Raw genomic sequence first — 115,343 nt, forward strand, 5'->3', positions numbered from 1 at the left:
GAAACGATGCATCGCCGATGGTAGTGTGGGGTTTCCCCATGTGAGAGTAGGTCATCGTCAAGATTAAATTCCGAAACCCCAATTGCGAAAGCAGTTGGGGTTTTGTTTTGCCCGCAGGAAAGTGGCGCAAAGAAATTTAGGGATACGCTAAAGCTTTGCAGGTTGTCGATCAGCTATGGCCCACTGTTCGCGCTGCTTCCGTCCCTGGAGGTCACAATGCCGCCCATCATCACGCGCCTGGTGGCGCTGTTTGTTCTTTGTCTCACGCTTGAAGTGCCAGCCCAGCCCGGCGCCTGCCCAGCTGGCGAGAAGCAAGTTTGCCTGGACGACTGCATCTGCCTGCCAGACCTGGGACAGGTGCTTGGCCCCGTGCCTGATGGTGTCTACCAGATCGCTGCACCTGCCCTGGCGCTGTGGCTGACCCAAGCCCACGCTGAAGTAGTCAACACCAGCATCCAACCCATCCCACCGCACATCCGCGAGCAACTGCTGCGCTGGTACGAGCCCGGTGTCCTCGATGCCGCGGGCTATAAAGTCAGCGACAACGGTCAGTTCAGTGCCGCCACTGCCATGCTGCAAAACCCCGATGTCGGAGCTGTGACGCTGATCGACATCATTCTCTTCCGGGACGCTCAAACCGCAGAGCAGGATGTCGCGCTCTGGGCTCACGAACTCAAGCATGTGCAGCAGTTTCAGGAGTGGGGAGTCGATGGATTTGCCCAGCGGTATACACAGGATTTCAATGCGGTGGAGGCGCCGGCTTATGCCATACAGGCCGAGGTCAGGCGGTTTGTGCGGGGAGGGGCTGACTGAAAGGTAGCGTTCACGAAACGTCAGCACGTCATCAATGACTTCCCCGCTATACAAACGTAGTCTTGTCGATTCGCTTCCCATGACAAGAAAAAAAACAGGAGTCATTAATGCAACCGATCCGTCTCGGTCTGGTGGGCTACGGCAAGATTGCCCAGGATCAACACGTTCCAGCGATCAACGCCAACCCCGCGTTCCAGTTGGTCGCTGTCGCAACGCAAGGGCAACCCTGCGCCGGCGTAGAGAACTTTCAGTCCCTGGGCGAGCTGCTCGAAAACGGCCCGCCTGTGGATGCGATTGCGTTTTGCACACCGCCGCAAGGACGATTCGCACTGGTGCAACAAGCGCTGGCCGCAGGTAAACACATACTGGTCGAAAAACCTCCGTGCGCCACGTTGGGCGAAGCGATGGCGTTGGTGAATCAGGTTGCAGAGCAAGGCGTCAGCGGTCTGTTCGCCTGGCATTCACGCTACGCGCCCGGCATTGACGCCGCTCGTGACTGGCTGGCCACCCGCACCCTGCAAAGCGTACAGATCGACTGGAAGGAAGACGTGCGCAAGTGGCACCCCGGCCAGGCGTGGATCTGGCAACCCGGCGGCCTGGGCGTCTTCGATCCCGGCATCAATGCCTTGTCGATTGCAACTCATCTGCTGCCACTGTCGCTGTTTGTCGAGTCCGCCGAACTGCGCGTCCCCGACAACTGCCAGTCGCCTATCGCCGCGTCCATCAAAATGTCCGACGCGCGCCACCTCGATGTCCGCGCGGAGTTCGATTTCGACCACGGCCATGACGAACTCTGGAGCATCGAGATTCGCTGCGCCGAAGGCATCCTGCGACTGGACAACGGCGGCGCACTCTTGAGTATCGACGGCGTGCGCCAGGCCGTATCGGAGGAGGGCGAGTACGCGGCGGTGTATCGACATTTTCAACAACTGATTGGCGACAAGGCCAGTGACCTGGATCTCCAGCCGCTGCGACTGGTCGCCGATAGCTTTTTTGTCGGCAGCCGGGCGTTGGTTGAGCCGTTCTACGATTAGTGGCTGCTCAGGTAAAGGCATTGGCGCGTCGGCAGGCAACGTGGTCTTGTGCCGAGTTCTTTCGCGCCAATCGACAAACTCTACGCCCGGGGTTGCACGCTACTCTGCTGCCTTGAGCGTGTTGACCTGAACCAGGAGCGTTGAAGTCTCGGAGGTTTCCACGAACAGGTCATAGGCCTCCAGATAGAGGTACGCATTGCTTGTCTTCAGTGCGCTATCGGTGACGCATGTAACCTTGCGCGCCAGTCCCTGCAACGAGGCAACTGTTTGTGTAGCAGGGAAGGATTCACCCACCGAACACTCAAATTTCTGCACGAAAGTTTTGCCAGCGCTGTCAGTAAATTTTTTGCTGTAGGCGATATCGCTCCCGGGTTTCAGGTTTTGCCAATCGCCATCCAGGTCGATGTCTGCAAGGTTGCTTCGCTGGTCGGTTTTGCCCGCGATCTGAGATCGGCTCGTTGCTGCAAGTTCGATCATCCCGCGCCAGCGCAGTCTCACGCTCTCGCTGCCTAACGCTCCCGTTGCCTGCTCGCGCCAGATCCCGCGAGCCGGGCCCGGTTGCAGATACAAGTCCATTGGATGGTCGTTGATCACGGCGCGCGGCACCAGTGGGGAGGAGGCGTTGTAAGTGAATTGCAAATGACTGAGTGTGTGGGTCGGTTGTCCCTGTGGCAGTGCGCTTACCTGTGCCAAGAGTGGTGCCGAAGCCTCTGGCGTCAGCATGTTCGGCGGCAATTTTTTCCGGATGACTGGCGTGGCGAGTTGCGCCATGTTGGCGGGTTCGGCGCACACGGTGCCAATCAGTCGGGCGCGTTGTTCTTTGTCCAGGGCGCTATCAAGCGGCTGAACGGGCGGTGGCAGCAAAATGTCCTCGCCCAGGCGATAAGCCAAGCGGGTGCTGGCCTGTCGGGTCGTACAGTCGACTTCGATACGCTCGAACTGGCGGCCATAGGGCTTGCCTTCGCTTTCATCCAGGCGGGTGCGGCCATAGTCGATGCCCGCCCATATCGAACGCCGCGAGTTCTCTATGGCCAGTGTGCCTGGGTCTAGTAACAAGACGTCTTCGGTTTCGCCGGGCAACTGCTTCCAGGCACTGTTCCGGACTGCCTGGCACATCTGCTGGGCGATGTTGCGCGCTGGGTCTGCTGGTAGGACGTAAGGGCTGCTCCAGTCCTTTTCGCGTCGATAATCCATGGCTAAAGTCGACAAATTGCAGCCAGCGAAAAGCCGGGCCTGGGTGGCCGGCGCGGCGCCTTCGGCCGGCACGTTAACCATCACCATGGCCGTTTGGTCGAGTCTCAGCGTGGTATCCAATGGCAAAGGCCGGGCTTGTATCCGGGTCATCATGGCTTGATTTTGTACGAGGCGCTCGGCAGACATCCGCTTGTAGTAATCGGCCATCCCGTTGCCTTGCAGGGCACAACCCGTGAGGGACACGGCAAAAACGGCGCCCGTCAGGCGAAATACAATACTCACGGCAAACAGCTCCTTAGCGCCCTATATCAAGACCATTTGAATCGGCTTGACCGTCAAAACCTTTAGGGCGGCGAGTGGCTGCGTTTGTTTTCGTTCTTCAGATTTTCCTGGCGGGGGCGGCGTCATCACCCAATCAGTTGCCATGACGCCTGTTCACCTGGACGCCAATTCAATTGGTGACCAACAGCTCCGGGCCGAGGTAGTCGTTGATGTGATCGATGTCGTCGTCGCCCAGGCTGCCCACCGAAGAGGCCAGGCGCAGGCGCGACATCAAGTAACGCAGCTTCGCCTCGAACAGATCGTGGCGTGCAACGAAGAGCAGTTCTTCGGCATTGAGGACGTCCGAGTTGGTGCTGGTGCCTCCTTCCTTGAAACCCTTGCGTGTGGACAGCAGTGAGCGTTCGTTGGACTCTACGGCCCGCTCCAGGGCGTGAATACGTTTGGCGCCGCTCTGTACGCCGGCATACTCGCGGGTCGTTCCGGAGATGACTTCCTGTCGCGTGGCGTCGAGTTCGTCCAGGGCCTTGGAACTATTGGAACTGGCCTGGCGTGCCAGCGCGCTGGTGCCGCCACCGTTGTACAGCGGGAAATTGACTTCCAGCCCGATTGAGCCGTAGCGGTTGCGTTGATTCAGCTCGGAGATGGATTGGCTATCGCCCGCGGTGTAGCCGGCAACGAAATCCAGTGTCGGCCAGTGGCCCGCCTTGACGCGCTTCACTTCTTCTTCAGCAAGGTCGCTGCTATGACGGCGCGCATGGATCAGCGGGCTGTCGGTCTGAGCCTTGACCAACCAGTCCTGCAGGTTGCTCGGCAGCAGCGGTGGCGTATCGAAAGTCGGACGCAAGGTGGTCAACGATTCTGGGGTTTCTCCGATGTACTCCTCAAGCTTGCGGCGCGCATTGATCAGGTTGTCCTGCGCTTCGATCAGCTCGGCATCGGCAAGGTCGCGGCGAGCGATCGACTCGTCGATGTCGGTGACGGTGCCGGCCCCCAGCTCCATGCGCCGTTTCGCCGAAGCGAGTTGCTCCTCGAAGGCGTTCAGCTTGGACTTGGCGAGGACGATGGTTTCGCTGGCCAGCAGCACGTCGAAATAGCTTTCGGCGAGGCGCACCGCGGCGTCCTGACTCTTGGCATCGAACACCGCGACGCTGTAGTCGGCACGCTGTTTACCCTGGCGGTACTCGGCCATTTTCTGTTTGTTGAACAGCGGCTGGCGCAAGCGCACGTTGGCGCCCTTGGAGTCGTAGTCCAGATCCCTCTCGATGCCGCTCTGGCGCTGGGTGCCATTGACCTTGTTGTCGTAGGCCGAGGCACTGATCTGCGGCAGCAGACCGGCCTGGCCGATGGCGCGGTTTTCCAGGCCGGCCTCCTTTTCATGCACGGCAGCGCGATAGATGGGGCCTTGGTACTGCAACAGATCCCACGCTTGTTTGAGGTCAATGGCGCTGGCAGGCAGAGACAGCGATAGCAGGCAGGCGAACAGGCAATGACGGTCCATTTCATTGTTCCTTGAAAGAGCTGTCAACACGGTCGAGCATTGGTTTCAGAAGATAGCTCATCATGTTGCGCTCGCCAGTTTTGATGGTGACGCTGGCGGGCATGCCGGGACGAATGTGATTGCTGCCAAGCAGGTTCATGCCATCGGGTGTGACCTCTACCTGAGCCAGATAGAACGGTTGCTTGCTTTCCTCGTCCATCAGGCGGTCGGCGGAAACGGTCTTCACGCGGCCGGGGATGTTGGGCGTCTGGGCATGGTTGAAGGCCGGGAAGGCAATGTCCACGGCGAGGCCGGGAACCATCTTGTCGATGGCCTGCACGGGAATCATCGCGTCGACCTGCAGCGGCTCGTTGTCCGGAACGATTTCCATGATCTTGAAGCCGGGCTGGATGATCCCGCCGACAGTCGCAATGCTCAGGGACTGGACCATGCCATCGATGGGCGATCGAATCACCGTGTGGGTCACTTCATAGTCCAGCGCACGCAAACGGTCGGCCAGGGTGGTGTTTTCCTTGGCGGTGTCGGTGAGCTGCGATTCGACTTCCTTCAGGTAATCGTGCTGGCGCTGCAGGATGCGCAGCTTGATTTCGGTGGTCTGGCTACGCACGCGAGCGATGTTGTTGAGGTTCTCGGCCTGGCCGGCGGAGAGGTCGGCATTGCTGCGCTCCAGCTCCAGCAGGCGGTTGCGCGGCACATAGCCTTCGGCAGCCAGCACGCGGGTGCCTTTCAGTTCCTGGTTGAGGAAGTTGATCTGCGAAGCGCGGGCGCCATAGACCTGTTGCAGGCCCTTGAGCTGCACCGCCGACGCCGCGAGGTTTTCCTGCAGGATGCTGATTTCGCCAGCGAGGCCGGCGCGTCGGGTGTTCAGCAGGCGTTGCTGCAGATCCATGGCAGCCAGCAGGCGGTGGTCATTCCCGAAGCGCTTGAACAGTTCGGGATCGAAGTTCACTACGTCGAGGTTGTCACGTTCCGCTTCCAGGCGGTTTTCCACGGTCTTGCTGACGATGTACTGGGCGCTGACCGCACCCTGTTCGGCAAGGGCGCGCAGCGAATCGAGGCGGACCACCTCCTGGCCTTTTTTCACGGAATCGCCTTCGCGGACAAGAATGGCCTCCACGGTGCCGCCGCTCAGATGCTGCACGGCTTTGCGATTGCTGGTGACTTTTACCGTGCCTGTCGCTACCACGCCGGCATCCAGCGGCGCCAGCCACGACCACAGTAGGAAGCCGCCGAAGCCGGCGAGCACCAGCCACAGGCCCCTGCGCACAGGTTTGGCGACGTCCAGATCTACATCGTTCCTGGGATCGACGTGAATCATCTCGGTGTGTTGGCTCATTTGCATGATCGGTCACTCCCGCGTTTTGACGGAGGCCAGCGGAGTCGACGCGCCTGCAGGCATCACACTCGCCTTGCGCAGCGCTGCGAATACTTCGTCGCGAGTGCCGAGCATCTGCACGCCGCCGTCACGCAGCATCAGCACCTTGTCGACGGCGCAGAGCACATTGGGACGGTGGGAAATCAGAATGACGGTGGCGCCACGGTCTTTGAGTTGGGCCAGTGCATCGACCAACGCCTTTTCACCGACGTCGTCGAGGTTGGCGTTCGGCTCATCGAGCACAATCAGATTGGGGTCTCCATACAGCGCGCGGGCCAAGGCGATGCGTTGCTTCTGGCCACCGGAAAGCGGGCTGCCATCGGTGCCCAGGCGGGTCTCATAACCTTGCGCAAAACGCAGGATCATCTCGTGCACGCCCGTCGTTCTGGCGGCGCGGATGACCGCGTCGCTGTCCACTTCGCCAAAGCGCGCAATGTTGTCGGCGATGGTGCCTTCGAACAGCTCCACGTCCTGTGGCAGGTAACCGAGCCAGGGGCCAAGTTCGCCTTTGTTCCAGGTGAATATGTCCGCGCCGTCGAGGCGCACCTTGCCGGCCTGTGCCGGCCAGACGCCGACCAGCAGGCGGGCGAGGGTGGATTTGCCCGAGGCGGATGGGCCGATAATGCCAAGGCTTTCGCCGGGGGAAAGGTTGAAGCTCACCCCGCGCAGAATCGTGTTGTTGGTGCCGGGGGAGCCGGCGTACACATTCTCCACCGCCAGCATGCCCAGCGGGCGTTGCAGCGACATGCTCGGTGGCCGGCGCGGAAAGTCGTTGAGCATTTCATTCAACCGGCCCCAGGCCGAACGGCAGCCAAGCAGTTGCTTCCATGACGCGATGACTTGTTCCACCGGGCCCAGCGCACGACCGGTAAGGATCGAGCAGGCAATCATCATCCCGGGGGTGATCTTGCCTTCGATCGCCAGCAGCGCACCGGCGCCGAGGATCAGCGATTGCAAGGTGATACGCACGAAGCGCCCGGTGCTGCTGATCAGGGCGGCCCGGTCTGAGGCCAGGGTCTGCATTTCCAGAATGCGCAAATGGCTTTGGTACCAGCGCTTGCCGATCGACGGCAGCATGCCCATGGCCTCGATGACCTCGGCGTTGCGCAGGTTGTTGTTGGCGTAGGTGGCGGAGGAGAGGGCGGCCTGATTGGCTTCGGCCAGCGGCTTTTGCGTCGCTTTCTCGGTGAGGTAAGCCAGGCCCATCAGAATCAGCGAGCCGATGAGCGTGACCAGTCCGAGCAGCGGGTGGATCAGGTAGGCGACCAGCAGGTAGATCGGCGTCCATGGCGCATCAAAGAACGCGAACAGGCTGTTGCCGGTGAGGAACTGGCGCACCTGCGCGAGATCCTGCAGGGCCTGGGCCGGATTGCCTCCGGCGCGGTTCAGGTTGCGCTCGAATGCGGCGGTGAAAATGCGTCGATTGAGGTCCATGTCGAGGCAGTTGCCGACCCGGATCAGCACACGGGTGCGGAACATTTCAAGCGTGGACATCAGCAAGAACAGGCCTATCACCAGAACGGTCAGCATCGTCAACGTTGTGACGTTGCGACTGACCAAGGCTCGATCATAGACCTGCAACATGTAAACGGCTGGCGTCAACATCATGACGTTGATGACGCCGCTGAAACCCGCCAGGGAGTAAAAACTACGACGAAGTCGGAAGAGTGCGTCAGCCAGTTCGGATCGAGAGTTCGACTGCTTGTGCATTTGGCTGACCCCCTCTTCAAAAAGCCGTTTGCCCTTGCGGAGCAGCAGCTAACAGATTTAGTCCCGTGGGTAGCCGTCGATACGCAGGTTCGCTCTCGGGCGAATCTCGTGCAAATTTCTGCGTTGCTCCCGTAGCAAGCAGCGTAGGTCGCGGTGAAACAATCTGAAATAACATTTCGCTCTAATGGTGCGTCAATCTTTCTATAAGTCCATTAAAAACAGCGAGTTGAGAGGCGTAGCACCGGTCGTCCGGTTTGTCCGTCGTAAAATTGACAATTTTTTGCTATCCAACTTTAGTCTTACTCATTGACGACAACCGTCCGCCTGAAGTCTGTCAACTCTTTGGCAGCGAAAAGGGCAGTGGTTCTCCGAAGGAGCACAGCATGTCGATCACTTCGTTCTACTGCAGAGGGAAGGGGCTGTTCAGCAAGTTCGCCTTGACCTCAAGTTTCCATGGCCCGCCTAGGGCCCGGGTTCGCTCTGCCTGATCGCTTAGCGAGCCATTCTTTCGCGAGTTCCGCGAATTCCAGGCGCGCATACCGGGGGCCGTACTAACGGCTTTGCCTTCCCGTGTCAGCTCTCGCCAAAAAAATGAACCTACACACTGCGCAAGCCAGCACCTGACTGGGCGCGGGAGGATTCTTTTCGTCCCGTGCCCTTCACCAAAGAAATCGAGGGCAAGCAAAATGGCCAATTTCAACAAGTCCGACCTGGAGTTCATCCTCAAACAGATTTTCATCGCAGAAGCACATGCCGACGGCGCCAGCCTCAGTGATTTGCTACCCAACAGTCAGGTGCCTTTCGGCCTGCGCACCGTCGATGGCAGCTACAACAACCTGGTGACCGGGCAAAGTGAGTTTGGCGCTGCGGACAATGCCTTCCCGCGCCTGCTGGACCCCTCGTTTCTGGCGTCATACTCCGGGACAGGGGATGTGATCGACCCACAACCACGGATTATCAGTAACCTGATCGTTGATCAGACCGCCAACAACCCGGCTGCGGTTGCGGCGAACGGCGGTGCCGATCCGGTCATCAGCCCAGGCCCCGATGGTGTCTTCGGCACGGATGACGACAAACAAGTGTTCTTCATCCCCAACCAGTCCGCGGACGCCGGACTGACTGCGGGCTTCAACTCGTGGATGACTTTCTTCGGCCAGTTCTTCGACCACGGCCTCGACCTGGTCAGCAAGAGCGCTACCGATTTTGTGTTTATTCCGTTGCAGCCGGACGATCCGTTGTTCGTGCCGGGCAGTCCGACCAACTTCATGGTGCTGCCACGGGCCGTGCGTACGGCCGGCGCGGACGGAATTGTTGGCACGACGGACGATGGGCAGCTCAACACCACTTCGCCGTTCGTAGACCAAAGCCAGACTTACAGCTCCCACCCCTCGCATCAGGTATTTCTGCGCGAGTACGTCATCAACGCGGCAGGTGACCCTGTTGCAACCGGGCGCTTGATTACCAATCGCGATCTGGGCGCCGATGGCGAGTTCGGCACTGCCGATGATGGCGGCGCCGAAAATGGCGGCATGGCGACCTGGGCAGTGGTCAAGGCCCAGGCCCGTGACATTCTCGGCATCAACCTGACCGACGCCGATGTGCACAACGTGCCGCTGCTGGCGACCGACGCGTATGGCAACTTCATCCGTGGCCCGGGCGGTATGCCGCAGGTGGTGATGCGCATCAGCAACGGCGCAGACGGTATCGCCGGTACGGCGGATGACATCACGCAACTGGTCGAAGGCAACCGGGATGCTCCGATCAGTCTGGCCAACGCCGTGAGCACCGGGCATGGCTTCCTCGACGACATCGCGCACAATGCCGCGCCGGTGCTCGTCGACGGGGTTTTGCAGGCGGATGGTGACACCGAAATCGGCAATGCGCAGCCAGTGGGCGCGGGCGGCAACAACCTGACCTACGACAACGAGCTGCTCGACGCTCACTACATTGCCGGCGATGGCCGGGCGAACGAAAACATCGGCCTGACCACTGTGCACCATGTGTTCCACTCCGAACACAACCGCCTGGTCCAGCAGTCCAAGGAAACCATCCTGGCCTCTGGCGATCTGGCGTTTCTCAATGAGTGGCTGGCAGACGACGTCGCGGCAATTCCGACGACTCCCGCCGAAATCGCAGGATTGGTGTGGGATGGCGAACGGCTGTTCCAGGCCGCCAAGTTCGGCACCGAGATGCAGTATCAGCACTTGGTGTTCGAGGAATTTGCGCGGACCGTTCAGCCGCAGGTCGACGAATTCCTTGCCCCCAACGGCTATGACACTTCGATCAACCCGGCCATCCTCGCCGAGTTCGCCCACGTGGTGTATCGCTTCGGTCACTCGATGCTGACCGAGACTGTCGATCGCTTCGACCCCGAATTCAATCCGGTCCTCTCTGACCCGAACAACCCTGACGCGCAACTCGGTCTGATCGCAGCCTTCCTCAACCCTCTGGCATTTGCCGGCAGCGGGGCTACCGCTGACGAAGCGGCAGGGGCGATCATTCGCGGTGTGACCCGTCAACTCGGCAACGAGATCGACGAGTTCGTCACCGAAGCGTTGCGCAACAATCTGCTGGGTCTGCCCCTCGATTTGCCGGCCCTGAACCTGGCGCGTGGTCGCGACACTGGCATCCCTACGTTGAATGAGGCGCGGCGTGAGTTTTACCAGGCAACCGGCGACAGCCAGCTCAAGCCGTACATCAGTTGGGCTGACTTGGCGGAAAACCTCAAACACCCCGAATCCCTGGTCAACTTCATCGCGGCCTTCGGTACTCACGGTGCATTGACTGCGGCCGATGTGGATACGCTGGTCGAGATGCGTGCGGTCGCTGCTGCCCTGGTGTTTGGCGGCAGCGCGGTGATCAACGCCGGCACTGCCGATGAGCGTACTTTTACCGCCACTGAAGAGGATCGCCTGGCATTCCTTAACAGCTCGGGCACCTACGCCATGGTCAATGGCGTCACCACCACCGGTGTCGACGACATCGACTTCTGGGTCGGCGGCCTTGCCGAAGAGAAGATGCCGTTCGGCGGTATGCTCGGCTCGACGTTCAACTTCGTGTTTGAAACCCAGATGGAGGCGTTGCAGAACGGCGACCGGTTCTACTACCTGTCGCGTACGGCGGGCCTGAACTTCGGCACCGAGCTTGAGAACAACTCCTTCGCCAAGCTGATCATGCTCAACACCGATGTCACCCACCTGTCGAACACCGTGTTCCTGACACCGGCGTTCACCCTCGAAGTGACACAGGCCAATCAGTTCACTGGCCTTGGCGTCGGCGGTCGTGCCGACCCGACGGGCGGCATCATGATCAACGGCGTGGAAGTCGTGCCGCTGGTGATCCGCGACAACCCCGACACCGTGGGCACGGACAGTAATTTTCTGCATTACACCGGTGAAGATCATGTCGTCCTCGGCGGCACCGCCGCCGATGACATCATCATCTCCGGTGAAGGTGATGACACCGTTTACGGCGACGGCGGCAACGATGTCCTCGAGGGCGGCGCCGGGAACGATGCGGTTCTGGGCGGCGCAGGCGATGACATCATCACCGACTCGTTCGGCGACAACCGACTGGAAGGCAATGCCGGTAACGATGTGATCGTGGCCGGGAGGATGGCGGTCGGGGGCAACCTGATTCTTGGCGGCGATGGCCAGGACTTCATCATCACCACCGAAGACATCAGCACCACCTTCGGCGGTCAGGGTGACGACTTCATCCTCGGTGCCAAGACCAACCTGCCACCGACTGGCAACGAAGGTGATGACTGGATCGAGAAGGGCACCCAGGACGGTGCGCCTGGCGATAACTTCTCGCCATTGCTCAATGACGATGTGGTCGGCAACGACATCTTTGTCGGCGGTGGTGGCTTCGATGAAATGATCGGCGAGGGTGGTGATGACATCTTTGTGGGCAGCGATGCCCAGGACAAGATGGACGGCATGTCCGGGTTCGACTGGGTGACCTTCAAAAATGACCAGGTCGGCGTGACCGCCGACTTGTCCCTGGCCGCGCTGGCCCAGCCACACGGCAACGCGCCAAACCAGAACGCCGGGGTGTTCAATCCGGTCGGTGCCTCGCCGGCCTCGATTCTCGACCGTTTCGCCGAGGTCGAAGGCTTGTCCGGTTCGAATTTCGGCGACGTCCTCAAAGGCGATGATGTTGATGCGGTCACTATCCTCAACCACGGTGGTGCCACGGGTGGTGCACTGACCAATGTGGACTTGATCCGCGGACTGGCGCAGTTCCTGTCCGATGCCGGCTTGCCGACCACCGGCTTTGCCACGGGCAACATCATCCTCGGTGGCAATGGCAGTGACCTGATCGAGGGCCGCGGCGGCGATGATCTGATCGATGGCGACAAATGGATCAACGTCAGAATCGCAGTTTATGCCCCCGGCGACGTCAACCATACCGGCCCCGAGATCGCCAGCTTCGACAGCATGGCTGATATGATCCCGTTCATGCTGGACCGTACGTATAACCCTGGGCAGCTCAAGGCCGTGCGGGAAATCCTGCCCGGCACCTCGACGGGCGGGGCGGCGTTCGACACCGCGATTTTCTCCGGGCTTCAGTCCGAGTACACGGTGACCCAGGACACCCGTGGCACGGCCAACCTGGCGGACGATGTCTGGACGGTGACGGATACCGTTGCGGGTCGCGACGGCACCGATACCCTGCTGCATATCGAGCGCCTGCAATTCGCCGACACCCAGCGGGTGCTGGTACCGGGGCTGAACGCACAACCGGTCGGCAGGCCGACTGTCACGGATGGCAACGGCGGCGACATTACAGTGGGCGACACACTGACCGTGAGCATGCTCGGGGTGAGCGATGCCAACAACGTCACTGCGGGTAACCCGCAGGGTCTCGTCAACAATACTTCGGTGTCTTACTACTGGCAGTTCGAAGCCGACCCAGGTAGTGGCGTGTTCGAAGACATCATCCTGTTGCCTGCGGGTGACCTGGCGTTCCAGAGTGCCGATGGCACCTCCTTCAAGGTCTCGCCGGATCTTGCCGGGCTGTCACTGCGGGTCAAGGCTATCTACCAGGATGGCCATGGCACGACTGAAGTGGTGTTCTCGCAACCGACAGGCGTCGTGGTTCCCGGCGCACCGGTCGTGCCGACAGCACCGACACCGGTAGTCAATGCCACCGAGGGTGGCCCGGGCCTTAACATGGTCCGCTCCGACCTCAACTTCATCCTTGATCAGATCAAGATTGCCGAGGCTGAAGCGGACGGTCAGAACATCCTCTCGCTGATCCCGAACATCCGCGCGCCGCTGGGCCTGCGTGCGGTCGATGGCTCGAACAACAACCTGATGAACCTCAATGGCATCAACAACACCGAGTTTGGTGCTGCGGATAACACCTTCCCGCGTTTGACCGATCCGGTCTTCAATCCCGCGGAAGGCGCACCTGCCGGGTTCTTTGGCCCTGGCTCGCCGGCCATTCCGGGATCGTCGTATCAGCAGACCAGCGGCAATGTGTTTGACTCGCAGCCGCGCACGATCAGCAATCTGATCGTCGACCAGACGTCGAACAACCCGGCGGCATATGCCACGGCGTACGACGTGGGCGCGGACGGTGTGCTCAACTTCGGCGCGGAGGGTAGCGACGATGTGCTCAAGGATGGCGTACGGATAGTCGCCAGCCCCGGCCTGGATGGTCAGTTCGGTACTGGCGACGACCACGATGTGTACATGTTCGAGAACACCGCTCCGGATGCCGGGTTGTCCGCGCCGTTCAACGCCTGGATGACCTTCTTCGGGCAGTTCTTCGATCACGGTCTGGACCTGGTGACCAAAGGCGGTTCGGGCACCATCTTCATTCCGCTGCAACCGGATGATCCGCTGTATGTGCCAGGCGGCAACGCTAACTTCATGGTGCTGACCCGCGCGACCAACCAGCCAGGCGCGGATGGTGTTCTCGGCACGGCCGATGACATCCATGAGCACTCCAACACCACCACGCCGTTCGTGGACCAAAACCAGACCTACAGCTCGCACCCATCGCATCAGGTATTCCTGCGCGGGTATCTGCTGACCGATGACGGACCCATCGCGACGGGCAGGCTGATCACCAACCGTGACCTGGGAGCGGATGGCAAGTTTGGTACTTCAGACGACAGCGAAATCGGTGGCATGGCCACCTGGAAAGTGGTCAAGGCGCAAGCCAACGACATTCTGGGTATCCACCTGACCGATGCCGACGTCGATAACGCCCCGCTGTTGGCGACCGATGCCTATGGCAATTTCATCAAGGGGCCGAACGGCTTCCCGATGGTCGTGATGAAAGGCCTTGACGGTCTTGGCGGTACGGCGGATGACGAGCTTGTCGAAGGTAATCCGCTTGCCCCTATTGACCTGACCAATGCTGTGCGCACCGGTCACCAGTTCCTCGTCGACATTGCCCACAATGCCGCGCCGGTGTTCATCGGTGGCGTGCTCGCGCCTGATGGCGATTCTGAAACTGGCAACGACGTGCCGGTCAATCCACAAACCGGGGCCAACCTGGCCTACGACAACGAGTTGCTGGATGCGCACTACATCGCTGGCGACGGCCGGGTCAACGAGAACATCGGCCTGACGGCGGTGCATGCGATCTTCCACTCCGAGCACAATCGGCTGGTCGCGCAAACCAAAGACACTGTGCTCGACTCGGGTGACGTGGCTTTCCTGAACGAGTGGCTGCTCAATCCAGTGAGCGCGTTGCCAGTCAATCAGGCGGAGATCGATGCGTTGGTATGGAATGGCGAACGCCTGTTCCAGGCGGCCAAGTTCGGCACCGAGATGCAGTATCAGCATCTGGTGTTCGAGGAATTTGCCCGGACCATCCAGCCTAACGTCGACCTGTTTTTCGCACCGACCCAGGTCTATGACGTTGACCTCGATGCCTCGATCGTCGCCGAGTTCGCCCACACCGTGTACCGGTTTGGCCACTCGATGCTGACCGAGACCGTCGATCGCTTCGACGTCGATTTCAACGTGATCGGCGATCCGAACAGTGCTGATCCCGATCAGCAACTGGGCCTGATCGCGGCGTTCCTCAACCCATTGGCGTACGCCGCCAGTGGCGTGACGCCTGAGGATGCGACCAGTGCGATCGTGCGTGGGATCACTCGGCAAGCCGGTAACGAAATCGACGAGTTCGTCACCGAGGCGCTGCGCAACAACCTGCTCGGGCTGCCGCTCGACCTGCCGGCGATCAACATCGCCCGTGGCCGCGACGTTGGGATTCCTTCACTCAACGCGATTCGCCGCGACATCTACAGCCAAACCGGTGATACCCAACTCAAGCCGTACACCAGCTGGGTCGACCTGGTGCAGCACCTCAAACATCCGGAGTCGTTGATCAACTTCATTGCAGCCTATGGCACCCATGAGACGATCACGACGGCGACCACGCTGGAAGGCAAACGCGCTGCCGCCATGGCACTGGTGTTCGGTGGTACGGGGGCGCCGGATGACCGCCTGGACTTCCTCAACGGCACCGGTGACTGGACCAACGTAACGCGGGCCGGCAAGGATGGCGTGCTGGGAACAGCCGACGATCTGAAGGGCGTGACTATCACGGGGGTCGATGCCATCGACCTGTGGATCGGCGGCCTGGCCGAAGCGAAAACGCCGTTCGGCGGCATGCTCGGCTCGACCTTCAACTTCGTGTTCGAGAACCAGCTGGAAAAACTGCAGGATGGCGACCGCTTCTACTACCTGGAACGTACCGCTGGCCTGTCGATGAATGCCGAGCTTGAAAGCAACTCGTTCGCCAAGCTGATCATGGCCAACACCTCGGCCACGCACTTGCCGGGCCTGGTGTTCTCAGACGTTGCGTTCTATCTGGAAAGGGACCAGAGCAAGCAATTCAACGAAGGCCTGGGCAATGCCGATCCGCTTGGCGAAAACGGCGAACAGGTGGTGTTCCGCGACAACCCTCTGACCGCAGGGCCGGACGCCAACTACATCAAATACACCGGTGCAGAGCACATCGTGATGGGCGGCACCAACAGCGCCGATATTCTCATCGCGAGTGAGGGGGATGACACGGTCTGGGGCGACGGTGGCAACGATCGCATCGAAGGCGGTGACGGCAACGACCAACTGCGCGGTGGCTCCGGCGACGACATCATCACCGACAAGGGCGGCGACGATAACATCCAGGGTGGCGACGGCAACGACGTGCTGCACGGAGGTAACGGCGTCAACCTGATCATCGGCGGGTTCGGCAATGACTTCATCGTGACCGGTGAGGACGCCTCCGAAGCCATTGGTGGTCATGGCAACGACTTCATCCTGGGCAGCAAAGCCAACGAACAGGACATGGGTAACGAAGGCGACGACTGGATCGAGAAGGGCACTTCGGACGGTGCACCTGGCGACAACTTCGACCCGCTCGGCAACGACCCTATCGTTGGCCACGATGTGTTCATCGGCGGTAACGAGAACGATAAGTTCAACGGCGAAGGCGGCGATGACATCATGGTCGGCAGTCTCGGCTTCGGTGATCGCTATATCGGCGGCTCCGGCTTCGACTGGGCAACCTTCAAGGGGCTCGCACAGGGCGTGACCATCGATTTCACGGACCGTTTCTTCGATGTTCCGCCAGTACCGGGTTCAGGTGCTTCGGCGCTGGTGCGTTTCGACATCATGGAAGGTCTGTCGGGTTCGTCGCACGGTGACTTCCTGCGCGGTGATAACGAAGACGCCACATCGCTGCCTACAGCGGGTGCAACCGGCAGTGTGCTGACCCACATCGACCTGATCAACGGCCTGGCGGATCTGTTGCCAGCCGGAGCGACGTTCTTCGATGGCGGCAACATCATCCTCGGCGGTAGCGGCAGCGACCTGATCGAAGGTCGCGGCGGTGACGACATCATTGATGGTGACAAGTGGCTGAACGTACGCATCAGCGTACGGGCGAACGCTGATGGCACTGGCGATGAAATCGCCACGTTCGACAGCATGGAGCCACTGGTGCCGTTTATGCTGAACGGCACGTACAACCCTGGCCAACTGGTCATCGTGCGGGAGATTCTGACCGGCACTGACAGCTTCGATACGGCGTTGTTCTCCGGTACTTTGGGGGAATACGGCATCGAAATCGATGGCGACACTGTCATCGTGACCGACTCGGTGCTTGGGCGTGATGGCGTCGATCGCCTGACGGGCATCGAGCGTCTGCAGTTCGCTGACGTTGCGATACCGTCCGGAGTCGGCACCGTGCAAAACAGCGACCCATCGGGTCACCTGGCAATCCTCGATGCGACTACCGGTGTGCGTGAAGATACGCCAGTCGCCGGCCAGTTGTTGCGCGTCAGTGGCGCGGGGGTACACGACGCGGACAACCAGAGTGCGGCCAATCCGACCGGCGCGATAACCGGCGGGGTAGCTTACTACTGGCAGGTCGAAACCATTCCCGGTACGGGCGTCTATGAAGACATCACCTTTGTCGCCGCTGGCGAGGCAACGCGGGCGACTGGCTCCACCTTCCTGGTGGGCCCCGATGAGGCGGGTCTGAACATCCGCGTCCGGGCGGTGTACCAGGATGCCCAGGGCACGCTGGAGATCGTCGAATCGTCCGGCAACAGTGAACCGACCGAAGGGGCGACCGTTACCGGGCTTGCCGTGCAGAACCAGCTGTTGACCGCCGACACGTCGACCATCGTCGACGCCGATGGCCTGACCAATCCGCAGTTCACCTACCAGTGGCAGGCGAACGACGGGCTTGGCTTCGTCAACATCGCCGGCGCTACCGGTAGCACGTTCTCGCTTGGCCAGGCTCAGGTCGGCCAGGAAGTGCGCGTGATGATCGGTTACGTCGATAACTTCGGTGTGGCCGAAAGCGTTGCGTCCAACATCCTGGGGCCGGTGGACAACGTCAACGATGCACCGACAGGCGCGTTGCTGATCAGCGATACGACACCGGATCAAGGGCAAGTGCTGACGGCGCTGACTGCCGGGATTGCCGATGTGGACGGGCTGGGCACCTTCAGCTACCAATGGCAGCAAGGTATCGGTGCTTCCTTCTCCAACATCAACGGCGCGACGGCCTCGACCTTCACCCCGGGTGTGGCGCAGGGCAACCTGCAAATACGGGTGATCGTGCGCTACACCGACGGCTTCGGCACGCTGGAGACGTTGACTTCCGCGGCAACCGCAGCGGTTGCGGTGCTCAGTGGCGTAGTGCTGCAAGGTAACGCACAGGCGAACACCCTCACCGGCGGCGCCGGTAACGATGTGCTGCTTGGCCTGGGCGGGAGCGATACGCTGAATGGCCTGGCCGGTACCGACCAGTTGTTTGGCGGCAATGGCAACGACATCCTCAACGGTGGAGACGACAACGACATCCTCAATGGCGAGGACGGTAACGACACCCTCAACGGCGGGCTCGGCGCGGATGCCCTGAACGGCGGTGCCGGTAACGACACCTATGTGGTCGACAACGTCGGTGACCTTATCACCGAGGCGGTGGGTGGCGGTACCGATCTGGTGCAAACCGCCTTCGCGAGCTACCTGCTCGATGCCAACGTCGAGAACCTGACCTATACCGGTGCCGGTAACTTCACAGGTACCGGTAACGCACTGGCCAACACCATCACCGGCGGGGTGGGTAACGACCTCCTCGATGGCGGTGCGGGTGCAGACCGGATGGTCGGGGGCGCGGGCAACGATACCTACATCGTCGATGCAGCCACAGACGTGGTGGTCGAGGTGGCGGGTGGCGGTACGGACACCGTGCAGACTTCGTTGGCCAGCTACACGCTGAGCGGTAATGTCGAGAACCTGACCTACACCGGAGTCGGCAACTTCGCCGGCAGCGGCAACGGGTTGAACAACGTCATCACCGCCGGGGCGGGTAACGACACCCTCAATGGTGGCGGCGGCAACGACATCCTCACCGGCAACAGTGGCAACGACACACTCAACGGCGACGCGGGTAACGACCAACTGGTGGGTGGCATTGGCACCGATACCCTGAACGGCGGCAATGGCGATGACAGCCTCGACGGAGGTGACGGGGCGGATACATTGAATGGCGGGGCAGGCAGCGACACGCTGCTCGGCGGGCTGGGTGATGACAGCCTGGATGGCGGTACCGGCACCGATCTGCTCCAGGGCGGCGATGGCAATGACACGCTGCTCGGTGGAGATGCTAACGACACCTTGCTGGGTGGTATCGGCAATGACTTTATCGATGGCGGTACAGGCAACGATACAGTCACGGGCGGTGCCGGCAACGACATGATGGTTGCCAGCAATGGCAACGATATCTTCATGTTCTCAGCGGGCTTCGGGGTCGATCAGATCATTGGCTTCGATGCCAACGCGGCAGGAGGGCAGGACCGCCTCGATATCTCCGCGATGAACATCACGGCTGCGACCTTTGCCGGCAGCGTCACCATCGCCGATGTCGGTGCGGATACCCTGGTCAGCTTCGCTGGTGCTGACTCCATCCGCCTGGTCGGTGTGGCCGATGCGACAACCGTCACTGCCACGGACTTCATTCTCACCACTTGAGGTACTGATCAGCACGCTTGAAAAAAAGCGTGGAAAGCGGAAGGGAGGGCAGCGATGCCCTCCCTTTTTTTATGAGAGGCGCCTGGCCGTTTGTTCAACTGGCAATGCGTGAACCAACCTGGCAGGGCGGTCTGTCAGACAGAGGGAAACACTCGATCAACAAATGACCTGGGAATGGGGAATTGGGGAGTGGGGAGTGGGGAATCAGGCTTGAACATTTCAGCGAACTGCGCGATTTGCAGCCTGTTGGTTTCGCTTGCCGCTTCTGCTAACGGGGGTATCCCGACTTCAATCGGGACTTCACCCGATCCGCAACACAAACAGCGCTTAACTGCTGAACCAGGTGAACAGACTCCAGAATGCCCCTATGGCAAAGATGAGAAGCATGAGTGCCAACGTGCGGACTAGCGGCTCACTTCGCATGAAGGTAACTCCTCAGAAGGGTTGTGCAGCACAGGTGGAAATCTGTTATCCCGTGATAACAACTTCAAACTTTCAATTAATACGCTAGTGAACGCACAGCATTCTCTATGCCAGAAAACTGAACAGCCAATCATTCCCGGCTGGCGGCGCAACTTGATCCCCTGGCCAATGAAAGTTGACACAGGAATCGGGTAATACAGCCCGTTTATGGGGGATTTTTCTCATCGTGGGGGGGATTGCGGGGGGGCTTTAAGTGGGGATGGGAGGTTGGTACCGGGCACAGTATTTCATTACCATGTCGAGGAAAATGCCATTTGGAGCACTTACCAAGGCGCCCGGATCCGCATAGGTAATCAAGTCGGGCGCGTGACTGGCCCCGATACCATTGAGCTTCTTTTTCAGTGTTTGACTACGGACGGTGAGATTCTGGCCGGCTGGTCTCGTGGCACGGTAGGCGTTGATCACGCAGGGCGTACCACTTTGGCCTTCGTATGGGGTTGGTTGTCGGGCGCGACTGGCGGTGGGGAGTCCAGCTATGTCGAGCTTCATCAATCGACTTGAACCGTTTGTCAGGCGTACAAGCCATATCTGCCGCGATGAGCAGCGGAGAAACCAGCAGCGTTGCCCAGAACCCCGATTTTGGAACAGCAATGACGCAAATGATCGAGATCATCAGCATATAGATGCTGACCATTTTAAGTAGCGCGAGATCAGAATAAATCCTGCCCCTTTTGACTGGGTGTGAGTAAGTGGCTGCTTCTGGCTGATTGCTGCCTATCGCGAAGGATCGCAATCGGCCAGGAGCAGACATTCGAACCGCTGACCAATACACTGCCGCAACAATCGTACTCAATAATTTTTGTGCAAATATTCACGCAGGAAGAAGGGTTTCAAATGAGTCTTGATCTGTATCTGGAAGCGGATAATGCACTCACAGCCCCGACACTGGGGAAAGCCTTAAGCAATGCTGGTGCCTGGGAAATCAACGTAGTTGGCGACAGTTTGGAATCTACCTTTATCTCGGGACTAACGTTGAGTACCGATGGCGTAACCACGGACTCTACAATTTATGCTGAGGATACGAAGGGCATCGACTTCCGTGTTGCTATGCGTTGCACCATCAGAATCAAAGGTCCCGAGCCGGAGGGGCAGTCTGCTATGGAAGATCTGGACAAAATAGCCCAATCCATCGCTAAGACGTGCTCGTCCCTCTTCCTGATAAGCTTCCAGCTCGAAGAAACATTGTACTGGCGGGACGCAGCGGGGCTGCATCGTCCTGGATGCCAGAGCCTCCAAAAACAATGACGAAGCTACCTGAGCGCACTCTGTCTATTACTGTGCGTTTGCTGCACATTTCGACGAAATGGCTATTAGCTGCTTTTCGCAAAGGGCCGCATTGGATCGGTTTCGGCCGGTCTCGACCGCAAAAAAACGGCAAAAAAGCAGATGCTTGATTATGAAGCAGTTAAATCCAGAATATTTACTAAAAGAACATGTACATGAAGAAGCTAAGTAATGATTTCAGTGGAGCACTCCGAACGTTTGCGTACTTCATGGCAAGTGGAAGCCACTACATGCTTGAAAACGTGGAGTACCTCGACATTTATGGCTCTGAGCCGAGTGCAATTGAGATGGTTTTCGCGATATTCGCGAACGTAATAGAGATGGACAGTGAAGGCAACGTACTCAATTTCACCTACGCCCAAAAGAGAGCGACTGACTATTTAAGGTCATACTGCGACCCATCTTTCAAAATAACGCCGCCTCTTGAAGACTGGGAAACTGAGCTCTATGGGCCGCCCTCACTCGAGCGCTAAGAAATGACTTTGGCTCGCAGACACGAGGAACCGGAAAGGGTCGAAAGTATCCAGCCGAGTGGCTGCTTTTAGCCCGTTTCTGCCTATCACGAAGGGCTGCAATCGCACCAAAGAACAGTCGAAGGGGCCGCTAATAATGAATTAGTTCGCCCGTTACGTAATCAAACCGATAGACAGAGTTATTGAAGTCAGTGACCTCGATATAGTCCGGTAATAAGCAAAAGCCTTCCGATAATATGTCTGCGCCAGAGGCTTGCCAGATTATGACGCCATCCAGGGACACGCGTGTAATCTCCAGTTCGCCGTGCGAAAGAAGTGCACGTTGCTGATTTTCCCAGTGGAGGCCAAAGCACGTCGCGGTGTCGACCCGAACGGACCAGAGAAGCCGATAGGGAAGTTCTAGCGATAAACAGGCGATGTGGTCGCCGACGGCCAAATAGAGCTTGTCGTCGAGCGCAAGTGCCGAATGCTTATGAATGGCGGAGCATCCTCCCCCGGCGCCAACTACCAGAATGCTGTATCCGTTTAATTTCACACCATGGATTGACGTGATCGATTCGTCCGTAAGGAGGACGTCGAGAGCATAGGATTGCGCATTGTCAGTGGAGTTAAACGAGTAAGTAGGCTCGTCAACTATTGAGATCAGCCCATATGAGGTGTGTATGTTCATATGATTACTATTTTCTGGCCCGTTCACGATCAGATTATGCATCAGGTTTGATCTGGAAAGCCCTTGAGAAGGAACGGACCATTTTTGGCCGATTTCTGCCGGTCACAACCGACAGTGTCTGGCCGATAGCAGCTGTTCGCGACAGACCGCTTCGCCCCCCCTGGCCAACCGATCTGACAAATTGCACAGGAGCTGTAACTGCCCCAGCGGTTTTTTGTTGAGCTGCGGCAGTTCTCGCACCACGATTTTACAAACTGTTTTCTTTGTAGATTGATGACTGAAGAAACGCTGCTATCAGCGAAGTAACCTGCTGTTGGATCAAATCCCGCGAGCGAGCGCCATCACCATCCCGGCAAATGATGCCATCGCCTGGCACTTCTTCTTCGAGCATCGCTTCTGCGCCAGGTTTGCACACCGACAAGAAGCTGAAATGGCTTGCGTCGCTGATTTCGACGTAACGGCTTGACGCCGGAGGCAGGCGCTTGGCCAGGTTGGCAGACTCCAACTCAGCGGGAAGATCGTGCGACGGTACGCCGGCAGCGATCACCAGCGTTGGTACCGGCAGCGCGGCCAGGCTTTCATCGGTCATGCCCCGTGAAAGGCCCAGGTCCAATGTGACCACAGCCGTGACGCGTTCATCGCGCAAATCGGCGGCCAACGCGGTCTTTGATTCTGAGGTGCTGGCGGGATTCATCTTTCCGTAGACGTTGCAACTTGCTAACTGCGGGTGGGCTTTGCAGTCATGGGCGAAGCGATCTGGATCGAAACGGGCACCGGCGATCTCCAGGGCGGTCCAGCCGCCGAGTGAATGGCCCACTACTGCAATTCGGTCATTGGCGACCAGGCCGAATTTTTCCGGTTGAGCCGTGACCCCATCAATGGCTCGGCTCACATCAACGGGCCGCTGCCATAACTGCGCTGCTGCTTTTGGGCTGCGGTCATGAGTAGTGGAGCCAGGGTGATTGATTGCAGCGACGATGTAACCCCTGTGAGCCAGAGCGCTGGCAAGCCAGATCTGGTTGCTCCAGTTTCCTCTGTACCCGTGGGAGAGCACCAATAATGGATGCTTGCCAGCAGCGGGCGGTGCGTCACGAACGGCAGAAGCCCCGACGAACACCACATCATCGCCAATCAATTGCGTGGCGGCGGAAGTTGCACTCGGGTACCAGACGACCATTTCCAGTGTGCGGTCATTGTGCGCATCCGCCAGTGTGGAAGAGCGGAAGCCGACAGGGTTCTCGGCGGCGAGCGCGATAGTCGTCAGGCAGGTCAATAACAGGGCGCTAAAAGCTATTTTCAATGTCGTTTCTTCCTTGAATGGACAAGTACATGGCAACCGGAGCCCGCCGTCAGGCGCATCTATCTCCGTACGGAGTCGAGTTCATGGGGTTGCCTATAAGCACGGACATTAAAGCCCACATTCGAACCGCCGCGCACGACTTTCATCATTAACGCTGTTCGCAGTCTTTAGTCAGAAGACTGAACGCTAACTTTTGGCCGATTGCCGTCAGCCGATCAGGGTAGAAATCGACCCATAGTTGTCCGGCTGAATCCTCTCACATGTATTCGCGACTAGAATTCCACTGCCGACACTTCTAAAACCAGGCCAGTTTTAAAACCTGTAGCGCCAGGTATCGAACGTTGTTTCGGTCTATGGGAAACCGCTATGACAGATCCGAAAAACAAAACCGAATCCGACGAGGATCTAGGTCAGATGGTCATAGGGCGAGGGCCCTGCACCTATCTGTTGCTGCTCTTACTTGGATTGATCCTCCTGTTTCCCTTTCTTGAGGAGGGCATATTTGCCCGCACGTTGCTCGGCATTCTGTTTTCAACCGTGCTGCTCGTGGGCGCTTTCGCCACCCGGCAGACTCGGTGGGGGTTCATCTTAAAACTGGGCCTGGCGTTGCTTGGGGTTGGCCTGCAATGGGCGGCGTTGTGGGTTGGCAGTATCGCGATTCTTAATCTTGCCGGGATAGCTTATGCGACATCTCTTGCAGTCTCGTTCATCGGAGTGCTTCGCTATATTCTCCAGCGCGGGCCGATTACGGCCGACAAGCTGCATGGCGCGCTTGCGGGTTACATCCTGCTGGCCTTCGTCTGGTCCTTCGTCTATGCCTTGCTCGAGATATCCAGCGCTGGCTCATTCGGCCCAAGCCACCTCGACTTTGGACAGCCCGGCACGTTCTTCAAACTGATCTATTTCAGCCTCACGACGCTCACAACCACCGGTTACGGTGATGTTCTGCCGTTGACCAACCATGCCCGCTCACTTGTGATGGTCGAAGAATTTTCAGGCGTCTTTTATGTGGGTGTTGTGATAGCGCGGCTTGCCGGTCTGTATCCGTCGAATCAGACGAAGTGACTCTCGATTTGCCGTGGCCGAACCGATGCCGTCAGTCGGGAGGTAATGTTCGCTGTTGATCGCTTTCCACTACGACTTCTTCGACGGGTAGTTGCCACGCAAGCCCCCGGATTTGTTGCCGGTTTTGCTGGGCAGGTTGGGCACCACCGGGCGGGATCTGGGCTGAGGGTTGGAGCGGCTGCGGGGTTGAGGTTGTTTGCTCATTGTTCACCTCCTGAAAACGCCTGGCTACTTGGCGCTCTGCATTGCCACACTGGCTAGTGTGCTACGAGTTACCAAAATCCGCAGCACGCAAGCGCAGACAAAACGGGCTGCTGGCAAGGCGCAGATGCATCGGGTGGGGCCATAAATAAGCGGAACTGGAACTCACATCGTCAATAGCGTCTAAATTTCAGAGAGACAACCCGCCACTCTGAGGGAACGACTCATGCACAGATCACGCTCATTGGTTGCCGCGATTACATGCCTTGCGCTGGTTTGCGGCTCAGCGACCGCATTGGCTGATCCTGGTAATGGAAAGGGCCAGGGAAAACCGCAAAACAATCAAGTCCATGGCAATCAAGGCGGCAAAGGCAAAAACGCCGGAGGCGGCGATTGGAGTCATGGCCCCAGTATCAATCAGGGAAGCATTCTCGGGATCGTTGGCGAATACAGGGACTACTGGAGCCCCGGCCCTGCGTTGCCACCCGGAATTCAGAAAAACCTCGCTCGAGGAAAGCCGCTTCCACCCGGCATTGCGAAAAAGCTGGATGGACGCCTGATTGGCAGGCTGCCCCATTATGATGGATACGAATGGCAGCAAGCAGGCACCGATTTGATACTGGTCGCACTGGCAACCGGGATCATCTATGAAGTCCTCAACGGGGCCTTTGACTGATATTTGAACCCTGCGGTTGCGGTGCTTTTACCAGGTGGTGAGCGCACCGCACTCCGTCCGTCGCAGGAGTTGAACTGTCGCCGGGCAATTGCGTCCTAATGCATGCGATATCAACCACCTTACGGAAGCAATCATGCTTTTAAAAAACAAGAGTTTCGTTGCTGTCATGTCATGCGCCCTCATGCTTGCAGCCGCCCCATTACTCCCTGCTGACCTCTCTGTCATGAACTCCGCCTATGCGAAGGACGGCAACGGAGGCGGTAATGGCGGTGGTGGTGGTAACGGCGGCGGCAACGGCGGCGGAAACGGTGGTGGTAATGGCGGCGGTAATGGCGGTGGCCACGGCGGCGGCACAGGTGGCGGTCACGGCGGTTCCGATCACGGCAACGCCAACAGCAACGGCCATGGCAATGGACTGAGCAGCGATCATGCCGGAAGGGCTGTTCGCGACCGTGGCGAAAGCGGAAACCACTACGGCAGTGACCGCAATGGTGAGCGCGGTCATGGCACAACGACGTCTGGCATCGCCCATTCCAAAGACACTCGCGGCGTGGCCAAAGCCTCCGCAATCTCGGCCTCGACACCCGGGGATCACAACGCGAAAGGGTTGAGCAAAGCCGGGACGTCGATTTCAAAGAAATCGCACTGATCAGCGTCACTCGCAGCACGCAACCCTGAACAAGACGGGCGCCCGACAAGGCGCCCGTTTTTTTTACTCCGGTGTCAGCGCTATTCGTCCACGCTGATACCCGATCCTCCCAGTTCGTTGGGAACATCCTTCAGCTTGGGCAACCCATCCTTCATGCGCAGCACGCTCTCCTGATAGTGCACGTGAACGCCTGGCGAGTACGCGAGATCCGGAATGATCGCGGCATACACGTCGACGAGCCCCATGCCCGGGTGTTCAGTGAAGAGATGCCCGCCACACGTCTTGCACCACTTGCGGTAACTCTGCGGTGTCTTGTTGTAGGTGCCGATGTTGTCAGCCCCGCGAGTCACCTGCACCGCCTCGGGTTTCCACAGCGTGAAGGCGTTGACCGGTCCTGCTGACCAATGCCGACACGACTCGCAATGGCAATAACCCATCCCGACCGGCTCGCCACTGACCGTGAGCTCGACTGCGCCGCAAAAACAACTGCCCTTGTAAGACCGTTCACTGTTCATTGCATAACTCCCATCAATGGTTTGCCTTCACCCGTCGATATAGCGCACTGCAGTCGCCGGTGTGCGCCGCACCTGCAATTCGAAAATGTCAGGGCGCGCGTAATGCCCGGTGACGTCGAGCGCTCGCCGCGCTGGCGCCACCTGTGCGACGTCGATGTCCGCATACAAAATGCCGGCCTCCCGGTGCAATGGACCGGCGACGATCCGGCCTTGCGGATTGACCACCACCGAGTCGCCGTCGTTGATCCATTCCTGCGGATCGGGAAACAGTTGCGCACGCGCCGGAAAGTCTTCGGGGATGTCGCTGCCGCGCAGTGCGGTGCCACTGCCGAGCACCCAACAGCGTCCTTCGAGTGCAATGTGACGCATCGTGCTGATCCAGCCATCGCCCGTGTCGTACGTGGGGGCGACGTAGATTTCCACTCCTTGAGCATAGAGTGAATAACGTGCCAGCGGCATGTAGTTTTCCCAGCAGATGAGCGCCCCCACGCGACCGACCGGTGTCTCGACCGTACGCAGGCCGCAGGCATCACCAAAGCCATGCACCATGCGCTCGGGATTCGTTGGCATCAGCTTGCGGTGTCGGTTGAGCACCGCGCCGTTCGCGCCGATAACGACTACGCTGTTATAGAGCGTGCCGCCGCCATTGCACCGGTCGCATTCATTGATGCCGCACACGATCGTCACGGCGTGAGCCCTCGCGGCCTCGCACAAAGGGCTCAGGTCACCGTTCGTAATATCAACGGCGTTGGCCAGCAGTCGCGTGTGCAACTGGCCCATGACAGCCCCGTCCTTTCCCGCCGCCAACCGCCAGATCCACGACGGGTAACCTGGAATGAACGACTCGGGCAAAACGATCAGCGAAGCTCCCGCCGCCGCAGCTTCGGCGACCGATTGCACGGCCCGGGCGATCGTTGCGCCGCGATCGAGCAGCACGGGCGGGCGCTGAATAATGGCAACCTTGGTCATGGCGTTCACCTTTGGTTCTTGGCTTCGAAGGCTTGAGCGTGCGCGTGGCGAAGCGGCGGGACTAGTTCAGAATCTGAAGCGTTGTAATTGCGGAGCCCAGGCAATGGACGAAAGCTACGGTCAGTTCTGCACGGTCGCACGCGGTGCCGAAGCACTGTGTGAGCGCTGGACACCTTTGGTCGTGCGCGAACTGTTGTGCGGCAGCAAGCGCTTCAACGAACTGCACCGCGGCGTCCCCCGGATGTCCACCAACCTGCTGACACAGCGGCTGCGCCATCTGGAAGAAATCGGCGTCGTGCACCGCACAGCCACGGGCAAAGTCTGGGAGTACAGCCTGACCGAGGCGGGCAAGGAGTTGCGCCCCATCATCATGGCGCTGGGGCATTGGGGCGCGCGCTGGATCGGCAGCCGCCTGCGCGATGACGAGCTCGACGCGGGCTTGCTGATGTGGGACGTGCGTCGGTTCGTGCGCATCGAAACATTCCCGCCGCGACCGGTGGTCATCCACTTCACGTTCCGCGACGCACGGCCAGGCGAACAAGCGTGGTGGCTCGTGGTTGAAGAGGGTGTAGCCGACCTGTGCCGCGACGACCCTGGCCGCGAACTGACCCTCGTCGTGGACTCCAGCGTGCGCGCATTGACCGAGGTATGGACGGGCGACCGCACGCCGGGGGACGTTCTTCAGTCGCGAGAGCTGCGTGTGGATGGCGCCGTACAAGACGCGAAAAGCCTGTGGCGCTGGCTTGGCACGAGTGCGTTCGCGGGCACCCGGAGTGCGGCAGTGACCCGGTAATTCGCCTGAGTCTCAGGCGCGTTAACTGTCGGGAGTCATACGATGTTGAACGTACTTTTCATCTGCAGCCAAAACCGCCTGCGCAGCCCCACGGCCGAACGGCATTTTGCTGACTGGCCCGGCGTGAAAACCGCGTCGGCGGGCATCAGCAACGATGCGTATGTTCCGGTCAGCCTGGAACTGCTGCAGTGGGCTGATCTGATCGTTGTCATGGAGCCCATTCATCGCAACAAACTGATGGCTCGATTTGGTTCGGAACTGGCGGACAAACGCGTCGTTTGTTTGGACATACCGGATATTTTTCAGTACATGGAACCGGCGCTGATCAAGCTATTGGATGAGAGGGTTGCGCGGTATTTGCCTTCCTGAAGTGAGCGGCAAAAGACGCCCCGTCAGCCCTGCAATGCATTCTCTGCAATGGACTAGCCTTGAGTAACATCATGCGGGAGTAAAACGCCATGTCCGTCGCGCTCAGAAATCTGTTTGTCCTGGCCTTGGGCGGCTTTTTTTGCATGGCCGCATTCGGTGAAGGAGAAGCGGATACCGATCACCCACCGGCAATACTCCCGCTGGAATCCGAGGCGCTGCCAAAACTCATTGCCTATCCGCCGCTTGCCGAGCCGTTGGCCCGCGGCGTTGTCATCATCCAGTATCGAACAGAGCACGCCAGGATCATGCCGGTATTTGGCAAGGCAGCGGGTGAAGTTTCACCTCGTCTCAGCCACCTCCACGTGACGGTCGATGACTGGAAAGGTACGTGGGCGCATACCAGTGACGGCCCGATTATCCTGGTTGGACTGACGCCCGGTGCTCACAAGGTTCTTCTGGAAGTGGCCGACCCGACGCACAAGATCCTCACCGGTACGACAGTGAGTTTTACCGTTCCCGAGAAGAAATCATCGAACGTCTCCCACATGGACGCTGGTGGCTGAAGCGTTCAGCGGGTGTTTCATCGTCTGGTGTTTTTCAGGGGCGGCTATTCAGCTGCCATCTTCGTAAACCACTCACTTGAACTGAGCAACCAGCCAGTCCTTCAAACGCCCGCACGCAGGATCATCCGCCTTCTTCTCATTAATCATCAAATACTGAACCGCCTCTCTGAGCGTCAGCTCTTCCGTCACCGGCCGAACCAGGCGCCCCTGCTGTACCAGATGCCTCACCAGATGATCCCAACCCAAGGCGACACCTTGATTGTCCAGCGCCATTTGCACCAGAAGGCTGTAGTCGTTGCTGCTGAAGTAGTGCGGATTTTCCGAGGCCGGGATCTTCAGGTCATGGGACTGGAAAGCGAACCACACATTCCAGTCGACCTGTTCCGTCAACTGGGAACGGCCATAAGGGTTGAGGTCCAGCAGCACGCTGTTGCGCATGCCCTCCAAAGTGCTCAGTTCTGGATGCGCTTCCAGATAACCAGGCGTGCACACGGGATAGACGACTTCGTGAAACAAGGGGATTCGCAGATAGCCGGGGCGCAGATCACTGGTCTGGGTGATGAAAATGTCCGGAATGATTCCGGGCTCCATCACCAGAAAATGCTGGGTGGTGATGACATTCAGGTCGACATCGGGATTGGCGCTGAAGAAGTCTTTGAGCCTGTGGGATAGCCAAAGCGCCGACAGGGCGGGCGAGCAGCAAAGTGTCAGGGTGCGCTTGTCGCTTTTTTCCCGACGGATTCTTTCGGTTGCTTGAAAGATGTTGAGCAAGGACAGCTGCGCAGCATCGAAGAGCGCTGTTCCCGAGGCTGTCAGCCTGACTTCCCTCCCGGTGCGCGTGAACAACTCGGTGCCCAAATAGAGTTCCAGCTCGCGAATCTGACGGCTGATAGCCGCCTGGGTGACACACAATGCCTCGGCAGCCCGAGTGAAGTTCCGGTATTTGGCAGCGGCCACGAAGGATCTCATGGCCTTGAAGGACGGCATTGAGAGCAGGGCCTGATCAGGCTGTGAGCTTTTAGCCATAACAAAAACTACCTGTTTTCTCGAAAAAAAAGTCGGTTCTGCCCATCGGGCTCCGGGTCCACACTCTACCGCACGAAGGGCTGCGGACCATGGGCCAGGCAAAGATCTGCCCAAGTGGCGCGCAATGGCCCCAGCTTACCCTGTATCGCGCAGCAAAATAGCCGGCGTCACGGCCCATCGAACCGTCAGCGCGAACACCAGACCAAGGAGTCGAAATGCCGTACCGAACAGCAACGGAAGCGTTCATGCAAGGTGTCCGGGCGCTCATTCCATTGAGTCCCGGTGTCGTTCCTTTCGGCCTGCTGACGGGGGTCATGGCGATCAACATGGGCATGTCGCCCGGCACGACCATGGGCATGACGCTGCTGTTCTACTCGGGTTCCGCGCAGATGGTTGCACTGCAACTGCTGCATACGGGGGTTGTGCCGCTGGCAATTGTCGTCACTGCGCTGGTCATCAACTTGCGCTTCATCATGTACAGCGCGTCACTGGCGCCTTACATGCACCATTTGCCCAAGCGCTGGACGTGGCCTTTGTCCTACATGCTTTCTGACCAGTCCTACGCGCTGTGCAGTCTCAAGCTGTCTTCAGGCGAGCTGGGGGCATTCGCACATCACTACTATGCAGGCACCGCCGTGGCCATGTGGCTGTCCTGGCAATTGTCGGTATTGGCGGGCGTCTACCTGGGCGCAAGCATCCCCGAAACCTGGTCGTTGAGCTTTGCCATACCGCTTTCCTTTCTGGCACTTCTGGTGCCCGGCATACGTAACGCGGCGAGCCTGGGGGCTGCGGTGGTCGGAGGGATGCTCGCGGTGTTGGCGATCAACATGCCCTACAACCTTGGGTTGGTCACCGCTTCCATCGGCGGGGTCATGGCGGGACTGTTGATCGAGACGGCTCGCAAGCGCCCATTGAGCGAGGCACGAATCCATGACGGCGAGAGGGAGGCACCATGAATGATTTAGCCTTGTGGGGGATGTTCCTGGCGGTCGGCCTGGGAACCTTCGCCATGCGCCTTTCCTTTGTCGAACTGTATGGCCGGCTGCGCATCCCGGCATTGCTGAGTCGAGCCTTGCTTTACGTACCGGCGAGTGTGCTGGCGGCCCTTGTGCTGCCCGCGGTGGTGTACCCCAACGGGCAGAGTGAGTTCGTGTTGAACAACCCGCAGATACCCGCCGCCATTATCGCGGCCTGGGTCGCCTGGCAGACTCGCAATACAGTCCTGACACTGGCGGTCGGGATGGGAGGGGTGTGGTTATTCAAGTTTATCGGGCTGTAGCGCTCCTGGACGAAACGCAACACCCGAAGGTTCAGTCAGTTTTCAGGACCATTTTCACGTCGCGTTTCGCCTGGTTGCGCCAGACGCTCACGGTCGCCTTGTAGCCGACGCGCATGCGCGATGAGATGTCAGCGACGTCTTGGGCACTGGCGACTTCCTGGCCGCCGATTTCGACAATGACATCCAATGGCTTGATGCCGGCTTTGTCCGCTGCACTGCCTTTGACCGTGTCGATCACCCAGGCACCCTGTGCCGACGGCAAGCCCGCAGCCTTGGCATAAGAAGAATTCACCTCGCCGAGGTTCATGCCTTGCAGGTTGGAGGAGGGCGCAGTGTTTTGCGCCGCCGATGTGCTCACCGGTAACATCGAAACGGGCGTACCTCCGGGCCCGACCACCACGGGCAGAGTCTGAAACGCCTGGTAGCGCCAGACCTTGAGGTTGACCGTGGAGCCTATGGGCGCCTTGGCCAACTGCAAACGGAACTCTACGGAGTCGGCGACAGGCTGCTCATTGACCGCCACGATTAAATCATTAGTCAGTATTCCGCCCTGCTGCGCCGGGCTGCCGGCGCCAACGTTGTAGACCACTACGCCGTTGGTCGGCATGGAATACAGCGACGCTTTCTGTGCGTCGACGGTTTCCATGGCGATGCCGATTTTGCCCCCCGGGAAATTGGCCGTTTTGCAGCCTTTCTCCTGCCAGGCCGGGCTGGCCGCGACTTTACGGGCCTCCGCAAGCTGTTTGACCAGCGCATTGGAGCTGGTCATATAGCCCGCCGCTTCGATAAGGGACATCTCAATGTACTCGCAGCTACGCGAGCGATAGCGGTCGGGCGTCTCGCGGTCGATGAGGCGCTGCATGTTAGCGTTTTGATCTGCCGCTAATGGAGCCTGCGTCGTACCGGCAGGCACGTCGTCGTAACCTCCCGAAGCCTGCACGGCAGCACCGTACATATAGTAAAACGGGTCCAGTTGATCAACGATGCAACCGCTCAGTGATGACATCATCGCCGTCACGCCCAAGATTCGTCCCACGTTCTTAAGGCGTGTGTCCATTGTTTGTTCCCCAGAGATTCTTACGGCAAGTGCCAGAAATTCAGCGTTGTCGCGGCAAAGTAAACCAAGCTGATAGCACAGCGCTACCGTGTTTTTTTGACGCCAGGGCTGCGGACGCTCGACATCGGGGCGCGCCTTTTGGCGGGCCTATACTTCAAACGTCAGCACACTCGATGCGACCTACGTCGAGTGATCGTTCACGAGAGGAGAAGATCATGGCGCGTAAATACATCGACTGCCGCGAGTTTCCAAGCGATACCAAATGCTCGGTCGCGCTCTGCGCAGACTCTGAAAACGAACTGCTCGAGGCTGCCGCACAGCATGCGGTCAGTGTTCACAAACACACCGATTCACCGGAACTGCGTGCTCAACTGAAAACGATGTTTCACGACGGCACCCCTCCCGTTGAAGCACCGCGCTCGGTTTAGCATAAAAAGGGACAGGCTGCGATTAGATGAGAATTGTCGTCTGTCCCGTTTTTCTATGGTCGCCACTAAAGGTCCCAAGGATTAAAAGGTACTACCCGGTAACGGGCCGGCGGGGCGGATAAATACTACTGCTTCTGATCTTCCACCTCCTTCCAACTGTCGTCTGGATCAAACCGTTTCATCGACTGCGCCAGTTTGTAACCGTCAGGTCCCAAGTCTTTCTCGAACACTTGGCCTTCATGACTGATCATGAAACTCATCACCCCGGTGTCTTTATATTTCGTCGGCCAGGCGATCAGTGCAAAACCGCGACTCATCTTGTCACCGATAAGGTAACTGTAGGCGCCACCCGGTGCCGAAGGGCCCTGGCCTTCAAGGATGCGAAAGTGATAACCGTGCCAGTCTTCGTCGGCAATGCGTTGGCCGAACAAGGGGCCCAGCGGGCTGATCTGACCGCTGTCGTCGTCCTGCCAATAGAGCCCGTCGTGTTTGCCGGCGGTGCTGAAAAACTTCTGCGCATACTCAAGGGCGCCGTCACCGTCACGGTCCTCTGACGCATAGTCCATCTGGGCGTCGTGGTACGTCAGCGCCGATTGCAACGCGGCCAGTTCGTTGCGGCCAATACGACGGACGCGGATTTCTGCGCTGCCGGCCTTAATGTCAAAGCGCCAACCTTTCTCCACTTTTGTCATGGGGATCGGCAATGTCCAGTGGTCACTGCCCACCGACAGGATCGCCTTGCGGTCGCTGGCTTTTTCAATGGCATGTTGCTCGTGGTATTGCTTGATGAACGCATCCACATCACTGCGTTCCACTCCTTCACGCGGGATGAAACTGCGCCATTCAGCGCCCAGCAACTCTGTCAGGCGTGCCTGATCGGCGTGTTCCGTACCCAATGCGTCGACGAACGCTTGAGCGGCTTTTTCTGGCGTGGGAAATACCTGCTGTGCCGTGACAACGCACGACCATGCCAAGCCGGCAGCGATCACCAAGGCCTGAGCGGGCAGGCCCATGAGCGTATTCATTCGAGGATAGTGTTTCAACGACGGCCCCCCCCCCTTTGACGTGCAGGCGGACTGGATGGCCGACTGACCTGATGGCCAGCTGATCGCGCCGCACTGGGACGTTGCGCGGATGCCTGGCTGGCCCGTCCACGATTGACCTGCGCGCTGGTTTGGGACGGTGCGCGCGCTCCGGCGAATGCGTTGTTGCGGGCGCCGCCCTGACTGGCGGCGGGTCGTTGTGGCGCCCGTTGTGGCGCCGTTTGGCGCGTCTGGGCACGCTGATTGGCGTCGGCGGTCTGTCTTCTGGGCTGCTGACTCTCGCGAGTGTTTCGGGCTGTGCCTTGGCCCCTGTCAGCTGCCTTCGGTCTGTCTGCGGCTTGGCTCCTGTCAGCCACCTTCGGTCTGTCTGTACCGGCTTGCTTGCGATTGAGGCCCGCAGTCTGGGCGGCACTCGCTCGATCACGGGCTTCGCGGTTACTGGTCGCAGGTCGCTCGATACCGTGCCTGTCCATGGAGCTTCGGGCTTTTTCACGGGCCTGGGCGCGCTGGGCATTGTCCCCGCGATAGGCATCACGCTGGTTGGCACCATCCAGTTGGCGGCCGTACTGTTGGCGGCTCCTGTTGTCGCGATAGGGCACGCCATCGCGATGAATGGAGTTGTGCTGCCAATTGTTATTGGTGATCTGGTTATTACGGTTGATGTTGTTGTAGCGGTCGATGTCGATGTCGACATCGTTATTGCCCCAGTCACATTCACCCCACAAGGACGCGACGATCGCGACGCCGGTCCCAAATGCCAGCCCGGCCATCAATGCCGAACCGGGGTAATAGGCGGGCGGCGGAGGGTAGTAAACAGGCGGTGAAGCCGGGTAGGCCCAGGTGCCGTAGGTTGTTGTCGGGTTGTAGGTAGGGACGTACACCACCTGCGGATCGGAGGGCTCAATGATAATGGTGGTGTTGTTGGCAGGGAGCTGAGCCGGCGCTGGCGCTGAGGGGGCTGGTGCGGGTGCGGGTGGCGCCGCTGCCTGAACCGTGACGTTCTGATACTGGTTGCTCTGCAGGTTGCCGGCTGCTTGCGCCTGATGACGCAAGCGTTGCACACCCTCCATGACATCGTCGGGCTGCGCCAGGAATGCATCACCCAGGCGCTGTACCCAAACGGGATCCTGTCCCAGCGTTGCAAGGACCTGCGGAAAAGCCACCAACGCCTGCACGCTCGGATCCCACGGCTGGCTAGCCACTTGTTTGACCGCATCATCACCCTTGGCATCGGGGTGCGCCTTGGACCAGGTCACCGCCTCGGTGACTTCCCCAGGATAAGTTGTGGCCATCAGCACCTGAGCCAGCAACGGGTCCGGGTAAAGCGCAATGGGCGCCAACATTTGATCCAACTGCTCTTCGGTAAACACCGCGTCTTTGACCGCCGCCGCGACGGGCGTCGGCTCGGCAGCGCTTGCAGCCGCCTCCACTGGCTGCGCGTGAAGGGCAGGGCTGCTCAGAAACAGTACGGCTGACATCGCGAAAAACAACGGAATGCTCATCGCGCGGCCTCCATGTGGCCAGGCAGGTTTGAAACGACTGGATCAATGTCGGGAAAGTGAAAGCAGGTAGCCTCAATGCCTCAGGCTAAGGGTAGTAGCTAAGATATTTTTCGCCATGAGTTTTGTGTGGTGGTTTTTGGGTTGCAGACCTGTGTGACTGACTGTGTTTTGCGCCCGCACGAAAAAGCCCGGCTGATCAGGCCGGGCTTTTTGGGTATTGCGGTGACGCGATTTGTTTATACAGCGCGGCTTTCGATCAGGCGGTCGGAGCCACCTTCAGCAACGCGGTTTTCGATCAGGCGGTCGGAGCCGCCTTCAGCAACGCGGTTTTCGATCAGACGGTCGGAGCCGCCTTCAGCAACGCGGTTTTCGATCAGACGATCCGAGCCACCTTCAGCAACGCGGTTTTCGATCAGGCGATCCGAGCCACCTTCGGCAACGCGGTTTTCGATCAGGCGGTCGGAGCCACCTTCAGCAACACGGTTTTCGATCAAACGATCCGAGCCACCTTCGGCCACACGATTCTCGATCAAACGATCCGAACCACCTTCAGCCACACGACTTTCAATCAGACGATCCGAGCCGCCTTCAGCGACAACCGGGTGAGTCGAGGTAGCGGCGAAAGCGTTAACTGCAAATACCGAGAAAGCGATGCTGAGAATGGTTTGGCGTTTCATGATCGTGTGCTCCGGGGTGTTGTTGGTTGGTATGGAGCAGATGTTACGCCGCGGATTTTTTAAGAGAACTTCATTGAAGTGATGGTGACCATTGACGGCATTGATAGGGCGAGCGGCATGTCTCTGGTGAGTGTGATGATGGGGTGCAGCCCCGGCAGCCGGAACGTGGCAGCGCATTGATTACATTGCGTATCAAAGGCGAGCAGGCCAAGTGTGACGATTCGGGATTTGGGCATACTTAGCGGTTTGTACCGTATGAAAGGCTTCACATATTTTTTTGTGAAATGGCTTCGCTCAGCGGGCTCGTAAATGGATCCCTTCGCCTCAAGGCACAGATTGAAACCGTAGAAAAACGGGTGCTTGTGGGCAGTCATCTCTGTCAGCTGCACAAACTGTAGGAGCGAGCTTGCTCGCGATGGACCAAAGAACCCCGCGTTACTCCAGGAACCCCGCGGCTACGTTCAAGACCATCGCGAGCAAGCCCCGGCAACTGAGTCGGCCTGTGCGCGGGATGGGTAGTGCTAGTCATGGGGACTATGCTGTTGCTGGACCAGTTCACGGTTGAATAGACTGTCTTCTTTGGCGTCTAGCGAGAAGCGCAATGTCTACTTCGTGAATGTTTTTTGCCCCGAGGAATATCTGACCTGTCGTATGGCCGCCCTCAGGTACCACTATGAACCGCCGCCACGTTATCAGCTGATTAGAAAGATGGAGCTTCTGTGATCTCAGGATATCGCACCCGCATTTACCGTTTCATCGGTGCACTGTTATTACTACTCGTTGCTTTGGTGTTGGCTCTGGAACTATATGACGCTCTGACCACTTGGCAATTAGACGCATTGACAGGGCCTCGTCGAAACACGATTAACGAACACCTTGTATTCGACGAACAACCAGAGCGCTTTGTTTTGTATCTGCTGCAAAAAGTCATGTTTTTCATTTTAACCGTCGTAGTAGGGCTCGTTATGCTATGGGAGGCTCTGTCGGGGCGACGGGCGTACGAGCACCGGCAATAACGGCAGTTTGCTCACCGTTTGCGGTCCGAGCCTTTTTGATTGCAGCGGTGCTTTTAGTGCTTGCCGTTCTCTACATCGGGTACTACGAAGCGCTTGAAGATGGTGACATCGAGACCATCCTGTTTATCAAGAAACACCCGACTGTTCGGATGAAGTTCTACAACATCCACGCCAATGATGGGGAGATCAGAAGAGTAGAGCGCCTTACGGAGGAGGAGCGGAAGTGGATTATCGACTACTGCAGATACAGATTAGGAATCGACACGGCGTTAAGGACTCAGGACGACGTTGAAGTTTGCAGGAAGAAATAACCAGCGGTTGGGCAACACGGGTGGTCAGATCCAGAGACAAAAAAACGGGCGCTTGTAGCGCCCGTTTTCATTCACACCTTCGCCTGCGCCCGCAATCGTCTACCAATCACATCCATCAAGTCACAACCATCGCGCAACGGAATGGCCAGCAGTTTGGAGAAATCCGACAACACCACCGTGTCGCAACCAATCTCGGCGCGAAAGGCGATGTTTTCCAGCACCTGTGTAACTGCGCGAATTCGGTAATCAGCTGCAGCTTGCAATACGTCGAGTGGGGCTTCGGTGTCGATGAGCAGGGAGGCCGGGACCAGGTCGATTCCGGTGAGGGGCATGTATCTTTCCATGGGTGAAACTCCGATCAAGGCAAAGTTTGACTGCCCCTCAATCGTCGCCAAACGAATGGGTGACAGCTGTACGCAGGTTGGCGAACCGGGATCGGAAAACCGGCAGACCCGAAGGTCTCCCGCGCACAGCTGCCATAAAGACAGCTTTGCGGGCATGCAAAAGCGACTGCATTAAAGCACAGCGCTTTTGCATCCGACCGATCAGGTCGCCAAACCCGAATCGCCATTTTGGGCGACGGGTTGGACTATAGGCTTCATCAGAGTGGCGGGGAAGGTGAGGGATTCCGAGGTTTGTATCGGAATTTTAATAGCGTCCTAGGACCATTACGCGCCTTCCGTGGGCGACTGCTATCGACCCTTGGCGGCTGGTGGGCAGTGGCAGAAAGCCGACAGTAACTGCTCACTTTGAGATGTGTTCAGTTCGAACTTGGCTCTCAGCTGCGGTTCCTCATGAGGCAGAAGTACAATTACTCGAATTGGCAAAACAAATGCCAGCGCCAAACTCCTGCCTCAGGAAACCGGAGTATCCGGCGTAAAAAAATAAGCAAGGCCCAGGATCAGATACACGGTGAGCAATTGCACCCCCTTGAGCCAGTCTGAGCGCCCGTCGCCCGCTACCTGACCGGTGATCAGCACTGCGAGCAACAGACTTAGTACCAAGCCATTGGAGAACGCAAGGTCCATGGCAGTAGCGTTGATGAAGTAGCTCGCCAGTACCAGGACGGGCGCAACAAACAACGCCACTTGCACACTAGAGCCAATGGCGATGGCTAGCGTGAGATCCATGCGGTTTTGCATGGCGGCTGAAATAGCAGAGGCATGCTCCGCCGCGTTACCCAGTATCGCAATGACGAAAACACCCATGAATAAATTGCTGAGGCCGAGCTGACGGGCCGAGGGGTCGATTGCGGCCACCAGGATCTCACTGACCCAGGCGATCAACGCGGTCGCTACCGCCAAGACCAACAACGCCTTGCCCTTCGACCAGAGGCGCGCCTGGTCCGAGTCGTGTTTAAGGTTGGGATCGCCGGAAAAGGAGTTTTTGTGAGTGACAAGCGAGTACACGAGGAACAGGGCGTAAACCACAAGCAGGACCAGGGATATATAAAGGCTCAAAGATTGAAGACCCTTCGGCGCCCGAGCTGCGATAACGGCGTTGTAGGCCGCAGGAATCACCAGCGCAATGGCCGCTAATGTCAGCAGGGTCGCCTGCGAGCGGGCGGCCGTAGCGTTGAACCGTTGTTCTTGATGACGCAGCCCGCCAGCGAGCATGGCCGCCCCCAGGACCAGCAGGATATTGCCAACGATAGAACCCGCAATGGACGCCTTCACCACATCGTACAGACCTGCCCGCATCGCGCTGAGCGCAATGATCAGCTCGGTGGCATTGCCAAACGTTGCGTTCAGAAGTCCGCCCACACCTTCACCGGATCGTTCCGCCAGGTGTTCGGTTGCCCTGCCTAACCAACCCGCCAACGGAATGATCGCAAGCGATGCCGCCAGGAACACCACTAGATGATGCGTTGGGGCGGCGAACTCCAACACAATAGCTATCGGAACGAAGAGCAGCATCCAGGTGAGCATCGCGGCGCCCCTTGCATTTGTGTGAACAAATCCGTTGCTTGAAACCTGATAAGGATGGTTCGTTGCTGCTTCTGCGTCAAAACAGACGCTTAGGCGAATTTGCTTTCAACAATATGGCGAATCAGTAGAACACGAAGGCATAGGCTTGCGCGCAACAGTAAGTTTTTTTGAGCTTTCAACTAAACTTTTAAGTGTCGTTCCCGAGTGTCGGAGACAATTCTATGGTACTGCCGATCGAGTTAGTCGCCAGGCAGCCTACGCCCTTTTGGGTAGTTCATGCCTACGGTATGAACATAAGGTTCTCTGACCAGAAATCCGCCGAAAAGTACGCGACCAAGTTAGAGGAGCGCGTATGTGCCCCCCACGCTCTCCCATTGGAAATTCAAAAGCAATGGACGGTTGAGCACTTTCGAATGGTGCGCGGCGCCTGACGATATTTGTGATTTTATGCCGTGCCCAGCTACAGGGTATAAGTTGCGCTAAACCAACTCTCGGCAGGTATACGCAGTCTGTTCGGTGGCACGAGAATAAAAGGTGTCAGATCTCTTTTATTGTAGTCTAAAAAAAACGGGCGCCCTCAGCGCCCGTTTCCATTCACTCCTTCGCCTGCGCCCGCAATCGCCGACCAATCACATCCATCAAGTCACAACCATCGCGCAACGGAATGGCCAGCAGTTTGGAGAAATCCGACAACACCACCGTGTCGCAACCAATCTCGGCGCGAAAGGCGATGTTTTCCAGCACCTGTGTAACTGCGCGAATTCGGTAGTCAGCGGCGGCTTGCAATACGTCGAGTGGGGCTTCGGTGTCGATGAGCAGGGAGGCCGGAACCAGGTCGATTCCGGTGAGGGGCATGTATCTTTCCATGGGTGAGATCTCGTTCAGTTAAATGAGACCGCCAACAGATCGTCGCCAAACGAATAGGGTGGCAGTTGCGCGCAGGTTGGCGAACCGGGAACGAGTAACCGGCAGACCCGAAGGTCTCCCGCGCGCAACCGCCATAGTACAGCGGTTTTGCGGTTGCGACGACGCCTGCAAATGAGCAGGCTGCCCTCGCACTCGTAGCTCAGGTCGCCAAACCCGAATCGCCATTTTGGGCGACGGGTCGGACTATAGGCTTCATCAGAACGGCGGGGAAGGTGACGCATTCCGAGGTTTGTGTAGGATTTTAATAGCGTCCTAGGACCATTACGCGCCTTCCGTGGGCGACTGCTATCGACCCATAGCAGCCCTTGATGTATGTGTGTTGTCGCCATATGTTATTGGCATTCATGGAGGATTCTGACTGATGGCACGCGTGGGATTGATACTGACACCCGGTTTTGCGGACTGGGAATATGCTTTCATTGCTGGAACTGCGTCTCCGTTTTACGGGATCGACGTCAGGTTTTTCGCTTCTGCTACGGGGCAGTTCCTCTCGCAGGGTGGATTGGCTGTAACTGTCGATAGCAGCTTGCAACAATGTCTGGACTGGAAACCGGACGTTGTTGTCGTCATTGGAGGAATGGTCTGGGAGCGTGCAGAAGCACCGGATATTCGAGAGTTTCTTCATGCTAGTCGTTCAAGTGGAGCGACAATTGCCGGTATCTGTGGGGGAACGCTGGCACTTGCGAGGGCCGGGCTTCTCGACACGGTTCCTCATACATCGAACAGCGCTGACTTCTTACAGCAGAATGCCGTAGGTTATGAGGGGCGCTCGCTTTATCGATGCAGTGCAGTGGCTGTGGTTGCAGACCGCATTATAACTGCTCCAGGCCCTGCACCCGTTAGCTTCACCTGCGCAGTGTTCGAAGCTGCCGGGCTATCTTCAGAGATCACTTCTCAATTCAGGTCAATGTTGGCAGCGGAACATCGGTGACTGCTTCGTCCTGCAAAACAGCCAATCTGTTGCGTCGACCGGTTGAATCCACAGCCGAAAGCAGTCGTTCGTGAACGACAACAATCGGCCAGAAGCAGCCGCGTGAGCGACGGCGTCCGGCCGAGCATCTCCACGTCAGAAGGTGATTACGATCTTTCCAAACTCTGGCCCTTTGAGTTGCTGGGCGAAGGCATCCCTGGCATCGCTAAAGTCAAAGCGGTGTCCAATAATCGGGTGGATTCCTTTGCGCTCGATGAAGGTATTCATCTCCTCGAACAATTGCCGCGAACCGACACGCACGCCGCGTACTGTGACCGTACCGCCAAGAATTAGCATTGGGTCAATCTTCCCAACCGGATTGATCAGGCCAACCAAATGCACCGTACCGTCACGGCGCGTTGCGAGTATGGAGCGTTCCAGCGTATCAGGACCAACGGTCTCGATGACGTGATCAACACCTTTCCCACCGGTCAGCTCGCGTGCTTTTTTGTGCCAGTCCGGATCGCTTTGATAGTTGATCAAGTGATCCGCCCCGGCCGCAGCTGCGCGCGCCAGCTTGGCGTCGCTGGAGGACGTGACGATAGTTCGGGCGCCCAGCGCACTGGCAAATTGCTGTGCGAACAGGGCTACCCCGCCGGTGCCCAGAATGAGCACTGTTTGCGAAGGGCGTACCTCTCGCACGGCATTCCAGGCTGTCACCGCAGCGCAAGGTAACGTGGCGCCCTCTTCGTAAGACAAATTCCGGGGTAATGCCACCAACCCTTCCTGGTTGAAGACACGGTATTGCGTCAGCGTGCCGTCAATCCCGTGACCAAGCGTCGTGCTCGAATTTGCGGCGTGATCGGCGAGGGGGCCATACAGCCAGTCCTGCACAAAGTTACCCGCCACGCTATCGCCCACTGCGAACCGATTTACATGCTCACCAACCGCTACGACTTCGCCAGCGCCGTCCGATAGCGGCACGGTTGGGCGAGGCAGCTGAATACCCTGTGCGCCAGCCAGGTAGAAATTGTCCTTGTAGTTAAGTGATGCGGCGCGCATCCGGACCAATACTTCGTATGAGCCGATGGCAGGCACGGTCTCGGTAAACAGTTGCAGCGATTCCAGGCTTGGCGCTGTCAGCCGATAGGTTTGGGACGTCTTCATGCTTCAACCTTCAATGCGTTTTGTTCAGCCAGAGTCGGGTAGTCGGTATAGCCTTGCGATCCGCTGGAATAAAACGTCGCGAAGTCGGCGGAATTCAAATGAGCGCCGGCCTGCAAACGATTTACCAGATCAGGATTGGCCAGGAATGGCCGACCAAAGGCAAGAAACTCGGCCTCGTCTCTTTCCAGCGCGCCTGCCGCATTGGCCTGGTCAAAACCACCTGCCAATACGAGTGGGCCCTTGAAAGCGTCGCGCATGGCGTCACGTAGGCTGACCGGCAGCGGCGGCAGCCCCATCGACTCGAAGTTCACCAGGTGCAGGTACATGAGGCCGAAGCTGGAGAGTTGCCGACAGAGCTCGACATATTGCGCGTCCATTTCCGCATAGTTGAATGCACCATTCGATCCACTGTGGGGCATGAAGCGGATGCCTACACGCGTCGCGCCGATTGCAGCCACCACTGCCTGAACGACTTCCAGAATGAAACGGTTACGCGCGGACGAACTTCCGCCGTATGCATCATTGCGTTGATTGATGGTTGCGTTGAAAAAGGAATCAAGCAGATAACCGCCGCCGGCATGCAACTCCACACCGTCAAAACCGGCTTCAATGGCGAGGCTCGCTGCGCGCGCAAATTCGGCGACGGCCACCTGAATATCGGTGGCACTCATCGCGCGTGGCGTGGAGGTGGCCTGCATGCCATGTGCGTCAGTATGAATGTCACCCGGTGCGCGCTCCGCGCCGGGGCCAAGCACTTCTGCGCGGAGGGGCAAATTGGCAACATGCGCAACACGACCGGCATGCATTAGCTGAAGCACGATCTTGCCACCCTTGGCATGCACTGCGGCGGTGACCTGCTTCCAGTCTTGTACGTGGGCACCATTGAATAAGGCTGGCATCCGCGCGTAACCCAGGCCATTCGGTGAAGGCGAGGTGCCTTCAACGATGATCAGCCCTGCGGATGCGCGCTGGGAGTAATACTCGGCCATTAAAGCGTTGGGAGTGTTGGCTTCAGTTGCCCGGCTGCGTGTCATCGGCGCCATGATGATGCGATTCTTTAAATACAGTTCGCCAAGCTGCGCCGGGTGATGCAAAGAGAGGGTCATTACAGGCTTCCTGTGTAAAAGGTGCCCGCAATGTTAGGTCGGGAGTTATTATGGGAAAAGATGAAGCAATGACATGTACTCGTGCATTTTTGGGATGATTGATCTTGGACTTGAATGACATTGCCCTATTCGTTCACGTGGTACGTGCGGGCAGCTTTGCAGAGGCTGGGCGACGCTTGGGTATTCCGCCCAGCACTGGCAGCCGTCGTCTGCAAGCACTGGAACGCAGCGTCGGCGTACGCTTACTGCAGCGTTCAACGCGCCGTTTGGCATTGACAGATGCCGGCCAGGCCTTTTTTGCACAGTGTGCAGAGCAGATCGACGCACTGAACCAGTCTGCCCAGGATCTGGCAGATAGCAGCAAAAAGCCGAGCGGCCGGGTTCGCGTGGCAGCCGGCGTGGACTTCTTAAACTGGTTTCCCATGGAATTGATTGCGGACTTCATGGCCAAGCATCCCGCCGTGCGAGTGGAGTTTGTGCTTAGCGATGCTCGCGCCGACTTACTGGCTGACGGCATTGATGTCGCCGTCAGGTCCGGCAAAATGGTGGAGCCAATGCTGGTGGCAAAGGAAATCGGTTGGATTGAGTGGCGTATGGTTGCCAGCCCCGACTACCTGTCCACACATGGAACACCGATCAGTCCGCAAGATCTGACCCAACATGAATGCATCACGCGGCCCGCGATCGGAAGCACTCCGGTCACATGGCGATTGCGTGGTCCAGACGGCATGATCGAAGTGCCCGTCAGCAGCCGTTTTCAGGTGAACACTCATCAGGCACAGCTAGGCGCTGCGCTGGCAAACCTGGGTATAGCGCTGGTGCCATCCCTGACCACACTCGCACCTCTAGAACAAGGAGTGCTGAAGGAAGTTTTGCCCGGCTATAGCCATGAGGCAGGTGTCTATTTTGTATTTCCGAGCAGGCGGCATATTCCCCGCGCAGTTAGAGCGTTCACGGAATTTGCCAGTACTGTCCTGTTTGAGCGGGGCATGGTTCTGCCTTCTTAGTATCAACGTTTGGAGAGCTCTTAAGGGTTCTTTATCGAGGAAGTGATCACTCAGCCAATGGGGCGCAGCGCTGGACGATTTACCCAATCCGTTGCGTCGACCGGTTGAATCCACAGGCGAAAGCAGACATTAATCACGCTACCCACTCTTTCTAAAATGGGCACGCGTTACGGTCAGCCCCCTAGCGTAGAATTTCCTGGATGCCAGCCCCCACCCGAGACGGACCCTCAATGCAAACCCCCACCACCCAACACCCCCTCTGGAAAACCTACCTCCTTTTCCTCACCCCCATGGTCCTCTCCAACTTCCTCCAATCCATGTCGGGCACCGTCAACAGCATCTACATCGGCCAAATGCTCGGCACCCAAGCCCTGGCCGCCGTCTCCGGCATGTTCCCCATCGTGTTCTTCTTCATCGCCCTGGTCATCGGCCTCGGCGCGGGTGCGAGCGTGCTCATCGGCCAAGCCTGGGGCGCGCGTGAACCGCACCTAGTGAAAACCATCGCCGCCACCACGTTGCTGTTGGGAGCAATCATCGGCCTGACAGCGGCGGTGCTGGGCAGCGTATTCGCAAGGCCAGCCTTGCAAGGCTTGGGCACTCCAGCCGACGTGCTGGACGACGCCGTGTCCTACGCCCACGTGATGATGTGGATCATGCCGTCGCTGCTGGTCTACGTGCTCTTCACCCAGCTGTTGCGCGGGGTGAGCGATACGGTGTCGCCGCTGATCGCATTGGTGGTGTCGACCTGCATCGGGTTGGCGTTGACGCCCGCATTGATTCGCGGTTGGTTCGGGTTGCCGATGTTGGGGATTCAGAGTGCGGCGTATGCGGGATTGGTGGGGAATTTGTCGGCGATGGGGTGGTTGGCGTGGCGGTTGATTCGGCGGGGGCATCCGTTGGCGCCGGATCGGGAGATGTTTGCGGCGATGCGCCTGGATCGGGTGATTCTCGGCAAGGTGTTGCGCATCGGTTTGCCGACCGGGTTGCAGATGGTGGTGTTGTCGGTGTCGGAGTTGGTGATTCTGGCGCTGGTGAATCAGCACGGTTCGCAGGCGACGGCGGCGTATGGGGCGGTGACGCAGATCGTCAATTATGTGCAGTTTCCGGCGTTGTCGATTGCTATCACGGCGTCGATTCTTGGGGCGCAGGCGATTGGGGCAGGGCGCATTGAGCGGATGGGGCCGATTCTGCGCACCGGGTTGTTGATCAATGTGTGCCTGACCGGTGGGTTGGTGGTGTTGGGTTACCTGTTGTCGCACTGGTTGCTGGGGTTGTTTCTGACGGACGATTTGACTCGGGCGAAGGCCGAGCACTTGTTGCACATCATGCTCTGGAGCCTGTTGGTGTTTGGCTTTCAGGCGATTGTCGGCGGGATCATGCGGGCCAGCGGCACGGTGTTGGTGCCGATGGCGATTTCGATTGTGTGCGTGCTTGGCGTGCAGTTGCCGATGGCGTATGTGCTGGACGGGCAGTTCGGATTGCAGGGTGTGTGGATGGCGTTTCCGGTGGCGTATTTGGGGATGCTGATGTTGCAGACGCTGTATTACAAACTAGTGTGGCAACATCAGAAGATTGAACGCCTGGTGTAGATTGGATCCTTTATTTCAAATCTGGCCCTAATAAGTATGACTGTTTTAGTTGGAGGGGCACGGAATGCGAGTTGGTCTCTATTGCAGATATCGTTAGTGAGGTAACAACTAATGGATCCAATGGAAGAATCTAAGGCCTCAAGTAATTTACCAGGCCAGTTATCACGTGGCTTTCAGGGAAGTTGGGTATTATCCATCGAGGCGAGTTGTTTCTTCTGAACTAACCGTTTGTCGGTGGTTTGCACGAAAAATGAACATTTTTGCTTTAATGCCCTCTGATACTTCAGCACGTCGCCATGACCTGCCCCTGCAGCTGCAGAAAGAGAAGTGGATCCCGAACCTCATATGCATTGAATGCAAATGAGGATTTTTTTACCTGAAATTCAGGAGCCAACAAATAGCCGAACTTGATTTGCCGGGCAAATTAATCGGTTCAGCCGCGCCAAATCACTGATTTGGCTTGTCTTTTATCAGTCGAATCTCGTAGGGCCTGTAACTCGATTAGAGCCCCGCTGAACTAATGATTCGCACTGTATAATCAGTTGGAGAAGTACCGTGTCTATAAATACAATTATGAGTCTGGTCGAAAACAAAGAGTGTATGGAATTTGTGCGGTTGGGTGTTGTTTATGCTCACTTGGTCGCCTGTTGTGTTGCCATTGGTTTGGTGTTGACCAGTGATATAGCCATGGTTAAGAACTTGTTGAAGGGCAAGGTGTTTTCGGAACACGATAATGCGCATCTGGAAAGTCTCCAGACGTCTGTCGTTGTTGCATTGATTGCTTTGTGGGTCACCGGTATTGCAATTGTGGGTATTGATTACCTGGAGAAGGGAGTCGAGTACTTCATGAACCCGAAACTTCAAGCCAAAGTGATCATTGTCATGTTGCTGACGTACAACGGCATCTTGTTGCATCGCCTGGTGTTGCCGGCTATGCAGAAGGCCGGATCGCTGCTCAAGCTCGAGTTTAGCGCTCGGATGCTGGCGCTGTTCTGCGGCTCGCTGTCGGCGGTGTCCTGGATGTATGCGGCCCTGCTGGGTGTCGGACGCCCGTTGGCCTGGAAGTATTCACTCTCTGAACTGTTGATGGCGTATCCGCTGTTGATTGCACTGGGTTTCCTGGCAATGCTGGCATTGACTCAACGAGTGATAAAACAGAACGACGATGTGGTGCCGCAGCGGGCTGTTGCGAGTGCTTGCTAAGTTGTAACGTTCGCTGAACTTCCCGGATACCTCCGGTTTTAAAAAGAGGGCCACCCGTAACAGGGTGGCTTTTTTTTTTGCGTCAAAAGTTGCTCCACAAAGTCGAGTCGTCGGTGAAGGCCGGCGGGCTTGCTGTCGTCCACCTTCGGACTGACAATCCAGAGTGACGGTGATGTAAACCGACAGGCTTGATCGCCTGGGGAGGTTTTCCACATGAGTCCTTCATCGACAACCATTCTGCAAGACCGCGCCGATGCCGGTCGGCGGCTGGTGGCGCCGTTGCTCAAGTACGCGCATCGCCCCGATGTCATCGTCCTCGCCTTGCCCCGTGGCGGTGTGCCGGTGGCGTACGAAGTGGCGACCGCGCTGGACGTTCGCCTCGACCTGATGCTGGTGCGCAAACTGGGCGTTCCGACCCATCAGGAGCTGGCGATGGGCGCGATTGCCAGCGGCGGTATTCAAATCCTCAATGAGTATACGCTGCGGGCACACCCGATTGATCAGGCCGCGTTCGATGCCGTGGTCGCACGGGAAACCCGCGAACTGCTGCGGCGTGAGCAGGTGTATCGCGGAACGCGCGCGCCGGTGCAGCTCAAGGATCAGGTGGTGATTCTGATTGACGATGGCCTGGCGACGGGCGCTTCGATGAGGGCGGCGATTCACGCGGTGCGCGCACAGGCGCCGGCGCGCATTGTCGTCGCGGTGCCGGTGGCGCCGGTTGAAACGGCGGAGGCGCTGCGCGGTGAGGTGGACGAGTTGGTGTGCCCGATCACTGCTGATTGGTTTATGTCGATCGGGCATTGGTACGTGGATTTTTCCCAGACTGCGGATGCCGAGGTCATCGGTTTGTTGACGCGGGCGTGGCAGCGGCAGGGGAGTGGGGCGGCGTAAACATTTGGGGTTTGAGAGATGGGTCATCCGTTGCAGGGTGGCCCATTTTTTTTGGCTGGAAGTTGCGTTGATCTTGAGGGCGCCATCGCCGGCAAGCCGGCTCCTACAATGTCCGCGTGCAAACCCGATCCTTGTAGGAGCCGGCTTGCCGGCGATGGCGGCCTGATGGTTTATACCGCTCGTCGCAGAACTCGCTAACCACCTATTGACACCCACCGGCATCTGCGTGAATATTCATCCATCGCATGCGACACAATCGAATGCGACACTAAATCAAACCTATCGCAACATCGAGGATTCACCCCATGAGCAAGATCGAAAAAGTCCTGGCCACCGGCAAAACCCACACCACCGCCAGCGCTGCCGGCAACACCTCCGGCGGCCACAACGGCAGCCTCGACATCACCCTGTCGACACCTGGCAGCGCCAAACCTGCTCATGTGTTTGCCGGCACCCAGCCGCACCCGGCTGCCGAGCAACTGTTCGCCGGTGCATGGTCGGCGTGCTACACCGCTGCCGTCGGTCTGGTGGCCAATGATTTGAACGTGGTACTGCCAGCGGACTTTTCGGTCGATATCGAAGTCGATCTGGGGCAAACCGGCCCGGCCTACTTCCTTCAGGCTCGTTTGACCCTACGCGTACCGGGTCTGCCACACGACATCGCCACCACGCTGGCGCACACCGCTGATCAGATCTGCCCATACTCGAAAGCAACACGCGGCAATATTGATGTGGCACTGAACGTCCTCACCGTTTAATTATTGTCAAAGCATCGCGTGCGATAAAAGCGCACGCGTAAAACAAATCCCTAATTGAGAGCATTCATCATGAGCAAGATCGAAAAAGTCCTGGCAACCGGCAAAACCCACACCACCCCTAGCGCAGCCGGCAACACGTCGCGCGGCCACAACGGCAACCTCGACATCGTGCTGTCCTCGCCCGGCAGCGCAAAACCGGCGCACCAGTTTTCGAACATTCTGCCGCACCCGACCGCCGAGCAATTGTTCTCCGGCGCCTGGTCGGCCTGCTATAGCGCCGCTGTCGGCCTGGTGGCCAAGGAGTTGAACGTGACACTGCCGGCCGACACGGCGGTAGACATCGAAGTTGATTTGGGCCAGACCGGCCAGGCGTACTTCATCCAGGGGCGATTGACCCTGCGCGTACCGGGCCTGTCGAACGAGGTCGCAACGAAACTGGCGCATGGCGCCCACGAGATCTGCCCGTACTCCAAAGCCACCCGCGGCAACATCGACGTGACGTTGAACGTCATCACCGAGTGATGCACCGCACGACCGGTTCGACTTCGCCAGGCGAGTCGAACCGGCCGCCGGCCCGGGCAACATCGATAAGCGTCAATTGGGCGCCAATGTGCTCTTCAGCCAATGTTCAAAACGTGTCGCGCCCACGATCGGATTCGCCCCTGGCGTCAGTGACTGATCGTTGATGGGCGCACCGAAGTAAGGAACCGTGTCATCCGGGACAACCTCGCGCGGGTCTTTGATGTGCTGCAGATACTGGCTCACGAATTCAACGATTGGCCTGCGATCCGGCCCGGCGACTTCCAGGGTCTGGTTGTCTGGCGCTTTCAAGGCGATATCGGTCAGCGCCGTGGCGACATCGAGCGAGGCAATCGGTTGCAGTGCGGCAGGGGTCAGGTGGATGGTGTTGCCGTCTTCGCGACCCGAGTAGGCAATGGCACCGATGAACTCGAAGAACTGCGTGGCGCGCAGGATCGTGTAAGGAATGCCCGAGTGTTTGATGAGTTTTTCCTGAGCCATTTTCGCCCGGAAGTAACCACTTTCGAGCATGCGCTCGGTGCCGACCACCGACAGTGCAACATGGTGTTTGACGCCGTCGATTTTCTCCGCCGCGAACAGGTTTTTCCCGGCCGTTTCGAAAAAGTGCAACGCCGCGTGATCCTCGAATGAGGGCGAGTTCGCCACGTCCACCACCACATCTGCGCCTTTCAAGGCTTCCTTCAGTCCTTCGCCACTGATGACGTTGACGCCGGTACTCGGCGACGCTGCCAGCGCTTCATGCCCCAGTGCCCGCAGGTTTTTGCACAGTTGACTGCCGATCAGTCCAGTCCCTCCGATGACGACGATTTTCATGACCAGCCTCCCGTTGCGGTGAATGGAACACTCATTAAACACCTGCATGACTCAGGCATCCGGCGCGTAACGGGGTTGCGCGACAGGTGGTCGGGCCGCCGGTGCACCCATGGCACAAACGGCGATTTTTTGCTTTAGTCCACCTATGGCTGGCCTTTGTGTGCAGCACCTCACTGCACCAGGGCGTCCTGCCGGAGAATCCCATGAACCTTCGTTTCCCGCGTTCCGCCGCCGTGCTTGTCGCGCTCACGCTCGGCGTGTTGCCGTGCGCCGATGCCATCGAATACAAACAGGTGAATGAGACCGCCAGCACGATCTCTTTCACCTACAAACAGTTCAGCTCACGGGTCTACGGCACGTTCGGCAAGTTCGAAGGCAAGCTGGATTTCGACACGACGAACCCCTCGGCAGCCCACGCCGTGCTCACGATCGAACTCGACAGCATCGATGCCGGAAGCAGTGACGCCAACGAAGAGCTGAAAAAGCCCGCGTGGTTCGACACGGCCACTTATCCGAAGGCGACATTTGAATCGACCGCTGTAAAAGTGTTGAGCAACAACCGTTACTTGATCACCGGCAATCTCACCCTCAAGAAAATAACGCGCACGGTGCAAGTGCCGGTCCTGCTGAAGTCCCAGAAAGCCATCGGCATATTCGATGGCCAGCTGACGCTCAAGCGCAGCGACTTCAAAATCGGTGAAGGCGAGTGGGCGGACACGGTGGTTTCCGACGATATCAACATCAGGTTCCGGATGGTTGCGCCGGAGCAATAGCTGTTTAGCCTCCTGCGCAATGTTCTGATTCACCGCGGCTTTACGTCGCTTGCTCTGCCATGGTTTTACTGTCATCGTTCGCGCTACTGGTAATCTTTCTTATTTGAGAAATTTTTGCGTATGCGCGATTTTTCCGTGGTTGATGACGACGTTGCCCGTCGTCAGCGGACCTTCACCGACCTCTATAGCGATCACCATTCCTGGTTGCATGGCTGGCTACGGAAAAAACTCGGCTGTTCGCAACGTGCGGCCGATCTGGCCCATGACGCGTTCATTCGCGTGCTCACCCTCGCCGAGCCTCACACCATCAAAGAGCCGCGGGCATTTCTGGCGACCATGGCGGGGCGCTTGTTGATCGATGGGGCCCGACGCCGGCGGATCGAGCAGGCGTACCTCGAGGCGCTGGCGATCCAGGCGCATGACGCCGGCATGCCCGACCCCGAAGCGATCCATGTGGCGCTTGAGGCGCTGGAAAAAATCGCTGTGATGCTCGCCGGATTGCCAGACAAGAACCGCGAGGCGTTCCTGCTCAGCCGGCTCGACGGCCTTACCTACAGCGAGATCGCGATTGAACTGAAAGTGTCCGCCAGCACGGTCAAGAACTACGTCGCCGGTGCGCTCGTCCATTGCTACAACACCTTGTACGGGGCGGAACAGCCGTCGTGACGAACATCCAACCACCCTCCGAGCAGATGATCCTTGAGGCGGCTTACTGGCTGACGTTGTTGCACGACGATTTGGCTACCGACGCCGAACGCGTGGCTTTCGATGTCTGGTGCGAAGCCGACCCGCGCCACGCGCTCGCCCTGGAGCGCATGCGGGCTTTGTGGGGCGGTTTTGACGAGCTGCCTGCCGCCCCCGCACGCGTTGCCCTCAAGCATGCCTTTGCCCGGCCGGGCCCGAGAGTGTCGGGCCGTGGCGCCCAGGCGATTGCGCTGCTGGGTGTGTTGGTCTGTGGCTGGATCGGCCTGGACAACATGCCGGTCTGGCTCGCCGATCAACGTACCGGCGTGGGCGAGCGGCGTGAGGTGGTGCTTTCGGACGGCAGCCATGTTCAGCTCAACAGTCATTCGGCGCTGGACGTGAAGTTCGACGGCCAGCAGCGCGTCATCGAGTTGTTGGAAGGGGAGATGTGGGTCGAGGTGGCCAAGGACGCCCGGCGTCCGTTTGTGGTGCGCACTGATCAGGGGACGGCGACGGCGCTGGGCACGCGCTATCTGGTGAAACGTGCAGCCGATGGTTCGACCATGGTCAGTGTGCTGGAGTCTGTTGTTGCCGCCAAAGCCAACGGCACCGAGGCGGTGAACGTTGCGGCGGGCGAGCAAACCACCCTCAGAGCGGGCCGGGCGCAAGCACCGCAACCTATCGGCAACGCCCACCCGGATGCCTGGACCCGGGGCCTGCTCAAAGTCGATGACCGCCCCTTGAGCGAAGTGCTTCAGGCCCTCGCCGGTTACCGACGGGGCCTGGTGCGCTACGACGAACAGGCGCTGCAAGGGCTGCGCGTCTCCGGCGTGTTCCGCCTCGACGACACCGATGCTGCACTCGCGACACTGGCGGACAACCTGCCGATCCAGGTCGAGCACTTCACCGATCTGCTGGTGGTGATCAAACCCCTCTAACCCCCCGACCCTGTAGGAGCCGGCTTGCCGGCGATCCAGGCGACACGGTCTGCCTGACCCACCGCCATCGCTGGCAAGCCAGCTCCTACAAGGTTGAGGAAGGCATCAATCCCATTTCACCCCAACCTGTAGGAGCCGGCTTGCTGGCGATCCAGACGACGCGGTCTGCCTGACCCACCGCCATCGCTGGCAAGCCAGCTCCTACAAGGTTGAGGAAGGCATCAATACCGTTTCACCCCAACCTGTAGGAGTCGGCTTGCTGGCGATCCAGGCGACACGGTCTGTCTGACCCACCGCCATCGCTGGCAAGCCAGCTCCTACAAGGTTGAGGAAGGCATCAATACCGTTTCACCCCAACCTGTAGGAGCCGGCTTGCCGGCGATCCAGGCGACACGGTCTGTCTGACCCACCGCCATCGCGAGCAGGCTCGCTCCTACAGGGTTTCGGGGTTTCAAAAAATATTAATGCAAATCGCTCGCATTCATTGTCTGTTTTTCCGACATGGCCGTCATGGTTAGTAACGCCTTCCATTTCGCAGGATTTCTCATGTCTCGCTTTGCTCGTCCGTTGCACCCACTGGCGCTTTCAGTGGCGATGGCTTTTGTCGCGGCGCCGCTGCTGGCTGCCGAATCGCCGGTCGCGGGTTCACACACCAGTGCTGTCCGCAGTTTTTCGATCCCGGCCGGGGATTTGAGTCAGGCGCTGAACAGCCTGGCCGAGCAGGCGGATCTGGTGTTGGCCTTCGACCCGGCCTTGACGCGCGGTAAACGCAGCAATGGCCTGAGCGGACCATTCAGCACCGGCGACGCACTTGCCCAATTGCTCCAGGGCAGCGGCCTCAACGCCATCGCGCTATCGGCCACGCGCTATCGCATCGAACCTGCACCCGAGGCGGTCGAAGGTTCTCTGGAGTTGCAGGCCACTAACATCAACGGCGCGTATGCGAGCGAAAGTCCGACCGGCCCGGTGGCGGGTTATGTCGCGACGCGCGCGCTGTCGGCGACCAAGACCGATACGGCGCTGAACGAAACACCGCAGTCGATTTCCGTGGTCACCAAGGACCAGATGCGGGCCCAGGGCGCGGAGAATCTCAACCAGATCTTGCGTTACACCGCCGGCGTGATTCCCGAAACCCGTGGCTCTACCGCCTCGCGACTGGATCAGATGACCATCCGTGGTTTTTCCCCGGCCGTGTATCTGGACGGCTTGCGCATGCCGGGCAGTCGCGATGCCTCGCCGCAAAAAGACTCGTTTGATCTCGAGCGCGTGGACGTTTTGCGCGGGCCGTCGTCGGTTCTGTACGGGCAGGCCAGCCCCAGCGGTGTGGTGAACATGGTCAGCAAGCGGCCGCTGGATACGCCGTTCCATGAAATCGGCGTCGAGTACGGCACCTTCGACAAGAAACGCACGACCTTCGATTTGAGCGGTCCGCTCGACGACCAGGGCGTTTACTCCTATCGCCTGGCCGGTCTGTACGACGAGGCCGATGGTCAACTGGAACACACCGAAACCCAGCGTCAGTCCATTTCGTCGGCGTTCACCTGGCGCCCGAGCGATGACACGTCGCTGACGCTGCTGGGGCATTTCCAGAAAGACCCGAAGGCGGCTTCGTACGGTTCGACACCGGCGTGGGGCTCGGTGTTGCACAGCCCGACCGGGCGTGACATCGATGTTGATTTCTATGACGGCGACAAGGATTTCGAGAAGAGTGACCGCGAGTATTTCTCCATCGGTTATTTGTTCGAACATCACCTCAACGACGTCTGGACCTTGCGTCAGAACGCGCGTTACCTGCGCAGCGAGGGCGTTTATCGCAGCCTCTACAACAGCAACCTGCGCGCCGATTACCGCACCTCCAACCGGTCGACCATTGCCACAGACGTCGACCTGGATGCCTACACCCTGGATAACCAGGTGCAAGCCAGATTCGACACCGGACCGGTGCAACACACGGTGCTGTTGGGTGGCGATTATCAGAACACCAGCACGGATACCAAGTCCGGTTTCGGCACGGGGCCGACGCTGGATATCTTTGACCCGGTCTACGGTGTTCCGGTCGTCACACCGGCGTTCACCACCGACGCGACGCAGCGTAACCAGCAGAAGGGCTTGTACCTGCAAGACCAGATCAAATGGGACAAGTGGGTGTTGCTGATGGGTGGTCGCTACGACTGGGCGACCAACAACAACAGCTCGATGAACTTGCGCAACAACGTCAAGACCAAAACCTCTCTGGACAGCGAGGCGTTCACCGGTCGCGTGGGGCTGGTTTATCTGTTCGATAACGGCCTGTCGCCGTACATCAGCTACGCCGAATCCTTCGAACCGCAGTCGGGCACCGGCTATGGTGGTTCGGTGTTCAAACCGACCGAGGGCCAGCAATACGAAGTGGGGATCAAGTACCAGCCACCGGGCAGCAACAGCTTTATCACCGCGTCGGTCTTCGACCTGCGCCAAAGCAACGTGCCGACGCTTGATCCGGATCCGACGCACCTGTGCGGCACCGGGCGTTGCCAGGAACAGAGCGGTGAAGTGCGCTCCCGTGGTTTCGAACTCGAAGGCAAGGCCAGCCTGAATGACAACCTGGACATCACCGCCGCGTACGCTTATCTGGACAACCGCATCACCAAGTCCAACAGCACCGTGAGCTACGCGCCGCTGACCGACATCGCCGTCGGCCCGGCAGTGCCGGCGAAAGGCACCACCAACTATGGCGTGCCGCGTCATACGGCCTCGGTCTGGGCGGATTACACCTTCCACGACGGCGTTGCCAAAGGCTTCGGTGTCGGCGGCGGGGCGCGTTACGTCGGTTCCTCCTGGGGCGACACTGCCAACACACTGAAGGTGCCGGGTTACACGCTGCTGGATGCGGCAGTGCACTACGACATCCCGCACATCAACAGCCTCAAGGACAACCTGCGCCTGGCGGTGAACGCCAGCAACCTGGCCAACAAAGAGTACGTGGCGTCGTGCTATTCCTATTCGTGGTGCTGGTATGGCGCACAGCGCACCGTTCAGGCGAGCGCGACGTATCAGTGGTAACACCCGCTGAGCTGACACACCACGTCGCCTGAATCGCCAGCAAGCCGGCTCCTACACACCACCGAACCTGTAGGAGCCGGCTTGCCAACGATGGCGGTGTATCGGATTCACCGCGCAAGCCCCATCGCCAGCAAGCCGGCTCCTACAAGGATCTGTATTCACCTGACACACCACCGAACCTGTAGGAGCTGGCTTGCCAGCGATGGCGGCGTATCTGATACACCGCGCAAGCCCCATCGCCAGCAAGCTGGCTCCTACAAGGATCAGTATTCACCTGACACACCACCGAACCTGTAGGAGCTGGCTTGCCAGCGATGGCGGTGTATCTGATACACCGCGCAAGCCCCATCGCCAGCAAGCCGGCTCCTACAAGGATCTGTATGCACCTGACACACCACCGAACCTGTAGGAGCCGGCTTGCTGGCGATACAGGCGACGCGGTGTGGCTGACCAGACGTCAAAGCGTGGCCGTTTTAATGCACGGCAATTGGCGCTGTAACGGTCTTCCCGAGCGCTGAGCGAACGGTGATGGTCGGGCTCGGTGTCGGGCCGTTGCCGGTGGTGGTAACGGACAGTCTCCAGCGTGCACCCGTACCGTTCGGCGTGAGCGTCGCGGTTCCCAGATTGAGCTGGCCGCCCGTGGTCGACGCACTGACGGTGATGCTGTTGCCCGCCGCCCGCGAGGTCGTCCCGGTCACGTCCCAGGTATAGCGATTGTTGCTGCGCACGTTGACGGAAGCGCGGGTGACCAACAACGTTTCATTCACCGCCGCCGCAGCGCTGACCGCCACGGACACCGTTGCCGGTTTGTCCGAGACGGCGCCAAGGTTGTCACTGGCTTCGTAGGTAAACACCGCAGTGAACGGCGCCGCAACAATGGCCGGTGGCATATAGAACACTCGAATGCCGTCGGTGCTCACGGAGCCCTGGCCCGAATCCGGCTGGGTCAGGCCGACAACCTTGAGCGGCAGGTTACCGTCCGGGTCGGTGTCGTTGGCGAGCACGCTGATGGTCACTGGCAGGCCGTTACTACTCGTGGCGCTGTCATTGTTGGCCACGGGTTTTTTGTTCGGGCCTTCATTATCATCGCCGTCAACGCCAGTGCGGAAAGTCGGCAGTGCCACGGAGTTGACGAAGGTGACGCCGTCCCAACCCGGTATCGGCGTTGGCATCAACTGGAACTGCCCCGGATGCTCGGAATCCCAGCGCAGCAGCATCGACGTGTCCTCGTGCTGAGTGTTGTGGCAGTGCTCCATGTAGGTGCCGGCGAACTCGCGGAAGTGAAGCGCCACGTCGACATCCACTGAACTGTCGACGCCTTCGCCAATACGAAAGACGTCCTTGCGTGCCCATTTTTCCCATTCCGGCGGTGCCTTGCCGTCGCGACTGAGAATGACGCCTTCTTCGAAATGCACATGCACCGGGTGGTTCCAGCCATTGCCGCCGTTCTTGATTTTCCACACTTCAAGGGTGCCGTCGCCGGAGAACCCGGCGTCCGTGGGGCCGCTGGCCAGTTGCGGTGCGGCACTGATGCGGCGAGGGTCCATGGGAAAGCCGGGGCCACCATCGGTTTTGATCGTCCATGGTGCTTCATCGGTGCCATCGGAGCGACCGAAAATGAACTCCCGATGCCGCGCCACGTTGAGCCTGGCCTGGTCGTTCGGGTTGTCGCGATCGATGGGCAACGGGATCATCGTCTTGCCGCCAGGCACAAAGGCTGCCGGGTCCATGGCCACGTCCTGACCACTGTAGGGCTGAACCAACAGTTGCAGGAATTTGCCAACCAGCGGGTCGCCCCTGTCCCATTTCGGGCCATTGCTGGTTTGCTTGATGACGGCCTTGTACTTCTCGGACAGCACGTCAGCCAGGGGGGCGGGTTCTTCCGGGCCCTTGCCGTCTTCGTGCACCAGCAGGTTGACGAAGTACAGTTTGTCGCCGACCTTGATCCCGTTTTTCGAGAAGTTGACGATGATGTCGAAACGTTCGGCGATGCCCATGGTTGGCAGGATCGCATTGTTATTGGTCTTATCGCCGTCACCATCCAGGTCCATGCTGCCGTCGAACGGCACGGCGTGTTCCATGATATTTCCGTCGTTGGCAATCAGGTGGAGCGGCACCCGATTATAGGAAACCCCAGAGCCGGCAGGCCCCGGAAATTCACCGCCATTGCCGCTGATTTCCCGTACCAGCGCCAGCTTGAAATAGCGCGACACCGAGCCGTTGAGAATGCGGAAACGGTAGCTGCGCGCGCGGACTTTCAGGCTCGGCTGGTACTGCCAGTTGACCAGCATCTGATCCCCGAGAAAGCCGTCGGTGTTGAACGGGTTGAACCACAACTGGCCGTTCTCGTCCCAGGCCTTATCGGAGATCAGCAGGTTCACGTCGTAGTCGCGGTTGCCCCAAGGCATTGCTGAACCGCTGGGAAAACGCAGGTTGACGCCGTCCTCGATCGCTTCGTTGCCGCGATCCACAGCGCTGTAGTAATTCATCATTGCCGCATTGCCCTTGTAGACATTCTGCGCGGTGAAATCGAGCATGTGGTCGTGGAACCAGTGGGTGCTCATGGTCTCTCGCCAGTCGCCACGGATTTTTATGCTGCCGTTTTCGCAGGTCTTGAGGCCCGGACTGACATCATTGACGAAGAGTTTTTCGCCCGGTGAGCAGGGGAAGGCTGCACGCGGATCCTGCGCCTTGGTGTTGATCGTGTCGTAGCCGGCCAGTTGCAGCGGCCAGCGATAATCGTAGAACTGCCCCGGAAAGAAAAATGCATTGGTAAAGCCATCGCTTTCAGCCGGCGAGTGCCCATTGTGTTCGTGGGTACTGATGGTGTGCAGGCCAAAACCGGCGTTGGCTGCGGGGTCGATTGGCAGGGCGTTGTAATGGCGCATCAGCAACGCTTGACCGTAACGGACCATCAGCAATTTGGCCGGCACGGTGCCGTCGAATGTCCACAGCGAGTTGTGATTCTGCACCGGCATTCTTGAATGAAAACGCACGTCGATACCGCGAGTGGTGCCCGCTGTCGCCGGGATGTCCGAGGTTTGGTAGTAGAGCCCGCCGGGGGCGAATTCGCCCTTGTTGTAGTGGTGCAATTGTTGGGCGTCACGCAGGCCTTGGTTGGTTCTGGCACCGGCTTGAACTGTCTTGAACTGAACCTGCGGGAAGAACTCGTTCCAGCGTTGATGCGACCAGCCTTTTCCCGGTGGCCGACCCTCCGCCGGCGAGCCTACCGGATGCCGGTTGAGGAAGGCTTCGATCTGCGCTTTCCACGGATTGCGGTCCAGTACATTGGAAAACTGCGAAGGAAACGGGGACAACCCCGGCTGGCGCAGGAAGGCTTCGAGCGCTGCACTCGACGGGCCGCTGCGGGCGACGTTGTTCGGATCCTGCTGGGGCGCCGGGCCGAGGGTTGGCACGGGGAATGTTATCGTCTGTGGCGGGGTAGTCGGGTCGAGTGTTTCCGAGCCGAACTCTTCGAACAGCAGCAGTTGTTGAGTGAATGGTTCGGCTCCGAACAAGGGGCTGGGCTTGCCGTTGGTGGGGTAGTTGAACGATGTCTGTGCGGCGGGTGGCAGTACGTTGTCGGCACGCGGCGTGTTTCGGTCGCCGAACACGCCGTTGGGCAAGGCCAGGGCACCTTGATTGGCCGGGGGCAGGTTTTTCAGTGCTTCCAGGGCTGCCTTAGGGTCGGCAGGCGGGTTATGGAAGGCTGACGGATCGGTCGGAGGCGGTGGCCCGAAATCATCGAGCGGAGCGGCATTCACCGCAGACAGGCTGGAAGTCATCAGCATCACCAGAGTAATGCCCGGCGTCCGGAAAAAGCCGGGCGACTTGTTCACAGGAGCTGAGCTTTTCATGGTGGTTCTCTGGGGGCGTGTCGTGGTGTCGGCACATGCGCAAAAATCGACGCAAAAGCTGAGCCACTAACGAGATTGTCAGATAAATCATCGCGTTAGGTTCAGTGATATGCGTGGGAAGTGTTAACGAGAGTTAACAGTTGGGGGATATTCCTCAGTCTTGGGGAGGGTGTTATTCCCCATTGCCCCGCCCGGTGAGGAGGTGTTGCCGCTGGCCTCATCGTCGGCAAGCCGGCTCCTACAGTTGATTTCCATAGTCACTCGGCATGACTGTCAACTGACACGCCACCCCGGTCTCGTCGGCGCGTTATGATAGGCGCGTCCGCCGCCAGAGTCAGAGCAGAGCCTCAATGCCCCAGATCACCCATTTCAAAACCCCGTGCCCCGAGCACCTCACCAGCCAGATTCTGCAGATGGTGGTCGATAACCTGACCGACATCAGCATGGTCGCCATCCCGCCGAGCAACCTGTTGTACAACGTTTACCAGTACGCGATCGGCTATGAGGTTCACCTCTATCTGGAGGCGCTGAACGGGGCGAAAGGGGTGGCGGTGGAGTTGCTGATCGCGACCGATGTGGACGATCCGGAACAGGTCATCGGCTTCTTGCTGTACCTGCCGATCAAGGACGATCCCGAGGCGTGCGGCGTCGCATACATGGCGGTGCAGGCCGGCCATCGGCGTCAGGGCGTGGCGCGGCGGATGCTGCGGGAAATGGTCGGCCGCTACCCGCATGCCGAGCTGACCTGCGCGGTGGCCAAGGTGCCGTGGTTTGAATCGATGGGCTTTCAGGTGCTGGGCACGCGCGGTACGCAGGTGTTGATGAACACCCGCGATCATCGCTCTGACGGGTTGATGGGGTTGCTCGACGTGGCGTCGATCTACAGCTCGCTGGAGGTGCGGCAGATTCATACGTACCTGCTGCAAAAGCACGGCAAGCGGGCGATGCTTGATGCGGAAAAACAGCGTGACCGGCATCTGGATCAATTGACGCACAAGGCCAATGAATTTGTCCGCGAGCGGTTGGGCGAGTCGCCGCGCTGACTGCGCCCCACCAGACAACTCAAGCAATTGTGGGAGCGGGCTTGCTCCGGGCGGCGTTCCGACGAAGGCGGTGCATCAGGCAAAGATGAAGTTGACTGATACTCCCTCTTCGTCGGAACGCCGCCCGGAGCAAGCCCGCTCCCACAGTTGTTTTGCGTCCACTCAGGCAAATCGGTCAGCGTTTAAGAAAGCTTCACGTTCATGGTGATCCGCGCCGTGAACACCTTCTTCCCCTCGACGTCGTGAATATCCACCGGCACGAGCTTGTCGCCTTCCGTGGTCCAGTCCACGGAACCCCCATCGGCCACCGCCGTCACGTCGGTTTTTGCCTTCGCCAGGTACTCCACCGTCATGCCTTTTGGAATCCAGCGTGCGCCTTCGGGAATCGACACGTCGGTCATCATTCCCGCCGCCAATTCAGCCGCATTGCACATCGCGATCGCGTGCACGGTGCCCAAGTGGTTGGTGATTTCCTTGGCGAACGGCACCTGCACCGTCGCGCAGCCTTTGCGTAACTCCGTGACCAGCGGGTTGATGGTGCTGAAGTAGGGCGCAACCTGACAGGCCATTTTGCTGAATGCTTGCGGGCCCACGCTGTTGAACATGCTGAGAAACTGACTCATTTGAAACCTCGCTGAGGGGTTTAAAACAGAATGGTGTTCCGTTACAGAATAATGTTCTGTAACGGAACAGTATTCTGTCGGCGGGAAATCTGTCAACCTGTCGCCACGTGTCCGATGGCAGTCATCTGCCTTCACCATCGATTTTTTGGGACTGTGTTGAGCATGGAAACGTCAGATTTACTCGAGCGCTGCTACCCCGGAAGACGCGCCGAACTCAAGCGCGATATTTTTCGAAAGGCCCTCGCCCTGTTCAACGAGCAGGGGATCGAGGCCACGACCATTGAAATGATCCGCGCCGAATGCGACACCAGCGTGGGTGCGATTTATCACCACTTCGGGAACAAGGAAGGGTTGGTGGCCGCGCTGTTTTTCACCGCCCTGGATGATCAGGCCAGGCTGCGCGACAGCTATTTGAGCGAGGCGAAAACCACGCAAGAGGGTGTGTATGCGCTGGTGCACAGTTACGTGGATTGGGTCGACAGCCAACCCGAATGGGCGCGGTTCCAGTACCACGCGCGATTTGCTGTCACCAAGGGGCCTTTGAAGGACGAACTGGCTACCCGTAACAAGATGCGCAACAAGCAATTGCTGGAATGGCTGTCGGATTCGGCCAGAGGCGATGAGTTGAAAGATTTTCCGGCCGAATTGATGCTGTCGCTGATTATTGGTCAAGCAGACAACTATTGCAGGACGTGGTTGTCGGGCCGGGTGAAGGGCAGTCCGAAGGTGTACAGGGACGAGCTTGCACAGGCGGCGTGGCGGTCGATTTCCGGCGGTTGACCTGCCAAAAGCCTGGCCTGATTGCGCAATGCTGTTCGGAGGGCATGCGCTAACGGGAGGTTTTGAATGGGGGCATATCCGTTGCTGCGGTAACGGCGGCTATTGGTTTCGCCCTTACGGCGAGTCACTTGGAAGAGCCCCAAGTAACCAAGGGCTCTTGCCCCTTTCGTTCGGTGGCTCGCTAATGCTCGCCATGCCCTCGCTCCGGTCCTGCTCCGTGGGCCCGCCGCGATCGGCCATCCCTGGCCGTGCGCGGCTAACCCGGCATCCATGCCGGGTTGCCCACTACGCAGAACCTGCGCTCGGCCTCTCGAGGGGGCGCTCAGATCAAAAGCGGAAGGCGAGCTAACGCTCGGCCTGATGAGTGGTGAGAAGCGAAAGCGTACGCGATTCCCTGTAGGAGCCGGCTTGCCGGCGAAAAACGTCTAGGCGACGCGTTCATTCAGACAGCCCGCGTTATCGTTGACGTCCATCGCCAGCAAGCTGGCTCCTACAATTTTGAATCGTGTGAACCCAATCCCTTGTAGGAGCCGGCTTGCTGGCGATAGCGGTGGGTCAGTCGCGCATTTATCGCCTGAAAGGACGCCATCGCCAGCAAGCCGGCTCCTACAGGGGGAATGTGCAAACATCCAAAATTAGCGGGGCCAGCACAGTGTAGGAGTGCACGCAGGATTGAAGAGCCAGGTCGGCTTTCAGGCCGCCTCGGCGGCTGTGGCGGTAGTCGCCCCCTCGAGAGGCCGAGTGGAGGTTCTGCGTAGTGGGCAACCCGGCATGGATGCCGGGTTAGCCGCCCCCGGCCATGGATGGCCGATGGCGGCGGGCCCACGGAGCAGGACCGGAGCGAGGGCATGGCGAGCATTAGCGAGCCACCGAACGAAAGGGGCAAAAGCGCTTGGTTACTTGGCGCTTTTCCAAGTGACTCGCCGTAAGGGCGAAACCAATAGCCGCCATCACCGCAGCAACGGATATGCCCCCCCACCCAATCCAAAAAAATCACAATTGAACAGCATGACTACGGTCAGATACCGGGTTTTTTCTGGGTCTGTCATCCGTGCAAAAAAAAGAGCCTCAAGGCTCTTTGATGGGGAAAAAGTAGAGCCCTTGAGGCTCAAGATGCACGTGAAACAGGCGGTGAGCTTGGTAGGGGTTCAGATCACTCACCACCTACGCAACCGCTCGAGTTGAGCAAACAAACGGCTGCGTAGAATCATCGTAGGAAGATGGAGTTTGGCACTCAAGTACCGCTAGTCGCGTCCCGGCCAGCCCGCACGACGCAAGGCGTTGAGCAGTGTTTCGGCGTCCAGTCCCGGCACCGTATGGCCATTGCCCTCGGCGGTGTCGCAGGCCAGCAGGGCGTTGATGATTGCTTCTTCCACGGCTTCGGTAGCGGCAAGGAACAACTCGCTGATGTGGTCGTTGTTGACCATGCTCAGATTGTCGGTTGTCGGCGCTTTCTTGCTCTCATAAGCAGCCGGTGGCACATCGTTGCCGGTCGCAAAGGCAATGAAGATATCGCCGCTGTGGTCTTCGTTACCGCCACCGGTCCGCGCCAGACCGAGGCTGGCGCGCTGGGCGAGGCGGGTGCATTGATGTGGCAGCAACGGTGCATCGGTGGCCAGGCACACCACAATCGAACCCATGCCCGGATGCGGCAGCGATGCCTTGAGGAATGGTGAGTCAGCCTTTTCCATATAGCGCCCGACCGGGTAACCGTCGACGCGTAATTCGTTGCGGATGCCGTGGTTGGCCTGGACAATGGCGCCCACTGTCCAGCCACCCTGGACTGCATTCAAACGTCGCGAAGCGGTGCCGATGCCACCTTTGAATTCGTGACAGATCATGCCGCTGCCGCCACCCACCGCACCTTCTTTCACCGGCCCGCTTGTCGCCGTGCGCAGGGCTTGGGCCACGTGCTCGGGTTTGACGTGGAAACCGTTGATGTCGTTGAGCAAGCCGTCGAAGGTTTCCAGCACCACCGGCATGTTCCAGTAAAGTCGCCCGTCATCCGGTTGCTGTTCGCGGTCCAGCACAATCAACGCATCGCGCACCACGCCCAGGCTGTGGGTGTTGGTGAAGGCGATCGGACTGGTGAGCAGACCCGCTTCGCGGATCCATTCCAGACCCGTGGCATCGCCGTTGCCGTTGAGCACATGGACGCCGGCAAAACACGGTTGCTGGCTGGTGGAACCGGCACGGGGCTCAATCACGGTGACGCCGGTCAGGATGTCGCGACCGTTGGCGGTGCGACCTCGCACATCACTGTGGCCGACCCGCACGCCGGGCACATCGGTGATGGCATTGAGCGGGCCGGGTTGCAGTTGGCCGAACTGGAGGTTCAGGTCGCGGGCACGTGGTTTCATTGTTTCTCTCATCTTCAATTCGTGGCAGAAAAAATCGTTGGGCCAAACGCAATCCCTGTGGGAGTGAGACCGGCTTGCCGGCGATGGCGGTGTGTCAGTCGACATCTTCATTGCCTGACACACCGCCATCGCGAGCAGGCTCGCTCCCACAGGTTTTTTGCGGTGGATTACTGACCGTTTTTGACCTTGCTCCAGATCCGCGTACGCACGCGTTCGGTAGCCGGCGGCAGCGGCTGGAGGGTGAATAACGTGGCCAAGGCTTGCGCGGACGGGTACACCGCCGGGTTATTGCGAGTCGCTTCGGCCACCAGCGGCGTGGCGCTGCGGTTGCCGTTGGGGTAGTTGAGGTGATCACTGACCGGGGCAATCACTTCAGGGCGCATCAGATAGTCGATGAAGGCCAGACCCTGCTGCGGGTGCGGCGCGTCCTTGAGCAACACGAGGGTGTCGAACCACACCGGCGCGCCTTCCTTCGGCAGGCTGTAGGCGATCTTCACGCCGTTGTTGGCCTGCTCGGCGTTGGTCTTGGCTTCCAGCATCGCGCCGGACCAACCCACCGCGACGCAGATGTTGCCGTTGGCCAGGTCGCTGATGAATTTCGACGAGTTGAAATAGGCGATGTGCGGACGCAGTTTGAGCAGCAGCGCTTCAGCCTTCTTGTAGTCCTCGGGATTGGTGCTGTTGGGCGGCAGGCCGAGGTAGTGCAGAGCCACCGGCAGCATCTCCGACGGCGAGTCGAGCATGGCCACGCCGCACTGGCCGAGCTTGGTCAGGTTGGCTTCGTTGAACACCAGCTCCCAGGAATCCACCGGTGCCTTGTCGCCCAGCGCGGCGCGGACTTTATCGACGTTGTAGCCGATGCCGTTGGTGCCCCACAGGTACGGCACGGCGTACTGATTGCCCGGATCGTTGTTGGCCAGTTTCGCCAGCAGGTCAGCATCCATGTTTTTGAAGTCTGGCATCTGCGCGTGGGGCAATGGTGCCAGGGCGCCGGCCTTGATCAGGGTCGGCAGGCTGAAGTTGCTGGCCACCACCACGTCGTAGCCGCTGCGGCTGGTGAGCAGTTTGCCTTCCAGCACTTCGGCGCTGTCGAAGGTGTCGTAAACCGGCTCGATCCCGGTGTCGCGCTTGAAGTCGTGCAGGGTGTTGGGACCGATGTAGTCGTACCAGTTGTAAACGTGAACCGTCGGGCTTTCGGCAGCCAACGCCGACAGCGAAACGCACAAACAGGCGCTCAACCCGAGATTGATCTGTGGAAGGCGACGACTCATGATGCGGCACTCCTGGCCTGCTGCAGGCCGGTGATGAACAGGTGCTTGCAGCGTATCGGCAGGCCGGGGACTCACCCATTCCCATCATGGGTTACTCGAAAGGGGTAGAGCGTGGACGCGTTGCTGAAAGAGTTGCCGGTGCACCAGGGCCTGGCGCGGGTGTTTGGCGCGTTGGGACGGGACGGTTTCTGGCGCGCACTGGTCGACACGCTGCGGTTGCTGGTGCCGCTGGACAACGCATTGGTCGCGGTGATGCGGCCGGGGCGAGTGCCACGCCTGCTGATCGATTTCGACGCCAAGGGCGGCGCCGACGAGCATGAGGAACTGGCCGGTTACAGCGCCGGCATGTACCTGCTCGATCCGTTTTATCAGGCCGCGTGTGCAGGCATTGCCGATGGCTTGCACAGCCTAGAGTCGCTGGCGCCAGACCAGTTTCAGCAGAGCGAGTACTACCTGAGTTACTTCCGCTCGGTGGTGGGCGACGACGAGTTGCAGTTCATGATCAACGTCGAAGATTCCGTGCTCGGTTTGTCACTCGGCCGTTCGACGCGTTTTACCCTGGAAGAGCAGGGCCGTCTGCTTTGTGTGCGTGACTGGGTGCTGGCGGCGATGCGCCGTCACCTGCAATTGATGCCGCCAGAAGGCCCGGTTGCCGAAGCCGTGGCCGGGGATCTGGCGACGTTGCTGGATCGCTTTGATGCGCGTTTGACGGTGCGTGAAATCGAAACGGCGCGCCTGATTCTTCAAGGCTTTTCAAGCAAGGCGATTGCCCAGCAATTGGGGATCTCACCGGAAACGGTGAAAGTGCATCGGCGCAACGTCTATCACAAGCTCAACGTGAACGGGCATGGAGAGTTGTTTGCGTTGGTGTTGCAGCCGCGTTGACCGGCAAATCACAGAGATTTATTGCCTGTCAGGCCCCCATCGCGAGCAGGCTCACTCCCACATTGGAATGCGGTCAAATGTGGGAGTGAGCCTGCTCGCGATGGGCGCGGCGCGGTGTTACTGCCGAAACACCAACGCCTTCAACCCGCACTCGACATCCGCATCCGGAAACTCCGGCGGATTCTCCAGCCGTTGCTCGAACCGCAGGCTCGGCGCCTCGCGCATGACGCCATCAATCAGGAAGTCCGCGCCGAACGCCGGGTCGTTCATGCAGGCCAGCACCGTGCCCTGTGGCGTGAGCAACTCCGGTAACCGACGCAGCACGCGCTGGTAATCCTTGGTCAGCAGAAAACTGCCTTTCTGGAAGGACGGCGGATCGATGATCACCAGGTCATAAGGGCCTTTACCGATCACTTTGCCCCAGGACTTGAACAGGTCGTGGCCGAGGAAACTCACCTTGCTCATGTCGTGGCCGTTGAGCCGGTGATTGTCGCGACCACGGTTCAGGGCCGGGCTGGACATGTCCAGGTTGACCACATGTTCGGCACCGCCCTCGATGGCCGCCACGGAAAAACCGCAGGTGTAGGCAAACAGGTTCAACACGCGCTTGCCCTCGGCATTGGCGCGCACCCAATCGCGGCCGTAACGCATGTCGAGAAACAGCCCGGTGTTCTGCTTGCGGCCCAGGTCCACGCGATAACGCAGGCCTCCCTCGGTGATGGTCATGTCATCGATGACTTCCCCGACCAGCCATTCGGTGGTGCTTTGCAGCAGGTAGCGATGTTGCAGCGCCAACGTATGCGCGCCGGATGTCGCCCACGCCGGCGATTGAGTGAGCGCCATCAACCGCTGTTTCAGTGCTTCCAGCTGCGCCGCTTCCGGTTCCTTGAACAATGACACGAGCACCACGCCTTGCAGCCAGTCGACGGTCAATTGCTCCAGCCCCGGCCAGCACCGTCCGCGACCGTGGAACAGTCGGCGGGTTTCTGCGGGTGCCGCGGCCAGGGCGGTCAGCAGATGGTCGTGGAGGGTGGTGAGCGCGTCTGAGTTCATCGGGCGGTGTCGGTCATTTGAGGGGGCGGCATTTTAACCACAAATGCACACCTTAGGCTGACAACACAAAACACTGTGGGAGCGGGGGGTAGTTATCACGGTTAATTTAACTTTACGTGAGGATTTGGCGATCTGTCGGCTCCCATACTCGGCTCCAACGAATAACAACAACCGCCGGGAGCCGATCATGTCGCCGATACCTGCTTCATCCCATCCGCGCTGGCTGCGCCTGACCCATTGGCTGAACGCCCTGGCGGTGCTGGTCATGGTCACCAGCGGTTGGCGCATCTACAACGCTTCGCCGCTTTACGACTTCAGTTTCCCGAAAGGCATCACGCTGGGCGGCTGGCTCGGCGGGGCGTTGCAATGGCATTTCGCGGCGATGTGGTTCCTCGCGATCAATGGCCTTGTCTACCTGATCATCAACCTAGTCAGCGGTCGTCTTTCTCGACGCTTTTTCCCGGTGTCGCCCAAAGGTGTTCTGCAGGACCTGTGGGCCGCATTGCGCGGGCGGCTGGGGCACGCCGACCTGAGTCATTACAACCAGGTGCAACGGCTGGCTTACCTGTTTGTGATGCTCGATATCACGCTGCTGGTGGTCTCCGGGCTGGTGTTGTGGAAGTCCGTCCAGTTTCCGCTGTTGCGTGAATTACTCGGCGGTTATGAAGCAGCGCGGCATGTGCATTTCATCGCAATGGCGCTGTTGGTGGCGTTTGTCGCGGTGCATCTGGTGATGGTCGCGCTCGTTCCCAAAACGCTGCTGGCCATGATTGTCGGTCGCAAGGAGCCCGTATGAAAAAGCCCATCGAAGGCCTGGATGAGTCATCCATCCTCAAAGACGCCCGGAAAATCATTGCGCCACAGATCGAAGACCGCTCCCGCCGTTCGTTCCTGATGCGTGGGCTGACCCTCGGCGGCGTAGCCATGTTGTCGGGCTGCAACCTGACCGACAACGAAAGCGTCGAGACCGCGTTGTCATCCATGTCGCGGTTCAACGATCGGGTGCAGGGCTGGCTGTTCAATCCCAATGCACTGGCACCGACCTATCCGGCGTCGATGATCACCCGGCCGTTCCCCTTCAACGCGTTTTACGGCATCGACGAGGCGCCGACCGTTGAGGAAGAAATCTATCGACTGGAAGTCACCGGACTGGTCGCCGACAAACGCAGCTGGCGCCTCGAAGAGCTGCGCGCGATGGCGCAGAACGAGCAGATCACCCGGCATATCTGCGTCGAAGGCTGGAGCGCGATCGGGCGCTGGGGCGGCGTGCGGTTCAGCGATTTCCTCAAACGGGTCGGAGCCGACACCGATGCCAAATATGTCGGTTTCAAATGCGCCGACGATTACTACACCAGCATCGACATGGCCACCGCGCTGCACTCGCAGACGTTGCTGGCCCTGACCTATGACGGCGCGGTGTTGCCGCGCGAATACGGCTTTCCGATGAAGCTGCGCATGCCCACCAAGCTCGGCTACAAAAACCCCAAACATATTCAGGCGATTTTCGTCAGCAACACCTACAGCGGCGGCTACTGGGAAGACCAGGGCTACAACTGGTTCGGTGGCAGCTGACGGCACCCGCCAACTTCACAGCGCGGCTCACGCTGCGTTCAATCGCAACCTGTGCTTCAAGGAGTTTCATCATGAAAAAGTTGACCACCGTCGTATTGTCCATGTGCCTCGCCGTGGGTGCCGCCAGCGTGTTTGCCGCCGAGACGACAACCAGTGATGGCATGAGCAAGGACAGCATGAGCAAAGATTCGATGTCCAAGGACGCCATGAAAAAAGACTCGATGAAAAAAGATGCCATGAGCAAGGACACGATGAAAAAAGACGCCATGTCCAAGGATTCGATGAGCAAGGACGGAATGAAAAAAGACGCGATGTCCAAGGACGCCATGAAAAAGGACGCCATGTCGCAGTAATTCATTACAACGCGATCCCTGTAGGAGCAGAGCTTGCTCGCGAAGACGGAGTGTCAGCCGACATCATCGTTGCCTGATACACCGCTTTCGCGAGCAAGCTCTGCTCCTACAGTGTTGTGCATTGCAGGGTATGACTTTAAGTCATGCCCCCATGACTTTTAATGGTTACAGCCCCGCCAACCCCCAGTGTTAAAAAATCGCAAACACAGCTCATCAACAACAAAAAAGAGCGTTTGCACCCATGACTGATTCCCTCCGCCACGTCCTGCGCTCTTCAACCCCCGACCAAAACCACGCGACTTCCTCTGTCTGCGTGCACTTCTGATCATCCAGAAAATCACTGAAGAGTAACGACCCATGAAAGAACTCGACCTGTACATCGGTGAAGGTTTCGAAGGCCCAGGCGTGAACGCCGCGCACATCAACATCCTGATCGGCCCGCGCAACGGCCCGGCAGGGCAGGCGTTTGCCAACAGCCTGGCATCGCCAAGCCAGGGCCATTGCCCGTTCATGGTGATCGCTCAGCCGAACATCCCGGTCAAGCCGATGACCCTTTACGTGAACAAAGCCGCGATCAGCAGTGACCTGCACGGCAACGCCACTTGGGGCGCGTCGCAGGCCGGCATCGCCAAGGCGGTGCTCGAAGCGCTGCTCGACGGCACCTTGCCGCCGGAAGCCGAAGACGAGTGGGCCATCGTCACCGCCAACTGGGTCAACCCGGCCTGCGATGACCTCGATGCGGTGTACCTGAACAACTACAACGCCTGCCGCACGGCGATCCGTGCCGCGCTGACCGGCAAACCGGAAACCGCGCAACTGGCCGATGTGGTCAATCACATCAGCAACCCTTTCTACACGCCAAAAGCCTGAGGTCCGAATCATGCAATACATTCGTTTGGGCAACTCCGGCCTTGAAGTCTCCCGCCTGTGCCTGGGCACCATGAACATGGGCACCCCGGACTGGAAACCGTGGATCTTCGATGAGAAGAAAAGCGAGCCGATCGTCGCGCACGCGCTGGACAACGGGGTGAACTTCATCGACCTCGCGGACTTCTATTCCGCCGGTGTCGGCGAGGAAGTGGTGGGGCGCATCGTCAAGCGCCTGGCCCGTCGCGAAGACCTGGTGATCACCACCAAAGTCGGCTACGGCACCCGCTCCGGCATCAACGCCAGCGGCCATTCGCGCAAGCACATCATGGACAGCATCGATGCGTCGCTTAAGCGTCTGAACATGGATTATGTCGACGTGTTCATGCTGCATTACTTCGACGTGAACACCCCGGTGGAAGAAACCATGAGCGCGATGAACGACATCGTGCGTTCCGGCAAGGCGCGTTACATCGGCGTGTCGACCATGCTCACCGGGCAGTTGGCGAAAATCCTCATGGCCTGTGAGCGCAACGGTTGGGTCAAACCGATCAACATGCAGCTGCAACTGAACTGCGCCTACCGCGAAGAAGAACGCGAGATGATTCCGTTCTGCCGCGACCAGGGTTTGGGCGTCTCGGTATTCAGCCCGCTGGCCCGTGGCTTGCTGACCGGCGACGCTCAGTCGACCCGCAACCAGACCGACTTCTTCACTCAGCAGATGTACAGCGACGAAGCCTCGTTCGAAATCGCCCATTCGGTACAACGCGTGGCCCGTGCCCGTGGTGTGTCCAACGCACAGATAGCTCAGGCCTGGGTCGCCAACCATCCCGGTGTGGATTGCATGCTGGTCGGCGCTGACACCACCGAGCAGTTCGACAGCGCCCTGGCCGCGCTGGAAACCAGACTCGATGCCGAAGAGCTGCACGAACTGGAACGCAATTACACCCCGTGCGACGTGATCAACGATTACACCGCCGGTAAACGTATCTTGCGTTCGGCCCGTCCGGGTCTTGAACGCTTCAATCTGACCGAGGCTGTGGCATGAGCTCGTTGATCCGTCACGGCAATTTCATCGACGGCCAATGGTCCAGCGGTGGTGCCACTTACCCGGTGCTGAACCCGGCCAATGGCGAGTTGATCACCGACGTACAAAAGGCCGGCGCTGAAGAAACCAACCGCGCCATCGACGCCGCCAACCGTGCGTTGCCGGCCTGGCGCAAGTTGACCGCCAAGGAACGCAGCCAGAAGCTCAAGCGCTGGAGCGAGCTGATGCTGGGTAACCAGAAGGATTTGGCGACGCTGCTCAGCCGCGAACAGGGCAAGCCCCTGGCCGAAGCCATGGGCGAAGTGGTCTACGCCGCAAGCTTTCTGGAGTGGTTTGCCGAAGAAGCCAAGCGCGCTTACGGCGACGTGATCCCGAGCCACAAGGCTGACGCGCGGATCATCGTGGTCAAGGAAGCCATCGGCGTGGTCGCTGCGATCACCCCGTGGAACTTCCCGCTGGCAATGGTCACTCGCAAGGTCGGCCCGGCGCTGGCGGCCGGTTGCACGATGATTCTAAAACCCTCGGAAGAGACGCCGTTGTCCGCGTTCGCCTTGGCGGTGCTGGCCGAGCAGGCGGGCATTCCGGCCGGTGTGTTCAACATCGTTTCCGGTGATGCCGTGGCGATTGGCGGGGCGCTGCAAGCCTCGGGCATCGTGCGCAAACTGTCATTCACCGGCTCCACCCGTACCGGCAAGTTGCTGATGCGTCAGGCGGCGGACACCCTGAAAAAAGTCTCGCTGGAACTGGGCGGCAATGCGCCGTTCATTGTCTTCGACGACGCCGATCTGGACGCAGCCGTCAAAGGCGCGATGGCCTCGAAATTCCGCAACACCGGGCAAACCTGTGTCTGCGTGAATCGCTTCTTTATTCAGGACGGCGTCTACGAAGCCTTCACCGGCAAACTCGCTGAAGCGGTGGCGGCGATGCGCGTCGGCAGTGCGCTGGACGGCGAAACCGAGCAAGGTCCGCTGATCAACGCAGCGGCGCTGGCCAAGGTTGAACTGCACGTCGGCGATGCGCTGGAGAAGGGCGCCAAACTGTTGTGCGGCGGCCGTCGCCACGCACTCGGCGGGACGTTTTACGAGCCGACCATCCTCGCCGAAGCCAACAGCGAAATGCTGATTGCCCAGGACGAAACCTTTGGCCCGGTGGCCGCGTGCTTCCGCTTCAAGGACGAAGCCGAAGTGCTGCAAAAAGCCAACGACACGCCGTACGGTTTGTCGGCCTACTTCTACAGCCGCGACATTGGCCGCGTGTGGCGCATGGCCGAAGGCCTGGAAGCCGGCATGGTCGGGATCAACGAAGGGATCATTTCCACGGAAGTGGCGCCATTCGGCGGCATCAAGGAATCGGGCCTTGGTCGCGAGGGATCGAAGTACGGTCTGGAAGACTACCTGGAAATCAAATACCTGCTGATGGGCGGCCTGTAACAGCACGGTGCCCCCCTGTAGGAGCGAGCCTGCTCGCGAAGGTGTGTCAGTCGACATTAATGTTGCTGACACACCTTCGCGAGCAAGCTCGCTCCTACAAGGAAAATTGGTGTTTCAGGGATTGCTGACCACCCCCAGCCACTCCGTAAACAACCGCACTTTCGACAAACCCTGCTTGTCATTCGCCACATCCAGCCAATAGCCATACGGCCCGATCACTTCCACCGGGGTGATCGGCAACAAACTGCCATTCGCCAATTCCTTTTCGATCATCTGCCGGTCAATCACGGCTAATCCACCACCCGCCAGAGCAGTGTGGATCACCTGATCCAGCGTGCTGAATTCCAGCCCTTGCCCCGCATCGACATCGTCCCGGCCCATTGCCGCCAGCCAGTTCTCCCAGACCTTCAACCGTTTGCCGTCATGCAGGATGTGCAGCAACGGAAACTGCCGCAAGTCCGGCGGTTGGCCGTTGACGAACAACTCCGGACTGGCCACCGCCATGTGCCGTTCCATCACCAGTAACTGGCTGCTGCAGTGGCTGGCCGCTTCGAGGCCGAAGCGGATGTGGCAGTCGATTTCTGCAAGGTTGTCGTGGCCGCTTTGGTTGGTCACGCTCAGGCTGATGTCCGGGTAGCGTTGGCAAAAGGCGCGCAGGTGCGCCGACAACCAGCGCGTGGCCCAGGTCGGCGGTGCGACGATGCGCAGGCGTTGGCGCAGGTTGGGCACGCGCACAGCTTGCAGGGCGCGTTCGACGTGGTCGAAGGCGTCGCTCAGTTGCGGGGAGAGGGCGAGGCCGGTTTCGGTCAGGGACAGGCCTTGTGGGGTGCGGATGAACAGCGCCACGCCGAGGTAGTCTTCGAGCTGCTTGATCTGACGACTCACCGCGCCCTGGGTGACGTTCAACCCCAAGGCTGCCTGGCTGAAACTACGATGCCGCGCGACCTCTTCGAAGACGCGCAGCATGTTGAGCGAGGGGAGTTGACGCATGGAAGGGGGGCTCCGCACTGGCCTCGGGTGATGTGTCGGGCCGGTTTGTTGTTTTTGGATGGTTTTGTGGTGCCTATCTGACTATTAGCAAGGGGCTGATGCAAGTGGTGTTTGGGCTGACGCTTTCGCGGGCAAGCCTCGCTCCTACAGGTTTTGTGCGTTCGCAAATCGACACAAATCCTGTAGGAGCGAGGCTCGCCCGCGAAGGCGTCCTCATGGACGCCGAAAATCCCGGATCAGAAGTAATACCCGATGTTCATGTACAGCTGATTCTCCCAATGATCCGTCCCGCCAGCACCCAGACTCTGGGTGTAGCTGCTGCCACCGATGTACGGGTCATTCTTGCCATACAGCCACTCGGTCGCGATCCACAGTTTGCTGAAGGAAAACGAGGTGCCGAGAATCATCCGCTGCGAGGTCTTGAACTCATCGGCGGATTTATCGAAGGCACTGTAGTTGGCGTACAGCTTCACGCCGCTGACCAGGTCGAACAGGTATTTGCCGCTGACGTCGTAGCTCAGGTCCGCCACGTACAAATTGCCGCGACTGGCGACGTTGTAAGTGCCGTCGTAACCGCCCAGCGTCACCAGTTCATCGGTACCGGCGTTGCGCGGCGACATCTGTTGCCGCGCCGCTTGCAGTTGCACGCCCCACGGACCGTTCTTGCCCAGGTAGTGCACGGCCACGGCGTTGCGTCGGCCGTCGTTGTCGGTGTCCTTGTTTTTCAGGGTCGAGGTCAGGCCAGAGATCCCGACTTCGGATTTCCACGGCCCCAGGTCCAGCGCCTTGGCCACCCGAAGTACGATGGTGTTGCGTTCCTGGTTGTCGCTGCCATCGCTGACGTAGCTGTCCGCCCCGGACACCACGCTGGAGTACGTCACGCCTTTGCTGGTGCCTTTGCCTTGCCACGCCGGGCGCAGGTAGTAGCCGGCCTGGACGTTCCAGTCGCCGCTTTGCTGGATGTACTTGGCGCCGATCTGTTGCACGTCTTCCAGGCCGATGACGTTGCCGAGGGTTTCGTAGAAGGTGCTGCCGAAGTACGGCTGCAAACCGAACGGCACGGTGTTCAAACCTACCTGCACTTGCTGGTCCGGGTTGAACTTGTAGCCGGCCCACGCGTACTTGGCGAACTGGATGTCGCCGTAGTCCTTGGTGTACTGGTAAGGGTAGGAGCGTCCGTAGAAACGGTACTGCGCCTCACCAATCCAGGTGTCGGAGTTGTACTTGGCGCTGAGGAACACGGTGTCCAGGCCGAACTTCTGGATGTCGCGGTCCGGGTCATAGTCCCAACGGGCTCGCACGGCTCCGCCGAGGTCGAGGTTGTCGGTCACTTGAACCGCCATGGCCGGGGCGGCGAAGGCGCCGAACACCGGAATCAAAGCAATGGAACGGATAGCACGAGGGGTGATTGCGCGCACTGTGATACTCCCGATTTTCTGATTATTGTTGGCAACAGCAACCCATGCCGCAGCGAACGCTGCGACCTGGGGAAAGGGTTATGGGCTTAGTTGGCTTGAGGCCGGATCAGCCTCAACGCGGGCTCCGCGACAGGCACCACCGGTATCGTCGAAGCGCCGGGGGCCGCCGCCAGCAAGGTCTGGGTGTAGGTGTTTTGCGGGCGCAGCAACACCTGTTCCGCCGTGCCGTATTCCACCACTTCGCCCTGGCGCATCACCGCGATGTAGTCACTGATCTGCGCCGCCACGCGCAGGTCGTGGGTGATGAACAAAATGCTCAGGTTCAGTCGCTGTTGCAGCTCGGCGAGCAACTCCAGCACCTGTTTCTGTACCGAGACATCGAGCGCCGAGACGCTTTCATCGGCGATCAACACTTCCGGGCGCATCGCCAGTGCCCTGGCAATGCCGATGCGTTGACGCTGACCTCCGGAAAACTGTCGGGGCTTGCGCTTGAGCGCATCACGTTTGAGCCCGACCTGCTCCAGCAAGTCGCCAGCCTCGGTCCACGCATCCTTGGCCGACAACCCGCGCAGTTGCGCGGCGCGGGCAATGATGTCGCCGACCCGATGGCGCGGATTGAGTGAGCCGTAAGGGTCCTGGAAAATCATCTGGATGCGCCGGCGGTTGGCCGCCAGTGCCGAGCCGCGCAAGGCGAGGAAATCCGTGTCGCCGACCCACACGTGGCCGCTGTCGCTGTCCACCAGGCGAATCGCCGCTTTGACCAACGTGCTCTTGCCCGAACCGGACTCGCCGACGATGGCCAGGGTCTTGCCCCGTGGCAGTTGCAGGGAGACATCCCTGAGCGCCGCCACCGAGCGGCCGCCGACGTTGTAGGTTTTGTTCAGGTGCTCGATGCGCAGCGCCAGTTCACCGTCGGCGCTGGGCACGTGCAGTTCCGGGTGAAGGGCCGGCACGGCGGCGATCAGTTTGCGGGTGTAAGGATGCGCCGGAGCGTTGAGCACCTGATCGCGCTCACCGATTTCCACCAGGCGGCCACCTTCCATCACTGCGATGCGGTCGGCGATTTCCGCGACCACGCCGAAATCGTGGGTGATGAACAGGATGCCGTGCTGGCCCCGCCCGCGCAGTTCACGCACCAGTTTCAGGACTTGCGCCTGGGTGGTGACGTCGAGGGCTGTGGTCGGTTCGTCGGCGATCAACAGGTCGGGGTTCATGGCCAGGGCCATGGCAATCACCACCCGCTGGCATTGACCGCCGGAGAGTTGATGGGGAAAGCTGTTGGCGATCCGTGGCGGGTCCGGCAAGTGGGTGGAGTCGAGCAGCGCGAGCATACGTTCGCGGCGCTCGGCGGCGGGCATCTGCGGGGCGTGGATGTCGAAGATCTCCTCGACTTGCTGGCCGATACGGATCGCCGGATTCAACGCGGCCATGGGCTCCTGGAAGATCATCGCGATGCGATTACCGCGCAACTGACGCAGGGCGTTTTCTTCCATGCGGCAGATGTCATCGCCGAGAAAATCGATCACGCCTTCGCTGTGGCGCAGGCCTTTGGCGTAGTCGCCCATGATCGCCGCAGAAAGCACCGATTTACCGGAGCCGGACTCGCCGATCACACAAAGGATTTCGCCCTTGCGCACATCCAGGCTGATGCCTTGCACGGCGTGGCTGCGGTCGGCGCCGGCCGGCAATTCAATGGAGAGATTCTCCACCTTCAAGACTTGTTGTTGATTCATGCTCAGCTCCTTGCGCCTTTCTGGGCGTGTTCGTCCAGACCGTCCGCCAACAGGCTCAGGCCCAGCATCAGGGTGGAGATGGCAATGCACGGGAAGATCACCAGGTGCGGAAACGCGATGGCCATGCTGCGGCCTTCGTTGATCATGCCGCCCCAGTCCGGGGTCGGTGGTGGCAGGCCGAGGCCGAGGAAACCGAGGGCGCCGATCATGATCGCGGTGTAGCCGATACGCAGACAGAAATCGACGATCAGCGGGCCGCCGCAGTTGGGCAGGATTTCCACCAGCATGATGCGCAACGAACCTTCACCCTGGGTGATCGCGCTGAGCACGTAATCCCGGGAGCGGATGTCGATGGTCAGGGCGCGCATGATGCGGAAGATCGCCGGGGCGCTGGTGAAGGTCACCGCAATCAGAATGTTCAGCGCCGAAGCGCCGAGGGCGATGATGATCACGATGTACAGCACCAGCACCGGGAACGACAACACGGTGTCGGCGACGTACGACAGAAAGGCATCGACCTTGCCGTTGAAGTAACCGGCGCACAGGCCCATGGCAATGCCCACGGCAAACGCGGTCAGCGTCGCCAGGATCGACCAGAACAACACGGTGCGCGTGCCCCAGACCAGCCGCGAAAGAATGTCCCGGCCAATCATGTCGGTGCCCAGCAGAAAGCTCTGGCCATTGCCGTCGGCGCTCATCGGCGTGAGCAACGGGCTGAAACTTTCCAGCGGATCATGGGGCGCCAGCCAGGGTGCAAACGTGGCGGTCAGCACCCAGCCGCCCACCAGCAGCAAACCGAGCAAGGCCAAGGGATGTTTGAACGATTGCAGGAAGCTCATTGGCCACCTCCGCCAAGACTGCGCAAGGTGATGCGCGGGTTGAGCCAGGTGTAGGCCAGGTCGGAAAAGATTTTCGTCGCGCCGACTACTGCGCCGCTGATCATCGCGCAGGCTTCGATCAGGTAAACGTCGTGGTTCAGCGAAGCGGTGTACAGCAACGAGCCGAAGCCTTTGTAGGCGAAGAACACTTCGACCACGATCACGTTCGACAGCAACCACGGGATGTACAGCATGATCACCGTGATCGGGGCGATGAGGACGTTGCGCAAGGCATGGCGCAGCACAATGCGCGAGGTCGATGCGCCTTTGAGGCGAGCGGTGCGGATGTACGGCGCCTGCATGACTTCAACCATCGATGCGCGGGTGATGCGGGCCAGGTAGCCGATGCCGAACAGGCACAGCACCATCAGCGGCAAGGCCAGCTCGGCGGCGTTGAAGCCATCACTCATGCTGCTCACGCCTGGCAGCCAGTTGAGCCAGAACACAAAGATTGCCGAGACGAACACGGCACTGGCGAAGTCCGGAATCGAGGTGGTGACGATCGACAGGAACGACACCAGGCGGTCTATCGCCGAACCCTGGCGAATGCCGGCCAGAATGCCCAGGGTCAGGGCCACCGGCACCATCACCAACAGGGCCAGCCCGGCGAGGATCAATGTTTGCCCGAGGTTGGGCAGCAGCAGGTTGATCACTGGTTCGCGAAAGTGCACCGAGGTGCCCCAGTCGCCACTGACGAAATCTTTCAGCCACACCAGGTAACGCCACAGGAACGGTTGGTTGTAGCCATGTTCCACCAGCCACGCGGCGCGCTGGTCGGCGGCGGAGTAGGGGCCGAGGACGTTGATGGCGACGTCTTCGATGTTCAGTTCAAGGGCGACAAACACGATCAGCGACACCGACAACAGGGTCGCGACCAGCGCCATCAATTTGCGTAACAGAAATTCAGCCATGCTTGCAGGCTCCGGCTAATCAAGGGATGCCGGCCCGCCGCACCGGTCGGTGGGCGGGCACGTTTGGGGCTGCGCGTCAGGCGCTCAGCCAGACTTCATCCATTGGGTAGAAGTCCGAAGGGTGAACCTGGAAACCCTGGACCTTCTTGCTGGTGGCGGTGAACTTGTCACCCCAGAACGGCTGCACCATCACCGCGGCGTCCTGCAGGATGCGCTCGACATCCTGCATCGCCAGGGCCCGTTGTTTCGGATCGATGATGCCCATGGCCTTGTCCAGTGCGGCGTCGAAGGCCGGGTCGCTGTAGTGGCTTTCGTTCCAGGCCGCACCGCTGCGGTAGGCCAGTTCCAGCGACATCACGCCCAGCGGGCGATGCGCCCAATAGGTCAGGCTGAACGCCGCCTTGTCCCAGATCGGCCAGTATTGGGTGGCCGGAATGACTTTCAGGTTGATGCGGATGCCGGCCTCCAGGCAGTTCTGCTGCAGGATCTGCGCGCAGTCCTGTTCGTAGCGGCCCTGGGTGTTGCCGACAATCAGGTCGATGTCGATGCCATTCGGGTAACCGGCGTCGGCCAGCAGTTTTTTCGCCCCGGCGATATCCCGCTCACGCTTGGGCAGCGGCGCATATTCCGGATGGGAAGGCGCGACGTGGTGGTCTTCGCCCAGCGTGCCCATGCCGCGATAGGCGATTTTCAGCATCTGCGCATTGTCGGCGCAGAGCACCACGGCTTTGCGGATACGCACATCGGTGAACGGCTTCTGGTCGCAGGCCATGCGCATGACCACGGTCTGCGCGGACTTGCAACTGAGCAACTGCGCGCCCGGCAAGCGCTTGGCCAGGTCCAGTTCGGCCACGGTCACGCGGTACAGCACGTCCACTTGCCCGGCTTGCAGTGCCGCGAGATGGGTGGAAATGTCGGTGCCCATGTCGACGTAGCGCAATTCGTCGAGATTGGCCGGTTTGCGCCAGTAATCCGCGCGTTTGGCGAAAGTGGCTTGCTTGTTCACCGCAAACGACACCAGCTTGAACGGCCCGGTGCCAATCGGGTTTTTCGCCCAGTCATCACCGTTTTTGAAGCTGCGGTGAACCAGTGTGCAAGTGAAGGCGCTGAGCATTTCCGGGATGGCCAGAATCGGCCGCTTGAGCACCAGACGGAACTGGTACGGGCTGACTTTTTCGAAAGCAGCGATATCCTGGAACGCAGTGCGGTTGACCGACTTGGAGTCGGCGGCGATCCAGCGATGGATGTTGTGTTCGACATCGTCGCTGGTGAACTCGTCGCCGTTGCTCCACTTGACGCCCTGGCGCAGGTTGAAGGTCCAGGTCTTGAGGTCTTCGGACGGGCTCCAGCTCTCGGCCAGGTAGGGGTGGGTGATGTTGTCGGCGTCCACCCAGGTCAAGAATTCCAGGGAGTTGCGCAGCAGGTTCGAGGCTTCGATCCAGGTGATCAGCATCGGGTCCTGAATTTCCTGGATGGCGCAGGCAAAACGCAACGTACCGCCCTGGCGTGGCGGGATGGCCTCGGCGGCGTGGGCGGAATTACCGAGCAGGGCGGAACCGAGGAAGGTGCTGGCGCTGGCGACGGTGATGCCGAGGAGGGTGGCGGTGCGCAAGAATTGCCGGCGGTTGATCTCGCCACTTTTGACTTGGGTGCACAGGTCGTTGACTGCTGGATGCGGCAGGGCGCCGTCCAGAGTTGTTAGCTCGTCGAGATGGGGCATGGGGCAGCTCTCATGTTGTTTTTATTTGAGATGGCCGCAGTTTTGTCATCGGCGCAAAGATCGACAAACGATAAATTCAACGCGCAAACGTTCGATAAATGCATGTTACTGGCGTAGGGCTATGTCAGAGCTTGAAATAGACAGGCTGGACTCAACCCCTGTAGGAGTGAGCCTGCTCGCGATTGCGGTGTGCCAGTCGACATTTATGTGTCAGATAGTCCGCTATCGCGAGCAGGCTCACTCCTACAGAAAAGCGGTTCGCGGAGCTGCTGGATTGTCCTACACAACACAAAAATGCATGTTACTGGGGAAATTTCCTACAAGGCGTGGGATGCTTAATACCTCGTCAGCCTTCCACGAGTGCCTTTCATGAAACGCAAAATGCCTGGTCTGAATGCCCTCAAAGCCTTCGAAGTGGCCGGCAGCACCGGCAGCTTCACCCGGGCCGCCGAGTTGCTCAATGTCACCCAGAGCGCCGTCAGCCGGCAGGTGCGCCAACTCGAAGAGCAATTGGGCGAAAACCTGCTGGAGCGGCGCCATCATCACCTCGACCTGACCAGCGCCGGGCGAGTGCTGTTACGGGCGCTACATCAATCCTTCGACAAGATCGAGCTGACGGTGCGCAGCATCCAGCAGAAAACCCATTCCAATCGCCTGCACATCAACGCGCCGCCGACCTTCACCAACCGCTGGCTGATGCCGCGTCTGGGGCGGCTGCGGGAGAAGCATCCGGAACTGGAATTGAGCATTACCACACGCTTGCAGGACAGCCTCGCGGAAACCAGTACGCTGGATTGCGCGATTCGTTTCGGCGACGGTGAGTGGGATGGGCTGGACAGCTCGCTGCTGATTCAGGAGCGGCATATCGCGGTGTGCGCGCCGACCTTGTATGCGCGGGAGTGGAGCGAGCAGGGCATCGACCTAAATCGCCTGACCTTGCTGCACGTGCTGGCCCGGGAAGACCAGCGTTACCTGACCTGGAAACACTGGCTGGACGCCGCGCGCATCACCGGCGTCGATACCCAGGGCGGCTACGAGTTTGACCTGCTGGACCTGGCCATCCGCGCGGCCGTCGACGGTTTGGGCATCACCATCGCCGACTGGCACATGGTCGCTTCGGAACTGGCCAGTGGGCAGTTGACCCAAGTGCTGAACGTGCACGTGGAAGGGCATCAATCCTACTGGCTGGTGACCCGGCCGGAACAGACGCAGATGCCGCAATTGCAGCTGTTCAGCGAGTGGTTGCAGGAAGAAATCTGGCTGGCGCAAAGGAAACTCGAGCCCTCGACCGCCGCCACCTGAAACACCATCACCCCCTGTAGGAGCCGGCTTGCTGGCGATCCAGGCGCCTCGGTCCGTCTGACGCACCGCGTCGTATGGATCGCCAGCAAGCCGGCTCCTACAAGGAATGGCAGTGCTCTTACGGGTAACCTGCATTTTTCGAATGTTGCACCGCTCAATAAATCGTTTGTTCAACCCGCTCCGGATGCCAAGACTGCAAGCACTGGATAAAAACAACGATGGGCGATGCACATGCGACTCGAGCGAAATTTTGTAAACGGTCACTTCATTGAACCTGCCAGCGAAGCGCTGATCGCGGTGTACAACCCCGCGACTGAAGTGCTTTTAGGTCATGTTTCAGCGGCCACCGCCGATGAAGCGACCCACGCGGTCGACGCCGCCGCCACGGCCCAGAAAGTCTGGGGCAAGCTCACCAGCATCGAACGCGCCGAACACCTGCGTTCGTTTGCCGATGCACTTGATGCCTGCGCCGAGAACATTGGTAAAGCGCTGGCCGCCGAATCCGGCAAAAGTGTCGCCGACGCCAGCAACGAAGCTCGCTACGCAGCGCAGATCACCCGTTATCACGCCGAATGGGCGCGCCGCATCGAAGGCGAGATCATTCCCAGCGACACCCCGAACGAAAACCTGTTCCTGCACCGTGAGCCGATTGGCGTGGTCGCGTGCCTGATCCCGTTCAACTACCCGGTCTATACCTTGCTGCGCAAAATCGCCCCGGCGCTGATTGCCGGCAACACCGTGGTGGTGCGCCCGAGCAACAACACGCCGATCTCGGCGTTCGAAATCGCCAAGGCTGTGCAGCAATCCGCAATGCCGGCGGGGGTGATCAACATCCTGACCATGGATCACGCCACCGCTGCTGCCGTTTGCACGCACAAGGCCGTGGGGTTGATCACCCTGACCGGCAGCGTCAACGCCGGGCGTATCGTGCTCGACTACTGCAAGGCCAACATCGCCAAACCGTCGCTGGAGCTGGGCGGCAAGACCCCGGCGATCATCGAGGCCGACGCCGATCTGGAAAAAGCGGCCAGCGACATCATCGCGTCGAAGACCACGCACTGCGGCCAGTTGTGCACCGCGGTCGAGCGGGTCTATGTGCAGGAAAGCGTCTACGAGAAATTCCTTGGCCTGCTGAAAGAAAAAATCAGCGCCGTGGAGTTCGGCGATCGCGCCCTGGATCCCGCCTTTATGGGGCCACTGGTCAACGCCAGTTCGCAGCAAAACATCCACGCCATGGTCGAGCGCGCTGTCGCCGACGGTGCTGTACTGGAAACAGGCGGTTTTATCCCGCAAGGCAAAGGCCATTTCTACCCGCCGACCCTGCTCAGTGGTTGCCGTCAGGACATGGAAATCATCCAGGAAGAAATCTTTGGCCCGGTGCTGCCGGTGCTCAAGTACCGCGACATCGACGAAGCGCTGGCCATGGCCAACGATCACCAGTTCGGGCTGTCGTCGGTGCTGTACACCGAGAACTACCGCACCACGATGAAAGTCGCCAACGCCATCGAGGCGGGCGAGCTGTACGTCAATCGCACCCCGGCGGACCCGTATCAGGGCTTCCACGCCGGCTGGAAACGCTCGGGCCTGGGCGGCGATGACGGCAAGCACGGCATGCTCGAATTTACCCAGACCCGTCTGGTGGTCATGAAGTATTGATCCACCCGCAACACGCCTCACGCGACACCCATAAAAACAATTATTTGGGGCGCCCGGACCACCGGGCTGCCCGAGGTCTCACAGATGTCCAAGCCTGCAACCACTGTTGCCGCTGTTCAGGGTTCGAACGCGGGTTCAAAAAGCCACAGTGACAAGGGAAGTCGTTACATCCAGCTGATGCTGTTGGTGCTGGCCGCCGGGGCGATCTACCCGATCCTCTATCTGCGCCAGGTCTACCAGACCACCATGCTCGAAGTGTTCCAGATCAACCACAGCGAACTGGGTTATCTGTACTCGATGCTCGGCACGATTTTCCTCCTGAGTTACTTGCCCAGCGGCTGGCTGGCCGACCGCATTGCCCCGCGTTTCCTGATCTTCTTCTCGCTGGTCGCCACCGGTGCCCTGGGCCTGTGGTATTCCACCGCGCCATCGTTGACCGGCTTGATGATCATCTTCGGTTGCTGGGGGCTGACCACCGGCCTGACGTTCTGGGCCTCGGTGCTCAAGCGCGTGAAGATGATTGCCCATCACACTGAGCAAGGCCGGTTCTTTGGCATCCTCGATGGTGGTCGCGGCCTGGTCGAAGCGTTGCTGGCGACCGTTGCGCTGGGGCTGTTTGCCTTCGCCACCGAAACCCGTGGCGAGTCCGCCGCTGAAGGTTTCAAACACGTGGTCTACCTCTACGCCTTCACCTGTATCGCCATCGGCTGTGTGCTGGTGTTGATCAAGGACCCGAAGTCGATGGAAGACACGGCGGCGGTGGAGAAGGGCAAGTACAACCTGCTCAGCGACCTGGCCACGCTGGTGAAAATCCCCGAGTTGTGGCTGGTGACGGCCATCGTGTTCTGCGGTTATCACATCTTCTGGGCCACCTACAGCTTCTCCGATTACCTGCAGGGCGGCGGCATGACGGCGGTCATGGCCGGCACCATCACCACCATCAAGCTGTGGATGCGCCCGATTGGTGGCATCGGCGGTGGCTGGCTGGGTGACAAGTTCTCGAACATTTCGGTGCTGATCGTGGCGTTGTTCTTCGCGACGTTGGCGATGGTCGGCCTGATCGTGTTCCCGGCGCTCAACAGCATGGGCCTGCTGATCGGCACGGTGATCTTCATCGGCCTGATGACCTACGCCATTCGCGGTTTGTACTGGGCGATCCTCGACACCTGCAACATTCCGCTGCGCATCACCGGCCTGGCGATTGGCATTGTCTCGGTAGTCGGTTACTTGCCCGACGCCTTCATTCCCTTGATCAACGGCTACCTCACCGAACATTTCCCCGGTGCCTTTGGTTACAAGCTGTATTTCGGCTACATCGCGTTCGTCGGCCTGCTCGGGACCCTGGCGGCCCTGACCCTGCGTGCCCGAATCAATCGTCAATCTTTGAACAAGACAGGTGCCTGAGATGAAAATCGTCGCCCTTGAAACCCACATTGTTGCCGTACCGCCACCGCACATCGGTGGCATGTACTGGCTGTTCGTCAAGCTCAAGACCGATTGCGGCATCGAAGGCGTGGGCGAGATCTACGCCGCAACCTTCGGCCCGAAAGCCATGCTGCCGATCATCGAAGACGTGTTCGAACGCTACCTGCTCAACCACGATCCACACCACATCGAACGCTTCTTCCGTCAGGCCTATTCGAGCGGTTTCACCCAGCGTCCGGACCTGACCATGATGGGTGTGGTCAGCGGCCTGGAGATGGCCTGCTGGGACATCATCGGCAAAGCGGCGAACAAGCCGGTCTACGAATTGCTCGGCGGCAAGGTCCACGAACGCCTGCGCTCGTACACCTATTTGTACCCGGTCAACAGCAAGGGCGAGTACGACTACGACGACCCGGACCTGGCGGCCGAATGCGCCATCGAGAACATGAACAAAGGCTTCACCGCCGTGAAATTCGACCCGGCCGGGCCGTACACCGCGTACTCCGGGCACCAGATTTCCCTGGAAGTGCTGGAACGCTGCGAAACCTTCTGCCGCAAGATCCGCGAAGCGGTGGGCGACAAGTGCGATTTGCTGTTTGGCACTCACGGGCAGATGGTGCCGTCCTCGGCGATTCGCCTGGCTAAACGCCTGGAGAAATACGACCCGCTGTGGTTCGAAGAGCCAGTACCGCCGGGCCAGGAAGACGCCATGGCGCAAGTTGCGGCCAAGACCAGCATCCCGATTGCCACCGGTGAACGGTTGACCACCAAGTACGAGTTTTTCAAGTTGCTGCAGGCTGGCGGTGCATCGATTCTGCAGATGAACGTCGCCCGTTGCGGCGGTCTGCTGGAGGCGAAAAAGATCGCCAGCATGGCCGAGGCCTACTACGCGCAGATCGCGCCGCACCTCTACAACGGGCCGATTGGCGCGGCGGCGAGTTTCCAGCTGGCCACCTGTACACCGAACTTCCTGATCCAGGAAAGCATCATGACCTGGGGCGGTTTCCATGCCGAAGTCCTGACCAAACCGCTGCAATGGGAGGACGGCTACATCATTCCATCCACCGAGCCGGGCCTGGGTGTCGAGCTGAACATGGACGTGGTGCGTAAACATTCGCCGTACACCGGTGAGCGTCTGCACCTGCAAATGGCGCCGACCCCGGCGGACGTCAAAGACACATCGCCAGCCAGGGGCTGACAGGAGAGGCCGCAGTTCTCCTGTAGGAGCGAAGCTTGCTCGCGAAAGCGGCGGGCCAGCCAATATCAATGTTGACTGACTCGACGCCTTCGCGAGCAAGCTTCGCTCCTACAAGGGGGGCGCGCGGTTTTTTTGTACAACGACTTACGCGGTAACCGTGCATGACTTATGACTACATCATCGCTGGCGCTGGCGCCGCGGGCTGCATCCTCGCCAATCGGCTCTCGGCCTCGGGGAAATACTCGGTGCTGCTGCTGGAAGCGGGCGGCAAGGACAGTTCCCTGTGGTTCAAGATCCCGGTCGGCTTCGCGAAAATGTATTACAACCCGACCTTCAACTGGATGTACTACAGCCAGCCGCAAAAGCAGCTGAACAACCGCGAAATCTATGCCCCGCGCGGCAAGGTCCAGGGCGGTTCGGGTTCGATCAACGCGATGATCTACGTTCGCGGCCAGGCCCATGACTTTGACGATTGGGCGGCCAACGGTAACGAAGGCTGGGGCTTCAAGGACGTGCTGCCGTACTTCCGCAAACTGGAAAACCATCCGCTAGGCGACAGCGAATACCACGGCGGCAGCGGCCCGATCAGCATCACGCCGATGAAGGGCCAGACCCATCCGATCTGCGATGTCTTCCTCAAGGGCTGCGACGAACTCGGTTACCCACACAGCGACGACTTCAACGGGCCGAAGTTCGAAGGCTCGGGCATCTACGACGTCAACACTCGCAACGGCCAGCGTTGTTCCAGCAGCTTCGCGCATTTGCACCCGGCATTGACCCGGCCGAACCTGACGGTCGAGCATTTCGCCCTGGTGGATCGTGTGGTGTTCGATAACGGCCGGGCGACCGGCATTTCCGTGACCCAGCACGGCGTTGTGCGCACTTTCACTGCCAACAAGGAAGTGATCCTGTGCGCCGGTGCCGTGGACACGCCGAAGATCCTGCAGCTGTCCGGTGTCGCCGATCAGGCGCTGCTGGCCAGGCACAATATCCCGTTGGTCAAACACCTGCCGGCGGTGGGGCAGAACCTGCAAGACCACTTGTGCGCCAGTTACTACTACAAGGCCAACATCGAGACGCTCAACGATCAACTGAGCTCGCTGTTCGGTCAGTTCAAACTGGGCCTCAAGTACCTGTTCACCCGCAAGGGCGCACTGGCCATGAGCGTCAATCAGGCCGGCGGATTCTTCCGGGGCAATGAGCGGCAGGCCAACCCGAACCTGCAGTTGTACTTCAACCCGCTGTCGTACCAGATCCCGAAAAACAACAAGGCCAGCCTCAAGCCTGAACCGTATTCGGGTTTCCTGCTGTGCTTCAATCCGTGCCGGCCGACCAGTCGCGGGCACATTGAAATCGCTTCGAAAAATCCCCGTGACGCGGCGTTGATCGACCCGAATTACCTGAGCACGCAAAAGGACATTGACGAGGTCATTCAGGGCAGCCGCCTGATGCGCAAGATCATGCAGGCGCCGGCACTCAAAAACATCACCGTGGAAGAAGTGCTGCCGGGGCCGGTCGTCGAAACCGACGAACAGATGCTGCAGTACTTCCGCGAAAACAGCGGTTCGATTTATCACCTGTGCGGTTCCTGCGCGATGGGCGCAGACGACCAGCGGTCGGTGGTGGACAAGCGGTTGAAAGTGCATGGTCTTGAGGGATTGCGCATTGTCGATGCGTCGATTTTCCCTAACGTGACGTCGGGCAATACCCATGCCGCCGTGTTGATGGTGGCGGAGAAGGGCGCCGATCTGATTCTGCAGGACGCCTGATTTCGTCGACTCCCTGTATCAAAAATGAATTTCCGCCGAGTCCGCTGCTCATACCTGTAGGCAGCGGATTTGAGCCCGCGAATTCATTCGGCAATCAGGGAGTGGCAAAGTCATGTGTCCAGTATCGACGGCGGGCGGGAACCTTCCTGGCGGGTTGATTCTTGTGGTTGAAGATGACCCGCTGATCCTGGAGTTTCTCTGCGAAATTCTTCAGGAGGAAGGTTTCACCGTCGAACCGCAGATCAGCGCGGATGCTGCGGCGGGTTACCTGGAGCAGCACGCAGACAAGGTGGTGTTGCTGCTGACGGACATCACCATGCCCGGCAAACTCAACGGTGCCGATCTGGCCAATCAGTTCGGCGACCGCTGGCCGGGCAAGCCGATTATGATCATGTCCGGCTTCGAAACGCCGCAGACTTCCGGCGTGCGGCATGAGGTGTCGTTTATCAAGAAACCCTGGGCGCTTGGGCAATTGCTCGATTGCGTGGAAGGTGCGTTGAAGTCGAAGACGGTTGGCTGAAACAACACGCGGCGGACAAGCCAATGCTACATTGCTCGGCAAAACTCGCCCGGCTCTTGCAAAAGGACGCTCATCCTTGTCAGCTCAACCATCGGTTTTCAACAAGCCTTATCGCGCTTTCCTGTTCGATATGGACGGCACCGTCCTCAATTCCATCGCCGCCGCCGAGCGCATCTGGACCGTCTGGGCCTTGCGCCATGGCGTGGATGTGGAGTCTTTTCTGCCGACCATTCACGGCGTCCGGGCCATCGACACCATCAACCGTCAGGCATTGCCGGGTGTCGATGCCGAGGCTGAAGCAGCGTGGATTACCCAAGCGGAAATCGATGATGTCGAGGGAATTGTCGAGGTGCGCAGGGCGGCGGATTTCCTGACGTCGCTGCCGGCCAGCCAGTGGGCCATCGTGACATCCGCGCCCAAGGCACTGGCGCTGCGAAGGATGGCGGCGGCGGGGATTCTCGAACCTGCGGTGATGGTCACGGCGGAAGACGTCAGCGCCGGCAAACCCGATCCGGCGGGTTATCGGTTGGCGGCCAGGCGGTTAGGTGTCGAAGTGACCGATTGCCTGATCTTCGAAGATGCCACCGTCGGCATTCTCGCCGCGCAAGCTGCAGGGGCAGACCTGTTGATCATTACCTCGACTCACGATCATCCGATCGAAACGCCGCATGCGACGATGGTCGATTATGCTTCGGTCACCGTCCAGGTTGACCCCGACGGCCATCTCCGCCTGCTTCATTTGTAACAGCACCTCCCCTGTAGGAGCCGGCTTGCTGGCGATGGTCTATCAGCCACATCGATGTCGACTGACACACCATCGCCAGCAAGCTGGCTCCTACAGGAACGATGTCGTTAATAGAGGCCGGGAATCAACCGCCAGCTACGGCTGCAATACGCCTCATATTCACTGCCAAACTGCGCCCGCAGCAGCGCCTCTTCCGCGTGGATGCGGGCAATCAGCGGGATCACCGTCAGCGCTGCCAGCAACAGGCCAACGCCCGAACGAAACGCCAGCGCCCAACCCACCGCAATCACCAACATCCCCAAATAGCTGGGGTTACGCAAACGGCGATAAATCCCCTCTGTCACAAGGCGATGCCCCGGCTGAATCGCCACCAGTCCGCTGAAGCGCTTGCCCAACACAAACACCGGCCACATGCGCAACGCACCGCCGATGATGAACACCAACGCCCCGAGCCAACGCACGCCTTCGCCGCCGAAGGTCCAGAAGTCGATCCGGTCGGTGTAGGCGGGTAGAAAACCGCTCGCTATCCCGATCACCCCGAAGGCCGGCAGCACCCAGCGATTGGCCCGGTCTTCACGTTCGCCGGAGCTGAGGTTGACCTCGGTGAACAGCGCTGCGACCGTCATCAGCAGCGTCGCCAACACAACCACCACCAGCGCCCCGTGAGAAAAAAAAGCGGCCCACCCGCCGAGCCCCCATACGGCGAGCCCGAGGTAGGCGAGGGTGCTGACAATGGCGAAAAACGCCAGTCTGGCCGAGATTTTCATAGTCACCCCGCATATTCAACGAATACACCATTCATTGTAGGAGCCGGCTTGCTGGCGATGGCGTTCTCAAAATCACCGCCGGCCTCAAGGGCCAATCGCCAGCAAGCCGGCTCCTACAAAATTTGTGTGTGACCGAGGATCGTGAGAGTTGCCCCGGACCCTGTAGGAGCCGGCTTGCCGGCGATGGCGTTCTCAAAATCATCGCCTGCCTCAAAGGCCAATCGCCAGCAAGCCGGCTCCTACAAATAGTGTGTGACCGAGGATCGCGAGAGTTGTCCCGGACCCTGTAGGAGCCGGCTTGCTGGCGATGGCATTTTCAAAATCACCACCTGCCTCAAGGGCCAATCACCAGCAAGCTGGCTCCTACAGAACCTCGACTCGGGCGTTGCGGCGAATTACTTGCGGCGGTTGGCCGAAGGCTCTGAGGAAGGCTTCACGCATGCGCCGGCGGTCGCTAAAACCGGTTTCGGTGGCGATCTGATCGAGGGTCAACCGACCGCGTTCCAGCATCTGCCGAGCCGCTTCCAGGCGCAGGTTTTCGATGGCTTTGGCTGGCGACTGCCCGGTTTCGGCGCGAAACGCCCGGCTGAACTGGCGCGGGCTGAGGCTCGCCACGTCCGCCAGGTGTTCCACCGACAACGCTTCGGCGAGGTGTTCGCGGGCATAACCGAGCACGGTCTGGATGCGGTCGGATTTCGGCTCCAGTTCCAGCAGCGCCGAGTGCTGGGACTGGCCGCCCGCGCGCCGGTGGTACATCACCAGTTTCTGCGCCACGGCGCGGGCGAGTTCGGCACCGTGATCCTTTTCAACCATGGCCAGCGCCAGGTCGATACCGGCGGTCATCCCGGCGGACGTCCAGATCGAACCGTCGACCACGTAGATGCGATCCTCTTCCACTTTGATCGACGGAAACCGCACCTGCAGTTCCCGTGCGTACGCCCAGTGCGTGGTCGCCCGCCGTCCTTCCAGCAAACCCGCCTGGGCCAACACAAAGGCGCCGGAACAGATCGACGCCGTGCGTCGTGCGGTCTTGATGCTGCCGCGCAGGTAATTCAATACCCCCTCGGGCGCCTGCTCGAGAATGGCATCGCCGCCGACCACGATCACCGTGTCGAACACCCGTTCACCAAACGCCTCGGTGCCAACGCTCAAACCACCGGAGGCGCGCAGGGTGCGGCCGTCTTCGGACACCACACTCACCGTATAAAGCGTCTCGCCAGCGCTGAAGTTGGCGTATTCGAACACTGGCATCGCCGCCAGCGCCATGGACTGGAAGCCTTCAAACACCACAAACGCTACGGAAGTCATTGCCGGCCCCTCAAAGAGAAATGTCCTGAAAGCGTACTTTAAACGTCATTTGAGACAAGCGTCAGTCAATTTATAACTGTTCACACCCGGCGAACACTTCGCCTCACTGTGAAGGAAACTGAACATGGCTCTCTCGTCCAAAGGCACCGCCCTGATCACAGGCGCTTCTTCCGGCATCGGCGCGGTCTACGCCGACCGTCTCGCCCGTCAGGGGTATGACTTGATTCTGGTCGCCCGCAGCCAGGCCAAACTGAACGCCCTGGCCAATCACCTGAGCAACGAAACCGGGCGCGCCGTGGAAGTGGTCGCCGCCGACCTGAAAAACCGGGCCGATCTGCGCCGGGTTGAAGGCATTCTGCGTAACGACGCCAGCATTACATTGCTGGTCAACAACGCCGGGGTCGGCGCCGTGATGCCGCTGCTGGGCAGCCCGGTGGATGACATGGAAGACATGATCACCCTCAACGTCACCGCGCTGATGCGCCTGGCCTACGCGGTTGTGCCAGGCTTCGTCGCCCGTGGCACCGGAACCGTGATCAACATCTCCTCGATCGTCGCAATTGCGCCGGAAATTCTCAATGGCGTGTACGGCGGGACCAAGGCATTTGTGTTGGGCCTGAGCCAATCGCTGCACCACGAATTGGCGGATAAAGGCATCCGTATTCAGGCCGTGCTGCCCGGCGCCACTGCGACTGACTTCTGGAGCGAGGCCGGCAACCCGGTGGAAAACCTGCCGCAGGAGATCGTGATGTCCGCTGAGGACATGGTCGACGCCGCACTGGCGGGGCTTGCGAGCGGGGAAGTGGTGACCATTCCGGGCCTGCACGATGGCGAGCAGTGGGATCGTTACGAGGCCCAGCGCAAAACCCTGTCGGGCTTGTTCGGCAACTCCACGGCGGCACCGCGTTATCGTTGAAACAGCAAGCTCGGGCCAGGGTGATCTAAGCTTGGATAAGGACCGTGCAACACCGGCTGGTTGAAGAACTCGACCCGTCGGTGTGCGCCCGAGGAACCCAACATGCTTCACATCAGAACACCCCTGATCCTGCACCCGGGTTTGTCGACCCCCACTCGGCGGATCTGGCTCAAGCTGGAAAACCTGCAACCCAGCGGCTCGTTCAAGCTGCGCGGCATGGGGCTGTTGTGCAGCCAGGCAAAGGCCGAGGGCAAGCGCAAGGTGGTCTGTCCTTCCGGTGGCAACGCCGGTTTCGCCACCGCTGTCGCGGCGGCCAGCCTGGGGTTGCAAGCCTGCATCGTGGTGCCACACACCACCCCGGAAAGCACGCGCGCGAGGATTCGTAAAACCGGTGCCGAAGTGATCGTTCACGGCAAGGTCTGGGACGACGCCAATCAGCGGGCGAAGGAGCTTTCAAAAGGGGCAGACACCGAATACGTGCCGGCCTTCGATCATCCGGTATTGTGGGAAGGGCACAGCACGATGATCGATGAGATTCTCGAGGACTGCCCTCAAGTCGACACGCTGGTGACGTCGGTGGGGGGCGGTGGTTTGCTGGCAGGTATTCTTACGGGATTGATTCGGCATGGCCGTATGGATTGCCGCATCATCGCCTGCGAAACCATGGGTGCGGCGTCTTTTTCGGCCGCGATCAAGGCCGGGCATCCGGTCAGGCTTTCGCGCATCGACACCGTTGCCACCTCGCTCGGCGCGGCTCAAGTGGCCGCCTGGCCGGTGCAGCACATCCTCGATTTTCCTCACCAATGCGTGGTGCTCGGCGATGACGAAGCGATCATGGGCGTGGTGCGGTATGCCAACGATTTGCGCCAGCTGGTTGAACCGGCGTGCGGTGTTTCGTTGGCAATCGGCTATCTGGACCACCCGGCAATTGCCGATGCCCATGACGTGGTGATCGTGGTGTGCGGTGGCGTCAGCATCAACGCACAACTCGTTGCCGGGTGGGCGCGTTCATCCGCTGAAAGCGCAAAGTAGCCGGCAAGCGAAGCAGGGCCGTAAACGCCTGGTCAGGTGTCACAAGCCCCACCGCGAATGTTTCAGCCTTCATTGCCCGGCAGCGGCACCGTCCTGGATCAGAATCGCTCTGGCGAGGTCTTCATCGCTGGCGTTCAGTCCGGGATTGTCCTGGCGGATCTGCTGCATGACCGACTCCAGATACACCCCACGAATCGCACCGCCACTGGCCACGAAGCTGGAGGCATCATCCCGGGCGGGGATCATGAGTTTGTCGTCCTTGAACGTCGAGTACAGCGAAGCGGAAACCCCGGCCGAGGTGGCCACATCGCCCGCATCCACATCCGCGAAAGCCGAGCCGAAGGGTACGCACAACACAAGGGAAGAAATGATGATCAGACGGCGCATGACGGTGTCCTCTGAAAGCGTAATGGAAGTACCACATAATTTAGGATGCGCGGCGGCCGTCAGGAGTTCCTTGCCGCATACACAATCACTTCAATGCGCAGGTTTGGATCCGCTCGGCTGTTGGCATCGGCATGGATTGACCTGTTATTTCTGTCAGTAGTCGCCGTTCGCGTCGCATGGTATTCAACCTTTATGAATAACCTTGGCGTGGACACCCACACTCCCGATCTCGCGGTCTTTGACTCGCGACGTCTGGCGGTGCGCGCGGTGGCTTATTGCCGTTCTGCGGTGGGGCAACCGGCGCAGCCGCAGATCACCCGGCAGGTGTTTGATCCATTGGGACGGGAAGTGGCGCGTGTGGATCCGCGATTAGGGGCTGCGGGGCGTGGGCCGAACCGCACCTCTCTTCGCGGGTTGTCCGGCACTGAGTTGTTGAACGTCAGTGTCGATGCTGGCTGGACCCTGTTGCTGCACGGCCCGGCGGGTCAGATTCTGCAACGCTGGGACAGTCGCAGCACCGAGCAACGCGTCTACGATCAACGCTTGCGTCCCATCTCGGTGACCGAGCAACTTGAGGACGAAACACCACGGGTGGTCGAGCGCTTCCAATACGGCGACCCCGGCGGCAACGCTCGTAATCAATGCGGACAGTTGATCCGCCACGACGACCCGAGCACCACCCGGCACATGCCCGACTTCGATCTGCGCGGCCTGCCGCTGCTGGAAACCAGTCATTTTCTGTCATCACTGGATCCAGTGCATTGGCCGCTGGAAATCGACGCCCGCAATGCCTTGCTCGAACCCACACCCGGCTTCGACAGTCGCTGGACCTATGACGCCTTGGGCGAGGTCGCGACGCAAACCGATGCCAAGCTTAACTGCCGACGGTTCAGCCGAACCTGCGCCGGGCAATTACGCGCGGTTTCCTTGCGGCGCCAGGGCGAGGCCGAGGTGACGCTGGTCAGCGAGATCCGCTACAACGCTGGTGGGCTGGTCGAGCAGGAAACGGCGGGCAACGGCGTGATCACCCGTGCCGAGTTCAGCCCGGAAGACGCGCGCCTGCTGCACTTAAGTACCGGGCTGCCCAGTCAACCGCTGCTGCAAAACCTGCATTACACCTACGACCCGGTCGGCAATCCGGTGCGGATCGATGACCAGGCCAAAGCCACCACCCATTTCAAGAACCAGCGAGTCGACCCTGTCAGCACCTGCACCTACGACAGCCTGTACCGGTTGATTTTCGCGACCGGCCGAGAGGTCTACCGCGCCGCCAACGACCCGAACGCGCTGGTCAACTATCGCGAAGAATACGACTACGACGCCGGCGGTAACCCGCTGGAATTGCGGCATCTTGGCGCGCAGCCGTTCACTCGGCGTTGGGCCGTGGATGTGAGTAGCAACCGTCGCGTGAACCAGCACGACGGCGATCCACCGCCGGATTTCACCCGAGAGTTCGACGGCAACGGCAATCAGCTTCACCTGCTGCGCGGGCAAACGCTGCGCTGGGATGCGCGCAACCAGTTAAGTCAGGTGTCCCCGGTCACCCGCGAAGATGGTCCGGACGACCGTGAACTCTATCGCTACGGCGGCGGTGGCAAACGCCTGCGCAAAGTACGCTGCGAACTGACCTCACGCCGCACCTTGATCGCCGAGGTACGCTACCTGCCGGGTGTGGAAATTCACCGCACCGCCGACGGAGCCGAGCGGCATGTGCTGGAGATCGAAGCCGGACGCAACACGGTGCGGCTGCGGCATTGGGTCGGCTCACCGCCCACCGGGGTGGACAACGATTATTTGAGTTACAGCGTCAGCGATCACCTGGGCTCCAGCCAACTGGAGCTGGACGAGCAGGGCGCGGTGATCAGTGACGAAGGCTATCTGCCGTTTGGTGGCCGGGCGTGGTGGGTGGCACATCACGCCGCCAAGGCGTCGTATAAAACCAAGGGTTACTCGGGCAAGGAGCGTGACGCCACCGGGTTGTATTACTACGGTTATCGGTACTACGCGCCTTGGCAACACGGCTGGCTCAACCCGGACCCGGCGGGGGAGGTGGACGGGTTGAATCGGTATGGGTTTGTCGGGAATTCGCCGATGCGCTATTTCGACAGAGATGGGCGAGTAAAAGACGATGACCAATCGTTTGGTCAGACCGCGCAGCTTGAGTTTATTAAGGCCTTGGAAGACTACCCCGATACCCTTGAAGTCTTTGCTGCGCTGGTTGGCGAGGATATGGCGTCAGATCCGGATGATTTGCCAGCCGACGAAATTCATGAACCTCCCCCATCACCACAGCCCGTCATGCCTATGCCACCTGCATCTACGCCTGTGACGGATTTGGCTCCGGTGTCGCCGATACGCGGTACCAGTCAACCAGCGCCAGCCCTGAGTCAGGCCGAATCCCAGCCCTCGACCTCTGCTTTGGGTGATAGGGGGGAGCACGCGCACGGCAAGAAGATGCGGTTTAGCTGTCCGCGTTGCGCCAAAGGATTTGCGGGTAAAAGTAATTTAGATAATCACCTGCGAACCCACACCGGTGAAAAACCGTACAGCTGCGAGTTATGCAACAAATGCTTTGCGCAAAAGGGTAGTTTGAAGGCGCATATGCGCATACATACCGGAGTAAAGCCTTATAAGTGCCTAATTTGTGAGGCAGGTTTTGCGCAATCGTCTCATTTGAAGGCGCACATGCGCACTCATACCGAAGAAAAGCCTTATAAGTGCTCGACTTGTGTCGCAAGTTTTGCCCGGAAAAGTGTTTTTGATATTCACATGCGCACCCATACCGGAGAAAAGCCCTACGTTTGCCCGACTTGCGGCACACGTTTTTCACATCGCAACTGTATGCTTCGCCATCAGCGGAGCATACATAGTGCTGTGATCTAGCCATATCCGAACGAAGGAAGTTTGCTCCAGACTTCCCTCATCACCGCGAAAACCGCCTCCGATACTCCCTCGGCGAACCCCCAAATTGCGCTGAAACGTAAACCGCATCCGCTCCTCATCCCCAACCCGCCCCCCTGGGCAATCTGCTCAATATTGCACTCGGACTCTTCCAGCAACCGCCGGGCCGCTTCCAGCCTCAGCACTTCAATCGTAAGGTTTTCGTGGCTGAGATTCTGGGCGATCCACTCGTGATAATCCGGAACAATTGAATTGCCGAACAAACCTGATTCCCTGGGGTATCCCGACGGCGCACGGTGGTAACGTTAGGTTTTCGAACCGTCGGGAGCATCGTCATGGAATTGGGCATATCGGGTCGCTGGGCGATTGTCTGCGCAGCCAGCAAAGGCTTGGGGCTGGCCTGTGCGCGAGCCTTGGCGAAGGAGGGCGTGAACCTGGTGATCAACGCCCGTGGCGACGAAACGTTGCAAGCTGCCGCCACAGAATTACGTGGCCTGGCGCCGAGCATCGAAGTGCGTACGGTGGCCGGCGACATCAGTGAGCCGGCCGTCCGCGAACAAGTATTGGCGGCCTGCCCGCAGGTGGACATCCTGATCAATAACGCCGGTGGCCCGCCGCCGGGTGACTTCCGCGACTGGCAACGCGAAGACTGGTTGAAGGCGCTGGATGCCAACATGCTGACGCCCATCGAGCTGATCAAGGCCTGTGTCGATGGCATGGCCGAGCGCGGTTTTGGGCGCGTCGTCAATATCACCTCCGGTGCAGTGAAGGCGCCGATCGATGTGCTGGGCCTGTCCAACGGCGCCCGCAGCGGCTTGACCGGTTTTATCGCCGGGCTCGCGCGGCAGTCGCGGCTGGCCGGGCACAACGTCACGATCAATAATCTGTTGCCCGGCCCGTTCGAGACCGAGCGCCTGCACAAAACCCTGAGCGCCGCCGCCGAGGCCAATGGTGCCAGCGTCGAGAGCATCAGCGCACAGCGGCGCAAAAACGTTCCGGCCCAGCGCTTTGGCCAGCCCGATGAGTTCGGCGCCTATTGCGCATTCATCTGCAGCGCCCACGCTGGTTTCCTGACAGGGCAAAATCTGTTGCTGGACGGCGGCAGTTATCCCGGCACGTTTTGATCGTTTAAAAGGAGCGCAGGGCAGGTGAGCGTCGATATCGAATGCGTGGTGGTCGGGGCCGGCGTGGTCGGGCTGGCGGTGGCCAGAGCGTTGGCCCGCAGCGGGCGCGAAGTGATTCTGGTCGAAGCCGGCGAGGGCATTGGTGTGGGCATCAGTTCGCGCAATTCGGAAGTGATCCACGCCGGCATCTATTACCCGAGCGGCAGCCTCAAGGCGCAATTATGCGTGGAGGGCAAACAGCGCCTTTACGCCTTTTGTGATGAGCGTGGCGTCGGTTATCAGCGACTGGGCAAGCTCATCGTCGCCACTGATGATGACCAGCGCGGGGCGTTGCAGAAGTTGTTGGAGCAGGGCGCCCGCAATGGTGTCGATGACTTGCAATGGCTGGACGCCAACCAGGCCCGTGACCTTGAACCGGCGCTGTCCTGCGTCGCCGCGCTCTGGTCGCCCTCTACCGGGATTGTCGATTCCCATGCCCTGATGCTGGCGCTTCAGGCGGACGCCGAGGCCGCCGGGGCGTCGATGGCGTTTCATACGCCATTGATGTCGGCCCGATGCAGCGAACACGGTTTCGAATTGCAGATGGGCGGCGTCCAGCCGATGACCCTGAGCTGCCGCGAGTTGATCAATTGCGCCGGGTTGTCCGCCCCGCAGGTGGCGAGCCGCATTGAGGGCCTGTCGTCGCAGCACGTGCCAACGGCTCGTTTGTGCAAGGGCAGCTATTTCAGTTTCAACGGCCGCGCGCCGTTCCGGCACCTGGTTTATCCGGCACCGGAGAGCGCGGGGCTGGGGGTGCACATGACCCTCGATCTGGGTGGTCAAGCGCGTTTTGGACCGGATGTCGAGTGGGTTGATCACGTCGATTACCGCGTCGATCCGCGCCGTGCCGATGGTTTCTATGAGGCCATCCGGCGTTACTGGCCCGCCTTGCCCGATGACAGCCTGCAACCGGCCTACAGCGGCATCCGCCCGAAAATCACCGGCCCGACAGAGCCCGCCGCCGACTTCATCATCAGCGGCCCCGCCAAGCATGGCATGCCCGGGCTGGTCAATCTGTTCGGCATCGAATCGCCGGGGCTGACCAGTTGCCTGGCACTGGCCGAGCGGGTAACGCAGGCACTGGGCGACCGATGATCAGCGTTTGAGCTGCCACGCCTCACGAGGACTATGCTTTGCAGTGCGCCCATCACAATGGGAGACCTCTGATGATTAACGTACGCACAGCCCGCATGCTGGCCGATTACAAACGCTGGGCCGATCAACGTCTCTTTGACAGCCTGGCCGATTTGCCACCGGGCGAGGTCAACAAAGAACGGGTCTCGGTGTTCAAGAACATGATTGGCACGCTGAACCACATCTACGTAGTGGACTGCATCTGGCAGGCCCACCTCGAAGGCCGGGGGCACGGCTTCAAGACTTCGCACGATCTGCTGCATCCCGATCTCGCCGATCTGCGCATGGCACAAAAAGACATCGATCACTGGTACTGCGACTGGAGCGAACGCCAGACCGACGCCTCGCTGGATAAACCCCTGGAGTTCACGTTCGTCTCGGGCGAAAGCGGCACCATGAGCGCCGGCGCGATGCTGCTGCACGTGGTCAACCACGCCAGTTATCACCGTGGCTGGGTGATCCAGATGTACTTCGACATTCCGGCCATGCCGCCGATGACGGACCTGCCGATCTTCCTGCGCGAAACCGATCCGGATTTCAATTCGCTCAACCCCCCGGCAGTGGCGCCGACATGTGTTGGGCAATTCGCGCGCGCAACCAACGTTCTGCCGGATCGTTATCGTTGACCCCGTTCCAGACCATCGACAGTTCGGACAGGTTGATGTCAAACGGTGGGTCGTCGGCGCGCAACTGGCTGCTGCCTTCGATCAGCGCGCACGCGGCGTAATCCGGCACCGTGGCGAGCATGTCGGTGCCGGCCAGCAAGGCGCGCAGCCCGGCAAACTGCGGCACCGCCAACACCACGCGGCGTGAACGACCGATGCGCGCCAGGTCATTGTCGATAGCCCCGGTCAGATCCCCAGAAAACGACACCAGCGCGTGAGGGCGCTCGCAGTAATCATCCAGCGTCAGGACACCGGGCCGACTGTCGCCGCGCAGGATCTTCACGCTCAGGTCGCGCAGTTTCTTGCGCTTGGCGTTGGCCGGCAATTCGGTGGTGTAGCTGATCCCGACGGAAATCTCACCGCTGGCGAGCATCGACGACATCAGCAGGAAATTCACCCGCCGCACCACCACCACGACGTTCTGCGCCTCTTCGCGGATCTGCTTGAGCAGCGGCGGAAACAGACCGAACTCGGCGTCGTCGGACAGGCCGATGCGGAACACGTCGCGACTGGTGGCCGGGTCGAAATCCTTGGCCCGGCTGACCGCGCCGGAAATGGTGTCCATCGCCGGCTGCAACTCCTTGAGAATCTGCAGCGCGCGCTGGGTCGGCTCCAGCACACGACCGTTGCGCACCAGCAGCGGGTCATCGAACAGATCACGCAACTTGGCCAGTGAAGCGCTGACGGCAGGCTGGCCGAGGAACAGCTTTTCCCCGGCCCGGGTCAGGTTTTTTTCGAACATCAGGGTTTCGAAAATCACCAGCAGGTTCATGTCCACGCGGCGCAGGTCGTTGCGGTTCATGGCGGGGCTACTCGCAGGGGGCGGGGTCTTTCCAGTAAAGCACCAAACCTTGGCCTGCGATGATCCCTATAGGAGCTGGCTTGCCGGCGATGGCGTCCGTGAAATCGCCATCGCCGGCAAGCCGGCTCCTACAGGTTTGGTGTGAACCTCCATACCTGAACATCCCGCGATTCTGTAGGAGCCAGGCTTGCCGGCGAAGGGGTCTGTGAAATCGCTATCGTCGGAACGCCGCCCGCAGCAAGGCGGCTCCTACAGGTTTGGTGTGAACCCCCATACCTGAACATCCCGCGATTCTGTAGGAGCCAGGCTTGCCGGCGAAGGCGTTCGTGAAATCGCCATCGCCGGCAAGCCTGGCTCCTACATGGGTCGCGTTTGGCAGACGGGTATCCTGATCATCCCGCCTTGCTTATGGCTCAGTCAGCACCTTCCTGAACGTCTCCACCAACGGCCGCAAATTCACCCGATGCCACGCTGCCCACAGCGGCGTGGTAAATGAAATCCACGGCACCTCCCGCAGCACCACACCGGGCGGCGCATTGCGGCTCAAGCCTTTCTGAATCATCGCAATCCCCAACCCTGACGCCACCAGCCCCAGCGCGGTGAACGGCTCTGTCGCCTCCATGCGGATGTCCGGGGTGAAACCGGCGCGGATGCAGGCGCTGACGAAGTCGTCGCGGCTCGCGCAGTTCTGGCGGTGTTGCACGCCGATCCATTCCTGATCGGCCAGATCTGCCGGGGTCAGTTCCGCTTGCAAGGCCAGCGGATGATGCTCGGGCAGCGCCAGCAGCATCGGGTCGTCCAGCACCTGAAAACCCAGCAGGTCCGGATCGTCGGCGACGGGCGGTTCGCTGACCAGTGCGATATCGAGACTACGCTGACGCAGGCCTTCGAGTTGTTCGGCGGAGCTGAGGTTGTACAGCGCGACGTGCACGTTCGGCCGGTCGACCCGCAGCACGCGCAGGGCATTGGGCAAGACGCCGGCGTGCATGGCGTTCTCGATGTAGCCGATGCACAGGCCGCCTTCTTCACCGCGACCCAGGCGTTTGCCGAGGGATTCCAGGCGATTGGCGTGGGTCAGCAGGGCGCGGGTTTCGGCGAGAAAGGTCTGGCCGTCGCGGGTCAGGCGGATGCGTTGCTGGCTGCGCTCGAACAGGGTCAGGCCCAGGCGTTCCTCAAGCTGGGCAATCTGCCGGCTCAGGGGCGATTGGGAAATGTGCAGGCGTTCGGCGGCGCGACCGACGTGTTCTTCTTCGGCGACGGCGACGAAGTAGCGCAATTGGCGGATGTCGATCATGTCAGACCTATAGGGACTCAAGTGCTGCGCATTATGTCTTGGACGGTCCGATCATCGCAATCTAGGATTGGCTCAACGGTAAAGCAAACACCGCTCTTTGTAGGAGCCGGCTTGCCGGCGAAAAGCGTCTAGGCGACGCGTTCATTCAGACCGCCCGCGTTATCGTTGACATCCATCGCCAGCAAGCCGGCTCCTACAGGTTTACGAGACATTCGAGAGGACTTTTTTCATGAGTTTGAAAGACAAACTGCCCGGCACCCTGGGTTTCGGTACCGCCCCATTGGGCAACATGTTCCGCGCCATCCCTGAAGAAGAAGCGCTGGCGACCGTGCACGCGGCCTGGGATGCCGGCGTGCGCTACTTCGATACCGCACCGTTTTACGGTTCGGGCCTGTCGGAAATTCGCTTGGGCGCCGCGCTGTCCCAATACAACCGCGACGATTATGTGCTGAGCAGCAAGGTCGGGCGGGTGATTCTGGATGAAGTCGAAGACGCAGCCGCCCGTGATCTGGGTGAGAAGAGCGGCGTGTTCGAGCACGGCCGCCCGAACAAGATCGTCAACGATTACAGCGCCGACGCGACGATGCGTTCCATCGAAGACAGCCTCAAGCGTCTGCAAACCGATCGTCTGGACATCGTTTGGGTCCACGACATCGCGCAGGACTTCTACGGTGATCAATGGCTGGAATACTTCAACCAGGCCCGCACCGGCGCGTTCAAAGTGTTGACCCGTTTGCGCGAAGAAGGCGTGATCAAAGGATGGGGGTTGGGCGTGAACAAGGTCGAGCCGTGTGAGCTGACCCTCGACCTGACCGAAGCCCAGCCGGACGGTTTTCTGCTGGCGGGCCGCTACACGCTGCTTGATCACGACCGTGCCCTGCAACGCCTGATGGATGCCGCGCTGGCGCAGAATGTCGAGATCGTGGTCGGTGGTCCCTACAGCTCGGGGATTCTGGCCGGCGGTGCGCATTTCGAATACCAGAAGGCCAGCCCGGCGATCATCCATAAAGTCGAGCAGATCAAACGTATCGCAGCGGCTCATGGCGTCGACATCAAGGCCGCTGCGTTGCAGTTCTCCCTCGCTAACCCGGCCGTTGCTGCCGTGATACCAGGTTCCAGCCGTCCGGGCCGGATTGCTGAAGATGTGGCTGCGTTGTCAGCCGCCATTCCCGCTGCATTCTGGCAAGCCATGCGCGACGCGAAACTGGTGTCCGAACGCGCTCCATTACCCCTCGCAGGAGTTTGAGCATGAAGATCGATCTGACTGGAAAACTCGCCATCGTCAGCGGCAGCACCGCCGGCATTGGCCTGGGCATCAGCAAGGCACTGGCCGAGTCCGGTGCGACGGTGGTGGTGATCGGCCGCGAGACGGCCAAGGTCGAGCAGGCGCTGGCGAGCATCCGCCAGAGCGTGCCGGGCGCGCAACTGCGTGGCCTGACCGCGGACCTCGGCACCGCCGAAGGTGCTGAGCAGTTGTTCGTCGCCGAGCCGCGAGCGGACATTCTGGTGAACAACCTCGGGATCTTCAACGAGGTGGATTTCTTCGACACGCCGGACATCGAGTGGACGCGGTTCTATGAGGTCAACGTGATCTCCGGTGTGCGCCTGTCGCGGCATTACGTGCCGGACATGGTCAAGCAGGGCTGGGGGCGGGTGATTTTCCTGTCCTCGGAATCCGGGATTGCGATCCCGGCGGACATGCTCAACTACGGCGTAACCAAAAGCGCCAACCTCGCGGTGTCTCATGGCCTGGCCAAACGGCTGGCGGGCACGGGCGTGACGGTGAATGCGATCCTGCCAGGCCCGACGTTGACCGATGGTCTGGAGCAGATGCTCAAGGATGCCACGGCCGAATCGGGGCGCAGTGTGCGCGAAGAAGCCGATGCGTTCGTGCGCAAGGCCCGGCCGACGTCGATCATCCAGCGCGTGGCAGACGTCGAGGAAGTCGCCAACCTGGTGGCTTACATCGCTTCACCGCTGTCATCGGCCACGACCGGTGCCGCCCTTCGAGTCGACGGCGGTGTCGTCGACAGCCTGGCGATCTGAATTTTTTTATTGAGGAGAGAGGACTGCATGGCAACTGCATCAGCGTTTATCGACATCCCGGCTTCGGCCGACAAGGTTTGGCAATTGATCGGTGGCTTCAACTCGCTGCCGGACTGGCTGCCGTTCATTCCCAAAAGCGAACTGAGCGAAGGCGGGCGTGTGCGCAGTCTGCAAACCGCCGATGGCGCGGTAGTGGTGGAACGGCTTGAGTCGTTTGATAACGCCGGGAAGACGTATAGCTACTCGATTTTGCAGGCACCGTTTCCGGCGACTGATTACCTGGCGACGATCCGCGTTGAAGCGCAGGGCGAGGGCGCCCGGGTGACCTGGTCGGGGCGGTTTGCACCGGTCGGTGTGACCGAGGAAGAAGTGGCGGCGTTGTTTGCCGGAATTTACCAGGGTGGCCTGGAAGCCCTGCGGGCCAACTACCCCGTGTAAACCCGATCCCCTGTAGGAGCCAGGCTTGCCGGCGAAGGCGTCCGCAAAATCGCCATCGCCGGCAAGCCGGCTCCTACAGGTTTTGTGTTAACCCAATATCCCGAACATCTCCCCAATTCTGTAGGAGCCAGGCTTGCTGGCGATGGCGTCCGTGAAATCGCCATCGCCAGCAAGCCGGCTCCTACAGGGGGGGCTGTGTCAAGTCTGGGCAATCAGGCTCTGTCGGCAATCGAGCACCAACCGTGCGCCGCCCGATTCGCTGTCACCCACTTCGAGCGTAAACCCATGCAGGTTGACAATCGCCGCGACGATCGACAAGCCCAGCCCGAAGCCGCTTTGCTGATTGCCGCCCTCGGCGCGATAGAAGCGCTGAAACACCGCCTCGCGCTCGGCCAGCGCAATGCCGGGGCCGGAGTCAAGCACTTCGATCCGCGTATGCCCACCTTCGTTGATCCCGCGCAAAATCACCTCGCCCCCCGGCGGCGTGAATTTGATCGAGTTGCTCAACAGGTTGGCCACCGCCTCGAACAGCAACGCCCGGTCGCCGTTCAATGGCGGCAGAGTGTCAGGCAATTGCAGCTTGAACGTCAGTTCGCCTTCTTCCGCCAACGGCAGATAAAAGTCGTGCAGCTCCTGCAACAACGGCACCGGATCCAGCTGCACAAAACCGGAACGCCGCTGGCGATCCTCCAGCTCGGAGATCCGCAGCAACCCGCGAAAACGCGCCATCAGCGTATCCGCTTCGGCGAGCACCGAATCGAGTTGTGTCGCTTCTGCCGACCCTTCGCCAGCCTGTTGCTGCATGCGGTACAACTGCGCCCGCAAGCGGGTCAGCGGCGTGCGCAAGTCGTGGGCGATGTTGTCGCACACGCCCTTGACCTCGTTCATCAAACGCTCGATGCGTTCGAGCATGGCATTGACGATGGCGGCGAGCATGTCCAGTTCGTCGCGGCGATTGGACAGCGGCAAACGTCGGGTCAGGTCACCGGCAACAATCGCTTCGGCGCTGGCCTGAATCCCACGAATGCGTCGCAACGGTCGACGGCGCAACAGGTGCCATCCGACGATGCCCGGCAAAATGGTCAGGGTCACGCCCCAGAACAACGCGTGCAGAATGATGCGGGTCACGGCGAACAGCGAACCGTTGTCGCGTACCAGAATCAGCCAGCGACCGTCCCGTGTCTGGGTCGCCACGGCGTCGCAGCTGTCGGCGGGCAGCGTCGGGTCATCGGAGTCGGCGCAGTCGCTGAGCATGTGGATCTTGCCGTCCAGCGGCAAACCTTTAGGAATGTGGCGCAGGGCACCGTTGAGGTAGCGATGCTCGGCATCGAACAGGCCGTAGGCATCGATGCCGCGAATATCGAAGGTCATGCTGACGGCGAGGGCGTCCAGCAGTTGCTCGCCGGAAAAGCGTGAAAACAAATGCTGACGTTGCATCAGCGAGTGCTTGGCCAGGTTGTCCAGGTAGGCGGACACCTCGTAATACATGACCCCCATGAGAATCCCGCTCCAGAGCACGAACAGCGAACTGTAGAGCGCCAGCAACCGGCTGCTGGAAGAGCGCCAGCCTTTAGAGGGGTTCGGCAATGACATAACCCGAGCCTCGCACGGTCCGAATCAGTGGGACATTGCCGGGCGGGTCGATCTTCTTGCGCAGGCGGCCGATGTGCACGTCGATCAGGTTGGTGCCGGGGTCGAAGTGATAACCCCAGACCTCTTCGAAAATCATCATCCGCGACAGAATCTGCCCGGTATTGCGCATCAGGAATTCCAGCAACTTGTACTCGGTGGGCAACAGCGTCAGCAACTGGCCGTCGCGGCTGGCTTCGTGGCTGATCAGGTTCAGTTCCAGGTCCGCGACCCGCAGCGTGGTGGCCTGGGCGGTCACGGTGTTTTGCCGGCGCAGCAGCACTTCGACGCGGGCGGCCATTTCATCGGTGGCAAACGGTTTGGTCAGGTAATCGTCACCGCCGGCACGCAAACCGCGCACGCGTTCATCGACATCGGAGAGGGCGCTGATCATCAGGATCGGCGTCGCCACGCCCATGGTCCGCAGCGTCGTGACGATCGCCAGGCCATCGAGCTCGGGCAACATGCGGTCGAGGGTGATCAAGTCATAGTTGCCGTTGACCGCGCGCTCCAGACCTTCACGGCCATTGTCGACCCAATCCACGTCGAGGCCGTGGCTGCTGAGTTCGGCGACGATCTCCCGGGCGGTCACGGCGTCGTCTTCGATGGTCAAGATGCGGGTCATAGGGCGGACCTGATAGTCAGTTCAAGGCAAGTGTGTGGGCATTCTGCCAAGAAATGCCGGCGACTTTTTAAATTAACTTTCATGTGGCTCATGGAGCGGCCCGGAACATTGATATCATCTGGCCATAACCTTGAAAGGGAGTTCGACTGTGCGCACTTTGATTCGCCGTGGCGGGATGTCGATTGTTGTGTTGTTGCTGTGTGTCATCAGCGGGAGTGCCTTGGCGGGAAACACTCCGTGTTCGGGGAAGAAGGGCGGTATCGATCGTTGTGATGGCGACCTGTTCCTGTGTAATGACGGCTCTATCAGCGCCTCGAAGAAAAGCTGCTCGGCACTTTATGGCGGTTCAAGCCAGGCTCGCCCGCAAACCTTATTGCAGAGCTCCGATGGCTGCACTTGCGGCTCAGGTTCGTTTTGCACCGGCCCACGAGGCGGGGTGTATTGCCTGACACCCAGCGGTAATAAGAGCTACAAACGCAAGTAGCTCATCTGCAATGCATAAAAAATCGCGAGCAGGCTCGCTCCTACAGTAAACCGCGTTCTCCTGCTGTCAGGTGCAACACTATTCAATCGGTGTACTCACAAACGCCTCAAGCCCCTCGGCATAGTCGGTAAACGCACTGATCAGCGGAAACTGCCAGGCATCCACCTGATCCGGCACCACCAGACGGGTAAAGCTCCAGGCCACCGCCAATGTAATCCCGTCCTGATCAATCGAACCGTCAGTCTTCAACGGTCGCAGTTCCAGCTCCCGTTCCAGTGCCGAATACGCGGCCGCCAATTGCCCCTCGACCCGTTCCACCCACGGTTCGAACTGAATTTCCGCGGGCCGCAGGTTGCGTTCGTAATAAAGCTGCACCGACTTCTCGCAGGCTGCCAACGCCAGGCCGATCAAGCGTAACGAGCGCAGGCGTTGGTTCAGGTCCTCTGGCATCAGGCTGTTACCCGGTCCGGCGAGTGCCTCCAGGTAATCGATGATCAACGTCGAGTCGATCAACACCTCGCCGTCATCCAGCACCAACGTCGGCGCCTTGACCACCGGGTTGATCTGCTGGAACTGCTCGAAGTGCCGAAACACCGAAACCGACTGATGATCGAGGTCGATGCCCAGGCGTTTGGCGGAAATGGCAACGCGTCGCACGTAGGGCGAATCCAGCATGCCGATCAGCTTCATTGAACCTCTCCTCAAGATTTGCCATTTCGGGAGGACAACCTTAGCTGAGGTTCATTGCCCTGCAAATGCGCTCGATAAACACAGCCGTTGAGGCCATTTGTCTTCTATATACAGCCGCTCGGTTGAATTTCTTGCTATAAACGCACTCCGATAACCACCGTAAAGGCTGACATAGAGCACTTTCGGGGCTTTGTCGGACAAATTCGCTGTCTTTTCAGTTGCTGAGGCCTCAAGTCGGCCTTAGACTGCCGCCCCTCGTAAATTGAGTGCCGGGTGGCGCTTGGAATAAACGGCGCCTTTCCGATGACCAGACCAGGTCCGCCGGAACGCTCCCTAATTCGCCTTAATGCACGTTTTTTTATAGAGATATCAATGACAAAGGACAAGTTGCTGGCCATGCCGGCGGATGACTACATGAATGCCGAGCAACATGCTTTTTTCTCTGAGCTGTTGCAGAACATGAAAGTCGAAACCCATGAGCGCATCGAACAGAACCGCATCGCCATCGAAAGCCTGGACACCCCGGCCGATCCGGCTGACGCAGCTTCTGTCGAAGAAGAGCGCACCTGGCTGGTGAACGCGATCGATCGCGACCAGCGCATGCTGCCTCAGTTGGAACAGGCGCTGGAGCGCATCAAGGAAGACAGCTTCGGCTGGTGCGACGACAGCGGCGAGGCCATTGGCCTGAAGCGTCTGCTGATCAGTCCAACCACCAAGTACTGCATCGAAGCGCAAGAGCGTCACGAACAGATCGACAAGCACCAGCGTCAGGCCTGATTTCGTAGCGCCCCGCATCGCGGGCAAGCCTCACTCCTGAAGGAGTAAGGCTTGCCCGCGATGCTTTTTTTCGTCTGCGAAAAACCTCGCGCACTTCTATTGATCTGCTGCAACGACCACTACTAATGGACCATGGATAATGGCCCTCTAGTGGCGTTTAATGCAGTCACAACAATTAGAAGACGCATGGGGTGACGAAGATGACGAGAGACGGATCTCTGGTTGGGGCATTGCCTGCACCAGTGTTTGCACCGAAGACCCGCTGGCTGACGCCGACGCTGCAAAGCATCGCCCTGATGCTCTTGCTGTGCGGCATGACGCTGGGTGGCTGGCCGCTTTACGTTGGCTTGCCGTTGGCCGTCCTGATTATCTGGCTACCTCGGCTACGTTCTCGTGCCATTCCCTTAGAACCATCTGCCGACAACTCCGGCGCCATCGCCGAACTGACTCGCGATCTTTCCTACACCACCAGTCATAACGCCTTGTCGGCCGCCGGCGTGGCCTTTTCGGTCAAGCAACTGGCCGACAAACTGCAATCGCAACTCGGTGCCGCGGCACAGATTGTCAGCAATGCCGAAGTGATGATCGCCACCGAACAAGCCACCTCGACACTCAGTCGAACGGCCCTCAGTGCCGCCAGCGAAGCGCATCAGAGCAGCGCGGCAGGGCGCACGGAGCTGGTCGAATCCATCACCCGCATGCATCAACTCAGTCAGCGCGCGAGCAACAGTCGTGAGCTGATCGAAGCCCTGAGCCTGCGCAGCGACGATATACAGCGGGTCACGCTGGTGATCCAGTCCATTGCCAGCCAGACCAATCTGCTGGCATTGAACGCGGCCATCGAAGCGGCCCGAGCCGGGGAGCACGGTCGCGGGTTCGCAGTCGTCGCCGACGAGGTTCGCGGCCTGGCCGCGCGCACAGCGACGGCGACCGGCGAAGTCGGCGAGATGGTTGCCGATATCCAGCAACGCACCGCGCAAGTGGTGGAGCAGATCCGGCAGCTGTCCAGCGACCTCGACATCGGTGTCCATCAGGTCGAGCACACTGGCCAGCACCTGGAAAACATTGCCCGCCTGGCGGCAGGCGTCGAAAGTCAGGTCGGCGAAATCGCCAAGGGTGCCGACACCAACCGCGAACAACTCGACAGCCTGTTTCACGCCATCGAACAGATGCGCAGCGATCTGGCGATCAGCGATCAACAGACTCAGCGTCTGGCGCAAGCCGCGGTGCAAATGGAAGGTCAGGCCGAAACCATCAGCGAGCGTCTGGCCGAGGTCGGACTGGATGACTATCACCAGCGGATTTATGACCTGGCCCGCGAAGGCGCGCATCAGATTACGGCACGCTTCGAGGCGGATATCGACCAGGGGCTTGTCAGTCTCGATGACTTGTTCGACCGCAGTTATCAGGCCATTCCTGACACCAGTCCGGCCAAGTACCAGACCCGTTTCGACCGCTACACCGATAAGGTTTTGCCGGCGATTCAGGAACCGTTGCTGCCGCGCCATGAAGGCCTGGTGTTTGCCATCGCCTGCACACAGCAAGGTTATGTGCCGACCCATAACAAGGTTTTCAGTCAGCCACTGACTGGTGATGCGCAGGTCGATACGCTGCAAAACCGCACCAAACGCAAATTTGCCGACCGCACCGGGATTCGTTGTGGCAGCCATCAACAGGCTGTTTTGTTGCAAACCTATACGCGGGACACGGGGGAGTTGATGCACGATCTTTCGGTGCCGATCATGCTCAAGGGACGGCATTGGGGTGGTTTGCGGTTGGGGTATAAGCCGCAGGGTGCTCGTTGATAGGCATTGTATTAGGGGGCGTGTGTATATCCGTTTCTGTGGTAATGGCGGCTATTGGTTTCGCCCTTACGGCGAGTCACTTTGGAAAAGCCCCAAAGTAACCAAAGGGCTCTTGCCCCTTTCGTTCGGTGCCTCGCCTAGGCTCGGCATGCCCTCGCTCCGGTCCTGCTCCGTGGGCCCGCCGCGATCGGCCATCCTTGGCCGTGCGCGGCTAACCCGGCATCCATGCCGGGTTGCCCACTGCGCAGAACCTGCGCTCGGCCTCTCGAGGGGGCGACTACCGCCACAGCCGCCGAGGCGGCCTGAAAGCCGACCTGGCTCATTTGCGTACGCGTTCTGCTTCACTGCTGCGTTCACTCATTCCGGACATGTACACCGATCCCCTGTAGGAGCCGGCTTGCTGGCGATGGCGTCCGTCCAGCCAATACAAACGTCGACTGACCCACCGCTATCGTCGGAACGCCGCCCGCAGCAAGCCGGCTCCTACAAGGGATTGTATTTCTCCAGACACCTATGCATTTCCCCTGTAGGAGCCAGCTTGCTGGCGATGGACGTCAACGATAACGCGTACTGTCTGAATGAACGCGTTGCCCAGACGTTTTTCGCCGGCAAGCCGGCTCCTACAGGGAATCGCGTTTGCTTTTGATTTTCACCACTCATCAGGCCGAGCGTTAGCTCGCCTTCCGCTTTTGATCTGAGCGCCCCCTCGAGAGGCCGAGCGCAGGTTCTGCGCAGTGGGCAACCCGGCATGGATGCCGGGTTAGCCGCCCCCGGCCATGGATGGCCGATGGCGGCGGGCCCACGGAGCAGGACCGGAGCGAGGGCATGCCGAGCCACAGCGAGGCACCGAACGAAAGGGGCAAGAGCCCTTGGTTACTTGGGGCTTTTCCAAGTGACTCGCCGTAAGGGCGAAACCAATAGCCGCCGTTACCGCAGCAACGGATATACACCCCAACCCCCAACATTATTGCGATTCCAGCAATTAATCTATGCAACACAGTCGCTGTTTCCTCACACATGAACTCATTACCATACCTTCATAGTTAGGTTGCTAATGAAGTCAAAGAGGTCAGCATGCAAAGCAAAGTCGATGTCGCCGTCATGATCGGCAGCGGTGTGCCCGCCAGTTTGCGAGCGCAGGGGCAGAGCGTCTGCTGGGTCGTGCTGCTGAACGGCGAACGCCGGGGGACGGCATTCTCCCGTCGCGATGAAGCGGAGGAGTGCAAGGCTGCCTGGTTGGCCCAATTAAGCGCCGAAGCCCCCGACAGCCTGCATTGACTAGTGAACCTGATGCATACGCAGATTCAGGTCATCAACCACCCGTGACCAATCAGCGTCCTCACGCAATTGTTCTTTCAGGAAACCGGCCTGCTGCGGCGTCCAGAACTCGGCATCTATGAGCTTTTTATCATCGGGCATAGGCGAATGCCTGGCGATGAAGTCGTCGATGGCCTTCTCGCTGGAGTCCAGGCCGAGTTGGTCGAACAAGCCTTTCAAGTCGTGTGTAGGTGAATCCATCTGCATCTCCTTGAGGTCATTCAGTCGCATCGAGTGTGGAATCGGCAATGCAGTGTCATTGCATCTGAGGGAGCCGCGCACTAAGAGTTCGATAGGGGTTTAGCAGCTTTCTCCGGAATCGCCACAATGATGGCAATGGGCTATTGTCTGTCGGGGCCTCAACGATTACGATGCTGTCGCGTTTTTGGCGTCACAGAGCCGCCATTCAAAGAGTTCGAACAAGGATGTAGGCGACACTCGCTCCCCCAGGATTTCCGCCTTTCAGTGCTGAATTGCCCATCCCTTGCGCGATTTTCTTTCGAGTCGACGCGTCCCCGATCCCGTATGAAAAGGATGTAAGCAGTGAAGCGTCTTGTTTATCTGATGGCCATCGCGCTTGGCCTGTCGCTGACTGGTTGTGTGTCGTTCACACCGCTGGGCCCCATTGGCGAACCCTTGAACCCCGCGCCATCCACCCTTGATCGTAGTGCCGAGATCAGCGACGTCGTGATTTCCGCCCCCGATCTGGACGACAAGGTGCGTGTCGCCGGCAGCCAACAGTTGACCGAGCAGATCAGCGTCTATGTCGACAAAAGCGATTACTTCAAGCGAATCGTGGCGTTCCCGGCCAAGGCCGGTGAGGACGACGTGGTGCTCAAGTTCAACCTGACCTCGCTGGCAGGCAAACGCACCATGCACCCGGCTTACCTTCCAGGTGCGCTGTTGACCTTGACCCTCTGGATCTGGGTCGACGGTCCGATTTACGTCGACAAATACGACCTCGCGGGTGAACTGATCATCGAAGACCGTCAGGGCAAGCAACTGGCCAGGTCGGTCGAGAAGGTGAAGCTCGACAAGAATGTCGGCATGTGGAATGCCGATTATCTCAATCCCCGCCTGGGCGGTACTCAGCTGCGCGAATTGATCGCTCAATTGCTGGCCGGTGCCACCCCTCAACTGCGTACAGTGTCAAAGGAATTGGCTGCACATGAATAAGTACCTTTTGGTTTTGCTGTTGATGGCCAGCAGCGCCCTGACGGGCTGCATTTCCTACTCCCAGCACAACTTGCCACCGGTGGATCAGTGGCCACCGGCCCAGGCCCGGCAAGACAAGCCCAGTGCTTATCTGCACGTGACCATTCAGCAGAAGTTCAACGGCGAACTGTCGGGCGCCGGGGACAATGCGGCGCTGGTGGAAAAGAACATGCTGGAAACCTTCAAGGAATCCGGACAGTTCAAAAGCGTGACCACGGACAAAGTTGACTCGAACTTGTACGTCACGAGTACGTTGACCAACAACGAACAAGGCAATATCGCCAGTGCCTGGCTGACGGGATTCACGTTTTTTGTGATCCCGACTACGTACAGCAATACCTTCACGCTGGAAACGGTGTTCAAGGATCAGGAAGGCAACGTGCTGGGCAAAATCGTCAAGCAGGAGAGCACTCGCACCTGGTTGCAGATTCTGCTGATTGTCGGGGCGCCGTTCAATGAACGAGGGGACGTGTTGCTCAAGCACTTGACCCAAAGCACATTGGATGAAGCGGTCAAGCGCAAGCTGATCTGATCGATTGTCGATATGACGGCGTGCAACCTGTGCAAGGTTGGCACGCCGCTGACACCTCTCGGGCCGAGGTGCCGACCTTGTCGGCGAGGCCCGTTCTGGCCTGATACAGCGCGCTGGCGGTCATGAAAATCGCGCTGTCCAGCGCCGGCTCCCGGACTTGTCCACCCCCATTTCAGGCTTTCAATGCCCCATCATCGACCGCAAGCTTCAGTGCCTTGGCGGCTTCCTTTGCGGCGATTTCGGCGACGTCCGAGGTTTTGAACCAACGATCCTTCTCGACCTGGTGATACGACACCGTGGTCAGCGGCGGTTTGGCGCGCATGACAATGACCGCCTGGAATTCGCCTTCGACTTCTCTGGCTTCGCCCCGGATAAAAAATTCACCGATATCAAATTCCGTCACGTAGCAGCCTTCCCCTGGAAATATCCTGTTGTGTTGAACGCCGTCCGACTTGGGAACGGGTTTCATTGGTTCGGCAGTATGGCAGTAGTTGCCTGCCGACGGCTGAGTTAAGTCGTCGGCATGACGAAACGTCTATAAGAAGGGACTGAGCGTAGCGCTTAGCGATGTAATTCGAGCTGGCGGGCGAGCGCGCATGCTTCGTTGTGGTCGCTGCGGAAACCCCTGACATGGCCAGTGGAAATTTCTTTGATGTGGAAAAACGCATTACCGGCCAGAACAACCTGAAAACGCGGTGTGGCAAGCGTTTCAGGGTCAAGTTCAGGGTGTTGAAACCCCGCCGCGTAGAGCGTCGACGGGTTGCTTGAGTAAGGCGCGAGGGGACGGGTGAAGTGTGTCAGGGTGCACATATGAAGTCCTTTTCGTTATTTTGCCGACGTGTGTACATCGTTTTGGGTAGTCTCGAAGAGCATCGCTGCTCTAGAATCACCGTCACTGGTGGGCGATTGATGGTTATCTAAAGCAATTTTTTGCCGGCGATATGTCGGAAAAGTGCTTTTTTTAAAGAGTTTTTTCCCTAAGGTTGGTAATCCGTTTTTTCTGGCAGTCAGAAGGGCTTTTTCCTTCAACCTCTGACGAACTCCAGGCAAGACGACGCGAGTGACTTTCCATTAGTCTTCTTACGCCTCGCGATGAATGAGCCCTCTGCTCGTTTCAGGATTTCAACACGGGTCATTTGGCGACACCTTCGGCATTGCCGCTTTTTTCTGCTGTGCGCTGTTTGCAGGCGTGCGGCATCATTTTCAGATGTGGGGATGTTTCCTTGGCAGTAAGTAATCTCGATATGCATGCTTTGTTCGTGCTGGGTGATTTGCGCGCAAAGCTGGTCAAGCAGTTCCAGTCACGTTTTGTTTACATCACCGAACAGAACGCCGAAGGCATTTACATTGCCGAGATCGACACCGAATCAGCACTGGTGGTGGACGACAAGCCAGGCCTGAAACTTAAAGTCGGCGATCATTTCAGCGCTTCGGTTTTGCCCAGTCGCGAAGGCGGCAAGCTGGACATCAAGTTCCGTGAAATCAAACTGACGGTGTATGGCTTGGGCGATTACGCGTTCGTGACCACCGCCGACGGTCACGGGATCGTGTTCAAGGAAGGTCACAGCGTGGTGATGGTATTCGCCGCCCACCAACAATTGCAGGAAGGCCTGACCAAAACCCTGAAAGCCGTGACGGCCAAGGCCGCCAAGTGGCGCAAGGGTGAACTGGTAACCTTCAAGGCCAGCGAGTAATGCCCCTGACCCGCGCCGATTTTCACATACAGAACCAGGCCAGCGCCCAGGTGGAGGCCCAGCGACTGTTCGAACAGAAGGCCATCCTGCAAGGGGCCTGGCTGGGGTGGGTGGCGTCGCAGATCTACACGTTACGCCCGGCGGAATACGCCAGCATGGTCAGAAGAGAGCTGGCGCGCTTGCAGGAAATTTCCGAAAAATAATCCTCGCCCCTCGAAAGCAGGAACCTCTACTACAGTCAGTTGACTGAGTATTTTGAGGCTCGCGG

At 59.5% G+C, this 115,343-nt stretch carries 102 protein-coding genes and 1 pseudogene; 60 read left to right on the forward strand and 43 right to left on the reverse strand.

From position 1 onward, the window contains the following. Positions 1-216: 216 nt before the first annotated feature. Together IB246_RS25795 and IB246_RS25800 are read left to right on the forward strand one after the other, a co-directional pair. A complete protein-coding gene (locus IB246_RS25795) occupies positions 217-813 on the forward strand; it encodes a DUF4157 domain-containing protein (RefSeq protein WP_032832496.1) in 597 nt (198 codons plus the stop codon). Between the two features lie 107 nt (positions 814-920). Next, positions 921-1,847, forward strand: coding sequence for a Gfo/Idh/MocA family protein (locus IB246_RS25800; RefSeq protein ID WP_008039523.1), 927 nt, complete (start codon positions 921-923; stop codon positions 1,845-1,847). A 99-nt stretch (positions 1,848-1,946) separates the two neighbouring features. Here IB246_RS25800 and IB246_RS25805 read toward each other — a convergent pair whose 3' ends face one another. The 4 genes from IB246_RS25805 to IB246_RS25820 all read right to left on the reverse strand — a co-directional run bounded on the left by IB246_RS25805 (position 1,947) and on the right by IB246_RS25820 (position 7,906). Further along, positions 1,947-3,323, reverse strand: a complete 1,377-nt coding sequence (locus IB246_RS25805; protein ID WP_008039524.1) for a hypothetical protein — start codon at positions 3,321-3,323, stop codon at positions 1,947-1,949. A gap of 169 nt (positions 3,324-3,492) precedes the next feature. Continuing rightward, complete coding sequence (locus IB246_RS25810; protein WP_008024524.1) at positions 3,493-4,821, reverse strand: TolC family outer membrane protein; 1,329 nt, start codon at positions 4,819-4,821, stop codon at positions 3,493-3,495. A 1-nt stretch (position 4,822) separates the two neighbouring features. After that, entirely contained in the window at positions 4,823-6,163 is a 1,341-nt protein-coding gene (locus IB246_RS25815; protein WP_008039525.1) for an HlyD family type I secretion periplasmic adaptor subunit, read from the reverse strand. A 6-nt stretch (positions 6,164-6,169) separates the two neighbouring features. Beyond that, positions 6,170-7,906, reverse strand: coding sequence for a type I secretion system permease/ATPase (locus IB246_RS25820; RefSeq protein WP_008024527.1), 1,737 nt, complete (start codon positions 7,904-7,906; stop codon positions 6,170-6,172). 686 nt (positions 7,907-8,592) lie between these two features. Between IB246_RS25820 and IB246_RS25825 the strand changes: the two genes are divergently transcribed. From IB246_RS25825 to IB246_RS25835, 4 genes are all read left to right on the forward strand, one after another. Further along, on the forward strand, positions 8,593-19,422 hold the full coding sequence (locus tag IB246_RS25825) for a peroxidase family protein (protein ID WP_008039527.1): 10,830 nt from the start codon (positions 8,593-8,595) through the stop codon (positions 19,420-19,422). A gap of 690 nt (positions 19,423-20,112) precedes the next feature. Further along, entirely contained in the window at positions 20,113-20,406 is a 294-nt protein-coding gene (locus IB246_RS28780; RefSeq protein WP_085988399.1) for a hypothetical protein, read from the forward strand. Between the two features lie 333 nt (positions 20,407-20,739). Further along, on the forward strand, positions 20,740-21,150 hold the full coding sequence (locus tag IB246_RS25830) for a hypothetical protein (protein ID WP_008039530.1): 411 nt from the start codon (positions 20,740-20,742) through the stop codon (positions 21,148-21,150). A 194-nt stretch (positions 21,151-21,344) separates the two neighbouring features. Continuing rightward, the gene (locus IB246_RS25835; protein WP_032832493.1) at positions 21,345-21,662 is read left to right on the forward strand and encodes a hypothetical protein; all 318 of its coding nucleotides are present in this window, start codon (positions 21,345-21,347) and stop codon (positions 21,660-21,662) included. A 130-nt stretch (positions 21,663-21,792) separates the two neighbouring features. Here IB246_RS25835 and IB246_RS25840 read toward each other — a convergent pair whose 3' ends face one another. Together IB246_RS25840 and IB246_RS25845 are read right to left on the reverse strand one after the other, a co-directional pair. Further along, complete coding sequence (locus IB246_RS25840) at positions 21,793-22,374, reverse strand: hypothetical protein (protein WP_008039534.1); 582 nt, start codon at positions 22,372-22,374, stop codon at positions 21,793-21,795. A 205-nt stretch (positions 22,375-22,579) separates the two neighbouring features. Then, positions 22,580-23,632 (reverse strand): alpha/beta hydrolase family protein, encoded by a 1,053-nt coding sequence (locus IB246_RS25845; protein WP_008039547.1) that lies wholly within the window; start codon positions 23,630-23,632, stop codon positions 22,580-22,582. Positions 23,633-23,998: 366 nt separating this feature from the next. Between IB246_RS25845 and IB246_RS25850 the strand changes: the two genes are divergently transcribed. After that, complete coding sequence (locus tag IB246_RS25850; RefSeq protein ID WP_008039549.1) at positions 23,999-24,697, forward strand: ion channel; 699 nt, start codon at positions 23,999-24,001, stop codon at positions 24,695-24,697. A 69-nt stretch (positions 24,698-24,766) separates the two neighbouring features. On the opposite strand, the gene IB246_RS28865 is transcribed toward IB246_RS25850, so the two are convergent. After that, the gene (locus tag IB246_RS28865; RefSeq protein WP_008039554.1) at positions 24,767-24,901 is read right to left on the reverse strand and encodes a hypothetical protein; all 135 of its coding nucleotides are present in this window, start codon (positions 24,899-24,901) and stop codon (positions 24,767-24,769) included. Positions 24,902-25,124: 223 nt separating this feature from the next. Between IB246_RS28865 and IB246_RS25855 the strand changes: the two genes are divergently transcribed. Further along, on the forward strand, positions 25,125-25,574 hold the full coding sequence (locus tag IB246_RS25855) for an anti-virulence regulator CigR family protein (protein ID WP_008030792.1): 450 nt from the start codon (positions 25,125-25,127) through the stop codon (positions 25,572-25,574). Positions 25,575-25,707: 133 nt separating this feature from the next. Beyond that, positions 25,708-26,223, forward strand: coding sequence for a hypothetical protein (locus tag IB246_RS25860; RefSeq protein ID WP_008039555.1), 516 nt, complete (start codon positions 25,708-25,710; stop codon positions 26,221-26,223). An 80-nt stretch (positions 26,224-26,303) separates the two neighbouring features. Here IB246_RS25860 and IB246_RS25865 read toward each other — a convergent pair whose 3' ends face one another. Together IB246_RS25865 and IB246_RS25870 are read right to left on the reverse strand one after the other, a co-directional pair. Beyond that, positions 26,304-26,738, reverse strand: a complete 435-nt coding sequence (locus IB246_RS25865; protein ID WP_008039556.1) for a GFA family protein — start codon at positions 26,736-26,738, stop codon at positions 26,304-26,306. A gap of 27 nt (positions 26,739-26,765) precedes the next feature. Next, positions 26,766-27,707 (reverse strand): carbon-nitrogen hydrolase family protein, encoded by a 942-nt coding sequence (locus tag IB246_RS25870; protein WP_008039557.1) that lies wholly within the window; start codon positions 27,705-27,707, stop codon positions 26,766-26,768. Positions 27,708-27,810: 103 nt separating this feature from the next. Here IB246_RS25870 and IB246_RS25875 point away from each other — a divergent pair, with 103 nt between their 5' ends. From IB246_RS25875 to IB246_RS25885, 3 genes are all read left to right on the forward strand, one after another. Next, positions 27,811-28,500, forward strand: a complete 690-nt coding sequence (locus IB246_RS25875) for a winged helix-turn-helix transcriptional regulator (RefSeq protein WP_008030799.1) — start codon at positions 27,811-27,813, stop codon at positions 28,498-28,500. Between the two features lie 42 nt (positions 28,501-28,542). Beyond that, positions 28,543-28,869: a low molecular weight protein tyrosine phosphatase family protein gene (locus tag IB246_RS25880; RefSeq protein WP_008039559.1), complete on the forward strand. Its 327-nt coding sequence runs from the start codon at positions 28,543-28,545 to the stop codon at positions 28,867-28,869. Between the two features lie 89 nt (positions 28,870-28,958). After that, positions 28,959-29,432, forward strand: coding sequence for a DUF6130 family protein (locus tag IB246_RS25885; RefSeq protein ID WP_008039561.1), 474 nt, complete (start codon positions 28,959-28,961; stop codon positions 29,430-29,432). A gap of 72 nt (positions 29,433-29,504) precedes the next feature. Here IB246_RS25885 and IB246_RS25890 read toward each other — a convergent pair whose 3' ends face one another. Further along, positions 29,505-30,458: a LysR family transcriptional regulator gene (locus IB246_RS25890; RefSeq protein ID WP_008030806.1), complete on the reverse strand. Its 954-nt coding sequence runs from the start codon at positions 30,456-30,458 to the stop codon at positions 29,505-29,507. 215 nt (positions 30,459-30,673) lie between these two features. Between IB246_RS25890 and IB246_RS25895 the strand changes: the two genes are divergently transcribed. Beyond that, on the forward strand, positions 30,674-31,414 hold the full coding sequence (locus IB246_RS25895) for an AzlC family ABC transporter permease (RefSeq protein ID WP_008039563.1): 741 nt from the start codon (positions 30,674-30,676) through the stop codon (positions 31,412-31,414). Further along, positions 31,411-31,737 carry an AzlD domain-containing protein gene (locus IB246_RS25900; protein ID WP_008030811.1) on the forward strand — a complete coding sequence of 109 codons (327 nt, stop codon included), beginning with the start codon at positions 31,411-31,413 and terminating at the stop codon, positions 31,735-31,737. Before IB246_RS25895 ends, IB246_RS25900 begins: the two co-directional genes overlap by 4 nt. A 31-nt stretch (positions 31,738-31,768) precedes the next feature. Here IB246_RS25900 and IB246_RS25905 read toward each other — a convergent pair whose 3' ends face one another. Next, positions 31,769-32,755: a PDZ domain-containing protein gene (locus tag IB246_RS25905; protein WP_318652995.1), complete on the reverse strand. Its 987-nt coding sequence runs from the start codon at positions 32,753-32,755 to the stop codon at positions 31,769-31,771. A 254-nt stretch (positions 32,756-33,009) separates the two neighbouring features. On the opposite strand from IB246_RS25905, the gene IB246_RS25910 reads away from it, so the two are divergent. Next, positions 33,010-33,222, forward strand: a complete 213-nt coding sequence (locus tag IB246_RS25910; RefSeq protein WP_008030813.1) for a DUF1059 domain-containing protein — start codon at positions 33,010-33,012, stop codon at positions 33,220-33,222. 125 nt (positions 33,223-33,347) lie between these two features. Here the strand turns inward: IB246_RS25910 and IB246_RS25915 are convergent, their stop codons facing one another. The 3 genes from IB246_RS25915 to IB246_RS25925 form a co-directional block, all read right to left on the reverse strand. Further along, a complete protein-coding gene (locus IB246_RS25915) occupies positions 33,348-34,235 on the reverse strand; it encodes a DUF2950 domain-containing protein (RefSeq protein WP_008039568.1) in 888 nt (295 codons plus the stop codon). 26 nt (positions 34,236-34,261) lie between these two features. Beyond that, positions 34,262-35,767, reverse strand: a complete 1,506-nt coding sequence (locus IB246_RS25920; RefSeq protein WP_008039570.1) for a DUF3300 domain-containing protein — start codon at positions 35,765-35,767, stop codon at positions 34,262-34,264. 236 nt (positions 35,768-36,003) lie between these two features. Continuing rightward, entirely contained in the window at positions 36,004-36,444 is a 441-nt protein-coding gene (locus IB246_RS25925; RefSeq protein WP_008039572.1) for a hypothetical protein, read from the reverse strand. Positions 36,445-37,495: 1,051 nt separating this feature from the next. On the opposite strand from IB246_RS25925, the gene IB246_RS25930 reads away from it, so the two are divergent. Beyond that, positions 37,496-37,771 carry a hypothetical protein gene (locus IB246_RS25930; protein WP_008039575.1) on the forward strand — a complete coding sequence of 92 codons (276 nt, stop codon included), beginning with the start codon at positions 37,496-37,498 and terminating at the stop codon, positions 37,769-37,771. A 71-nt stretch (positions 37,772-37,842) separates the two neighbouring features. Here IB246_RS25930 and IB246_RS25935 read toward each other — a convergent pair whose 3' ends face one another. The 3 genes from IB246_RS25935 to IB246_RS25945 all read right to left on the reverse strand — a co-directional run bounded on the left by IB246_RS25935 (position 37,843) and on the right by IB246_RS25945 (position 40,566). Beyond that, complete coding sequence (locus tag IB246_RS25935; RefSeq protein ID WP_008039577.1) at positions 37,843-38,115, reverse strand: hypothetical protein; 273 nt, start codon at positions 38,113-38,115, stop codon at positions 37,843-37,845. Between the two features lie 510 nt (positions 38,116-38,625). Then, positions 38,626-39,699, reverse strand: a complete 1,074-nt coding sequence (gene cax / locus IB246_RS25940; RefSeq protein WP_008039584.1) for a calcium/proton exchanger — start codon at positions 39,697-39,699, stop codon at positions 38,626-38,628. A 594-nt stretch (positions 39,700-40,293) separates the two neighbouring features. After that, the gene (locus tag IB246_RS25945; protein ID WP_192230206.1) at positions 40,294-40,566 is read right to left on the reverse strand and encodes a hypothetical protein; all 273 of its coding nucleotides are present in this window, start codon (positions 40,564-40,566) and stop codon (positions 40,294-40,296) included. Positions 40,567-40,987: 421 nt separating this feature from the next. On the opposite strand from IB246_RS25945, the gene IB246_RS25950 reads away from it, so the two are divergent. Continuing rightward, entirely contained in the window at positions 40,988-41,557 is a 570-nt protein-coding gene (locus IB246_RS25950; protein WP_008040567.1) for a DJ-1/PfpI family protein, read from the forward strand. A gap of 135 nt (positions 41,558-41,692) precedes the next feature. Here IB246_RS25950 and IB246_RS25955 read toward each other — a convergent pair whose 3' ends face one another. Both IB246_RS25955 and IB246_RS25960 read right to left on the reverse strand, forming a co-directional pair. After that, entirely contained in the window at positions 41,693-42,703 is a 1,011-nt protein-coding gene (locus IB246_RS25955; protein ID WP_008040569.1) for a zinc-dependent alcohol dehydrogenase family protein, read from the reverse strand. Then, positions 42,700-43,809, reverse strand: coding sequence for an alkene reductase (locus IB246_RS25960; RefSeq protein ID WP_008040571.1), 1,110 nt, complete (start codon positions 43,807-43,809; stop codon positions 42,700-42,702). The genes IB246_RS25955 and IB246_RS25960 overlap by 4 nt, the downstream gene beginning before the upstream one ends. A 104-nt stretch (positions 43,810-43,913) precedes the next feature. Here IB246_RS25960 and IB246_RS25965 point away from each other — a divergent pair, with 104 nt between their 5' ends. From IB246_RS25965 to IB246_RS25990, 6 genes are all read left to right on the forward strand, one after another. After that, a complete protein-coding gene (locus tag IB246_RS25965; protein ID WP_008040593.1) occupies positions 43,914-44,816 on the forward strand; it encodes a LysR family transcriptional regulator in 903 nt (300 codons plus the stop codon). 230 nt (positions 44,817-45,046) lie between these two features. Next, a complete protein-coding gene (locus IB246_RS25970) occupies positions 45,047-46,405 on the forward strand; it encodes an MATE family efflux transporter (protein ID WP_008040594.1) in 1,359 nt (452 codons plus the stop codon). A gap of 555 nt (positions 46,406-46,960) precedes the next feature. Continuing rightward, positions 46,961-47,608 (forward strand): hypothetical protein, encoded by a 648-nt coding sequence (locus IB246_RS25975; protein WP_008040595.1) that lies wholly within the window; start codon positions 46,961-46,963, stop codon positions 47,606-47,608. A gap of 213 nt (positions 47,609-47,821) precedes the next feature. Continuing rightward, entirely contained in the window at positions 47,822-48,499 is a 678-nt protein-coding gene (locus tag IB246_RS25980) for a phosphoribosyltransferase (protein WP_008040596.1), read from the forward strand. A gap of 305 nt (positions 48,500-48,804) precedes the next feature. After that, positions 48,805-49,257 (forward strand): Ohr family peroxiredoxin, encoded by a 453-nt coding sequence (locus IB246_RS25985; RefSeq protein WP_008030850.1) that lies wholly within the window; start codon positions 48,805-48,807, stop codon positions 49,255-49,257. A gap of 69 nt (positions 49,258-49,326) precedes the next feature. Further along, positions 49,327-49,779, forward strand: a complete 453-nt coding sequence (locus IB246_RS25990) for an Ohr family peroxiredoxin (RefSeq protein WP_008040597.1) — start codon at positions 49,327-49,329, stop codon at positions 49,777-49,779. A gap of 72 nt (positions 49,780-49,851) precedes the next feature. Here the strand turns inward: IB246_RS25990 and IB246_RS25995 are convergent, their stop codons facing one another. Next, positions 49,852-50,610: an SDR family oxidoreductase gene (locus IB246_RS25995; RefSeq protein ID WP_008040598.1), complete on the reverse strand. Its 759-nt coding sequence runs from the start codon at positions 50,608-50,610 to the stop codon at positions 49,852-49,854. Between the two features lie 203 nt (positions 50,611-50,813). On the opposite strand from IB246_RS25995, the gene IB246_RS26000 reads away from it, so the two are divergent. The 4 genes from IB246_RS26000 (at position 50,814) to IB246_RS26015 (ending at position 56,047) form a co-directional block, all read left to right on the forward strand. Continuing rightward, positions 50,814-51,383 carry a YceI family protein gene (locus tag IB246_RS26000; RefSeq protein WP_008040599.1) on the forward strand — a complete coding sequence of 190 codons (570 nt, stop codon included), beginning with the start codon at positions 50,814-50,816 and terminating at the stop codon, positions 51,381-51,383. 120 nt (positions 51,384-51,503) lie between these two features. After that, entirely contained in the window at positions 51,504-52,049 is a 546-nt protein-coding gene (locus tag IB246_RS26005) for a sigma-70 family RNA polymerase sigma factor (protein ID WP_008040601.1), read from the forward strand. A 26-nt stretch (positions 52,050-52,075) separates the two neighbouring features. Continuing rightward, positions 52,076-53,005: a FecR family protein gene (locus tag IB246_RS26010; protein WP_032832550.1), complete on the forward strand. Its 930-nt coding sequence runs from the start codon at positions 52,076-52,078 to the stop codon at positions 53,003-53,005. Between the two features lie 546 nt (positions 53,006-53,551). Beyond that, on the forward strand, positions 53,552-56,047 hold the full coding sequence (locus tag IB246_RS26015; RefSeq protein ID WP_008030862.1) for a TonB-dependent siderophore receptor: 2,496 nt from the start codon (positions 53,552-53,554) through the stop codon (positions 56,045-56,047). A gap of 473 nt (positions 56,048-56,520) precedes the next feature. Here IB246_RS26015 and IB246_RS26020 read toward each other — a convergent pair whose 3' ends face one another. After that, complete coding sequence (locus IB246_RS26020; protein ID WP_008043863.1) at positions 56,521-59,904, reverse strand: Ig-like domain-containing protein; 3,384 nt, start codon at positions 59,902-59,904, stop codon at positions 56,521-56,523. Positions 59,905-60,254: 350 nt separating this feature from the next. On the opposite strand from IB246_RS26020, the gene IB246_RS26025 reads away from it, so the two are divergent. Continuing rightward, positions 60,255-60,947, forward strand: a complete 693-nt coding sequence (locus tag IB246_RS26025; protein WP_008043864.1) for a GNAT family N-acetyltransferase — start codon at positions 60,255-60,257, stop codon at positions 60,945-60,947. Between the two features lie 182 nt (positions 60,948-61,129). Here IB246_RS26025 and IB246_RS26030 read toward each other — a convergent pair whose 3' ends face one another. Next, complete coding sequence (locus tag IB246_RS26030) at positions 61,130-61,570, reverse strand: hotdog fold domain-containing protein (protein WP_008034574.1); 441 nt, start codon at positions 61,568-61,570, stop codon at positions 61,130-61,132. Positions 61,571-61,732: 162 nt separating this feature from the next. On the opposite strand from IB246_RS26030, the gene IB246_RS26035 reads away from it, so the two are divergent. Beyond that, positions 61,733-62,350, forward strand: a complete 618-nt coding sequence (locus IB246_RS26035; protein WP_008043866.1) for a TetR/AcrR family transcriptional regulator — start codon at positions 61,733-61,735, stop codon at positions 62,348-62,350. Positions 62,351-63,594: 1,244 nt separating this feature from the next. Here IB246_RS26035 and IB246_RS26040 read toward each other — a convergent pair. Both IB246_RS26040 and IB246_RS26045 read right to left on the reverse strand, forming a co-directional pair. After that, positions 63,595-64,710 carry a P1 family peptidase gene (locus IB246_RS26040; RefSeq protein WP_008043392.1) on the reverse strand — a complete coding sequence of 372 codons (1,116 nt, stop codon included), beginning with the start codon at positions 64,708-64,710 and terminating at the stop codon, positions 63,595-63,597. A gap of 167 nt (positions 64,711-64,877) precedes the next feature. After that, entirely contained in the window at positions 64,878-65,981 is a 1,104-nt protein-coding gene (locus IB246_RS26045; protein WP_008043394.1) for a polyamine ABC transporter substrate-binding protein, read from the reverse strand. A 111-nt stretch (positions 65,982-66,092) separates the two neighbouring features. On the opposite strand from IB246_RS26045, the gene IB246_RS26050 reads away from it, so the two are divergent. Continuing rightward, a complete protein-coding gene (locus IB246_RS26050; RefSeq protein ID WP_008043396.1) occupies positions 66,093-66,866 on the forward strand; it encodes a helix-turn-helix transcriptional regulator in 774 nt (257 codons plus the stop codon). Between the two features lie 117 nt (positions 66,867-66,983). On the opposite strand, the gene IB246_RS26055 is transcribed toward IB246_RS26050, so the two are convergent. Continuing rightward, positions 66,984-67,919, reverse strand: coding sequence for a class I SAM-dependent methyltransferase (locus tag IB246_RS26055; RefSeq protein WP_008043398.1), 936 nt, complete (start codon positions 67,917-67,919; stop codon positions 66,984-66,986). Between the two features lie 187 nt (positions 67,920-68,106). Between IB246_RS26055 and IB246_RS26060 the strand changes: the two genes are divergently transcribed. The 6 genes from IB246_RS26060 to IB246_RS26085 all read left to right on the forward strand — a co-directional run bounded on the left by IB246_RS26060 (position 68,107) and on the right by IB246_RS26085 (position 73,189). After that, on the forward strand, positions 68,107-68,715 hold the full coding sequence (locus tag IB246_RS26060) for a cytochrome b/b6 domain-containing protein (RefSeq protein WP_008043399.1): 609 nt from the start codon (positions 68,107-68,109) through the stop codon (positions 68,713-68,715). Further along, positions 68,712-69,491: a molybdopterin-dependent oxidoreductase gene (locus IB246_RS26065; protein ID WP_008043402.1), complete on the forward strand. Its 780-nt coding sequence runs from the start codon at positions 68,712-68,714 to the stop codon at positions 69,489-69,491. The genes IB246_RS26060 and IB246_RS26065 overlap by 4 nt, the downstream gene beginning before the upstream one ends. A 71-nt stretch (positions 69,492-69,562) precedes the next feature. Beyond that, positions 69,563-69,844: a pentapeptide MXKDX repeat protein gene (locus IB246_RS26070; RefSeq protein WP_008043404.1), complete on the forward strand. Its 282-nt coding sequence runs from the start codon at positions 69,563-69,565 to the stop codon at positions 69,842-69,844. A 357-nt stretch (positions 69,845-70,201) separates the two neighbouring features. Then, a complete protein-coding gene (gene fae / locus IB246_RS26075) occupies positions 70,202-70,714 on the forward strand; it encodes a formaldehyde-activating enzyme (protein WP_008043405.1) in 513 nt (170 codons plus the stop codon). A 10-nt stretch (positions 70,715-70,724) separates the two neighbouring features. Then, positions 70,725-71,759 carry an aldo/keto reductase gene (locus IB246_RS26080; protein WP_008043408.1) on the forward strand — a complete coding sequence of 345 codons (1,035 nt, stop codon included), beginning with the start codon at positions 70,725-70,727 and terminating at the stop codon, positions 71,757-71,759. Next, positions 71,756-73,189 carry an NAD-dependent succinate-semialdehyde dehydrogenase gene (locus IB246_RS26085; protein WP_008043410.1) on the forward strand — a complete coding sequence of 478 codons (1,434 nt, stop codon included), beginning with the start codon at positions 71,756-71,758 and terminating at the stop codon, positions 73,187-73,189. Before IB246_RS26080 ends, IB246_RS26085 begins: the two co-directional genes overlap by 4 nt. 114 nt (positions 73,190-73,303) lie before the next feature. Here IB246_RS26085 and IB246_RS26090 read toward each other — a convergent pair whose 3' ends face one another. From IB246_RS26090 to IB246_RS26115, 6 genes are all read right to left on the reverse strand, one after another. Further along, the gene (locus IB246_RS26090; protein WP_008043412.1) at positions 73,304-74,179 is read right to left on the reverse strand and encodes a LysR substrate-binding domain-containing protein; all 876 of its coding nucleotides are present in this window, start codon (positions 74,177-74,179) and stop codon (positions 73,304-73,306) included. Positions 74,180-74,415: 236 nt separating this feature from the next. Then, positions 74,416-75,597 carry a hypothetical protein gene (locus tag IB246_RS26095; protein WP_008043414.1) on the reverse strand — a complete coding sequence of 394 codons (1,182 nt, stop codon included), beginning with the start codon at positions 75,595-75,597 and terminating at the stop codon, positions 74,416-74,418. Between the two features lie 86 nt (positions 75,598-75,683). Beyond that, positions 75,684-77,330, reverse strand: a complete 1,647-nt coding sequence (locus tag IB246_RS26100; RefSeq protein WP_008043416.1) for a dipeptide ABC transporter ATP-binding protein — start codon at positions 77,328-77,330, stop codon at positions 75,684-75,686. A gap of 2 nt (positions 77,331-77,332) precedes the next feature. Continuing rightward, the gene (locus IB246_RS26105; RefSeq protein WP_008043419.1) at positions 77,333-78,169 is read right to left on the reverse strand and encodes an ABC transporter permease; all 837 of its coding nucleotides are present in this window, start codon (positions 78,167-78,169) and stop codon (positions 77,333-77,335) included. Next, positions 78,166-79,119 carry an ABC transporter permease gene (locus IB246_RS26110; protein WP_008043421.1) on the reverse strand — a complete coding sequence of 318 codons (954 nt, stop codon included), beginning with the start codon at positions 79,117-79,119 and terminating at the stop codon, positions 78,166-78,168. Before IB246_RS26110 ends, IB246_RS26105 begins: the two co-directional genes overlap by 4 nt. A gap of 76 nt (positions 79,120-79,195) precedes the next feature. Further along, complete coding sequence (locus IB246_RS26115; protein ID WP_008043423.1) at positions 79,196-80,839, reverse strand: ABC transporter substrate-binding protein; 1,644 nt, start codon at positions 80,837-80,839, stop codon at positions 79,196-79,198. Between the two features lie 369 nt (positions 80,840-81,208). On the opposite strand from IB246_RS26115, the gene IB246_RS26120 reads away from it, so the two are divergent. The 7 genes from IB246_RS26120 to IB246_RS26150 all read left to right on the forward strand — a co-directional run bounded on the left by IB246_RS26120 (position 81,209) and on the right by IB246_RS26150 (position 89,454). Beyond that, positions 81,209-82,141, forward strand: coding sequence for a LysR substrate-binding domain-containing protein (locus IB246_RS26120; RefSeq protein ID WP_008043425.1), 933 nt, complete (start codon positions 81,209-81,211; stop codon positions 82,139-82,141). Positions 82,142-82,372: 231 nt separating this feature from the next. After that, the gene (gene aldA, locus IB246_RS26125) at positions 82,373-83,797 is read left to right on the forward strand and encodes an aldehyde dehydrogenase (protein ID WP_032832802.1); all 1,425 of its coding nucleotides are present in this window, start codon (positions 82,373-82,375) and stop codon (positions 83,795-83,797) included. Between the two features lie 84 nt (positions 83,798-83,881). Then, positions 83,882-85,201: an MFS transporter gene (locus tag IB246_RS26130; RefSeq protein ID WP_008043429.1), complete on the forward strand. Its 1,320-nt coding sequence runs from the start codon at positions 83,882-83,884 to the stop codon at positions 85,199-85,201. A gap of 1 nt (position 85,202) precedes the next feature. Then, on the forward strand, positions 85,203-86,420 hold the full coding sequence (locus IB246_RS26135) for a mandelate racemase/muconate lactonizing enzyme family protein (protein WP_008043434.1): 1,218 nt from the start codon (positions 85,203-85,205) through the stop codon (positions 86,418-86,420). A gap of 161 nt (positions 86,421-86,581) precedes the next feature. Then, positions 86,582-88,189, forward strand: coding sequence for a GMC family oxidoreductase (locus IB246_RS26140; protein ID WP_008043494.1), 1,608 nt, complete (start codon positions 86,582-86,584; stop codon positions 88,187-88,189). A 112-nt stretch (positions 88,190-88,301) separates the two neighbouring features. Continuing rightward, positions 88,302-88,709, forward strand: coding sequence for a response regulator (locus IB246_RS26145; protein ID WP_008043496.1), 408 nt, complete (start codon positions 88,302-88,304; stop codon positions 88,707-88,709). Between the two features lie 76 nt (positions 88,710-88,785). Next, on the forward strand, positions 88,786-89,454 hold the full coding sequence (locus IB246_RS26150; RefSeq protein ID WP_008043498.1) for an HAD-IA family hydrolase: 669 nt from the start codon (positions 88,786-88,788) through the stop codon (positions 89,452-89,454). A 107-nt stretch (positions 89,455-89,561) separates the two neighbouring features. Here IB246_RS26150 and IB246_RS26155 read toward each other — a convergent pair whose 3' ends face one another. Together IB246_RS26155 and IB246_RS26160 are read right to left on the reverse strand one after the other, a co-directional pair. Further along, on the reverse strand, positions 89,562-90,221 hold the full coding sequence (locus IB246_RS26155) for a methyltransferase family protein (protein ID WP_008043500.1): 660 nt from the start codon (positions 90,219-90,221) through the stop codon (positions 89,562-89,564). Positions 90,222-90,584: 363 nt separating this feature from the next. Further along, positions 90,585-91,529, reverse strand: coding sequence for a GlxA family transcriptional regulator (locus tag IB246_RS26160; RefSeq protein WP_008043502.1), 945 nt, complete (start codon positions 91,527-91,529; stop codon positions 90,585-90,587). A gap of 124 nt (positions 91,530-91,653) precedes the next feature. On the opposite strand from IB246_RS26160, the gene IB246_RS26165 reads away from it, so the two are divergent. Next, the gene (locus tag IB246_RS26165) at positions 91,654-92,445 is read left to right on the forward strand and encodes an SDR family NAD(P)-dependent oxidoreductase (protein ID WP_008043505.1); all 792 of its coding nucleotides are present in this window, start codon (positions 91,654-91,656) and stop codon (positions 92,443-92,445) included. A gap of 102 nt (positions 92,446-92,547) precedes the next feature. Then, positions 92,548-93,477: a pyridoxal-phosphate dependent enzyme gene (locus tag IB246_RS26170; RefSeq protein ID WP_008034623.1), complete on the forward strand. Its 930-nt coding sequence runs from the start codon at positions 92,548-92,550 to the stop codon at positions 93,475-93,477. 69 nt (positions 93,478-93,546) lie between these two features. On the opposite strand, the gene IB246_RS26175 is transcribed toward IB246_RS26170, so the two are convergent. Beyond that, positions 93,547-93,864 carry a DUF2388 domain-containing protein gene (locus IB246_RS26175; RefSeq protein WP_008043507.1) on the reverse strand — a complete coding sequence of 106 codons (318 nt, stop codon included), beginning with the start codon at positions 93,862-93,864 and terminating at the stop codon, positions 93,547-93,549. Positions 93,865-93,909: 45 nt separating this feature from the next. On the opposite strand from IB246_RS26175, the gene IB246_RS26180 reads away from it, so the two are divergent. Next, a complete protein-coding gene (locus IB246_RS26180) occupies positions 93,910-96,747 on the forward strand; it encodes a C2H2-type zinc finger protein (protein ID WP_225609148.1) in 2,838 nt (945 codons plus the stop codon). A 40-nt stretch (positions 96,748-96,787) separates the two neighbouring features. On the opposite strand, the pseudogene IB246_RS26185 reads toward IB246_RS26180, so the two are convergent. Continuing rightward, positions 96,788-96,998, reverse strand: a pseudogene (locus IB246_RS26185) (helix-turn-helix domain-containing protein); the annotation flags it as partial. 102 nt (positions 96,999-97,100) lie between these two features. Between IB246_RS26185 and IB246_RS26190 the strand changes: the two are divergent. The 3 genes from IB246_RS26190 to IB246_RS26200 all read left to right on the forward strand — a co-directional run bounded on the left by IB246_RS26190 (position 97,101) and on the right by IB246_RS26200 (position 99,688). Beyond that, a complete protein-coding gene (locus IB246_RS26190) occupies positions 97,101-97,889 on the forward strand; it encodes an SDR family oxidoreductase (RefSeq protein WP_008043517.1) in 789 nt (262 codons plus the stop codon). Positions 97,890-97,913: 24 nt separating this feature from the next. Continuing rightward, positions 97,914-99,023, forward strand: a complete 1,110-nt coding sequence (locus tag IB246_RS26195) for an NAD(P)/FAD-dependent oxidoreductase (RefSeq protein ID WP_008043528.1) — start codon at positions 97,914-97,916, stop codon at positions 99,021-99,023. Positions 99,024-99,094: 71 nt separating this feature from the next. Continuing rightward, positions 99,095-99,688, forward strand: coding sequence for a DinB family protein (locus tag IB246_RS26200; protein ID WP_008043531.1), 594 nt, complete (start codon positions 99,095-99,097; stop codon positions 99,686-99,688). Here the strand turns inward: IB246_RS26200 and IB246_RS26205 are convergent. Both IB246_RS26205 and IB246_RS26210 read right to left on the reverse strand, forming a co-directional pair. Then, the gene (locus IB246_RS26205) at positions 99,609-100,529 is read right to left on the reverse strand and encodes a LysR substrate-binding domain-containing protein (protein WP_008043533.1); all 921 of its coding nucleotides are present in this window, start codon (positions 100,527-100,529) and stop codon (positions 99,609-99,611) included. The two genes, IB246_RS26200 and IB246_RS26205, sit on opposite strands and share 80 nt — an antisense overlap. Positions 100,530-100,935: 406 nt before the next feature. After that, positions 100,936-101,823, reverse strand: coding sequence for a LysR substrate-binding domain-containing protein (locus IB246_RS26210; protein ID WP_008043535.1), 888 nt, complete (start codon positions 101,821-101,823; stop codon positions 100,936-100,938). A gap of 229 nt (positions 101,824-102,052) precedes the next feature. Here IB246_RS26210 and IB246_RS26215 point away from each other — a divergent pair, with 229 nt between their 5' ends. Genes IB246_RS26215 through IB246_RS26225 form a run of 3 tightly spaced genes read left to right on the forward strand, consistent with a single transcriptional unit; the run spans position 102,053 to position 104,307 of the window. Next, complete coding sequence (locus IB246_RS26215) at positions 102,053-103,069, forward strand: aldo/keto reductase (RefSeq protein ID WP_008043536.1); 1,017 nt, start codon at positions 102,053-102,055, stop codon at positions 103,067-103,069. Positions 103,070-103,071: 2 nt separating this feature from the next. Continuing rightward, positions 103,072-103,869, forward strand: a complete 798-nt coding sequence (locus IB246_RS26220; RefSeq protein ID WP_008043537.1) for an SDR family NAD(P)-dependent oxidoreductase — start codon at positions 103,072-103,074, stop codon at positions 103,867-103,869. Positions 103,870-103,896: 27 nt separating this feature from the next. Next, positions 103,897-104,307, forward strand: coding sequence for an SRPBCC family protein (locus tag IB246_RS26225; RefSeq protein WP_008027266.1), 411 nt, complete (start codon positions 103,897-103,899; stop codon positions 104,305-104,307). Positions 104,308-104,505: 198 nt separating this feature from the next. Here the strand turns inward: IB246_RS26225 and IB246_RS26230 are convergent, their stop codons facing one another. After that, on the reverse strand, positions 104,506-105,900 hold the full coding sequence (locus IB246_RS26230) for a sensor histidine kinase (protein ID WP_008043538.1): 1,395 nt from the start codon (positions 105,898-105,900) through the stop codon (positions 104,506-104,508). Continuing rightward, positions 105,878-106,561, reverse strand: a complete 684-nt coding sequence (locus IB246_RS26235) for a response regulator transcription factor (protein ID WP_008028105.1) — start codon at positions 106,559-106,561, stop codon at positions 105,878-105,880. Before IB246_RS26235 ends, IB246_RS26230 begins: the two co-directional genes overlap by 23 nt. A 175-nt stretch (positions 106,562-106,736) precedes the next feature. On the opposite strand from IB246_RS26235, the gene IB246_RS28785 reads away from it, so the two are divergent. Further along, a complete protein-coding gene (locus IB246_RS28785; RefSeq protein ID WP_223436898.1) occupies positions 106,737-107,045 on the forward strand; it encodes a hypothetical protein in 309 nt (102 codons plus the stop codon). A 78-nt stretch (positions 107,046-107,123) separates the two neighbouring features. Here IB246_RS28785 and IB246_RS26240 read toward each other — a convergent pair whose 3' ends face one another. After that, positions 107,124-107,735: a glutathione S-transferase gene (locus IB246_RS26240; protein ID WP_008043540.1), complete on the reverse strand. Its 612-nt coding sequence runs from the start codon at positions 107,733-107,735 to the stop codon at positions 107,124-107,126. A 372-nt stretch (positions 107,736-108,107) separates the two neighbouring features. Here IB246_RS26240 and IB246_RS26245 point away from each other — a divergent pair, with 372 nt between their 5' ends. From IB246_RS26245 to IB246_RS26255, 3 genes are all read left to right on the forward strand, one after another. Continuing rightward, positions 108,108-108,512 carry a TraR/DksA family transcriptional regulator gene (locus tag IB246_RS26245; RefSeq protein ID WP_007907888.1) on the forward strand — a complete coding sequence of 135 codons (405 nt, stop codon included), beginning with the start codon at positions 108,108-108,110 and terminating at the stop codon, positions 108,510-108,512. Between the two features lie 581 nt (positions 108,513-109,093). Beyond that, the gene (locus IB246_RS26250; RefSeq protein WP_412548152.1) at positions 109,094-110,317 is read left to right on the forward strand and encodes a methyl-accepting chemotaxis protein; all 1,224 of its coding nucleotides are present in this window, start codon (positions 109,094-109,096) and stop codon (positions 110,315-110,317) included. 1,074 nt (positions 110,318-111,391) lie between these two features. Further along, positions 111,392-111,595, forward strand: a complete 204-nt coding sequence (locus tag IB246_RS26255) for a hypothetical protein (protein ID WP_008035852.1) — start codon at positions 111,392-111,394, stop codon at positions 111,593-111,595. Here IB246_RS26255 and IB246_RS26260 read toward each other — a convergent pair whose 3' ends face one another. Next, positions 111,596-111,835 (reverse strand): DUF2789 domain-containing protein, encoded by a 240-nt coding sequence (locus IB246_RS26260; RefSeq protein WP_008044094.1) that lies wholly within the window; start codon positions 111,833-111,835, stop codon positions 111,596-111,598. A 342-nt stretch (positions 111,836-112,177) separates the two neighbouring features. Here IB246_RS26260 and IB246_RS26265 point away from each other — a divergent pair, with 342 nt between their 5' ends. Further along, positions 112,178-112,810 carry a hypothetical protein gene (locus IB246_RS26265; RefSeq protein ID WP_008044093.1) on the forward strand — a complete coding sequence of 211 codons (633 nt, stop codon included), beginning with the start codon at positions 112,178-112,180 and terminating at the stop codon, positions 112,808-112,810. Then, positions 112,803-113,381 (forward strand): hypothetical protein, encoded by a 579-nt coding sequence (locus IB246_RS26270; protein ID WP_008044092.1) that lies wholly within the window; start codon positions 112,803-112,805, stop codon positions 113,379-113,381. The genes IB246_RS26265 and IB246_RS26270 overlap by 8 nt, the downstream gene beginning before the upstream one ends. Positions 113,382-113,553: 172 nt before the next feature. Here the strand turns inward: IB246_RS26270 and IB246_RS26275 are convergent, their stop codons facing one another. After that, positions 113,554-113,784 carry a hypothetical protein gene (locus IB246_RS26275; RefSeq protein WP_008044090.1) on the reverse strand — a complete coding sequence of 77 codons (231 nt, stop codon included), beginning with the start codon at positions 113,782-113,784 and terminating at the stop codon, positions 113,554-113,556. A 158-nt stretch (positions 113,785-113,942) separates the two neighbouring features. Then, positions 113,943-114,191: a hypothetical protein gene (locus tag IB246_RS26280; RefSeq protein ID WP_008044086.1), complete on the reverse strand. Its 249-nt coding sequence runs from the start codon at positions 114,189-114,191 to the stop codon at positions 113,943-113,945. A 413-nt stretch (positions 114,192-114,604) separates the two neighbouring features. On the opposite strand from IB246_RS26280, the gene IB246_RS26285 reads away from it, so the two are divergent. Then, positions 114,605-115,075 carry a hypothetical protein gene (locus tag IB246_RS26285; protein ID WP_008035847.1) on the forward strand — a complete coding sequence of 157 codons (471 nt, stop codon included), beginning with the start codon at positions 114,605-114,607 and terminating at the stop codon, positions 115,073-115,075. Beyond that, positions 115,075-115,278 carry a hypothetical protein gene (locus tag IB246_RS26290; RefSeq protein ID WP_008035846.1) on the forward strand — a complete coding sequence of 68 codons (204 nt, stop codon included), beginning with the start codon at positions 115,075-115,077 and terminating at the stop codon, positions 115,276-115,278. The genes IB246_RS26285 and IB246_RS26290 overlap by 1 nt, the downstream gene beginning before the upstream one ends. Positions 115,279-115,343: the final 65 nt, after the last annotated feature.

The sequence above is a fragment of the Pseudomonas sp. PDM01 genome (assembly GCF_014852325.1).
Taxonomy (GTDB): Bacteria; Pseudomonadota; Gammaproteobacteria; order Pseudomonadales; family Pseudomonadaceae; genus Aquipseudomonas; species Aquipseudomonas migulae.

Excerpts from the sequence above, each read along its gene's own strand:
- fae (WP_008043405.1), top strand. The coding sequence starts at position 70,202 with ATGAAAGAACTCGACCTGTACATCGGTGAAGGTTTCGAAGGCCCAGGC.
- IB246_RS26255 (WP_008035852.1), top strand. The coding sequence starts at position 111,392 with ATGCAAAGCAAAGTCGATGTCGCCGTCATGATCGGCAGCGGTGTGCCC.
- IB246_RS26205 (WP_008043533.1), bottom strand. The coding sequence starts at position 100,529 with ATGAACCGCAACGACCTGCGCCGCGTGGACATGAACCTGCTGGTGATT.
- IB246_RS26225 (WP_008027266.1), top strand. The coding sequence starts at position 103,897 with ATGGCAACTGCATCAGCGTTTATCGACATCCCGGCTTCGGCCGACAAG.
- IB246_RS25910 (WP_008030813.1), top strand. The coding sequence starts at position 33,010 with ATGGCGCGTAAATACATCGACTGCCGCGAGTTTCCAAGCGATACCAAA.
- IB246_RS26170 (WP_008034623.1), top strand. The coding sequence starts at position 92,548 with ATGCTTCACATCAGAACACCCCTGATCCTGCACCCGGGTTTGTCGACC.
- IB246_RS25980 (WP_008040596.1), top strand. The coding sequence starts at position 47,822 with ATGAGTCCTTCATCGACAACCATTCTGCAAGACCGCGCCGATGCCGGT.
- IB246_RS26070 (WP_008043404.1), top strand. The coding sequence starts at position 69,563 with ATGAAAAAGTTGACCACCGTCGTATTGTCCATGTGCCTCGCCGTGGGT.
- IB246_RS25890 (WP_008030806.1), bottom strand. The coding sequence starts at position 30,458 with ATGGCTAAAAGCTCACAGCCTGATCAGGCCCTGCTCTCAATGCCGTCC.
- IB246_RS25870 (WP_008039557.1), bottom strand. The coding sequence starts at position 27,707 with ATGACCAAGGTTGCCATTATTCAGCGCCCGCCCGTGCTGCTCGATCGC.
- IB246_RS25885 (WP_008039561.1), top strand. The coding sequence starts at position 28,959 with ATGTCCGTCGCGCTCAGAAATCTGTTTGTCCTGGCCTTGGGCGGCTTT.
- IB246_RS25815 (WP_008039525.1), bottom strand. The coding sequence starts at position 6,163 with ATGCAAATGAGCCAACACACCGAGATGATTCACGTCGATCCCAGGAAC.
- IB246_RS25855 (WP_008030792.1), top strand. The coding sequence starts at position 25,125 with ATGCACAGATCACGCTCATTGGTTGCCGCGATTACATGCCTTGCGCTG.
- IB246_RS26260 (WP_008044094.1), bottom strand. The coding sequence starts at position 111,835 with ATGGATTCACCTACACACGACTTGAAAGGCTTGTTCGACCAACTCGGC.
- IB246_RS25935 (WP_008039577.1), bottom strand. The coding sequence starts at position 38,115 with ATGGAAAGATACATGCCCCTCACCGGAATCGACCTGGTCCCGGCCTCC.
- IB246_RS26025 (WP_008043864.1), top strand. The coding sequence starts at position 60,255 with ATGCCCCAGATCACCCATTTCAAAACCCCGTGCCCCGAGCACCTCACC.
- IB246_RS25865 (WP_008039556.1), bottom strand. The coding sequence starts at position 26,738 with ATGAACAGTGAACGGTCTTACAAGGGCAGTTGTTTTTGCGGCGCAGTC.
- IB246_RS26190 (WP_008043517.1), top strand. The coding sequence starts at position 97,101 with ATGGAATTGGGCATATCGGGTCGCTGGGCGATTGTCTGCGCAGCCAGC.
- IB246_RS26140 (WP_008043494.1), top strand. The coding sequence starts at position 86,582 with ATGACTTATGACTACATCATCGCTGGCGCTGGCGCCGCGGGCTGCATC.
- IB246_RS26080 (WP_008043408.1), top strand. The coding sequence starts at position 70,725 with ATGCAATACATTCGTTTGGGCAACTCCGGCCTTGAAGTCTCCCGCCTG.
- IB246_RS25895 (WP_008039563.1), top strand. The coding sequence starts at position 30,674 with ATGCCGTACCGAACAGCAACGGAAGCGTTCATGCAAGGTGTCCGGGCG.
- IB246_RS26235 (WP_008028105.1), bottom strand. The coding sequence starts at position 106,561 with ATGACCCGCATCTTGACCATCGAAGACGACGCCGTGACCGCCCGGGAG.
- IB246_RS26220 (WP_008043537.1), top strand. The coding sequence starts at position 103,072 with ATGAAGATCGATCTGACTGGAAAACTCGCCATCGTCAGCGGCAGCACC.
- IB246_RS25795 (WP_032832496.1), top strand. The coding sequence starts at position 217 with ATGCCGCCCATCATCACGCGCCTGGTGGCGCTGTTTGTTCTTTGTCTC.
- IB246_RS26155 (WP_008043500.1), bottom strand. The coding sequence starts at position 90,221 with ATGAAAATCTCGGCCAGACTGGCGTTTTTCGCCATTGTCAGCACCCTC.
- IB246_RS26210 (WP_008043535.1), bottom strand. The coding sequence starts at position 101,823 with ATGATCGACATCCGCCAATTGCGCTACTTCGTCGCCGTCGCCGAAGAA.
- IB246_RS25880 (WP_008039559.1), top strand. The coding sequence starts at position 28,543 with ATGTTGAACGTACTTTTCATCTGCAGCCAAAACCGCCTGCGCAGCCCC.
- IB246_RS28785 (WP_223436898.1), top strand. The coding sequence starts at position 106,737 with ATGTCGATTGTTGTGTTGTTGCTGTGTGTCATCAGCGGGAGTGCCTTG.
- IB246_RS26100 (WP_008043416.1), bottom strand. The coding sequence starts at position 77,330 with ATGAATCAACAACAAGTCTTGAAGGTGGAGAATCTCTCCATTGAATTG.
- IB246_RS25825 (WP_008039527.1), top strand. The coding sequence starts at position 8,593 with ATGGCCAATTTCAACAAGTCCGACCTGGAGTTCATCCTCAAACAGATT.
- cax (WP_008039584.1), bottom strand. The coding sequence starts at position 39,699 with ATGCTCACCTGGATGCTGCTCTTCGTTCCGATAGCTATTGTGTTGGAG.
- IB246_RS25945 (WP_192230206.1), bottom strand. The coding sequence starts at position 40,566 with ATGGAAAGATACATGCCCCTCACCGGAATCGACCTGGTTCCGGCCTCC.
- IB246_RS26000 (WP_008040599.1), top strand. The coding sequence starts at position 50,814 with ATGAACCTTCGTTTCCCGCGTTCCGCCGCCGTGCTTGTCGCGCTCACG.
- IB246_RS26160 (WP_008043502.1), bottom strand. The coding sequence starts at position 91,529 with ATGACTTCCGTAGCGTTTGTGGTGTTTGAAGGCTTCCAGTCCATGGCG.
- IB246_RS25900 (WP_008030811.1), top strand. The coding sequence starts at position 31,411 with ATGAATGATTTAGCCTTGTGGGGGATGTTCCTGGCGGTCGGCCTGGGA.
- IB246_RS26110 (WP_008043421.1), bottom strand. The coding sequence starts at position 79,119 with ATGGCTGAATTTCTGTTACGCAAATTGATGGCGCTGGTCGCGACCCTG.
- IB246_RS26200 (WP_008043531.1), top strand. The coding sequence starts at position 99,095 with ATGATTAACGTACGCACAGCCCGCATGCTGGCCGATTACAAACGCTGG.
- IB246_RS25955 (WP_008040569.1), bottom strand. The coding sequence starts at position 42,703 with ATGAAGACGTCCCAAACCTATCGGCTGACAGCGCCAAGCCTGGAATCG.
- IB246_RS26230 (WP_008043538.1), bottom strand. The coding sequence starts at position 105,900 with ATGTCATTGCCGAACCCCTCTAAAGGCTGGCGCTCTTCCAGCAGCCGG.
- IB246_RS25995 (WP_008040598.1), bottom strand. The coding sequence starts at position 50,610 with ATGAAAATCGTCGTCATCGGAGGGACTGGACTGATCGGCAGTCAACTG.
- IB246_RS26165 (WP_008043505.1), top strand. The coding sequence starts at position 91,654 with ATGGCTCTCTCGTCCAAAGGCACCGCCCTGATCACAGGCGCTTCTTCC.
- IB246_RS26010 (WP_032832550.1), top strand. The coding sequence starts at position 52,076 with ATGATCCTTGAGGCGGCTTACTGGCTGACGTTGTTGCACGACGATTTG.
- IB246_RS26240 (WP_008043540.1), bottom strand. The coding sequence starts at position 107,735 with ATGAAGCTGATCGGCATGCTGGATTCGCCCTACGTGCGACGCGTTGCC.
- IB246_RS26130 (WP_008043429.1), top strand. The coding sequence starts at position 83,882 with ATGTCCAAGCCTGCAACCACTGTTGCCGCTGTTCAGGGTTCGAACGCG.
- IB246_RS26035 (WP_008043866.1), top strand. The coding sequence starts at position 61,733 with ATGGAAACGTCAGATTTACTCGAGCGCTGCTACCCCGGAAGACGCGCC.
- IB246_RS25835 (WP_032832493.1), top strand. The coding sequence starts at position 21,345 with ATGAAGAAGCTAAGTAATGATTTCAGTGGAGCACTCCGAACGTTTGCG.
- IB246_RS26045 (WP_008043394.1), bottom strand. The coding sequence starts at position 65,981 with ATGAGTCGTCGCCTTCCACAGATCAATCTCGGGTTGAGCGCCTGTTTG.
- IB246_RS26270 (WP_008044092.1), top strand. The coding sequence starts at position 112,803 with ATGAATAAGTACCTTTTGGTTTTGCTGTTGATGGCCAGCAGCGCCCTG.
- IB246_RS26085 (WP_008043410.1), top strand. The coding sequence starts at position 71,756 with ATGAGCTCGTTGATCCGTCACGGCAATTTCATCGACGGCCAATGGTCC.
- IB246_RS25950 (WP_008040567.1), top strand. The coding sequence starts at position 40,988 with ATGGCACGCGTGGGATTGATACTGACACCCGGTTTTGCGGACTGGGAA.
- IB246_RS26040 (WP_008043392.1), bottom strand. The coding sequence starts at position 64,710 with ATGAAACCACGTGCCCGCGACCTGAACCTCCAGTTCGGCCAACTGCAA.
- IB246_RS26145 (WP_008043496.1), top strand. The coding sequence starts at position 88,302 with ATGTGTCCAGTATCGACGGCGGGCGGGAACCTTCCTGGCGGGTTGATT.
- IB246_RS26090 (WP_008043412.1), bottom strand. The coding sequence starts at position 74,179 with ATGCGTCAACTCCCCTCGCTCAACATGCTGCGCGTCTTCGAAGAGGTC.
- IB246_RS26060 (WP_008043399.1), top strand. The coding sequence starts at position 68,107 with ATGTCGCCGATACCTGCTTCATCCCATCCGCGCTGGCTGCGCCTGACC.
- IB246_RS26005 (WP_008040601.1), top strand. The coding sequence starts at position 51,504 with ATGCGCGATTTTTCCGTGGTTGATGACGACGTTGCCCGTCGTCAGCGG.
- IB246_RS26015 (WP_008030862.1), top strand. The coding sequence starts at position 53,552 with ATGTCTCGCTTTGCTCGTCCGTTGCACCCACTGGCGCTTTCAGTGGCG.
- IB246_RS25990 (WP_008040597.1), top strand. The coding sequence starts at position 49,327 with ATGAGCAAGATCGAAAAAGTCCTGGCAACCGGCAAAACCCACACCACC.
- IB246_RS25970 (WP_008040594.1), top strand. The coding sequence starts at position 45,047 with ATGCAAACCCCCACCACCCAACACCCCCTCTGGAAAACCTACCTCCTT.
- IB246_RS26120 (WP_008043425.1), top strand. The coding sequence starts at position 81,209 with ATGAAACGCAAAATGCCTGGTCTGAATGCCCTCAAAGCCTTCGAAGTG.
- IB246_RS25915 (WP_008039568.1), bottom strand. The coding sequence starts at position 34,235 with ATGGGCCTGCCCGCTCAGGCCTTGGTGATCGCTGCCGGCTTGGCATGG.
- IB246_RS26105 (WP_008043419.1), bottom strand. The coding sequence starts at position 78,169 with ATGAGCTTCCTGCAATCGTTCAAACATCCCTTGGCCTTGCTCGGTTTG.
- IB246_RS25875 (WP_008030799.1), top strand. The coding sequence starts at position 27,811 with ATGGACGAAAGCTACGGTCAGTTCTGCACGGTCGCACGCGGTGCCGAA.
- IB246_RS25800 (WP_008039523.1), top strand. The coding sequence starts at position 921 with ATGCAACCGATCCGTCTCGGTCTGGTGGGCTACGGCAAGATTGCCCAG.
- IB246_RS26250 (WP_412548152.1), top strand. The coding sequence starts at position 109,094 with ATGATCGCCACCGAACAAGCCACCTCGACACTCAGTCGAACGGCCCTC.
- IB246_RS25920 (WP_008039570.1), bottom strand. The coding sequence starts at position 35,767 with ATGAGCATTCCGTTGTTTTTCGCGATGTCAGCCGTACTGTTTCTGAGC.
- IB246_RS26245 (WP_007907888.1), top strand. The coding sequence starts at position 108,108 with ATGACAAAGGACAAGTTGCTGGCCATGCCGGCGGATGACTACATGAAT.
- IB246_RS25925 (WP_008039572.1), bottom strand. The coding sequence starts at position 36,444 with ATGAAACGCCAAACCATTCTCAGCATCGCTTTCTCGGTATTTGCAGTT.
- IB246_RS25840 (WP_008039534.1), bottom strand. The coding sequence starts at position 22,374 with ATGCATAATCTGATCGTGAACGGGCCAGAAAATAGTAATCATATGAAC.
- aldA (WP_032832802.1), top strand. The coding sequence starts at position 82,373 with ATGCGACTCGAGCGAAATTTTGTAAACGGTCACTTCATTGAACCTGCC.
- IB246_RS28865 (WP_008039554.1), bottom strand. The coding sequence starts at position 24,901 with ATGAGCAAACAACCTCAACCCCGCAGCCGCTCCAACCCTCAGCCCAGA.
- IB246_RS26020 (WP_008043863.1), bottom strand. The coding sequence starts at position 59,904 with ATGAAAAGCTCAGCTCCTGTGAACAAGTCGCCCGGCTTTTTCCGGACG.
- IB246_RS26115 (WP_008043423.1), bottom strand. The coding sequence starts at position 80,839 with ATGCCCCATCTCGACGAGCTAACAACTCTGGACGGCGCCCTGCCGCAT.
- IB246_RS26215 (WP_008043536.1), top strand. The coding sequence starts at position 102,053 with ATGAGTTTGAAAGACAAACTGCCCGGCACCCTGGGTTTCGGTACCGCC.
- IB246_RS26290 (WP_008035846.1), top strand. The coding sequence starts at position 115,075 with ATGCCCCTGACCCGCGCCGATTTTCACATACAGAACCAGGCCAGCGCC.
- IB246_RS26065 (WP_008043402.1), top strand. The coding sequence starts at position 68,712 with ATGAAAAAGCCCATCGAAGGCCTGGATGAGTCATCCATCCTCAAAGAC.
- IB246_RS26280 (WP_008044086.1), bottom strand. The coding sequence starts at position 114,191 with ATGTGCACCCTGACACACTTCACCCGTCCCCTCGCGCCTTACTCAAGC.
- IB246_RS26175 (WP_008043507.1), bottom strand. The coding sequence starts at position 93,864 with ATGCGCCGTCTGATCATCATTTCTTCCCTTGTGTTGTGCGTACCCTTC.
- IB246_RS25960 (WP_008040571.1), bottom strand. The coding sequence starts at position 43,809 with ATGACCCTCTCTTTGCATCACCCGGCGCAGCTTGGCGAACTGTATTTA.
- IB246_RS25830 (WP_008039530.1), top strand. The coding sequence starts at position 20,740 with ATGAGTCTTGATCTGTATCTGGAAGCGGATAATGCACTCACAGCCCCG.
- IB246_RS25810 (WP_008024524.1), bottom strand. The coding sequence starts at position 4,821 with ATGGACCGTCATTGCCTGTTCGCCTGCCTGCTATCGCTGTCTCTGCCT.
- IB246_RS25985 (WP_008030850.1), top strand. The coding sequence starts at position 48,805 with ATGAGCAAGATCGAAAAAGTCCTGGCCACCGGCAAAACCCACACCACC.
- IB246_RS25820 (WP_008024527.1), bottom strand. The coding sequence starts at position 7,906 with ATGCACAAGCAGTCGAACTCTCGATCCGAACTGGCTGACGCACTCTTC.
- IB246_RS26055 (WP_008043398.1), bottom strand. The coding sequence starts at position 67,919 with ATGAACTCAGACGCGCTCACCACCCTCCACGACCATCTGCTGACCGCC.
- IB246_RS26030 (WP_008034574.1), bottom strand. The coding sequence starts at position 61,570 with ATGAGTCAGTTTCTCAGCATGTTCAACAGCGTGGGCCCGCAAGCATTC.
- IB246_RS26180 (WP_225609148.1), top strand. The coding sequence starts at position 93,910 with ATGCGCGGCGGCCGTCAGGAGTTCCTTGCCGCATACACAATCACTTCA.
- IB246_RS25860 (WP_008039555.1), top strand. The coding sequence starts at position 25,708 with ATGCTTTTAAAAAACAAGAGTTTCGTTGCTGTCATGTCATGCGCCCTC.
- IB246_RS25850 (WP_008039549.1), top strand. The coding sequence starts at position 23,999 with ATGACAGATCCGAAAAACAAAACCGAATCCGACGAGGATCTAGGTCAG.
- IB246_RS26135 (WP_008043434.1), top strand. The coding sequence starts at position 85,203 with ATGAAAATCGTCGCCCTTGAAACCCACATTGTTGCCGTACCGCCACCG.